The sequence below is a fragment of the Vibrio anguillarum genome (assembly GCF_003390515.1).
Lineage (GTDB): Bacteria > Pseudomonadota > Gammaproteobacteria > Enterobacterales > Vibrionaceae > Vibrio > Vibrio anguillarum.
Window position 1 is genome coordinate 2,838,250 of record NZ_CP031479.1, and the last position, 93,581, is coordinate 2,931,830.

At 45.4% G+C, this 93,581-nt stretch carries 82 protein-coding genes, 9 tRNA genes and 1 riboswitch; of the genes, 45 read left to right on the forward strand and 46 right to left on the reverse strand.

The features are described from left to right. Positions 1–153 (reverse strand): thiamine pyrophosphate-binding protein (locus tag DD616_RS17445; protein WP_194552844.1); only part of this gene is annotated, 153 nt, incomplete at its 3' end. A 329-nt stretch (positions 154–482) separates the two neighbouring features. Between DD616_RS17445 and metK the strand changes: the two genes are divergently transcribed. From metK to ruvX, 7 genes are all read left to right on the forward strand, one after another. Then, positions 483–1,637, forward strand: coding sequence for a methionine adenosyltransferase (gene metK / locus DD616_RS15700; RefSeq protein ID WP_026027375.1), 1,155 nt, complete (start codon positions 483–485; stop codon positions 1,635–1,637). A 67-nt stretch (positions 1,638–1,704) separates the two neighbouring features. Beyond that, positions 1,705–2,205: a SprT family zinc-dependent metalloprotease gene (locus DD616_RS15705; protein ID WP_017045505.1), complete on the forward strand. Its 501-nt coding sequence runs from the start codon at positions 1,705–1,707 to the stop codon at positions 2,203–2,205. A 133-nt stretch (positions 2,206–2,338) separates the two neighbouring features. Further along, positions 2,339–3,046 (forward strand): deoxyribonuclease I, encoded by a 708-nt coding sequence (gene endA / locus DD616_RS15710; protein WP_013857813.1) that lies wholly within the window; start codon positions 2,339–2,341, stop codon positions 3,044–3,046. A gap of 108 nt (positions 3,047–3,154) precedes the next feature. Further along, on the forward strand, positions 3,155–3,886 hold the full coding sequence (gene rsmE / locus DD616_RS15715) for a 16S rRNA (uracil(1498)-N(3))-methyltransferase (protein WP_013857814.1): 732 nt from the start codon (positions 3,155–3,157) through the stop codon (positions 3,884–3,886). Positions 3,887–3,899: 13 nt separating this feature from the next. Beyond that, positions 3,900–4,853 carry a glutathione synthase gene (gene gshB, locus DD616_RS15720; protein WP_040122940.1) on the forward strand — a complete coding sequence of 318 codons (954 nt, stop codon included), beginning with the start codon at positions 3,900–3,902 and terminating at the stop codon, positions 4,851–4,853. A gap of 46 nt (positions 4,854–4,899) precedes the next feature. Further along, positions 4,900–5,463: a YqgE/AlgH family protein gene (locus tag DD616_RS15725; protein ID WP_013857816.1), complete on the forward strand. Its 564-nt coding sequence runs from the start codon at positions 4,900–4,902 to the stop codon at positions 5,461–5,463. An 85-nt stretch (positions 5,464–5,548) separates the two neighbouring features. After that, the gene (gene ruvX / locus DD616_RS15730) at positions 5,549–5,977 is read left to right on the forward strand and encodes a Holliday junction resolvase RuvX (RefSeq protein WP_017045508.1); all 429 of its coding nucleotides are present in this window, start codon (positions 5,549–5,551) and stop codon (positions 5,975–5,977) included. A gap of 83 nt (positions 5,978–6,060) precedes the next feature. Here ruvX and DD616_RS15735 read toward each other — a convergent pair whose 3' ends face one another. Beyond that, on the reverse strand, positions 6,061–7,167 hold the full coding sequence (locus DD616_RS15735; RefSeq protein ID WP_017048293.1) for a PilT/PilU family type 4a pilus ATPase: 1,107 nt from the start codon (positions 7,165–7,167) through the stop codon (positions 6,061–6,063). A gap of 10 nt (positions 7,168–7,177) precedes the next feature. Beyond that, positions 7,178–8,215 carry a type IV pilus twitching motility protein PilT gene (locus tag DD616_RS15740; protein WP_013857819.1) on the reverse strand — a complete coding sequence of 346 codons (1,038 nt, stop codon included), beginning with the start codon at positions 8,213–8,215 and terminating at the stop codon, positions 7,178–7,180. 25 nt (positions 8,216–8,240) lie between these two features. Here DD616_RS15740 and DD616_RS15745 point away from each other — a divergent pair, with 25 nt between their 5' ends. The 7 genes from DD616_RS15745 (at position 8,241) to hemW (ending at position 12,983) form a co-directional block, all read left to right on the forward strand. Continuing rightward, positions 8,241–8,942, forward strand: a complete 702-nt coding sequence (locus DD616_RS15745) for a YggS family pyridoxal phosphate-dependent enzyme (protein WP_017048292.1) — start codon at positions 8,241–8,243, stop codon at positions 8,940–8,942. A gap of 61 nt (positions 8,943–9,003) precedes the next feature. Next, positions 9,004–9,822, forward strand: coding sequence for a pyrroline-5-carboxylate reductase (proC, locus tag DD616_RS15750; protein ID WP_040122939.1), 819 nt, complete (start codon positions 9,004–9,006; stop codon positions 9,820–9,822). Between the two features lie 70 nt (positions 9,823–9,892). Further along, positions 9,893–10,450, forward strand: coding sequence for a YggT family protein (locus DD616_RS15755; RefSeq protein ID WP_010320643.1), 558 nt, complete (start codon positions 9,893–9,895; stop codon positions 10,448–10,450). Further along, positions 10,450–10,740: a DUF167 family protein YggU gene (gene yggU, locus DD616_RS15760; RefSeq protein WP_026028229.1), complete on the forward strand. Its 291-nt coding sequence runs from the start codon at positions 10,450–10,452 to the stop codon at positions 10,738–10,740. Before DD616_RS15755 ends, yggU begins: the two co-directional genes overlap by 1 nt. 42 nt (positions 10,741–10,782) lie before the next feature. After that, entirely contained in the window at positions 10,783–11,214 is a 432-nt protein-coding gene (locus DD616_RS15765) for a DUF4426 domain-containing protein (RefSeq protein WP_013857823.1), read from the forward strand. 12 nt (positions 11,215–11,226) lie between these two features. Further along, the gene (locus DD616_RS15770) at positions 11,227–11,826 is read left to right on the forward strand and encodes an XTP/dITP diphosphatase (RefSeq protein WP_208871905.1); all 600 of its coding nucleotides are present in this window, start codon (positions 11,227–11,229) and stop codon (positions 11,824–11,826) included. Next, the gene (gene hemW, locus DD616_RS15775; protein WP_019282295.1) at positions 11,826–12,983 is read left to right on the forward strand and encodes a radical SAM family heme chaperone HemW; all 1,158 of its coding nucleotides are present in this window, start codon (positions 11,826–11,828) and stop codon (positions 12,981–12,983) included. Before DD616_RS15770 ends, hemW begins: the two co-directional genes overlap by 1 nt. 81 nt (positions 12,984–13,064) lie before the next feature. Here the strand turns inward: hemW and glsB are convergent, their stop codons facing one another. Together glsB and trmB are read right to left on the reverse strand one after the other, a co-directional pair. Then, positions 13,065–13,985, reverse strand: a complete 921-nt coding sequence (glsB, locus tag DD616_RS15780) for a glutaminase B (protein ID WP_208871906.1) — start codon at positions 13,983–13,985, stop codon at positions 13,065–13,067. 143 nt (positions 13,986–14,128) lie between these two features. After that, positions 14,129–14,848 (reverse strand): tRNA (guanosine(46)-N7)-methyltransferase TrmB, encoded by a 720-nt coding sequence (trmB, locus tag DD616_RS15785; RefSeq protein ID WP_026027213.1) that lies wholly within the window; start codon positions 14,846–14,848, stop codon positions 14,129–14,131. Between the two features lie 175 nt (positions 14,849–15,023). Between trmB and mutY the strand changes: the two genes are divergently transcribed. The 12 genes from mutY to DD616_RS15845 all read left to right on the forward strand — a co-directional run bounded on the left by mutY (position 15,024) and on the right by DD616_RS15845 (position 18,989). Beyond that, positions 15,024–16,079, forward strand: a complete 1,056-nt coding sequence (gene mutY, locus DD616_RS15790; RefSeq protein WP_013857828.1) for an A/G-specific adenine glycosylase — start codon at positions 15,024–15,026, stop codon at positions 16,077–16,079. Between the two features lie 21 nt (positions 16,080–16,100). Further along, positions 16,101–16,373 carry an oxidative damage protection protein gene (locus DD616_RS15795; RefSeq protein ID WP_208871907.1) on the forward strand — a complete coding sequence of 91 codons (273 nt, stop codon included), beginning with the start codon at positions 16,101–16,103 and terminating at the stop codon, positions 16,371–16,373. 78 nt (positions 16,374–16,451) lie between these two features. Then, complete coding sequence (gene mltC / locus DD616_RS15800) at positions 16,452–17,582, forward strand: membrane-bound lytic murein transglycosylase MltC (protein ID WP_013857830.1); 1,131 nt, start codon at positions 16,452–16,454, stop codon at positions 17,580–17,582. A 106-nt stretch (positions 17,583–17,688) separates the two neighbouring features. Then, positions 17,689–17,764: transfer RNA gene (locus DD616_RS15805), tRNA-Phe, on the forward strand. 55 nt (positions 17,765–17,819) lie between these two features. Further along, positions 17,820–17,895 (forward strand) — tRNA-Thr (locus DD616_RS15810). A 6-nt stretch (positions 17,896–17,901) separates the two neighbouring features. Next, positions 17,902–17,977 (forward strand) — tRNA-Phe (locus tag DD616_RS15815). Positions 17,978–18,013: 36 nt separating this feature from the next. Beyond that, positions 18,014–18,089, forward strand: a tRNA-Asn gene (locus DD616_RS15820). Between the two features lie 385 nt (positions 18,090–18,474). Continuing rightward, positions 18,475–18,550, forward strand: a tRNA-Phe gene (locus DD616_RS15825). A 55-nt stretch (positions 18,551–18,605) separates the two neighbouring features. Next, positions 18,606–18,681: transfer RNA gene (locus DD616_RS15830), tRNA-Thr, on the forward strand. Positions 18,682–18,696: 15 nt separating this feature from the next. Beyond that, a tRNA-Asn gene (locus DD616_RS15835) sits at positions 18,697–18,772 on the forward strand. 34 nt (positions 18,773–18,806) lie between these two features. After that, positions 18,807–18,882: transfer RNA gene (locus DD616_RS15840), tRNA-Thr, on the forward strand. A gap of 31 nt (positions 18,883–18,913) precedes the next feature. Further along, positions 18,914–18,989, forward strand: a tRNA-Asn gene (locus DD616_RS15845). A 121-nt stretch (positions 18,990–19,110) separates the two neighbouring features. On the opposite strand, the gene djlA is transcribed toward DD616_RS15845, so the two are convergent. Further along, positions 19,111–19,965 carry a co-chaperone DjlA gene (gene djlA, locus DD616_RS15850; RefSeq protein ID WP_017050643.1) on the reverse strand — a complete coding sequence of 285 codons (855 nt, stop codon included), beginning with the start codon at positions 19,963–19,965 and terminating at the stop codon, positions 19,111–19,113. 149 nt (positions 19,966–20,114) lie between these two features. On the opposite strand from djlA, the gene lptD reads away from it, so the two are divergent. The 6 genes from lptD to apaH are packed head-to-tail and all read left to right on the forward strand — an operon-like array spanning position 20,115 to position 26,897. Next, positions 20,115–22,475 carry an LPS assembly protein LptD gene (gene lptD, locus DD616_RS15855; protein WP_208871908.1) on the forward strand — a complete coding sequence of 787 codons (2,361 nt, stop codon included), beginning with the start codon at positions 20,115–20,117 and terminating at the stop codon, positions 22,473–22,475. A 56-nt stretch (positions 22,476–22,531) separates the two neighbouring features. Then, complete coding sequence (gene surA / locus DD616_RS15860; RefSeq protein WP_013857833.1) at positions 22,532–23,827, forward strand: peptidylprolyl isomerase SurA; 1,296 nt, start codon at positions 22,532–22,534, stop codon at positions 23,825–23,827. Further along, a complete protein-coding gene (gene pdxA / locus DD616_RS15865) occupies positions 23,817–24,809 on the forward strand; it encodes a 4-hydroxythreonine-4-phosphate dehydrogenase PdxA (RefSeq protein WP_094163916.1) in 993 nt (330 codons plus the stop codon). Before surA ends, pdxA begins: the two co-directional genes overlap by 11 nt. A gap of 13 nt (positions 24,810–24,822) precedes the next feature. Then, complete coding sequence (gene rsmA, locus DD616_RS15870; protein ID WP_013857835.1) at positions 24,823–25,629, forward strand: 16S rRNA (adenine(1518)-N(6)/adenine(1519)-N(6))-dimethyltransferase RsmA; 807 nt, start codon at positions 24,823–24,825, stop codon at positions 25,627–25,629. A 60-nt stretch (positions 25,630–25,689) separates the two neighbouring features. Beyond that, positions 25,690–26,070, forward strand: coding sequence for a Co2+/Mg2+ efflux facilitator ApaG/CorD (gene apaG / locus DD616_RS15875; protein WP_013857836.1), 381 nt, complete (start codon positions 25,690–25,692; stop codon positions 26,068–26,070). 11 nt (positions 26,071–26,081) lie between these two features. Then, positions 26,082–26,897, forward strand: coding sequence for a bis(5'-nucleosyl)-tetraphosphatase (symmetrical) ApaH (apaH, locus tag DD616_RS15880; RefSeq protein WP_208871909.1), 816 nt, complete (start codon positions 26,082–26,084; stop codon positions 26,895–26,897). Between the two features lie 46 nt (positions 26,898–26,943). Here the strand turns inward: apaH and folA are convergent, their stop codons facing one another. From folA to rplU, 6 genes are all read right to left on the reverse strand, one after another. Next, positions 26,944–27,426: a type 3 dihydrofolate reductase gene (folA, locus tag DD616_RS15885; RefSeq protein WP_017045398.1), complete on the reverse strand. Its 483-nt coding sequence runs from the start codon at positions 27,424–27,426 to the stop codon at positions 26,944–26,946. A 43-nt stretch (positions 27,427–27,469) separates the two neighbouring features. After that, entirely contained in the window at positions 27,470–27,958 is a 489-nt protein-coding gene (locus DD616_RS15890; RefSeq protein ID WP_017050647.1) for a threonine/serine exporter family protein, read from the reverse strand. Then, on the reverse strand, positions 27,946–28,707 hold the full coding sequence (locus DD616_RS15895) for a threonine/serine exporter family protein (RefSeq protein ID WP_208871910.1): 762 nt from the start codon (positions 28,705–28,707) through the stop codon (positions 27,946–27,948). Before DD616_RS15895 ends, DD616_RS15890 begins: the two co-directional genes overlap by 13 nt. Positions 28,708–28,823: 116 nt before the next feature. Next, a complete protein-coding gene (gene cgtA / locus DD616_RS15900) occupies positions 28,824–29,996 on the reverse strand; it encodes an Obg family GTPase CgtA (RefSeq protein ID WP_017050648.1) in 1,173 nt (390 codons plus the stop codon). A gap of 221 nt (positions 29,997–30,217) precedes the next feature. Continuing rightward, positions 30,218–30,475: a 50S ribosomal protein L27 gene (rpmA, locus tag DD616_RS15905; protein WP_010320621.1), complete on the reverse strand. Its 258-nt coding sequence runs from the start codon at positions 30,473–30,475 to the stop codon at positions 30,218–30,220. A 21-nt stretch (positions 30,476–30,496) separates the two neighbouring features. Continuing rightward, positions 30,497–30,808 (reverse strand): 50S ribosomal protein L21, encoded by a 312-nt coding sequence (rplU, locus tag DD616_RS15910; protein ID WP_010320620.1) that lies wholly within the window; start codon positions 30,806–30,808, stop codon positions 30,497–30,499. 272 nt (positions 30,809–31,080) lie between these two features. On the opposite strand from rplU, the gene ispB reads away from it, so the two are divergent. After that, on the forward strand, positions 31,081–32,052 hold the full coding sequence (ispB, locus tag DD616_RS15915) for an octaprenyl diphosphate synthase (RefSeq protein WP_017047084.1): 972 nt from the start codon (positions 31,081–31,083) through the stop codon (positions 32,050–32,052). A gap of 97 nt (positions 32,053–32,149) precedes the next feature. On the opposite strand, the gene DD616_RS15920 is transcribed toward ispB, so the two are convergent. Together DD616_RS15920 and mdh are read right to left on the reverse strand one after the other, a co-directional pair. Beyond that, positions 32,150–33,556: a basic amino acid/polyamine antiporter gene (locus tag DD616_RS15920; RefSeq protein WP_013857842.1), complete on the reverse strand. Its 1,407-nt coding sequence runs from the start codon at positions 33,554–33,556 to the stop codon at positions 32,150–32,152. Between the two features lie 293 nt (positions 33,557–33,849). Further along, complete coding sequence (mdh, locus tag DD616_RS15925) at positions 33,850–34,785, reverse strand: malate dehydrogenase (RefSeq protein ID WP_017043806.1); 936 nt, start codon at positions 34,783–34,785, stop codon at positions 33,850–33,852. A gap of 325 nt (positions 34,786–35,110) precedes the next feature. Here mdh and argR point away from each other — a divergent pair, with 325 nt between their 5' ends. The 5 genes from argR (at position 35,111) to DD616_RS15950 (ending at position 40,959) form a co-directional block, all read left to right on the forward strand. Continuing rightward, on the forward strand, positions 35,111–35,584 hold the full coding sequence (gene argR / locus DD616_RS15930; RefSeq protein ID WP_013857844.1) for a transcriptional regulator ArgR: 474 nt from the start codon (positions 35,111–35,113) through the stop codon (positions 35,582–35,584). A gap of 463 nt (positions 35,585–36,047) precedes the next feature. Continuing rightward, positions 36,048–37,016, forward strand: coding sequence for a TAXI family TRAP transporter solute-binding subunit (locus DD616_RS15935; RefSeq protein ID WP_026027829.1), 969 nt, complete (start codon positions 36,048–36,050; stop codon positions 37,014–37,016). A 287-nt stretch (positions 37,017–37,303) separates the two neighbouring features. Then, positions 37,304–39,877, forward strand: coding sequence for a TRAP transporter permease (locus tag DD616_RS15940; protein WP_013857846.1), 2,574 nt, complete (start codon positions 37,304–37,306; stop codon positions 39,875–39,877). A gap of 84 nt (positions 39,878–39,961) precedes the next feature. Further along, the gene (locus DD616_RS15945) at positions 39,962–40,399 is read left to right on the forward strand and encodes a universal stress protein (RefSeq protein ID WP_013857847.1); all 438 of its coding nucleotides are present in this window, start codon (positions 39,962–39,964) and stop codon (positions 40,397–40,399) included. Positions 40,400–40,566: 167 nt separating this feature from the next. Continuing rightward, on the forward strand, positions 40,567–40,959 hold the full coding sequence (locus DD616_RS15950; protein ID WP_064624308.1) for a DUF2061 domain-containing protein: 393 nt from the start codon (positions 40,567–40,569) through the stop codon (positions 40,957–40,959). Between the two features lie 11 nt (positions 40,960–40,970). Here the strand turns inward: DD616_RS15950 and DD616_RS15955 are convergent, their stop codons facing one another. Both DD616_RS15955 and rraB read right to left on the reverse strand, forming a co-directional pair. Further along, positions 40,971–41,774, reverse strand: coding sequence for a glycosyl hydrolase 2 galactose-binding domain-containing protein (locus DD616_RS15955; protein WP_013857849.1), 804 nt, complete (start codon positions 41,772–41,774; stop codon positions 40,971–40,973). Positions 41,775–41,937: 163 nt separating this feature from the next. After that, a complete protein-coding gene (gene rraB, locus DD616_RS15960) occupies positions 41,938–42,363 on the reverse strand; it encodes a ribonuclease E inhibitor RraB (RefSeq protein WP_017046663.1) in 426 nt (141 codons plus the stop codon). 686 nt (positions 42,364–43,049) lie between these two features. Between rraB and arcA the strand changes: the two genes are divergently transcribed. Next, on the forward strand, positions 43,050–44,270 hold the full coding sequence (gene arcA, locus DD616_RS15965; RefSeq protein ID WP_088731607.1) for an arginine deiminase: 1,221 nt from the start codon (positions 43,050–43,052) through the stop codon (positions 44,268–44,270). Between the two features lie 117 nt (positions 44,271–44,387). Here the strand turns inward: arcA and tldD are convergent, their stop codons facing one another. From tldD to DD616_RS16095, 26 genes are all read right to left on the reverse strand, one after another. Next, positions 44,388–45,833, reverse strand: coding sequence for a metalloprotease TldD (gene tldD / locus DD616_RS15970; RefSeq protein WP_013857867.1), 1,446 nt, complete (start codon positions 45,831–45,833; stop codon positions 44,388–44,390). Continuing rightward, the gene (locus tag DD616_RS15975; RefSeq protein ID WP_208871911.1) at positions 45,830–46,663 is read right to left on the reverse strand and encodes a carbon-nitrogen hydrolase family protein; all 834 of its coding nucleotides are present in this window, start codon (positions 46,661–46,663) and stop codon (positions 45,830–45,832) included. Before DD616_RS15975 ends, tldD begins: the two co-directional genes overlap by 4 nt. 10 nt (positions 46,664–46,673) lie before the next feature. After that, entirely contained in the window at positions 46,674–50,558 is a 3,885-nt protein-coding gene (locus tag DD616_RS15980; RefSeq protein ID WP_208871912.1) for a YhdP family protein, read from the reverse strand. 10 nt (positions 50,559–50,568) lie between these two features. Beyond that, the gene (rng, locus tag DD616_RS15985; RefSeq protein ID WP_019281135.1) at positions 50,569–52,038 is read right to left on the reverse strand and encodes a ribonuclease G; all 1,470 of its coding nucleotides are present in this window, start codon (positions 52,036–52,038) and stop codon (positions 50,569–50,571) included. A gap of 22 nt (positions 52,039–52,060) precedes the next feature. Continuing rightward, complete coding sequence (locus tag DD616_RS15990) at positions 52,061–52,627, reverse strand: Maf family protein (protein WP_026027832.1); 567 nt, start codon at positions 52,625–52,627, stop codon at positions 52,061–52,063. After that, positions 52,624–53,112, reverse strand: a complete 489-nt coding sequence (gene mreD / locus DD616_RS15995) for a rod shape-determining protein MreD (RefSeq protein WP_013857872.1) — start codon at positions 53,110–53,112, stop codon at positions 52,624–52,626. The genes DD616_RS15990 and mreD overlap by 4 nt, the downstream gene beginning before the upstream one ends. Then, positions 53,102–53,989: a rod shape-determining protein MreC gene (gene mreC / locus DD616_RS16000; RefSeq protein ID WP_013857873.1), complete on the reverse strand. Its 888-nt coding sequence runs from the start codon at positions 53,987–53,989 to the stop codon at positions 53,102–53,104. Before mreC ends, mreD begins: the two co-directional genes overlap by 11 nt. Before the next feature lie 51 nt (positions 53,990–54,040). Further along, a complete protein-coding gene (locus DD616_RS16005; RefSeq protein ID WP_013857874.1) occupies positions 54,041–55,084 on the reverse strand; it encodes a rod shape-determining protein in 1,044 nt (347 codons plus the stop codon). Positions 55,085–55,254: 170 nt separating this feature from the next. Beyond that, positions 55,255–59,676, reverse strand: coding sequence for a DUF6701 domain-containing protein (locus DD616_RS16010; RefSeq protein ID WP_208871913.1), 4,422 nt, complete (start codon positions 59,674–59,676; stop codon positions 55,255–55,257). Next, the gene (locus tag DD616_RS16015; RefSeq protein ID WP_208871914.1) at positions 59,663–60,091 is read right to left on the reverse strand and encodes an MSHA biogenesis protein MshP; all 429 of its coding nucleotides are present in this window, start codon (positions 60,089–60,091) and stop codon (positions 59,663–59,665) included. Before DD616_RS16015 ends, DD616_RS16010 begins: the two co-directional genes overlap by 14 nt. Next, positions 60,063–60,833, reverse strand: a complete 771-nt coding sequence (locus DD616_RS16020) for a PilW family protein (protein WP_208871915.1) — start codon at positions 60,831–60,833, stop codon at positions 60,063–60,065. The genes DD616_RS16015 and DD616_RS16020 overlap by 29 nt, the downstream gene beginning before the upstream one ends. After that, positions 60,833–61,390 carry a type IV pilus modification PilV family protein gene (locus DD616_RS16025; protein ID WP_176430163.1) on the reverse strand — a complete coding sequence of 186 codons (558 nt, stop codon included), beginning with the start codon at positions 61,388–61,390 and terminating at the stop codon, positions 60,833–60,835. Before DD616_RS16025 ends, DD616_RS16020 begins: the two co-directional genes overlap by 1 nt. Continuing rightward, entirely contained in the window at positions 61,380–61,880 is a 501-nt protein-coding gene (locus DD616_RS16030) for a prepilin-type N-terminal cleavage/methylation domain-containing protein (protein ID WP_208871916.1), read from the reverse strand. The genes DD616_RS16025 and DD616_RS16030 overlap by 11 nt, the downstream gene beginning before the upstream one ends. A 123-nt stretch (positions 61,881–62,003) precedes the next feature. Further along, positions 62,004–62,465 (reverse strand): type II secretion system protein, encoded by a 462-nt coding sequence (locus DD616_RS16035; RefSeq protein ID WP_094123566.1) that lies wholly within the window; start codon positions 62,463–62,465, stop codon positions 62,004–62,006. A 37-nt stretch (positions 62,466–62,502) separates the two neighbouring features. Next, a complete protein-coding gene (locus DD616_RS16040) occupies positions 62,503–63,078 on the reverse strand; it encodes a prepilin-type N-terminal cleavage/methylation domain-containing protein (protein ID WP_013857881.1) in 576 nt (191 codons plus the stop codon). Positions 63,079–63,173: 95 nt separating this feature from the next. Continuing rightward, positions 63,174–63,635: a hypothetical protein gene (locus DD616_RS16045; protein ID WP_013857882.1), complete on the reverse strand. Its 462-nt coding sequence runs from the start codon at positions 63,633–63,635 to the stop codon at positions 63,174–63,176. A 10-nt stretch (positions 63,636–63,645) separates the two neighbouring features. After that, on the reverse strand, positions 63,646–64,863 hold the full coding sequence (locus DD616_RS16050) for a type II secretion system F family protein (RefSeq protein WP_013857883.1): 1,218 nt from the start codon (positions 64,861–64,863) through the stop codon (positions 63,646–63,648). Between the two features lie 12 nt (positions 64,864–64,875). After that, a complete protein-coding gene (gene mshE, locus DD616_RS16055) occupies positions 64,876–66,600 on the reverse strand; it encodes an MSHA fimbrial ATPase MshE (RefSeq protein WP_088720765.1) in 1,725 nt (574 codons plus the stop codon). Continuing rightward, the gene (locus DD616_RS16060; RefSeq protein WP_094147153.1) at positions 66,590–67,750 is read right to left on the reverse strand and encodes a tetratricopeptide repeat protein; all 1,161 of its coding nucleotides are present in this window, start codon (positions 67,748–67,750) and stop codon (positions 66,590–66,592) included. Before DD616_RS16060 ends, mshE begins: the two co-directional genes overlap by 11 nt. 2 nt (positions 67,751–67,752) lie before the next feature. Beyond that, the gene (locus tag DD616_RS16065) at positions 67,753–68,592 is read right to left on the reverse strand and encodes an ExeA family protein (protein ID WP_166538096.1); all 840 of its coding nucleotides are present in this window, start codon (positions 68,590–68,592) and stop codon (positions 67,753–67,755) included. Positions 68,593–68,597: 5 nt separating this feature from the next. After that, positions 68,598–70,226, reverse strand: coding sequence for a pilus (MSHA type) biogenesis protein MshL (mshL, locus tag DD616_RS16070; protein ID WP_094147155.1), 1,629 nt, complete (start codon positions 70,224–70,226; stop codon positions 68,598–68,600). A 14-nt stretch (positions 70,227–70,240) separates the two neighbouring features. Then, the gene (locus tag DD616_RS16075; protein ID WP_017047101.1) at positions 70,241–70,567 is read right to left on the reverse strand and encodes an MSHA biogenesis protein MshK; all 327 of its coding nucleotides are present in this window, start codon (positions 70,565–70,567) and stop codon (positions 70,241–70,243) included. Then, positions 70,557–71,201 carry a type II secretion system protein GspM gene (locus DD616_RS16080; RefSeq protein WP_208871917.1) on the reverse strand — a complete coding sequence of 215 codons (645 nt, stop codon included), beginning with the start codon at positions 71,199–71,201 and terminating at the stop codon, positions 70,557–70,559. The genes DD616_RS16075 and DD616_RS16080 overlap by 11 nt, the downstream gene beginning before the upstream one ends. Further along, positions 71,198–72,640, reverse strand: a complete 1,443-nt coding sequence (locus DD616_RS16085) for an MSHA biogenesis protein MshI (protein WP_115339467.1) — start codon at positions 72,638–72,640, stop codon at positions 71,198–71,200. The genes DD616_RS16080 and DD616_RS16085 overlap by 4 nt, the downstream gene beginning before the upstream one ends. Before the next feature lie 12 nt (positions 72,641–72,652). After that, a complete protein-coding gene (gene csrD / locus DD616_RS16090) occupies positions 72,653–74,641 on the reverse strand; it encodes an RNase E specificity factor CsrD (protein WP_088731573.1) in 1,989 nt (662 codons plus the stop codon). A gap of 129 nt (positions 74,642–74,770) precedes the next feature. Beyond that, complete coding sequence (locus DD616_RS16095) at positions 74,771–75,304, reverse strand: single-stranded DNA-binding protein (RefSeq protein WP_013857892.1); 534 nt, start codon at positions 75,302–75,304, stop codon at positions 74,771–74,773. A 285-nt stretch (positions 75,305–75,589) separates the two neighbouring features. Between DD616_RS16095 and DD616_RS16100 the strand changes: the two genes are divergently transcribed. The 4 genes from DD616_RS16100 to DD616_RS16115 all read left to right on the forward strand — a co-directional run bounded on the left by DD616_RS16100 (position 75,590) and on the right by DD616_RS16115 (position 82,027). Then, positions 75,590–76,237 carry a LuxR C-terminal-related transcriptional regulator gene (locus DD616_RS16100; protein ID WP_026027842.1) on the forward strand — a complete coding sequence of 216 codons (648 nt, stop codon included), beginning with the start codon at positions 75,590–75,592 and terminating at the stop codon, positions 76,235–76,237. 117 nt (positions 76,238–76,354) lie between these two features. Beyond that, a complete protein-coding gene (gene galU / locus DD616_RS16105; RefSeq protein WP_013857894.1) occupies positions 76,355–77,224 on the forward strand; it encodes a UTP--glucose-1-phosphate uridylyltransferase GalU in 870 nt (289 codons plus the stop codon). Between the two features lie 152 nt (positions 77,225–77,376). Then, positions 77,377–80,199: an excinuclease ABC subunit UvrA gene (gene uvrA, locus DD616_RS16110; RefSeq protein ID WP_208872337.1), complete on the forward strand. Its 2,823-nt coding sequence runs from the start codon at positions 77,377–77,379 to the stop codon at positions 80,197–80,199. A gap of 67 nt (positions 80,200–80,266) precedes the next feature. Continuing rightward, the gene (locus tag DD616_RS16115; RefSeq protein ID WP_208871918.1) at positions 80,267–82,027 is read left to right on the forward strand and encodes a PglL family O-oligosaccharyltransferase; all 1,761 of its coding nucleotides are present in this window, start codon (positions 80,267–80,269) and stop codon (positions 82,025–82,027) included. A gap of 114 nt (positions 82,028–82,141) precedes the next feature. Here the strand turns inward: DD616_RS16115 and mgtE are convergent, their stop codons facing one another. From mgtE to DD616_RS16130, 3 genes are all read right to left on the reverse strand, one after another. Next, positions 82,142–83,518, reverse strand: coding sequence for a magnesium transporter (mgtE, locus tag DD616_RS16120; RefSeq protein ID WP_088731551.1), 1,377 nt, complete (start codon positions 83,516–83,518; stop codon positions 82,142–82,144). Between the two features lie 166 nt (positions 83,519–83,684). Beyond that, complete coding sequence (locus DD616_RS16125) at positions 83,685–84,080, reverse strand: CBS domain-containing protein (RefSeq protein WP_094166196.1); 396 nt, start codon at positions 84,078–84,080, stop codon at positions 83,685–83,687. 847 nt (positions 84,081–84,927) lie between these two features. Further along, a complete protein-coding gene (locus DD616_RS16130; RefSeq protein ID WP_208871919.1) occupies positions 84,928–86,049 on the reverse strand; it encodes a pyridoxal-phosphate-dependent aminotransferase family protein in 1,122 nt (373 codons plus the stop codon). 178 nt (positions 86,050–86,227) lie between these two features. Continuing rightward, positions 86,228–86,403: riboswitch (Lysine riboswitch) on the forward strand. 109 nt (positions 86,404–86,512) lie between these two features. Between DD616_RS16130 and lysC the strand changes: the two genes are divergently transcribed. Beyond that, positions 86,513–87,865 (forward strand): lysine-sensitive aspartokinase 3, encoded by a 1,353-nt coding sequence (lysC, locus tag DD616_RS16135; RefSeq protein ID WP_094166197.1) that lies wholly within the window; start codon positions 86,513–86,515, stop codon positions 87,863–87,865. A 66-nt stretch (positions 87,866–87,931) separates the two neighbouring features. Here lysC and metH read toward each other — a convergent pair whose 3' ends face one another. Beyond that, positions 87,932–91,609, reverse strand: a complete 3,678-nt coding sequence (metH, locus tag DD616_RS16140) for a methionine synthase (RefSeq protein ID WP_208871920.1) — start codon at positions 91,607–91,609, stop codon at positions 87,932–87,934. 182 nt (positions 91,610–91,791) lie between these two features. Between metH and DD616_RS16145 the strand changes: the two genes are divergently transcribed. Next, positions 91,792–93,072: a cation:proton antiporter gene (locus DD616_RS16145; RefSeq protein WP_026027845.1), complete on the forward strand. Its 1,281-nt coding sequence runs from the start codon at positions 91,792–91,794 to the stop codon at positions 93,070–93,072. Positions 93,073–93,581: the final 509 nt, after the last annotated feature.

Here is a 93,581-nt window from a genome sequence, read left to right on the forward strand (position 1 = left end):
GTTTAAGTGGCTACGCCAAAGAACTTCAGCGATATCCGCCATACCCATCGGTGCACCAGGGTGACCAGAGTTAGCTTGTTGAACACCGTCCATACTAAGAGCACGGATGGCATTGGCGAGTTCTTTATTAGAAACAAGGTTACGGGAAGACATGTCTGCTCCTGAGTGCATTAAGCGAATTCAAATTAACGGAAATGGGCTGAAAATAGCGCGGCTATTCTCTCAAAGCACTTTTCTCACTGCAAACGTTTTACTGGAGAAATAGTGCTCTTTAGCGCTTATTTTTAGGATAAAAAACCAAACTCCAATTTTTCATCTAAATTTAAGCAAACGTTTGGTTTACAGACAGGCGTAAAAATAACTTGTAATTCGACCATTCAAAACTAGAATAGACGTCTAGATGTAGAAACACCTACATAAACTAATGAATAACGATGGTGAGCGAAGCTTGCCATAGTCCAACGATTAAAAGTGGAGCTCTCATGGTTAAGCACCTGTTTACTTCTGAATCCGTTTCAGAAGGCCATCCAGATAAAATTGCAGACCAAATTTCTGATGCAGTTTTGGATGCGATTCTAGAACAAGACATCAAAGCGCGCGTTGCTTGTGAAACTTACGTGAAAACCGGCATGGTCATGGTTGGTGGTGAAATCACTACCTCTGCATGGGTGGACATTGAAGAGCTTACTCGCCAAACCGTTCGTGAAATTGGTTACGTCAACTCAGAGATGGGTTTCGATGCCAATTCTTGCGCCGTTTTGAATACCATTGGTAAACAGTCACCTGATATCAACCAAGGTGTTGATAAGGCCGATCCTAAAGAACAAGGCGCCGGTGACCAAGGTATTATGTTCGGTTACGCGACCAACGAAACTGAAATCCTGATGCCAGCACCGATCACCTACGCTCACCGCTTGATGCAAAAACAAGCAGAAGTGCGTAAAAATGGCACGCTTTCTTGGCTACGTCCTGATGCAAAATCTCAAGTTACCTTCCAATATGACCAAGGTAAAATTGTCGGAATTGATGCAGTCGTTCTTTCAACGCAACATTGCGACTCTATCTCGACAGCTGACCTACGCGAAGGCGTCATGGAAGAGATCATCAAGCCAGTGTTGCCAGCCGAGTGGCTTAGCAAAGAGACCAAATTCTTCATCAACCCAACCGGTCGTTTTGTGATTGGCGGCCCAATGGGTGACTGTGGTTTAACTGGTCGTAAGATCATTGTTGATACCTACGGCGGCGCAGCGCGTCACGGTGGTGGTGCATTCTCTGGTAAAGATCCATCAAAAGTAGACCGTAGTGCAGCCTACGCGGCGCGTTATGTAGCGAAAAACATCGTAGCGGCAGGCCTTGCTGACCGCTGTGAAATTCAGTTGTCATACGCCATTGGTATTGCAGATCCAACCTCAATCATGGTCGAAACCTTTGGTACTGAGAAAGTATCACAAGAGATCATCATTGAAGCGGTACGCCAGCACTTCGACCTACGCCCATACGGCCTACAAGAAATGCTCAATTTGCTGCAACCGATCTACAAGAAAACCGCCGCTTACGGTCACTTCGGCCGTGAAGAGTTTCCTTGGGAAGCGACTGACAAAGCCGCCATCCTGCGTGACTTTGCTGGCTTGAAGTAATTTTCAACCTAGTTTAAATTTGTAAGCCCTTGCTCATTCGCAAGGGCTTTTTTCTAGGAATGAATCTGTGCCTAATTTTGAGCTACATTACCGTGCGCAAGTAAAAGCAAAACAGTGCATCACAACCGCTCGTCACTATTTTCAACACGACTTCCCTATGCCGAGTATCAGCTATCAGTTACGGGGAAAGGCGGCAGGTAAGGCTTATTTACAACGTTGGGAAATCAGACTGAATCCAGTGCTGTTTGCTGAAAATCAACGCGCCTTTCTCGATGAAGTGATCCCACATGAAATCGCCCACCTAATTACCTACCAGCGCTATGGTCGCGTTCGTCCACACGGTAAAGAGTGGCAGGCCGTGATGAATCAAGTGTTTCATTTACCAGCCAATACCACTCATCGCTTTGAAGTCTCTTCTGTGCAAGGCAAAACCTTTGAATATCACTGCGCTTGTGCGCATTATCCGCTCACTGTCCGTCGTCACAATAAAGTGATGCGCAATCAAGCCACCTACCGCTGTCAACACTGTGCACAAACGCTCCATTTTACTGGCGTGCAGCTTTCATAAATAAACTTTGGTTGCTGCTACTTGAATCCACAGCGGTGTGGTTACACCCATCTACAATTAACAACAAAAACATCATTTATTATTCTTTAATCTGAGTGTTAGACTAATAAAAACCATACTTATATCAGTCTAAATGATGTCCTATTTTCGCTTATTGCTTGTGAATAGCAGCTTAGCTTTGTTCTCGTTTTGTGCCCTAGCTGCGCCTCCCGCTTCCTTTTCTCAAGCTAAAAAAGAAGCATTGAAAATCTATCATGATCATCCAGTGAGCTTTTACTGCGGTTGTGACATTGCATGGCAAGGTAAGAAAGGCACGCCCGACTTACAAGCTTGTGGTTACCAAGTTCGCAAACAACAAACTCGCGCCAGCCGTATTGAATGGGAACACGTCGTCCCTGCTTGGCAATTTGGCCACCAGCGCCAGTGCTGGCAGCAAGGTGGACGTAAAAATTGCACCAAAAATGATACTATTTTTCGTTCGATGGAAGCTGATCTCCACAACCTGACGCCGGCGATTGGCGAAGTTAACGGTGACCGTTCAAACTACAATTTCAGTCAGTGGAATGGCGTAGAGGGTGAAAGCTATGGCCGTTGTGAAATGCAGGTCGATTTTAAACAACGTAAAGTCATGCCACCCGATAGAGCACGTGGCTCAATTGCTCGTACCTATCTGTACATGAGCCAAAACTATGGCTTTCAGTTATCCAAGTCCCAAACACAACTAATGCAAGCTTGGAATCGCCAATACCCAGCCGATGAGTGGGAATGCAAACGCGATCAGCGAATTGCCAAAGTTCAAGGCAACCACAACCCATTTGTGCAGCAACAGTGCCGTTCATAAGGTACTTTTTGTGGGCCATTTTCGTGATTGAAACTCGCCCTTGCCCCTTGTTTTTTCAGTGTAAAGCATCCATGTTAATGGCTATTAAACGTCAGGTAGGAACTATCCATGCGTATCCCTAGAATTTATCATCCGACTCCTCTTCAACCCTCAAGCATTATTGCTCTCAATGATGATGCGGCTGGGCATATTGGCCGGGTGTTACGCATGCAAGCGGGCCAAGAAGTACTGCTTTTTGATGGCAGTGGCGCGGAATTCCCAGCGGAAATTACCGAGGTCAGCAAAAAAAATGTGCTGGTCAATGTGTTGAAAAGAGTCGAAAGCAGCTGTGAATCGCCTCTTAATTTACACCTTGGGCAGGTGATCTCGCGTGGAGACAAAATGGAGTTCACCATTCAAAAATCGGTCGAACTTGGCGTCAATACCATCACGCCTTTGATTTCTGAACGTTGCGGCGTGAAATTAGATGCCAAACGTTTTGAGAAAAAACTTGAACAGTGGCAAAAAATTGCAATCAGCGCTTGTGAGCAGTGCGGCCGCAATATAGTGCCGCTGATCCGCCCAATTATGCAGTTGGAAGAGTGGTGTGCCGAACCCAGTGATGCGCTCAAGCTCAACTTACATCCACGTGCGAAGTATTCGATTAATACCCTGCCTCAACCCATCAATAAAGTCCGTTTGTTGATTGGCCCTGAAGGGGGCTTATCAGAATCAGAAATTAGCATGACTGAACAGTACCATTTTGAAGAAACCTTGCTAGGCCCACGCGTACTGCGTACTGAAACTGCGGCCTTAACGGCTATTACTGCTCTTCAAGTTCGCTTTGGCGATCTTGGCTAACCGGAGAAAAACAATGATTAAACTTGGTATCGTCATGGACCCTATCTCGTCCATTAACATCAAAAAAGATTCCAGCTTTGCCATGTTGCTAGAAGCGCAGCGTCGTGGTTATGAAATCCACTATATGGAGATGAATGATCTACACTTAGATCAAGGTGTCGCTTTTGCCGATACCAAAGTGGTGACATTGAAAGAAGATCCGAACGGTTGGTATGAGTTTTTATCTGAGCAAACTATTCCACTGGCTGATCTCGATGCAGTGTTGATGCGTAAAGATCCGCCGTTTGACACTGAATATATCTACGCAACCTACATTCTAGAACGAGCAGAAGAAGCAGGAACATTAATCGTCAATAAGCCGCAAAGCTTACGTGACTGCAATGAGAAACTGTTTACGGCATGGTTCCCTGAACTAACGCCAACCACCATAGTGACGCGTAAAGCGGAAAAAATTAAAGCCTTCCGCGCGCAACATGGTGATGTGATTTTAAAACCGTTAGACGGTATGGGCGGGGCATCTATCTTCCGCGTTAAAGAGGGTGATCCAAACGTATCTGTCATTATCGAAACATTAACTAACCACGGCCAAAACTACTGTATGGCGCAAACTTTTGTACCTGACATCAGCAACGGTGATAAACGTATTTTAGTGGTCGATGGTGAACCAATGCCTTACTGCCTAGCGCGAATTCCGGCACAAGGTGAAACCCGTGGCAATTTGGCAGCTGGTGGCCGTGGTGAAGCGCGTCCGCTAAGCGAAACCGATAAAAAAATTGCTCAAACTATTGCTCCAACATTGAAAGAAAAAGGCTTAATCTTTGTCGGACTTGACGTTATTGGCGACAAGCTCACTGAGATCAACGTGACGAGCCCTACGTGTATTCGTGAAATAGAGGCCGCCTTTGATATCTCAATTACCGGTAAGTTGATGGACGCGATTGAGCGTCGAATCAACAAGTCATGCTGAACTGGGCAAACTCTTGCCCAGTAATTTGCGATAGGTTGGAGGCAGTATGAATCTTACAAATCATTTTTTAGTCGCCATGCCAAGTATGAGAGACCCTTACTTCAAGCACAGTGTTATTTACATCTGTGAGCACAATGAAGAAGGGGCGATGGGCTTGATGATTAATGTGCCGATTGATATCACCGTGGGCGGCATGTTAAACCAAGTCGATGTTGAGCCAAGCTACCCGAAGCTTCAACTTGATAGCCTAAAAAGGCCCGTATTGAATGGCGGTCCTGTTTCTGAAGATCGCGGTTTTATCCTACATCGACCGAAAGATCATTATGAATCCAGCATCCGTATGAGCGATGACATTGCCGTCACCACATCGAAAGATATTTTAGCGGTACTGGGCACGGATGCCGAACCAAGTCACTATCTTGTGGCTCTGGGTTATTCAGGCTGGGAGCCGGGTCAGCTTGAGTTAGAGCTGGCTGAAAATTCTTGGTTAACCATTGAGGCCGATCCAGATGTTATCTTTAATACGCCCATTCACGATAAGTGGAATCAGGCGATTAAAAAACTCGGCATTGACCCCATCCAACTCTCAGCGCAAGCTGGGCATGCTTAACTTTTACGGCTCTAACCTTTACTACGGCTCTAACTAGGTAACGCGCCTTTTTAGAGCCTTTATTGCACCATTCAAGATACTGATTATGACATCCAGAACCATTATGGCTTTTGACTTTGGCACCAAAAGCATCGGCAGCGCGATTGGCCAAGAAGTTACAGGCACCGCATCGCCACTTAAAGCCTTTAAAGCCAATGACGGAATTCCACATTGGGAAGAGATCGAAAAGCAGATCAAAGAGTGGCAACCCCATTTATTGGTGGTAGGGCTACCAACAGATTTGCACGGCAAAGCACTAGAAACCATTACCCCACGAGCCAAAAAATTTGCGCAGCGTTTACACGGGCGCTTTGGCTTAGCCGTCGAGATGCATGACGAACGGCTTTCAACCCGGGAAGCCCGCGCCGACTTATTTGCCATGGGCGGCTATAAGGCGCTGAGCAAAGGCAATGTCGATTGCCAATCAGCTGTAGTGATCTTAGAGAGCTGGTTTGAAGCGCAATGGGGCGCGTAACTTAACCTCGCGTAACTTAACTTTAATACAGCGGCGCAGCACAATCCCGAATCGAGTTCGGGATTGTTCATCTTAAACTGCGACTATTCCATATCAATCTGCACGTTATCCAATGTGCCACTGCTGATCCCTTCGCCACGCTTTGTTTTTAACATTAAACGTAAATCGTTAGCCGAGTCAGCGCTGTGCAGTGCATCTTGTTCACTGATTTTGTCCTCAACGACCAGTTGATACAGTGCTTGGTCAAAAGTCTGCATCCCCACTTCTTTTGATTTGCCCATCGTCGCTTTCAATTCGTGCAGATCACCGCGGCGAATCAAATCGGAAATTCGAGGACTGTTGAGTAAAATCTCAAACACACCATGTCGTCCCTTGCCATTTTTATCGCGGATCAACTGCTGCCCCACGACGCCTTTGAGGTTCATCGACAGATCAAACAAAAACTGCTCTTTTTGCTCTTTAGGAACCAAATGCAAAATTCGCTCAAGCGCTTGGTTGGCATTGTTAGCATGTAACGTTGCCATACATAAATGACCTGTCTCGGCAAAGGTCATCGCATATTCCATCGTTTCACGTGAACGGATCTCACCAATTAAAATCATATCAGGGGCTTGGCGCAGCGAGTTTTTCAGCGCCACTTCGTAACTCTCGGTATCCAACCCCACTTCTCGCTGGGTCACAATGCAACGCTGATGCTCATGCACAAACTCAATCGGATCTTCCACTGTTAAAATATGCCCAGTTCGGTGCGAGTTACGATAGCCCGTCATGGCCGCCATGGTGGTCGATTTGCCCGACCCCGTCGCGCCGACCACCAGCACCAGCCCACGCTTTGCAATCGAGAGATCTTGCAACACGCCCGGTAACTTTAATTCTTCAAAAGTGGGGATATGAGTTTCAATACGGCGGATCACCGCACCGGGCAGCTCACGCTGAAAAAAAGCACTGACACGAAAACGGCCAATCTCTCTCACCACTGCAAAATTGGCTTCACGTGTGCGTTGAAATTCACGGCGGCGATCCTCATCCATCATGGCATCTAACAACGCCATCACCTGCGTTTGGGATAACTTTTCGCCATGAGCTCTTAACTCTCCATCGACGCGAAATAACACTGGCGCTCCTACGGTGAGGTACAAGTCGGAAGCTTTTTGAGTCAACATACCCTCAAGACATTGGTTCAGTTCCATGAGCTCTCTCTTAAAATGGTGATGAATTGACTTCCAGTTTTTTCTGCACTTCTTCTTGATCGACAATACCTTGCGCAATCAACTGTTTGGAATTCTGTTCCATGGTTTGCATGCCATGCGCCGCACCCGTTTGGATAATGGAGTACATCTGCGCAACCTTATCCTCGCGGATCAAGTTACGAATCGCTGGAGTGGCAAGCATAATTTCATGACATGCGACGCGGCCCCCACCTAAACGTTTTAGCAACTTTTGCGCAATCACGGCTCGCAATGATTCAGAGAGCATTGAACGAACCATCTCTTTATCACTACCGGGAAACACATCAATGATCCGGTCGATGGTTTTCGCCGCAGAGCTGGTATGTAACGTGCCAAACACTAAATGCCCGGTTTCAGCCGCGGTTAACGCTAAGCTGATGGTTTCTTGATCGCGCAGCTCACCGACCAAGATTACATCCGGATCTTCGCGCAGCGCCGAGCGTAGCGCCGCTTTAAAACTGTGGGTATCTCGGTGTACTTCACGTTGGTTAACCAAACATTTATTGTTGCTATGCACAAACTCAATTGGGTCTTCAATGGTTAAAATGTGTTTGTTGTGATGAGAATTAATGTAATCAACCATTGCTGCCAGTGTGGTCGACTTACCCGACCCTGTTGGCCCAGTCACCAGCACCAATCCTTTCTCATAATTGGCGATTTTATTAAAAATGTCAGGCGCTTGTAGTTCTTCCAAGGTTGGGATCACCGTTGGAATCGTCCGGAAAACCGCAGAGCAGCCACGAGATTGATGGAAAGCATTGACACGAAAACGCCCTACATTAGGCAGCTCAAATGAGAAATCCACTTCCAGTTTCTCTTCAAATTCACTACGCTGAGCATCGTTCATGATCTCAAAAATCAAACGATGCACGTCAGCATGAGTAAAAGCAGGCACTCCGAGCTTTCTTACTTCACCATCTATCCGTACCATAGGTGGAACACCTGCAGATAGGTGTAGATCCGAAGCGTTGTGCTTTACACTAAAATCCAGTAGCTCAGCGATATCCATTTAATTTCCTTAGTAAAGTCAGGCTATGAGTAGTATTCAACAAAACATTGAACAGATCACTTCACAAATTGAAAGTGCACAACAAAAGTGTGGACGCGCTCGAGAGAGAGTGCAACTTTTAGCGGTCAGTAAGACCAAACCTGTCGAGGCGATTCTAGAAGCGGCGCGCGCTGGGCAACGTTTATTTGGTGAAAACTATGTGCAAGAGGGCGCGGATAAAGTTCAATACTTCAATACCTTGCACCCCGAACTGGATTTAGAATGGCACTTTATCGGCCCAATTCAGTCCAATAAATCGCGCATTGTGGCCGAGAACTTTGCTTGGGTGCATACGGTGGATCGAAGTAAAATTGCCCAGCGTTTAAATGATCAACGCCCAGCAGGCATGCCACCACTACAGGTCTTGATTCAAGTCAACACCAGCGGCGAAAGCTCGAAATCGGGCATTGGTGAACACGAAATAGTTGAGTTGGCAGAGTTGATATCCGCGTTACCCAACCTCACGTTAAGAGGACTGATGTCTATTCCTGAGAATGTCCCCGATTACGCTGCGCAACTTGCCGCATTTCAAAAACTGGCGAGCTTACAAGCGCAATTGTCTGAACGGTTTTCAGGGTTAGATACGCTCTCAATGGGCATGAGTGGCGACATGCAAGCGGCGATTGAAGCTGGTAGCACTATGGTGAGGATCGGCACCGCTATTTTTGGTGCGCGTGATTACGCTTAGCACTGGCTTATCTATCAACCACATAATAATCAATCAGCGACAAGCAATTAGAGGTCAGCAGATGCAGCAGAGAAACATCACTTTTATCGGTGCAGGCAATATGGCCAAAGCAATTATTGCAGGCTTAGTCGCCAGCGGTTATCCAGCTGATAGAATTACCGCGACCGCACCGTCAGAAACAAGACGCAAACCACTGGAAAGTGCTTATGGCATTCACACCACCAGCGATAATCTTGCCGCAGCGCAGCAAGCCGATGTGGTGGTACTGGCGGTCAAACCGCAGTTGATGGCCAGTGTCTGTCAACCTTTGCAATCCATTGATTTTAGAAATAAGTTGGTGATCTCCATTGCAGCAGGTGTTTCTGCAGCGCGCCTTAATGAGATGCTGGCAACCGAACTACAACTAGTACGCGCCATGCCCAATACACCTTCGCTGATCAATCGAGGCATGAGCGGTCTATTTGCCGCTCCAAGCGTATCAGAGCAAGACAAACGCTTTACCGCACAATTGCTACAAGCCGTTGGTGAAGTGTGCTGGGTTGAAAACGAGTCCGCCATTAATGGTGTCATCGCCGCCGCAGGCAGTGCGCCTGCCTACTTCTTTTTGTTTATGGAAGCGATGCAAAATGAAGCCATCGCTCAAGGCTTTGATAAAGAAACGGCCCGTTTGTTAGTACAACAAGCGGCGTTAGGCGCAGCCGAAATGGTGGTGGCAAACCCTGAGATTGAACTCTCGACATTGCGTGAACAAGTGACCTCCAAAGGCGGCACCACCGCCGAGGCGATTCGCACCTTTAACGAGCATCAACTTGCCAATATCGTTGCACAAGCGATGCAAGCGGCCGTAACTCGTGCACAAGAAATGGAAAAACTGTTTTAATCCTAGTGGCGTTTCACTAAGCTATAGCGCAAAAGCGCAAACGACACTCTACTCATATTAAGGGCTAGCTATGAATTCAATGAGTTTTTTGATCTCCACCCTGTTTGATCTGTACATCATGGTCGTAATTTTACGTATCTGGTTACAAGCAGCGCGTGCCGATTTCTATAACCCATTCTCCCAGTTTATCGTCAAAGCAACACAACCTGTGGTTGGCCCACTGCGCCGAGCGATTCCATCCATTGGTAGCCTAGATTTGGCCACGGTTCTCTTTGCGTACGTGCTGTGCGTATTGAAATTTATTGCCTTAATGCTGGTGGCATCGGGTGGTGCAGTTAGTTTTAGCGTCTACTTTTTATTCTTAGGCTTACTCTCGTTAGTCAAAGCCGCTGGCGGTTTACTGTTCTGGGTGCTGTTGATCCGCGCTATTCTTAGTTGGGTTAGCCAAGGCCGCAGCCCGATTGAATACGTATTCCATCAATTAACCGAGCCGATGCTTGCGCCGATCCGCCGTATCCTACCAGCGATGGGTGGTTTTGATTTAAGTGTATTGGTGCTGTTTATTGTGCTGCAGTTTGCTAACTTCCTAATGGGCGATTTTATTGGCCCAGTATGGTATCAGTTGTAATGTCATCTGCTGTTTGGCAAGAGGGAGAGGATCTAATCCTCAAGCTCTACATCCAACCCAAAGCAAGCCGCGATAGTATCGTCGGCTTGCATGGTGAGGAACTCAAAATTGCCATCACCGCACCGCCTGTTGATGGCAAAGCCAACGCGCATTTAACCAAATTCTTGGCCAAACAATTTAAAGTCGCCAAAGGTTTAATCGAGATAGAAAAAGGGGAATTGGGACGTCATAAACAAGTCCGAATTCATTCACCTCAAGTGATACCACAGCCGATTGAAGCCATCTTGTGATGGCTTTTTATTTAGCCCACTCTGTTTTGTAAGGAGCACCACATGCGTAAATGGATGATAGCGTTTGTTATAGCCTTTATTTCGCTACCCACACTCGCCGAGCAGTTTCAAACCATCAAGAATGTTGAAGTTCACTACTCAGCTTTCAACTCAACATTTTTAACGCCACAAGTGGCGCGCAGTTATCAGTTAAAACGTAATGGTTACTCGGCTATTTTAAACATCAGCGTATTAGATAACTCGGCCTTAGGTAAACCAGCTATGGAAGCGACACTCAAAGGCAATGCGAAAAACCTAATCGGTCAGGTACGTGAACTTGAATTTAAACAATTCAAAGAGGGCAACGCGATTTATTACCTCGCTGAATTCCCCATTACCAATGAAGAGAATTTGAGTTTTGACATTGAGGTTGATGCGGGCTTAAAAGGCACCGGTAAGCTTAAATTCACCCAAAAATTCTACGTCGAAGAATAGAGAAATAGTGCAATGAAAAAAATAGTATTAGCCACAGGAAACCAAGGCAAAGTGCGCGAAATGGCTGATCTGCTGGTTGATTTCGGTTTTGATGTAGTGGCGCAAACAGAATTAAACGTCCCAGAAGCCGAAGAGACTGGCACCACCTTTATTGAAAATGCGATCATCAAAGCACGACATTCTGCCAAAATCACTGGCTTACCTGCGATTGCCGATGACTCCGGCTTAGAAGTGGATTATCTGCAAGGTGCTCCGGGAATTTACTCGGCGCGCTACGCTGGTGAAAATGCCAGTGACCAACAAAACCTAGAAAAATTATTAGCGGCAATGGAAGGTGTACCAGACGAACAACGCACCGCTCGTTTTCATTGCGTGCTGGTTTTCATGCGTCACGAAAATGACCCAACACCATTGGTCTGCCATGGTACGTGGCAAGGTCGCATCTTGCACCAAGCTCACGGCAGTAACGGTTTTGGTTATGATCCGATCTTCTTTGTCCCTGAAGATAACTGCGCTTCAGCTGAACTGCTACCTGCACGTAAAAAGCAGCTTTCACATCGTGGCAAAGCGCTAAAAATGCTATTTAAAACCTTAAGCGAGCAAAATTCATAATGTTGCAACCACCCGCGCTGAGTTTGTACGTGCACATCCCGTGGTGTGTACAAAAATGCCCCTATTGTGATTTTAACTCTCACGCGCTAAAGCACGATATTCCTGAACGTGAATACATTGATGCGCTATTGGAGGATCTCGATACCGATATCGCCAAATACCGCCTTGCAGACCATCCCCGCCCATTGCATTCCATTTTTATTGGCGGTGGTACACCGAGTCTTTTTTCTGCTGAAGGTATTGCTCGCCTGCTGCAAGGCATTGAAGCGCGTATTGCGTTTAAGCCTGGGATTGAAATCACCATGGAGGCCAACCCGGGCACGGTAGAAGCTGACCGTTTTGTTGGATATCGACAAGCAGGGGTGACGCGCATCTCGATTGGTGTACAAAGTTTTGAGCCACAAAAACTGGCACGTTTAGGGCGAATTCATGGTCAGCAAGAAGCGGTTAATGCCGCTCAATTAGCTCATCAAATTGGCTTAAACAGCTTCAACTTAGATTTGATGCATGGCTTACCCGATCAAAACTGTGAACAAGCGCTGGCCGATTTAGACAAAGCGATTGCACTAAACCCGCCTCATCTTTCTTGGTATCAACTGACCATTGAACCTAATACGGTTTTCTACTTTAAACCGCCTACTTTGCCAGATGATGACGCACTGTGGGATATTTTCGAGTTGGGTCACCAAAAATTGGCCGCCGCTGGGTACGTGCAGTATGAAATTTCTGGCTATAGCAAACCCGGCTATCAATGCCAACACAACTTAAATTACTGGCGCTTTGGTGATTATCTAGGGATTGGTTGTGGCGCGCATGGCAAGCTCAGCTTTAACGATGGGCGTATTGTACGCACCACTAAGGTGAAGCATCCGCGTGGCTATCTCAATTTACTCAAACCTTACTTGGATGACGAATTTGAAGTCGCCGCTGCGGATCGCCCTTTTGAATTCTTCATGAACCGCTTTCGCTTGATGGAACCTTGTCCGAAACAAGACTTTGTTGAAACAACTGGATTAAGTTTAAGCGTGATTCAACCAACGATAGATTGGGCACTAGCCGAACACTATTTAACGCAAACCGAAAGTCACTGGCAAATCACAGAAAAAGGAAAACTGTTTCTTAATGACTTGCTCGAAGCCTTTATGGCTGACGACTAAAAAGATAAACCCAAGAGATTGGCTAACCTAATCGGTAGCCAATCTTTTGCCAAAAGCACGGGCTGTCAGAGAATATTGAACTTAAAAGATAGAGCGCCCAATACGCTCAGCCAAGAGTTCTAACATCTTAGTGCCCGCTAAAGAATTACCTGACGCATCAAGCTCTGGCGACCAAACCGCAATCGTCATCTCCCCAGGAACAACAGCAATAATACCGCCACCTACGCCCGATTTACCCGGCATGCCAACACGATAAGCGAACTCTCCTGCGCCATCATACAAACCGCAAGTCGCCAATAAGGCATTGATCTGCTTACTTTGTGTCGGCGTTACTATCGCTTCCTTGGTATGCACGGACACCCCTTTATTCGCCAGATAACTGAAGGTTTTCGCTAATTGAACACTGCTCATTTTAAGTGAACAAGCGTGAAAATAGTTGTGCAGTACCGGAATAACGTCATTATCGAAATTACCAAACGATCGCATCAGATAGGCGATGGCAGCATTGCGATCGCTGTGCATCATTTCTGAAGCCGCTACCACTTTGTCGTATACGATGCCCTCTTCACCCGACAACTGACGTACAAACTCCAGTAAGCGCTGCCGAGGGGCTGATAAACGGCTATGCAGCATATCCGCCACCACAATAGCTCCAGCATTGATAAAAGGGTTACGCGGAATGCCCTGCTCCATTTCAAGCTGGATCATCGAATTAAACGCTTGGCCTGAAGGTTCTTTTCCGACACGAAGCCATAGCTCTTCTGGTTTATAAAGCATCATAGCAAGCGTTAAGCTCAAAGCTTTAGAGATGGATTGAATTGAGAATCCTTCCGTGGCATCTCCAGCCGAAATCACTTCACCTTGATTGGTGTAAACCGCGATCGCCAGCTTGTTATTCGGTACTTTGGCTAAAGCAGGAATGTAATCGGCGACTTTTCCTTTGCCGATCAGTGGGCGAACCTCACACAAAATATCAGCAAGTAGATTGGGTGTTAGCTTCATGGGTGACTTTACCTCGGGTGAGAAATGTTTTTCTCTATTTTTATAATGATTTTCGTAGGGCGCTAAGGCCGAAAAAGCCAACATTACAACAATGTTGGCTTTTCTTTAATCGCTAATTTTGTTGCAGCAACAAAAGTGAGTCGTTACGCGGTGCGTTTATATTTTATATCCCACACACCATGACCTAAACGGTGACCACGCGCTTCAAATTTAGTCAAAGGACGCTCTTCTGGACGAGGAATATAGTCACCTTCTGCGGCAATATTGGCAAAGCCCGGCGCTTGATTCATCACTTCAATCATATGCTCAGCGTAGTTTTCCCAATCGGTCGCCATATGAAAGATACCCTCTTCCATTTTTAGTTTTTGACGCACCATTTCCGCAAATTCTAACTGCACAATACGGCGCTTATGGTGACGTTTTTTGTGCCAAGGATCAGGGAAGAACAGTTGCAGTGTATGCAGGCTACCATCAGGGATCATGTGTTCAAATACTTCCACTGCATCATGGCACATCACGCGTAAATTAGTCACGCCAGCATCACGAGCGGCTGACAAACAGGCGCCAACACCTGGGCTATGCACTTCAATACCAAAGAAGTTTTTTTGCGGTGCATTTTTAGCCATTTCAACTAATGAAGCGCCCATACCAAAACCGATTTCTAAAACCACCGGGTTATCGTTACCAAAAACCGCCGCCCAATCGAGCAATTGTGGCTGGAAATCAATACCCATTGTTGGCCAACATTCATTCATTGCCGCTTCTTGGCCTTTGGTTAATCGACCCTCACGACGAACGAAACTACGGATTCGACGCAGTATTTTGCCTTCTTCGGTATATTCGTTGGTGGTTACTTCACTCATTGATCTTGCCTGCACATTGATTAATCAAAGCGGGGATTATCCAAAGAATTATTCTCGGTGCAAGTGTTATCGAAATAAACTTGTTGGATAAATCCACACAATTTGTCCGTTTTACAACGTCACATTTATGTGGTGCAATTTTGCTCCACTAAAACTATAAACCAAAGAGCCTGTCGTGACACCTTTCGCTAACGCCATTTTAAAATGGTATGACGCCTATGGGCGCAAACATTTGCCGTGGCAACAAAACAAAACGGCCTACAGCGTTTGGCTGTCGGAAATTATGCTCCAACAAACTCAAGTCGCAACGGTAATCCCTTATTTCGAACGCTTCATGCAACGTTTTCCAACCGTGATTGATTTGGCCAATGCAGAACAAGACGAGGTACTGCACCTATGGACCGGCCTTGGTTATTACGCACGTGCGCGCAATCTACACAAAGCAGCCAAAATAGTGGCCAGCGAATATGGCGGTGAGTTTCCCCTTGATATCGAACAGATGAATGCTCTACCGGGTATTGGCCGATCAACCGCTGCGGCGGTGCTTTCTTCGGTTTATAAGCAGCCGCACGCCATTTTAGATGGTAACGTAAAGCGTACTTTAGCCCGCTGCTTTGCTGTCGAAGGCTGGCCGGGGCAAAAAAAAGTTGAAACTCAATTGTGGCAACATGCCGAACAAAATACGCCAGCGCAAGATGTTGATAAATATAACCAAGCCATGATGGATATGGGGGCGATGGTCTGCACACGCAGCAAACCGAAATGTACGCTCTGCCCAGTTGAATCTTTTTGCATCGCCAATAAACAAAATAACCCACTCGATTATCCGGGCAAAAAACCAAAAACAGACAAACCAACCAAACAAACCTGGTTTGTGATGCTGCACCATAACCATCAAGTATGGTTAGAACAACGCCCTCAAAGTGGAATTTGGGGTGGATTATTTTGCTTCCCTGAAAACCCCAATAGTGCCATCGAAGATCAACTTGATCACAGAGCCATCAAAGAGAGCGCTATCCGCTCTATTCGCCCACTCATCGCTTTTCGCCACACGTTTAGCCATTATCATTTAGAGATCACACCGATCTTGGTCGAGTTATCTCAACAACCGAACATCATCATGGAAGCAAGCAAAGGTCTTTGGTATAACTTAGCCCAACCGGAACAAATCGGCTTAGCCGCTCCTGTAAAACAGTTGCTAGAAAGCCTTCCATTTGAAATTAACCCTTAAAACACCGAAGAGGAAGTGACCATGAGCCGCACTGTATTTTGTGCTCGACTAAATAAAGAAGCCGACGGTTTGGATTTTCAACTGTACCCAGGTGAATTGGGTAAACGTATTTTTGACAACATCTCAAAAGAGGCTTGGGCACAATGGCAGCATAAGCAAACCATGCTGATCAACGAGAAAAAACTCAATATGATGGACCCTGAACATCGTAAATTGCTGGAAACCGAAATGACCAACTTCCTATTTGAAGGAAAAGAGGTCCATATCGAAGGCTACATGCCACCAAGCAAATAAGAGATACCTTATTTATTTCGAGGATAATCAATGACATCATGGTAAACGCTCTGATGTCATTTTTGTATTGGGAAGATAATGAGAAAGCTGACTTACTTTTTTATTGCAATGCTACTGGCCGGTTGTAGCCGAGAATTAGTTGAACGCATATACAGCGTCGACTATGAGCCGACCAACCGTTTTGCCAAAAACTTAGCGCAATTACCCGGGCAATTTGTCAAAGATACCGCCGCCTTAGATGCACTGATCAGCAGTTTTTCTGGCAACATTGAGAAACGCTGGGGCAGTAAAGAGATCAAAGTCGCCGGTAAAAGCAACTATGTAAAATACATCGATAATTACCTGAGTCGTTCCGAAGTCAATTTCTCCACGGGGACCATTATTATCGAAACAGTTTCCCCAACTGACCCCAAAAAACATCTGCGCAATGCCATTATTACCACCTTGCTCACGCCTGATGATCCCGCACACGTTGACCTTTTCTCTTCACAAAATATCGAATTGAATGGTCAGCCATTTTTGTACAACCAAGTGCTTGATCAAGATAAACAACCGATCCAGTGGGGTTGGCGCGCGAATCGATTTGCTGATTATCTTATTGAAAATAAATTAAAAGTTAAGAACGTTGATTTCAAAAAAGCCTACTATGTGGAAATTCCTATGGTAGCGGATCATGCCTCTAAACGAGGTTATAAATACGCCGACATCGTGCACCGAGCCTCGAAAAAATATAACATTCCCGAAGATCTGATCTACGCGATCATAAAAACTGAAAGTAGCTTTAACCCCTACGCTGTCAGTTGGGCCAATGCGTATGGCCTGATGCAAGTGGTTCCTAAAACCGCAGGTCGAGATGTCTTTAAACTGGTCAAAAATAAATCTGGTGAGCCCAGCCCTGAATATCTGTTTGATCCCGAAAAAAATATTGATACGGGAACGGCCTATTTTTATATTCTGAAAAACCGCTACCTCAAAGAGGTCAGCCATCCAACGTCACTCGAATACAGTATGATTTCGGCCTACAACGGCGGCACAGGAGGAGTACTGAATACCTTTAGCAAAGATAGGAAACGAGCGATGAGGGACTTAAATTCACTGCAACCCAATCAAGTCTATTGGGCGCTGACCCAAAAACACCCTAATGCTGAATCGAGAAGGTACTTAGAAAAAGTAACAAAATTCAAAAAGGAATTTAACGCAGGTGGATAAAAAAGCGCAGCTTTGTCTAAATTCGCAGCAAACAAACCGTTTTTTCAAAATATTTCCAAAAAGCAGTTGACGATTGAAGGGAAAATCCGTTTAATAGCGCTCCGTTGCCCGGATAGCTCAGTCGGTAGAGCAGAGGATTGAAAATCCTCGTGTCGGTGGTTCGATTCCGCCTCCGGGCACCACAAATTAAATTGTTGGTGCTTTTGTTAAAGTAGCAGCAAGCAATAAATAAAGTGCGCCGACTTAGCTCAGTAGGTAGAGCAACTGACTTGTAATCAGTAGGTCACCAGTTCGATTCCGGTAGTCGGCACCATTTATTGCCTCGATAGCTCAGTCGGTAGAGCAGAGGATTGAAAATCCTCGTGTCGGTGGTTCGATTCCGCCTCGAGGCACCATTATTTGGTGCGAAGTCTTAGACTTACACAGATAATTCCCCCTTAGTTCAGTCGGTAGAACGGCGGACTGTTAATCCGTATGTCGCAAGTTCAAGTCTTGCAGGGGGAGCCACTTTTAAAGCCAAGTCTAACGACTTGGCTTTTTTATTACCTGTCATATTTATCCAATCCCCTCACCTCTACAGCGATTACCTCTATAACGATTGAATTATGGGTCAGTCCATTTTCCGTCAAAAACTAAAACCAGTCCGGTGAGTTTGCTCCTTTAGTGTAACCAAGCGGATAAACGTGTGTTTTTCAACGCGCTTTTATTCGCTATTTGCCCCATTCAAAGCTCCTATTTTCTTTTCAACGCCTCTTTCCCTATCTAATCTGACACTAATTTTTAACGAAAATGGGCAAAAACGAGTCACTAAGTATAGAAAAACAACAAACGACATTTTTTTTGCATTTTACTGTTGACGTTAAATGCGAAAAACCTTTTAATACACCCCGTCGCCCGGATAGCTCAGTCGGTAGAGCAGAGGATTGAAAATCCTCGTGTCGGTGGTTCGATTCCGCCTCCGGGCACCACAGTTTCTAAATTGTTGGTGCCTAGCACAGACAATAAATTTAAAGATAAAAATGTGCCGACTTAGCTCAGTAGGTAGAGCAACTGACTTGTAATCAGTAGGTCACCAGTTCGACTCCGGTAGTCGGCACCATTCTTTAAAACCTGTTCCCCCTTAGTTCAGTCGGTAGAACGGCGGACTGTTAATCCGTATGTCGCAAGTTCAAGTCTTGCAGGGGGAGCCACTTTTCATCAATGAGCACTGCTTATTGATTCGGCGCCGACTTAGCTCAGTAGGTAGAGCAACTGACTTGTAATCAGTAGGTCACCAGTTCGATTCCGGTAGTCGGCACCATTTATCTGCATAAGATAAGCAAACATTCTGTTCCCCCTTAGTTCAGTCGGTAGAACGGCGGACTGTTAATCCGTATGTCGCAAGTTCAAGTCTTGCAGGGGGAGCCACTTTCTAAAGCCAAGTTTTCAAACTTGGCTTTTTTTGTGTCTTGCGTATGCTCATAATAAAAAGAGCCAGTTTGCACCAGCTCAATCGATTGGAACGTTCGCGGTAATTCACGATAGCCGGTTACTTAAAACCCTTCTCTTTCTTAATCAAATCGTACGCATTTTGGATCTCTTGCGATTTTTCTTTCGCAACGTTCATCATCTCTGGTGGTAAGCCTTTGGCCATCAATTTATCTGGGTGATGCTCATTCATCAATTTGCGATAGGCACGTTTAATCTCTTTAGCATCCGCATCTTCACTCACGCCTAACACATCATAAGCATCAGTGAGGCGTTCAGCTTGCGCGGCTTGTTGCCACTGCCCAGATTGCTGGTAGCCTTGCTGTTGGCCACCAAAATTTCCGCCTTGTTGAAAACGAAAGGCCGCTTCTTGCATACGCAAGCGTCTTTCCAGTTGATCGGATGAGAAACCTAAACTACGAGCGATTTTGTGCAGTACATTGCGCTCGCTAGGGTGAACATCCCCATCGGCAAACGCGGCTGATATTTGCAATTCGAGGAAAAATTGCAACAAGTCAAAGCGTCCACCCGTCGAAAGGCGCACACGCTCCAACACTTCCTCTAAAGGAAAGCCACTCTCTTTCCCCTCACGAAACGCATCTTGAGCCGCTTTACGTTGCTCACCATGTAAGTTCATACGCTCCATCATGATGGTAGCTAGCTGGATCTCTTCTTTGGTGACTTGCCCCTTCGCTTTAGCAACATGGCCCATGACCGCGAAAGCGGCTTTAAAAAATTCGTCTTGTCGCTCGGTTTGGCTTGGCCCAGAACCAAATGAGCTAGTTTTAAACCCCGCTTGATTCAAACGACGAGCTTTATCAAATTGATGCCCGAGAAACAAACCAAAAAATGCGCCAAACGGTCCTCCAAATAAGAAGCCAAAAAAAGCGCCAAGAATTTTGCCAAAAATATGCATTATGTGCTCTCAATCTATGAATTTTTCAGGAGTAAAGCGGTCTGATAGTGCCGGGAGCTTCAATTTCCTTTATGATAAGAAACGTTTTATTTTACATTCGGCCATCCATCTTCCGAATCAATCAAGTTCAAACAGGATAGTACAACTCGATGTCATGTTTTTCCCGCACCTTGTTAGCCGCTTCAATTAGCGCAGCTCTTTTTGTGCCACAGACTCAAGCAGAAGCTATGTTAGACAATAGTGTGCAGGAAATGCCCGCTATAGATCAATGTTTGATCAACGAACCTGAAGCAGAAAACTCAAGTCAGCAACCGATTAATGTCGAGGCTGATACGCTAGAAGCCGTGAACGGTGAACGCGCAAACTACTCAGGCAATGTGGTCGTTGTTCAAGGTAAAAAACGCATTCTAGCGGATACCGTTACCCTGCATCAGAAAGATAATATTGTGGTTGCGCAAGGTAATGTCAACTTCAGTGACGGTGAAGTAAGGACCATTTCTGACAAAGCCACCAACAATCTTAATACGGATTTAATGACATTAGAGAACACAAAATATCAATTTTTGTGTGAACCCGGCCGTGGTGAAGCTGTGTATATTTCCAAAACGGGTAAGGCCGTTTATGAGATAGAAGATGGTTCGATTACCTCTTGCCCTGAAGGTAATAGTGCATGGCGATTGAAAGCATCCAGCATTGATATTGACCAAAATGAAGAGCAAGCCACTTTTTATAATCCGCGCTTCGAGATTCAAAATATTCCGATTTTTTATCTGCCATTTCTTACGGTGCCGATTGGCGACACACGTAAAACGGGATTTTTATACCCTACCGTTTCTTACGGTTCTAGCGATGGTTTTGAAGCCCAAGTCCCTATTTATTGGAACTTAGCGCCAAACTATGACCTAGAAACGACCTTTAAATATATGCAAGAACGCGGTACGCAACTAAACAGTGAATTCCGTTATCTGAATGAGTTTGGTACAGGTAATATTAAATCTGAATATTTACCTGATGATCAAAAACATCCGGAAAAGGGTAGCCGCTGGGGCTTCCAATACCAACACAGTGGTATTTTCAACCAAGCTTGGAAGTTTGAAATTGACTACTCTCAAGTCAGTGACATTAGCTACTTTAGTGACTTAGACTCAGGTATCGGTAACAGAGAAGATGGTCAGCTTATCAAAGAAGGTAAAGCCACCTACCGGACCCACAATTGGGATTCATCGATACTGGTTCGCGACTTTCAGCTGCTTACAGAAGACAAAACTAGCACCAACCAACCCTATCGCTTGATGCCACAGATTGCGTTTAATTACTATGCGCCCGAATTATTACCGTATTTGAACTTTGATATGGTTAGCCATCTATCGCGTTTTGAAACCGATGCAAGAGGAAAACCTGCAGCCACCCGAGCGCACATTGAACCGGGCTTTACTATTCCTCTCAGTAACACCTGGGGCACTTGGACAACCGAAGCGCGAGTGCTTGGTACTTATTACCAACAAGATCTCAGCGGTGTTGACCTCAATTTAGATAACTATAAAGACCTAAAAGAGAGCGTTTCACGCATCATTCCGGAATTTAGAACTCATGCGGGATTAGTACTGGAAAGAGATACGGTTCTGTTTGATGACTATACGCAGACACTTGAGCCGCAGATTCAATACCTGTACGTACCGAGAGAAGATCAGCGCAATATCGGGCTGTACGATACAACGCTACTGCAAACCGATTATTATGGTTTATTCCGCAGCCGTAAATATAGTGGTGTCGATTATATTGCCCCAGCCAATCAGATCAGCTACGGTGCCTCTTCACGGTTTTTCGACGATCAGTATAAAGAACGTTTAAATATCTCTTTTGGCCAGATTTTTTACCTCAAAAAAGATCTCAAGAATTCCTCCCCTAATGAGGGAGATAATTCAGCCAACACTTCCAACTATTCGGCTTGGGCCGTCGAAATGGACTTCAACTATGATGATTTGCTCTTCTATCATGGCGGGGTTCAGTACGACATAGACAGCAGTACGATGCAGCTCGCCAACAGTACCCTAGAGTATCGGGTTGGCTCTGGCTATATTCAAACCAACTACCGCTATGTAACTTACGATTACATTAAAAACACCGTGGACTTCAATACTAGTGGAATAACCAAAGAGGGTATTTCACAAGCCGGTTTACTGGCTGGGTATCAGATCTCCAAAAAGTGGAATGCTAGCGGACAGTACTTCTACGATTTAACCACAGAAAAGAACTTAGAGTGGCTGGCTAACCTAAGCTACACCTCAGATTGTTGGTATATTGGTTTTACTTATAGTAATCAACTGCGGAAATGGGATGGTGATTTTGTTACCGACCCTAATGCTACACCACTCTACGAAAATAACTTTAGTTTGAACTTTGGTATTGTCGGTTTTGGCACCACGATTGGTGCAGGTTCCGGAATGACGGGCGTAGACAGCGCTGGAAATTCATTAAGTTATGGTCGTCCATTTTTCCTAAACAACTAATTTATCCGGCCTTTGCTTAAGCGTAAAGGCCCTTGCTCATTTTGATAGGACTACAAATGAAATTGTGGAAACACACACTGATTGGATTGATGGCAACATTAAGCCTAAACACCGCATACGCTACTCCTGTTGAGCTCGATCGCGTCGCCGTCATCGTCAATAGTGGCGTTATTTTACAGAGTGACATTGATGGTGCATTAAAAACCTTGACCATTAATGCAAAGAAAAATGGTCAAACGCTACCCGAAGACACAGTGCTGCGTGAGCAAGTGGTTGAAAAATTGATTATTGATACCATTCAGCAACAAGAAGCACAACGCATTGGCGTGCGCATTGACGATAACCGACTCAGTGACGCGATCGCCGACATCGCGAAAAACAATAATCAAACCCTGGAACAGCTTAACGCTTCTGTTACTACTGAAGGGCTGACTTATGCCGAATTTCGCGAACAAGTACGTAAAGAAATTGCAGCAAGTGAAGCGCGCAATGCTTTAGTTCGTCGCCGGATCAATATATTACCGGACGAAGTGGACAACTTAGCCAATATTCTTGCGCAAGAAACCAATGCAACGGTGCAATATAAAATCAGCCACATCCAACTGCGTGTTGACGACACTCAAGATAAGGCCGCAGTAGAACAGCAAGCCAAAACCTTAGTCGAAAAACTCAACCAAGGAGCGGATTTCAGCACCATGGCTTATACCTATTCAAAAGGTCCGAAAGCGCTGCAAGGTGGTGATTGGGGCTGGATGCGCAAAGAAGAAATGCCGACAATTTTTGCCGACCAAATCAAAATGCAAAACAAAGGCTCTATTATTGGGCCATTTCGCAGTGGCGTCGGTTTCCACATTCTTAAAATTGATGACGTCAAAGGATTAGAAACCGTCGCGGTCACGGAAGTTAATGCACGCCATATTTTAATCAAACCCACGGTCATTTTAAGCGATGACGGCGTACAAAAAGAGCTACATGACTTCATTCGTCGCATTAAGGCAGGTGAAGCGACCTTTGGTGAATTGGCGCAGCAATACAGCCAAGATCCCGGCTCTGCGGCGCAAAATGGCGAATTGGGTTATCAAACACCTGATCTGTACGTGCCGGAGTTTCAGCATCAAATCGAAACATTATCGGTTGGACAAATCAGCGAACCCTTTAAAACCGTTCATGGTTGGCATATTGTCGAAGTGCTTGATCGCCGTGAAGTCGACCGCACCGACTCTGCACTGAAAAACAAAGCTTATCGCATTCTTTTTAATCGAAAATTCAATGAAGAAGCCAGCGCATGGCTACAAGAAATGCGTGCCAGTGCCTTTGTCGAAATTATACAGGACAACCAAGATGACAATTAAACGCATCGTGGTTACCGCTGGCGAGCCCGCGGGTATTGGCCCAGATTTGGTGCTGGCCTTATCAAAAGAAGATTGGGCACATCAACTGGTGGTATGCGCGGACAAAAGCTTGCTTGCAGAGCGCGCTAAAGAGCTCAATATTGACGTTATATTGGAAGACTACTCAGTCACCTCTGCACCAAAACCACAGCAAGCGGGACGGTTAGTAGTGGATCATATTCCCCTCGGCGCACCGGTGATAACGGGGAAACTGAATGAAGCCAATGGACATTATGTATTAAATACATTAGAAAGAGCCGCTTTAGGCTGTATGAATGATGAATTTGATGCTATTGTCACCGGCCCTGTGCACAAGGGGGTGATCAACCGAGCTGGCGTTGCATTTAGCGGCCACACTGAATTCTTTGCTGAAAAATCTAATACTCCACTGGTGGTTATGATGCTCGCAACAGAAGGGTTGAGAGTCGCGCTAGTGACAACACATATTCCACTGGCTTATGTATCAAAGGCAGTAACGGTCGAGCGGTTAGAAAAAATCATCACTATTTTGCATAAAGATTTGGTGAAAAAATTTGCCATTGCTCAACCCAAAATTTATGTGTGTGGTTTAAACCCACACGCGGGAGAAGATGGCTGTCTGGGCCGTGAAGAGATAGAAACCATCACTCCAACACTAGAAAAAATTCGTCAGCAAGATGGCATTAATTTGATTGGCCCACTACCAGCCGACACCATCTTCAATGACAAATACTTGCAAGATGCCGATGCTGTTTTAGGCATGTATCACGACCAAGTCCTGCCCGTATTAAAGTACAAAGGTTTTGGTCGTTCAGTAAATATTACTCTTGGTCTACCCTTTATAAGAACATCGGTCGATCATGGCACCGCACTCGAATTGGCAGGGAAAGGGCTTGCGGATACAGGGAGCTTTAGAACAGCACTCGCCTACGCGATTGACTTGGTAGAAAAGAAACCTAATTAATTTCGAGAAAACTATGAGAAATGATGTCCACTTAGGGCACAAAGCGCGTAAACGTTTTGGTCAAAACTTCCTAAACGATCCATACATTATTGATGGCATCGTCTCTGCGATTAACCCTCGTCCGGGACAAAATTTGGTTGAGATCGGCCCCGGTCTTGGAGCGATAACTGAGCCAGTCGGCCGCGAAGTGGATAAATTCACTGTTATTGAGCTAGACCGTGACTTAGCTGAGCGCCTGCGCAACCACCCAGAATTATCGAGTAAATTGACGATTCACGAAGGCGATGCGATGCGCTTTGACTTCACGCAGTTGGTGAAGCCGAATAATAAACTGCGCATTTTCGGCAACTTGCCATACAACATTTCAACGCCATTAATGTTCCACTTATTTGAATTTCATAAAGATATTCAAGATATGCACTTCATGCTGCAAAAAGAAGTGGTCAACCGTTTAGCTGCCGGTCCCGGCAGTAAAGCTTACGGGCGCTTAACGGTTATGACGCAGTATTTCTGCAAAGTGGTTCCTGTGTTGGAAGTTCCGCCAACGGCTTTTGTGCCGCCACCGAAAGTTGATTCAGCCGTGGTGCGTTTGGTGCCTTATGAAGTACTGCCGCATCCAACGACAAACATGAAATGGTTAGAGCGTGTCTGCCGAGATGGTTTTAACCAACGTCGTAAAACCGTACGCAACTGCTACAAAGGTTTGATTGAGGTGGAAACGCTAGAAGAACTTGGGGTCAACCCTGGCATGCGCCCGGAAAACCTAACACTTGAACAGTTTGTTGCTATGGCAAACTGGTTAGACGCTCATCACGCCTAATAACGATTGAGCGATAAACGGCCAATGTCTATCGCTCATCTATAAAAACAAGGAGTTAACATGGATATCTCTGAACCTTGTATCAAAATCCAAGTCCATACCCAGTATCTCCCCGAGCAGTCCAATCCCGATTTACACCGCTATATCTTTGCCTATGTGATCACCATCCGTAATCTCAGCAACCAGCAGGTACAGCTGATGAGCCGCCGTTGGTTAATTACCGATGCGAATGGCAAACAGATGTCTGTGGAAGGTGATGGCGTGGTCGGGGAACAACCGATTATCTTGCCCAATGATGAGTACCGCTATAACAGTGGTACGGCGTTGGAAACGCCAGTCGGTGTTATGCAAGGTCATTACATTATGTTAGATGAAGCGGACGCTGAATTTATTGTTGAAATTGAGCCTTTTCGTCTCGCTATTCCTAATGTTTTAAATTAAAAGAGGTAGCCGTGGCGAACTATATTGTCGGCGACATTCAAGGCTGTTTTGACGAACTACAGTGTTTATTGGCTCAAGTGCAATTCCAACCACAACAAGACACACTGTGGGTAGCTGGCGACTTAGTAGCAAGAGGCCCTAAATCTCTAGAAACGCTACGTTTTATCAAACAATTGGGTAGTTCGGCGCGTATCGTTCTAGGCAATCACGATCTTCACCTACTGGCCGTCTCGCTGGGCATCCACCCATGTAAACCTCGTGATAAAACCTTACCCATATTACAAGCGAACGATGCAACAGAGCTGCTCACTTGGTTGCGCCATCAACCGCTCCTCGCTGAACATGCTGACTTTGTTATGTGCCATGCGGGGATTTCTCCTCTGTGGGATCTTGAAACTGCACGTCAAGCAGCAAAAGAAGTCGAAAGTATTTTACAAAGCGATCGTTGGCGTTGGCTTATCGAGCAGATGTACAGCAACACACCTGATATGTGGAGCTTGAAGCTAGAAGGGATTGACCGCTATCGCTATACCATCAATGCCTATACTCGGATGCGTTTTTGCTTTGCTGATGGGCGTCTTGATATGGCGTGCAAACTTCCCCCTCAAGAAATAAAAGATGAAGAATTGTTACCGTGGTTTGCCCTACCCAAACGCCTTAAACTCGATAAAACAGTCCTATTTGGCCACTGGGCTGCGTTAGAAGGTTACCGCAGCGACGAAGTGATAGGGCTTGATACTGGCTGTGTGTGGGGAGGATGTTTGACCATGCTACGCTGGGAAGATAAACACTACTTCACTCAACCAGCGTTAACCCATAAAGGCTAACGAATAAAAAGATCCGGATCGTTGCTTAATATCGATCCGAAATCCTCTATTGCTTATCAAAAACCACAAACTGCATGTTGTGAGCATTTTTGTCATCCGCTTGATACATTTCACGATGAACTTCTTGCCACTCACTCCCCCACTCGGGAAATTGTGTATCTCCCTCAATATTTAAGTCAATAAAGGTGAGGTATAGTTTATTGGCCTGTGGCATACAGGCTTGATAGATAGAGCCGCCACCAATGATCATCACTTCATCCACATGACCCGCAACCTCAATGGCTTCTTCAATCGAAGAGACAATACTCACCCCTTCAATTGCCAATGAAGCATCACGACTGATCACGATATTATGGCGACCAGGTAACGGGCGACCAATAGACTCATAAGTTTTTCGCCCCATGATCACTGGTTTGCCCAACGTACAGCGTTTAAACCATGCAAAATCTGCCGGTAAATGCCATGGCATTTGATTGTCTTTACCAATAATCCGATTGTCTGCCATCGCGGCAATCATGCTGATGATCATAAATAAGATCCTAAAGTGTCATCACGAAAGATAGCCCATGCCCTTACACTATGGGTTTGCGCCGATAGAATAACAAACCCGGCACCGCAAGGCCAACCGCTAAGCCCGCGATAATAAACATCGCTTTTAAAAAATTATCCATCAGTATCGCCAGCAGCTCTGGCGTAAAACCAAGATGGTTAATTTCAACCATTGCAATCATCGCTTTAAAGGCAAAAACCCCGGGAACCATTGGGATCAAAGCCGCTACCGTAAACACTTTAGGGTGAGCTAAAAATTTACGCGACCAACGCACGCCAATCATTCCAACGATAGTTGCAGCAAAAAAAGTCGCCCACTCAATGGGAATTCCAAATTGCATCATTAAGTAACGTGAGCCATGACCAATCGCACCACCTAACGCACAATATTTTAGGGCTGGTACAGGAACATTAAACACCAAAGCAAAACCAACGGCTGGGATTGCAGCAAAAAACATGTCATTGGCTAAACCGAGTAATAAATTCATCCAATCCATCGCTACCATCCCCATACACCCGTAATGCTCATCGCCGCAACGATGCCCAAACTCGTTGCCAACGTAAGCAAACTTGCCATCACAAAACGGGCAATACCCATATTGATATAACCTTTAAGCATATCCGCGACCGCATTAATTAAAGGAAAACCGGGGACTAACATCAGTACAGAAGAAGCCATCACAATGGTTGGTTTATTGCCTAGCTGGTAGATGATAGCTTGCGCTGAAATGATCGAAGTGACAAATGAGGTCACCGTAAAGTTGACGAGCGGATTAAATTGGCGATGCCCAATCTCTTGGCGCACAATCATACCCGCCGCAGAAGCAATGAACGTCATCGTAAACACCGTCCAATCTCCGCCAGCTAAACGAGCAAATGCAGCACAAGAAAGACCAATCATCACCACAACCAACCAACGGTTGTAGCGTTCAGGGCTGATCTGATTGAGTTTTTTCTGCGCAAGGGAATAATCTAAAATCCCTTTTTCCATCATGATGCAGATGCGCTGGACTTGCGTCACTACCCGCATATTGATCCCACGATCAGGACAACGGCGCGCAGTCGTAATGCAATGGCCATCATAAACCGTGGTTAGCACAAGTGAACTCGCCGAGAGCGATACTTCCACTTCACTCATGCCACACGCCGCTCCTATGCGACGCATAATATCGCCCACCAGTGTACTTTCCGCACCATGAGCCAACAACATTTGCCCAGCCTGGGCGATCAATCGAGAAACAAGCCTCTGTTTGGATGTCATGATTCCTTTCCGAACGTCCTAAAAGCCCAATAGTGTGCCCGAAATTGGGTGCTTTAAATATGATTTAGCTATAAAAAAGCCGCAATAATTATTGCGGCTCAATCAATTCAGGAAAATTAATCACGAACATAGATAACGTGACCGTCATCTTCTTCGTCGTCCCAATCATCCCAGTCATCACCATCTTCAGTGATCACATTTTGGCTGTTCATCTCATCTTTATGGTAATCATCCCACATGAAATCGACTTTCTGAGCTTCACTGAGCTCTTCCTGCTCACGAGGTAACGTTTCCATATAGTCAGCCAACTCACGGCACAAATCCGCCGTACCTTGTTGGTTTACTGCCGAAATTTTGAAGTATCGCCCTTCCCAAGCCAGCGCATCTAAGATCTCTTGGATCTTTTCATCGGCTTCTTCTTCAAGCATCAGATCAACTTTGTTGAACACCAACCAACAAGGTTTTTGTGACACTTTTTCACTGTATTGCTCTAGCTCATCAAAGATGGTCAGCGCATTTTGCGCAGGATCACTTTGATCAACAGGAAGGATGTCGATCATATGCAGCAACACTCGGCAACGTTCTAAGTGCTTTAAGAAGCGAATACCTAAACCAGCACCATCGGCCGCGCCTTCAATCAAGCCCGGAATATCAGCGATCACGAAACTTTTCTCAGGAACCACACTCACGACACCCAAACTTGGGATCAGCGTAGTGAAAGGGTAATCAGCGACTTTTGGCTTCGCTGCTGAAACAGAACGAATAAAGGTTGATTTACCCGCATTCGGCAAGCCAAGCATACCCACGTCAGCTAACAGTAAAAGCTCAAGGCGTAATTCGCGCACCTCACCTTTTTTACCCATGGTTTTTTGGCGTGGTGCACGGTTAACGGATGACTTAAAGCGAGCATTACCTAAACCATGCCAGCCACCTTTAGCGACCATCACTTTTTTGCCATGCTCTGCAACTTCACCCACAACTTCATTGGTGTGAATGTCAACCGCTCGAGTCCCAACAGGCACCTTCAAAGTAATGTCTTTACCGCGCTTACCTGTACAGTTAGCACCACCACCATTTTGGCCGCGCTCAGCAGCGTAAAAGCGTTGGAATCGGTAATCAACCAAGGTATTTAAGTTTTCATCGGCTTGGATATAAACGTCGCCACCATCGCCGCCATCGCCGCCATCAGGGCCGCCTTTCGTCACGAATTTTTCACGCCAAAAGCTCACGACACCGTTACCGCCATCACCCGCTTCGACTTTAATTATCGCTTCATCAACGAATTTCATTTGTTACTCCACGCTCTTTGCGTTGCGATATCATTGTCACACAATGATATAAATTCTAGCAGATACACATTCAGGATCGACCGTGATCATCCTTCGTTTTATCCACAATTGGAACACATAAGGAGAAACTCTAGTGATTAGAGTGTCTTCTTTTCTGTTCGGCTGATAAATAAAAAACCCCACCGTAACGGCAGGGCTTTTGAGTTCAGTTAGGTATAAATTTATTCAGCGTCGATGCTAACAAATTTACGGTTTTTAGGACCTTTAACTTCAAATTTCACTTTACCTTCAGTAAGAGCGAAAAGAGTATGGTCTTTACCGATACCAACGTTAGTGCCTGCGTGGAACTTAGTACCACGTTGACGAACGATGATGTTACCTGCAAGAACAGATTCACCACCGAAACGCTTAACACCAAGACGTTTGCTTTCTGAATCGCGGCCGTTACGAGTAGAACCGCCAGCTTTTTTGTGTGCCATTGTTAAACTCTCCTAAATTACTTAAGCGTTGATGCCAGTGATTTTCACTTCAGTGAACCACTGACGGTGGCCTTGTTGTTTACGAGAGTGTTTACGACGACGGAACTTAACGATTTTAACTTTATCGCCACGACCGTGTTGTACTACTTCAGCAGTAATTTTACCGCCTTCAACAAGAGGTGCCCCAACAGTGATTTGCTCACCGTTAGCAACTAGTAGAACTTTATCAAATTCAACAGTTGCACCAGTTTCAACGTCTAATTTCTCTAAACGAAGAGTTTGACCTTCGCTTACACGGTGTTGTTTACCACCAGATTGGAAAACAGCGTACATATTTTACTCCGCTCTTTCCGCACAGCCGTATGCTTTTTATTTGAGCAATTTGGGTGTGCGCTAAACTAATCATCAATAGGGCGCAGATTCTACGCGAATGAGTACCCCAAGACAAGCCATATTTTGAAAAAATTGGCGAAAAGCTAATCGCCAATGAAAAGTGGCGCAATCATGCCTTTAAGCCTTGTATTAATCAACGTTTTTTAGTGTATTATTCGAGAATTATAGAAGAACACAACACCTTATAGGTTCTAACTTCAGCCGGATTAACCATGGATTTTAAAGCTATCCAAACGCTTACTGCCGATGACATGGCAAAAGTGAATGAAACGATTCAAGCTCAGCTCAACTCTGATGTATCTTTAATCAATCAATTAGGATTCTACATCGTCAGCGGAGGTGGGAAACGTCTGCGTCCTTTGCTGGCTATTTTGTCGGCTCGAGCCCTTGGTTATCAAGGTGAAGCGCACACGACTGCCGCTGCATTTATTGAATTCCTCCACACGGCAACCTTGCTGCATGACGACGTTGTCGATGAATCAGATATGCGCCGTGGCAAGGCAACAGCGAACGCGGCATTTGGCAATGCAGCGAGCGTGTTAGTGGGGGATTTCATCTACACGCGTTCCTTCCAAATGATGACTACACTAGGATCGTTAAGGATCCTTGAGCTGATGAGCGATGCGGTGAACGTTATCGCTGAAGGCGAAGTGCAACAATTGATGAACTGTAATGATCCAAACACTACCGAGGAAAATTACCTACAGGTGATCTACTCGAAAACGGCGCGTTTGTTTGAAGCAGCGACCCAGATTGGTGCGATATTAAGTAACGCTTCTCCTGAAATTGAAACAGCACTACAGAACTATGGTAAGTACCTTGGCACAGCTTTCCAGCTCATTGATGACGTGATGGATTACACCTCTGATGGCAGTGAAATGGGCAAAAATGTGGGCGATGATTTAGCGGAAGGCAAACCAACACTTCCTCTATTGTACGCAATGCAGCATGGTACACCCGAACAAAAAGAGATGATCCGTGAGGCCATCGAAAAAGCCAATGGCATGGAACAGCTGGATGCAATTCTAGCGGCAATGAAACAGACAGGCTCGCTTGAATACACAACCAACAAAGCGCTCGAAGAAGCCGATAAAGCGATCAATGAGCTGTCTATCCTGCCAGAAAGTGAATATAAACAAGCACTGATAGCTCTAGCTCATATGGCTGTGAATAGGACAAAGTAGAACAGCAGCTAGCTTGGACGAAGAATCGATCTTTGCCTAAAAATGCACCGCTACAAAAAGAGCCTCAATTGAGGCTCTTTTTGATTCTAAGCGTTATTTAAAACCCGCCTTGCCAAATCATGCCAAATGCAAAAACAGCCACGATCGTTAAAGCACAAGCTCCTAACTTTTCTTTGCCTTGAAAAGGATGAATGCCCTGCTCTCGTTTGGCTTTCATGTAGAAATAGAGCCCAGGTAAGTAGAGTAGCGCGGAGAGCATCAAATAGTGCAAACCAGAGGCATACAAAAGCCAAATCCCATAAATGGTGGCACAAGAACCTATCACCAGAAGTTTGCCTTTATTCTTCTGTTCAATCGCGATCTTTAACGTAAAGGCACCGATCAAAAAATAGGGAACAAGGATCATTTCTGAAGCGAAGATCAGCAGCGTATCGTAGGTACTGCCTGCGTACATCACCAGAATCAGTGAGACCTGAATGCAAATATTGGTTAGAGTTAACGCTTTTACTGGGCTCCCCGCTTCGTTTTGCTGGGCGTAGATGGCAGGAAACATCTTATCTCTAGCACATAAAAATGGCGCTTCGGAGGCCAGGACCGTCCAGCTAAGAAAAGCACCGCACACCGAAATAATTAAGCCAACACCGATAATGTACTCACCCCAAGGACCAAGAATAGTCGTCAGCACTTTGGCCATTGAAGGGTTCTGATATTGCGCCAATTCAACCGGTTTAATCACGCCCATCGACAATAAGGTGACCAATACATAAATGGTCAACGCCGTAAGCAAACCGAGAATAGTCGCTTTACCGATATCAGCACGGTGGCGAGCGCGGCTTGACACAACAACCGCTCCCTCTATTCCGATGAACACCCATACCGTGATCAACATGGTGCTTTTTATTTGATCCAGCAGATCATGGCCAACACCGAAGTGTAAGCCTGTAAAATCCAATGTGAATTTGTCCCAAGAAAAAGCAAAAGCGGCACAAATGATGAACAACACGAGAGGGATCATTTTAGCAAAGGTGGTAATCAGATTAATGAATGCGGCCGTTTGTACTCCTTTTTTGACCAACGCATGCACCAACCAAAGTAATACCGATGCACTCCCAATGGAAAGCCACGTATTACCCGCCCCAAACATCACGTTATCTGGTGTATCAAACAACATGCCTAAGGTACTAAAAACAATTACCAGATAAGAGACATTAGCCACCATGGCGCTAAACCAGTAACCCCATGCGGAACAAAAACCCGCAAAGTCACCAAATCCTTCTCGAGCAAAACCAAATACGCCACTATTAATATGAGGTTTATGGATGGCAAGTTGTTGAAAAGAGAGCGCGAGAAAGATCATACCAACGCCGGTGATCCCCCAACCGATCATTACCGCCAAAGGGCTGGCGACTGAGGCCATGTTTTGTGGCAGGCTAAAAACACCAGCGCCAATCATTGAACCAATGACCAGTGCTGTCAGTGAGCCCAAACCAAGCTTATTATCCATGGGAACTATCCAGTGAGTGTTTACACATTAGAGGAAGGCGCTATTTTAGAGAACATATTTACCAGACATCAATCCCTATGTGATCGCGGTCACTGAGATAGTGAGTCAATAGTCAAATTCATTGCTAGGGATCAAAAAGTTTGTAAGTTCACGACGAAAATAATGCACTGCTCAGTAAAAAAAACCGCATATTACACAGTTCAAAGCATCATCATACAAAAATATTGGTAAAAACCATAAAAAATGCCGCTTGGATGAGCAAGCGGCATTTTTGTATAAGATAAGGTTATTCTTTATTTGGCGAAATCAACACCTAGCTGAATATCACCTTTCAGTGTTGTCAGCATTCCATCTAACGCGGCTTGTTCATAGGCACTCAATGCACCATAGCTCAACACTTCTTCGACACCCTCTTTACCGAGTTTAATCGGTTGTGCAAAGAATGAAGCATGCTCACTACCACCGTCAACGTAGGCACATTCCACAACACCTGGTTCACCTTGTAGTGCTTTGACTAATGATAAGCCAAAACGGCAAGCCGCTTGACCCATTGACAGTGTTGCACTGCCGCCACCCGCCTTCGCTTCCACCACTTCGGTGCCTGCATTTTGAATACGCTTAGTTAGGGCTTCCACTTCTTCGGCCGTGAACTCAACCCCTTCAATTTGCGAAAGCAAAGGAAGGATAGTGACGCCTGAGTGGCCGCCAATCACAGGCACAATAATCTCGCTAGGGTTTTTATCTTTTAGCGCCGCGACAAACGTTTCTGAGCGGATCACATCCAACGTTGTCACACCAAATAGCTTACGCTTGTCGTAAACGCCTGCTTTTTTCAAGACTTCCGCTGCAATAGGTACTGTTGTATTGACAGGGTTGGTGATAATGCCCACACAGGCTTTTGGACAGACAACCGCAATCTTTTCAGCCAACGCTTTCACAATGCCAGCGTTAACATTAAACAGATCCGCGCGATCCATACCCGGCTTACGAGCGACACCAGCAGAAACAAGGACTACATCCGCACCTTCAAGCGCAGGTGTTGGATCTTCGCCAGCATAGCCTTTGATCGATACGGGAGTAGGAATGTGGCTTAGATCGGCAGCAACGCCCGGAGTCACCGGTGCGATGTCATACAGCGCCAGATCGGAACCAGCAGGAAGATGGTTTTTAAGTAGAAGTGCTAGGGCTTGACCGATGCCACCAGCGGCACCAATAACAGCTACTTTCATCGTAGTTCTCCTTGAGAATAAATCTCTTATAAATGTTTTTGTGTAGGGTATTTTTAAGCTAGAAAACTATAGCAATCACAATATGATTACAATCAATTAACGCTAGCTTTGCGACCTCGCGCAATTCGCTAAAATCGTGCTACAGCACAGATGGCAATTATGACCTTGTTTATCTTTACCGACAAAGAGTTAAGTTGCCATTCGACCAAAGTTTTACATAAAAGTTTACAGTGACCTTTTAGACACTTTTGGACGATAATTTGGCGATGACTGCATAGCTATGCGAGAATATGCAGCAATAAATGGCTAATCGAAGACGATAACTATGCGCAACAATAATGATAAGCAAGATAATCTGGTTCGTGCTTTTAAAAATCTATTAAAAGAAGAACGTTTTGGATCTCAAGGTGACATTGTCGATGCCCTGCGTAATGAAGGGTTTGATAATATCAACCAATCCAAAGTATCTCGCATGCTGACTAAATTTGGCGCGGTACGCACTCGCAACGCAAAAATGGAGATGGTCTACTGCCTTCCTGCTGAACTCGGTGTACCAACCGTATCAAGTTCACTGCGTGAATTAGTGCTAGATATAGATCACAATGCCGCGCTGGTAGTGATTCATACCGGGCCAGGGGCGGCGCAGCTTATTGCTCGGTTACTTGATTCTCTGGGCAAATCAGAAGGTATCTTGGGTGTGGTGGCCGGTGACGATACCATTTTTATCACACCGACACTGAACGTAACGACAAAGCAGCTGTTTGATTCAGTCTGTGATCTGTTTGATTACGCAGGGTAATTTGTCACTAAACGCATTTCATCTTACTCTCTAGTAGAATCACACTGAGTCAAGTCGGCGTGATTCTCTTCACATCTTCAGCAATAAGTTGTCACAGCAGGAAGAGGAATAACTCCTTGATAGGCAAGCTATTGCCATATTTTGGCTCTGACAATGACGCTTATTGATAGCCAATTTCGCTACATTTTTTAACATTCCTGTAATTATGTGTCGATTTTTTGGTATTATTTAGCCACTTTTTCAACATACGGATTGAAAAAGATGCCGTTTCTAGATGAGGAAACTCCCCCGATACCCAAACAACTTGAAGTTGCGGGTAGGCGGCAAGTGAGTCAGTCGTCATAAGCATGGATAATTCTGTGATTGGGGTGAACGAACGTAGCCAACACCACAGCAACTTCAGGTGGGAAGGGTGTAACAACAATTATCTATGGGGTTAATAATGAATAAGGAAGGAAAATTCATGGCATTGAATAAATTGATTAAAGTTGGAATTATTGCAGCAGCGGTCATGGGTACAGGTACGTTAAGCGCACAAGAGTTCATTACGATTGGTACAGGATCCGTCACTGGTGTTTACTACCCGACAGGTGGTGCTATTTGTAAGCTGGTTAATAAAGGGCGTAAAGATCACAACATTCGCTGCTCAGTAGAATCAACAGGCGGATCGATCTACAACGTGAACACGATTCGTGCAGGTGAACTCGATTTCGGTATTGTTCAATCTGACTGGCAGTACCATGGTTATAACGGTACCAGTGAATTTGCCGAGCAAGGCCCGAATAAAAAACTGCGCGCAGTATTTTCCCTTCATACCGAACCTTTTAATATCATTGCCCGCGCCGATTCAGGCATTGAAAACGTGGCTGACTTGAAAGGTAAACGTGTCAACATTGGTAACCCAGGTTCTGGTGACAGGGCAACCATGGCAGTGGTGATGGATGCATTTGGTTGGACCAATGACAGCTTCAAACTGGCTTCTGAGCTCAAAGGCTCTGAGCGCTCTCAAGCATTGTGCGACAATAAAATAGATGCCTTTATTTATATGGTTGGCCATCCAAATGGTTCAATCAAAGAAGCAACGACCTCATGCGATGCAAAACTCGTCTCTGCTACTGGCCCTGAAATTGAAAAAATTGTTGCCAATAACCCTTACTACGCTTACAGCACGATTCCTGCTGGCATGTACCGTGGAACAGATAAAGATGTAACCAGTTTTGGTGTGGCTGCGACCTTGGTATCAAGCACTGATGTGTCTGATGAAGTCGCATACAATTTGGTCAAAGCGGTATTTGAAGATTTTGATACCTTTAAACGTCTTCACCCTGCCTTTGCTAACTTGAAAAAAGAAGACATGGTGAAAGCGGGGATCTCCATTCCTCTTCATCCTGGCGCAGAAAAATATTACAAAGAAATCGGTCTGCTAAAATAATTTCGCATCGCGAAAACCAACAATAGCGATACCGAATCAAAGGAGGCTGAACGTCTCCTTTGATTGCCCTTTCAGTCACGAGCGATATGCCCTTTATCCCTTGGCGTTATGGTCAGCGATGATGGCCTGTCCTCTTACGTTCACAACGACTCTCTGGGCACATTTGGGTTTTAAATGATTTAACAACCCACCTTTTGTTCTGTTCCGCAATAGCCCACTTCTCATTAGCAGTGAATTGACCCTGTGACCAACCGAGACGTAGGCAGCCAATAATAAGGATAACGTACATGACGAAGACACTTACTCCGTCAACCGATGTGCAGGAAATGGTAGCGCAATCTGATACCGGCGCAAGAAACCCTCACGGCTTGCCGGGGCGCATTTTGTGGTTTGTCCCACTATGTTGGTCACTATTCCAACTTTGGTATGCTTCACCGCTGCCCTTTATTTTTAACTTTGCCATCTTAAACGATACGCAAGCACGAGCTATTCACCTCACATTCGCTGTTTTTCTCGCCTTTACTGCCTACCCTGCGTTGAAGAACTCACCACGCGATCGCATTCCATTGATTGATTGGATTTTGGCATTGGCGGGCAGTTTCTCTGCTGCTTACATCTATTTATTTTACAATGAGTTGGCTGGTCGCTCCGGTGCACCAACCTTGATTGATATAGCGGTCTCTGTCACAGGAATGGTGCTATTACTTGAAGCTACCCGCCGAGCGTTAGGACCACCACTGATGTTGGTCGCTGCACTATTCTTGCTCTACACCTTTGGTGGCCCCTACATGCCGGATGTGATCGCTCATAAAGGAGCGAGCCTAAACAAAGCGATGTCTCATTTATGGCTGACTACTGAAGGGGTTTTTGGGGTGGCTCTTGGGGTTTCCACCTCTTTTGTGTTCTTGTTTGTTCTATTTGGCGCAATGCTTGAACGAGCTGGCGCAGGTTCCTATTTTATCAAAGTGGCCTTTTCACTGTTGGGCCACATGCGAGGCGGTCCCGCGAAAGCAGCGGTTGTAGCCTCAGGCTTATCGGGGCTAGTGTCTGGCTCATCGATTGCAAACGTAGTTACCACCGGTACTTTTACCATTCCCTTGATGAAACGTGTCGGCTTTCCCGGAACAAAGGCGGGCGCTGTTGAAGTAGCCGCTTCCACCAATGGCCAATTAACCCCGCCTATCATGGGTGCTGCCGCATTTTTAATGGTGGAATATGTCGGTATTTCCTATGTTGAAGTGATCCGTGCGGCGCTACTACCAGCGCTTATCTCTTATATTGCCTTAATTTATATTGTCCATTTGGAAGCCTGCAAAGCAGGAATGAAAGGCCTACCTCGCCGTCATACACCGACATGGGTGCAAAGCTTACTTTCATTTACGGGTACTATTTTAGGGCTTTGCGTTCTCAGCGCTGTTGTTTACTACGGCATTGGTTGGACCAAAGAAGTGTTTGGTGATGCCGCTACTCCAATTGTTACGGTCGCGCTTTTACTGACTTATGTCGCTCTGATTAAAATTTCGTCTCGCTACGCCTCAGAAAGTGCAATGGATATGGATATCCAAGAAGTACCCGACCCTGGGCCGACGGTAAAATCAGGGCTTCATTACCTGCTACCTATTGTGGTGCTCGTATGGTGTTTGACGGTCGAGCGCTTCTCGCCTGGATTATCCGCTTTTTGGGCCACGATATTTATGGTCTTCATTTTGATCACTCAGCGGCCAATCATGTCGTTACTCAATAAGAGCAACGATTTGAACACGCAAGTGAAGGCTGGGTTTGTTGATCTTGCCGAAAGCTTGGTTTCGGGCGCGCGGAATATGATTGGCATTGGTGTGGCAACCGCTGCCGCAGGAACCGTCGTTGGTGTCGTCACCTTGACTGGCATTGGCTTAGTGATGACCGATTTTGTTGAGTTTATATCCGGTGGCAGCGTCATACTGATGCTGATTTTTACCGCCGTGATCAGCCTCATTCTTGGTATGGGCTTACCGACCACCGCCAACTACATCGTCGTATCAACCTTAATGGCTCCCGTCATTGTAACACTGGGAGCCGCTCATGGTCTTATCATCCCATTGATTGCCGTACACTTATTTGTGTTCTATTTCGGCATTTTGGCAGATGACACCCCACCAGTTGGCTTGGCGGCATTTGCCGCAGCCGCTATCGCTAAATCAGACCCTATTCGTACAGGTATTCAAGGGTTTGCTTACGATATTCGTACCGCCATTTTGCCCTTTATGTTCGTATTCAACACTCAACTACTGCTAATGGGCATTGATACATGGTGGCACTTAGCGTTAACCATTTTCTCGGCCATTACCGCAATGCTGCTGTTTTCTGCTGCGACTCAAGGTTGGTGGCTCACTCGTAATAAGTGGTGGGAAACCGTCTTGTTGTTGGTGCTGACGTTCTCGTTCTTCCGACCCGGTTTTTGGTGGGACATGATTTATCCTGCGACCGAACTGCACCCAGGCACAGAGATAGCGCAAATTGTAGAAAACCTCGATGTGGGTCAATCGATAGAGCTTATCGTCGCTGGTGAAACCATTGAAGGTGATTACTTATCAAAAACAGTACTACTCCCTTTTGATGATCAAGCGTCAACGGCAGAACAGCGTATTCAATCAATGGGGCTAACCCTGAAAGAAACCAGTAATCGTATGCTGGTGGATATGATTGAGTTTGGCAGTCCAGCTGAAGCTGCAGGCATAGATTTTGATTGGGAAATCCGCTCAGTTGTGTTGGAAAGCCAACGGCCAATGAAAGAGTGGGTTTTCTTACCTGCATTATTATTAGTGCTGACGCTAGCTTGGAATCAAAAACGCCGTATGAGAACACAAGAAATACGCGCTTAATCAATATGCCTAGCACGAGCTAGGCATATACTTTACGGAAACAAGGTGCTCTAAAGCACCCTATCGTAGATGAGATAATCCATAATGTATAAACACATCCTTGTTCCAGTGGACCTTAATGAAAAAGGCTTTTCTGACAAAGCCGTTGAACTTGCTGTTTGGCACGCGACACATTCCAATGCTGAAATTCATCTTTTAAATGTATTACCTGGTATCCACATGTCGATGGTCGCCACATACTTCCCGAAAGATGCCGCGGCGAAAATGAAAGAAGACGTCAAGCAACAGCTAAAACAGTTTGCTGATCAACATATCGCTGACGAAATAATCTACAAACTGCATGTAGCGGAAGGTAAAGCCTACACCACCATTTTAGATTACGCAGAAAAGCTCGGAGCTGATTTGATTATCATGCCAAGCCATAAACGATCGAAGATCGATAAAGTGATGCTGGGATCGGTGGCCAGTAAAGTAGTGCAAAACTCGCCAATCAATGTACTGGTTGTCAAACCGCAAGGATAGAAACCCTGCATCGTCATAAAAAAGCGCATGAGGCGCTTTTTTTATGCCAACGACAAGCGCCTCAGTTAGGAATTGGCTATCAAACTAATAGGCTCAATTACCTTTACTTGTTGAGAATAATTATCAATAATGTTTACATCAACCCGATAACCGTTTAGGTGAACATTATGAAAAAAACGCTTAGCTTTGCCGCGATCCATTTCAGTATTGCGTTTACCGTCGTTTATCTACTTACGGGCGACATTATTCTTGGTAGTCTGATTGCCATGCTTGAGCCGATGGTCAATACCGTTGCTTTTTACTTTCACGAAAAAGTATGGGCGCACTACGCCCCACTGCGCCGCTACTCACAATCGGCCAAAATTAAAACAGGTAGCTTTGCTGTAGTGCACTTCAGTGTTGCATTTAGCGTGGCATATATCATGACCGGAAGTTTTGTCATCGGTGGTGTTTTAGCCATGATCGAACCGAGTATTAATACGTGTGCTTACTACTTCTACGAGAAGTTTTGGCAAAAGAGGCATCCGCAAGAATGGTCACCAATGAAATGCTCTCATTAACTGTACGTTGATCAGATAGGAAAATGGGTAACACAGAGATCTTCGCTTAACGCGATATGGAAGGATTGCTGCTGACCATCAAGTTGCACCGATAAGGTATACAAATCATTCGGGTTAAGCTGTGTAAGATCTGCGTACTTCGGCGCTTCCACTTGAAATAAAGCACTGGCATGCTGATGACGTACATCAATAGGTAACTGATAGCTCATACCATTAAATTTCACCACCGCGGAAACTAATCCTGGTGCGTAGGTTTGATAATGTAAGTGAACCAAAAACTCACAGCCACCACCATAGTGCCAGATTTGCTCAGTGGTAACATGCTCTAAACGAACATGACGAATGCATTGCAGATAAGGCTCTTGCCAAATACCCATTCGCTCATCGTATTTCTTCACCGAGTGGTGTCCCAATGGGCATAATTGCGGTAAATCTTGATCCTCCAGCAACCACTCTTCTTCTTGCTCAACAAACAAAATTTCGAATCGATTGCGGCCGAGTTGCAGCAAAGGCCGAATGTCTTTTTTATACACAGCTTGACTACCATCACAATCAAATAGTGCCACACCGTTTAAACGTATTTCCGCATAAAAATCGATCCCCTCAAGCACAAGATCAATTGCAGCAAAACCAAGCATCACTTCATCCACCTCAACATCATGCATCAAATGCCACTCTTGCTCGGCAATTTGTGCTTCTGTCATATCGTGAGGTAATACTTGGCTAAGAGGCGCAGGAAAACAAAGATCATCTTGCGGGATCGATAAATCAGTCAACGGTGAAAGCTGCCAAAAGCCAGCAAGAGAAATTCGCATAATAAACTTGAGCTAGATCAATGTTGAGCGATTATATACAAAATAAATAAAGATGTGCTGACAAAAATAATGATTCGTCACTAAAGTGCCCCGTTAGCTTTGCATAGCTAAAAAAATACCAGCCAAAGGGCTGGTATCTCACATCAAGGTAAATAACGCCTAATCACTCTTGGTCGTCTTCATCTTCTTCATCGTCGTATAGCGCATCTTCACCCTCGTAGTAAGTGCCCCAGCCGTCGTAAATAATGTCATATTTTTCAGCAAGTTGAATAAGCTTCTCTGCCTGTTCATCGATCGCTTCGGCCTTCAGTACCGATTGCATAGTCGCGTCACAGCACAATAGTTTATTGCCGTCTTCATCTTCTGTTTCTTCTGCTTCAAGCACTTCAAAGCCCATTTTAAAGGCTTCAACAACCGCTTTTTCTAGCGTGTCAAAATCTTCAGCAAATAGGTGGTGCTCTATCTCATATAACGCATCTGGATCACTGCCATCTTCGAGCAGGGCTTGAATGATGTCGCGAGTATCTTCTTTTTGAATTTCGATTAACTCTTCAACGGATACGTAGTCATCTTGCTGAGGTTGAGACATAAGGTGCTCCAGATTTGGCTAAATGTAGACTATACTCCATCAACTTGGCGTTGCAGATAGGCGGCAAGTGAGTTCATCCCCATGAACATAGATAAACTATGTGACTGGGGTGAGCAAACGTAGCCAGCACCGCTGCAACTTCACTTCGGAAGGGTATAAATGAATTTCGACGAAATATGGCATGGTTCGCCTAAAATTGCCACCAACAACGTACCGCGATCTTTATCTTTCTAAAGGATCACTGCTCAATCAAGTACAGATCAAATAAAAAACACTTTAATTTAACAATTTATTTTCATTTTGCTAATTCAGTAGATTATCTGCCTGATGATTTGCTCTTTCACCGCATTAAACTGCCTGTTTATCAAACATTCATGCATAGCGAAAAAGGTCGCTTTGGCTAAACATGTCCGCATTATGCACTTTTTATGTAAATAACCGCATAGAAAATCACTTATTCTTCATGCTTAATTCACCCTCCTCTGAGCCAAAAACGCATAACAAAGCACTTTGTCGTTATTAGGCTTATTTGGCTAGTTTTGGAGTTATTTTTTAATAAGCGCACACTTTAAAGCATACACAACTATAAGTTCACAAAATAACAGCTAATATCACCACGAAACAGACTTGCATCGTTCGCTTAAGCTTGTCATAAAGAACATGAGAAATAAGAGTAGGGATACAAAATGAATAAGCTGTACGTTGGATCTGAAGTTGGGCAACTGCGCCGAGTATTACTCAATCGGCCAGAGCGTGCCTTAACTCATCTCACACCGTCGAACTGTCATGAACTGTTATTTGATGATGTGCTTGCCGTAGAAGATGCAGGAAAAGAGCATGATGCCTTTGCCAACACATTGAAGGACCAAGATGTTGAAGTGCTGTTGCTGCATGATCTCTTAGTCGAAACCTTAGCCGTTGCCGATGCCAAAGCGTGGTTGCTCGATACGCAAATTTCTGATTTTCGCTATGGTCCCACTTTGGCGCGCGATCTGCGCTGCTATTTAGCTGACATGGATAACGAACACCTCGCCACTCTGCTACTCGGTGGTCTTGCTTATTCCGAACTGCCCATCCACTCCTCTTCGATGCTACCTAAAATGCATCGTCCGTTAGATTTTGTGATTGAGCCGTTGCCCAATCATCTCTTTACCCGCGATACCTCTTGCTGGGTGTATGGCGGCGTATCGCTTAATCCGATGATGAAACCAGCACGCCAACGTGAAACCAACCATTTACGCGCCATTTATCGTTGGCATCCTGTATTTGCAGGAGAGAGTTTTATCAAGTATTTCGGTGATGAAGATCTGCACTACGATAATGCCAATATTGAAGGGGGCGACGTACTGGTGATCGGTAAAGGTGCGGTGTTGATTGGTATTTCCGAACGCACGACTGTGCAAGGGGTAGAAAATTTTGCTGCGAGTTTATTTAAACATGAGCAGGCCAAAGAGGTGATTGCCGTTAACCTGCCTAAACACCGCTCTTGTATGCATTTAGATACTGTGATGACACATATGGATGTCGACACCTTTTCTGTTTACCCCGAAATTATGCGTCATGATTTAGAAACATGGCGTTTAACGCCGAAAGGCGATGGCGGGATGAACGTCGATTCAATGCCAAGTTACGTTAATGCGATTGAGCGCGCGTTAGGTTTGGACAAACTCAAAATCATCACCACTGGTGGTGATAGCTATGAGGCTGAGCGCGAGCAATGGAATGACGCGAACAACGTGCTAACGGTTAAACCCGGAGTTGTGATTGGCTACGAGCGCAATGTCTACACTAACGAGAAATACGATAAGGCGGGCATCAAAGTATTAACCATCCCCGGCAATGAACTCGGCCGAGGCCGAGGCGGCGCGCGCTGCATGAGCTGCCCGATCGAGCGAGATAATATTTAACCTTTTCAATTCAACGCAGTGAATAAAAGAGATAAAAAAGCGGCGCATCAAAACGCCGCTTTTTATTTGCTTACGCTGCGCGATACAAACCACGTCAGCTCTGAGCGAGTAACAACGTTATTCGGTGCCACCAACAGTGAGCGAATCTAGCTTAAGCGTAGGTTGCCCTACTCCAACAGGCACACTTTGTCCTGCTTTACCGCACACTCCAACGCCGCGATCAAGGCTCAAATCGTTACCCACCATCGAGACTTGTTGCATTGCCTCAATGCCAGAACCGATCAAGGTTGCACCTTTGATTGGATAAGTAATTTTGCCGTTTTCAATCATATAGGCTTCAGAGGCAGAGAACACAAACTTACCCGAGGTGATATCCACTTGGCCACCGCCAAAGTTGGGCGCATAAACGCCTTTCTTCACTGTTGAAATAATCTCTTCTGGCGTATGTTCACCCGGCAACATGTAAGTGTTGGTCATGCGCGGCATCGGTAAATGTGCGTACGATTCACGACGCCCATTACCCGTAGGATTCACCCCCATCAAACGTGCGTTGAGTTTGTCTTGTATGTAGCCTTTCAACACGCCATTTTCAATTAAGGTGTTGTATTGACCATTGACACCTTCATCGTCGACATTGAGCGAGCCACGCAGATCTTTCAGTGTGCCATCGTCAACAATCGTACAAAGCGTTGAGGTTACTTTCTGGCCAATTTTACCGGAGAAAACAGAAGATCCTTTGCGGTTAAAATCACCTTCTAAGCCATGCCCTACCGCTTCGTGAAGCAAGACGCCCGGCCAACCAGAACCGAGCACAACTGGCATCGCGCCAGCAGGAGCTGCGACAGCTTCAAGGTTGACTAAGGCTTGTCGGATAGCTTCATCGGCAAACTGAAACGCAACTTTACGGCCATCTTGTTCGGTGAGGAAAAAGTCATAACCAAAACGACCACCACCACCAGAGCTGCCTCGCTCGCGGCGATCACCTTTTTGTGCTAACACGCTGATCGACAAACGGACCAACGGGCGGATATCGCCTGCGTAAGTCCCATCGGTTGCAGCAACTAACATCTGTTCATGCACACCACTTAAGCTCACCGAGACTTCTTGAATCAACGGCTCTTTGGTACGAATGTAAGCATCCAGCTCTTGCAGTAATTCTGTTTTTTGCTTTTTTTCCCAACTGGCTAGTGGGTTATCCGCCGCATAATAGGCTTGATTATCGCTACGTTTAAAGGCTTGAACACAACCACTTTTACCTTGCTGCGCAATACCTCGTGCGGCTATTGCACTCTGTTTCAAACCTTCTAATTGGATTTGATCTGAATAAGCAAAACCCGTTTTTTCACCTGTGATGGCGCGCACACCAACACCGCAATCGATATTAAATGAGCCGTCTTTAATAATGCTGTCTTCGAGCACTAAAGATTCATGCCAGCTCGACTGAAAATAGATATCGGCATAATCAATTTGACGAGTGGCAATTGTCGCTAGTGTATCCGCAATATCTTGCTCGGTTAATCCTGCAGGTTTTAATAGTGCATCTTCAATGCGGTTAATACTCATAGTTTGCTCTTATTATCTATAAACTGATTGGTGAATCGGGTGTGTGCAACAATGGGCATTTTTTGTCGAACTTGCTCAACGTAAGCCAAGTCAATATCGGCGACTAAATTCCCTACTTGCTGGTTTAAGCTTGCAATAACCTCACCCCACGGGCTGATGACCATCGAATGACCCCATGTCTCGCGCCCACATGGATGAAGCCCAGTTTGCCCAACCGCAACAACCCAACACTGATTCTCTATCGCTCGGGCTCTTAACAAGACTTCCCAATGTGCCTTTCCGGTCACCGCCGTAAAGGCCGCAGGAACCACTAATATCTGGGCACCCTGCATTCTTAATTGGGAATAGAGGTGCGGAAAGCGCACATCATAGCAGATGGAAAGGCCAATTTGACCAAATGGCGTCGACGCAACACTCAGCTTTGTGCCGCAGGTAAAAGTTTCCGATTCTCGATAGCGCTGGTGGCCGTCAGCAACATCTACATCAAACATGTGTAATTTGTCATAGTACGCAACAAGATCGCCACTGGCATCAAACAGCAAGGAGGTAGTCGTTACCCCAACCTCACGACGGATAGGCATACTGCCCACCAACAGCCACACCCGATGAAAGCGAGCCATAGCAGCCAATTGGCTCTGCAAGGGACCTTGCCCCAATGGCTCGGCATGTTGGTGATACCGTTGTCGCGTGCCAAACACCAGTGCATTTTCCGGCGTGACAATCCACTTCGCACCTTGCGCCACAAGTAGTGACACTTGCTGTTCGATATAGGCCAAATTCTGCGCAGGTTCAGAGCTTGACGTCATTTGAATAAGTCCAACGCGATCCATGCCTACTTCCCTATTTTTCAGTCAATTTTCTCAACTTTTCTGGCAATTTAAACTCGCCCCTACTACGTGAAAGCTCTTTAACAACCGGTGAATTAATTGGTCCTTTAACCTCATAATTGACTTGGGTAAAGACCTCAACCACAGGTGCAATCACGGTCGTAATAGCTAGGACATACAGCGCTGTTTGCGGCGTCACCGCAAAAGCCGTCAAGACGGGAATTCCTGATGTGATGTCTGGTACAAAATTCACCTCAGCATCAACAGTACGGCTATTGAGATCTGCTAAGCCTTTAATGGTCATTTCACCGGCAACAGCATCCATTTTGATGTTGTTGGTAACAAAAATCCCTTGCGAAATTTCACCACTGCCCGTAATTGAGTTAAAGGCCATTCCTTTATCAAACACGTCACTAAAATCGAGCTGCATTTTACGGATAATGGAATCTAAACTGAATAATCCGAGTAAACGAGCGGCACCGCTGACATCAGAAACTACCCCTTTACCCATAGTAGTCTCTATCTTGCCTTCTAAGCTGTCGATCTTCATTGACCAAGGCGCGCCATCCCATTCGGTTTGACTCGACATTTCAAATGGCGCTCTTTGGATACCAGAGCTAATGCCAAAGCGCTCCATCAAATCGCTATTATTGTCACCTTTCATGGTGAGATTCAGTTGAGTATGGCTACGCTCATCACCTTGTGCATCTTTATTCAACGTCCAAGCACCATTGATAGTCACTTGGTTTGAACCACTACTGATATCAATCTTCTTCCATTGCAAAGTATCACCTTGCCGTTGGAAGTCCATATTCATCTTGCCCACCTTGTAACCCTGCAACCAAAGATCATCAATGGCCAAAGTTAAGTTTGGCACCAATCGATGAAACTGTCGGTCAAAATCAGTAATAAGTGGCTCAGACTGGCGATCTTGATCAACCAACAGTGATTTTTTGGAGCTGTCCTCCAGCTCAGGAATGTAAACGTGCAAGCGTTCAAGCGAGACGGACAAATCATAAGGTTCAATATAACTCGCTTGACCTTTTGCTTCTTGGCTCTCGAGCTGTGCGTACCAACCGAGATTTTTACGTCTGGCATTAAAATCAACATCGTGCCATTCAATTCCCGCTAGTAGAAGTGCTTTGACGTTGATGTCCACTCTCTCTGGTGGTGGGATCTCGGGAGTATTCATCTCCGCTAGAGCTGATTTTTTCTTCGGCTGAGGCTCGTTGGCCAAACTCAACCATTCATCCAAATTAAAGGTATCGCTGCGGATCTGCGCATGGTGGCCAACCACTGGACTGATTTTGAAATTGCCGCTCCCTACTATGAGATTGGTGGCCGTCAGGCGTGGTTTTTTCGATGTGATATCGATTTCAGCTTGGTATTTCGCTTGTGGTAATTGTAGACGAGCGGTGATCGACTCTTGGTTACCCGACGCTTGCAAGTGGGCTTTGCCTGCCACGTTGAAGGCTTTTTTTAGCGGGTAAGGGTAATCACTTTCTACCATTTTTAAATCGGCTAAGGTGTCGATTTGATAAGTGAAACCGACATCATTGAGCTGAATATCAACGCCCATTTGCCAAGGAGCATGCCCTTTTAAACGGTTTAGCCAGCGCTCACCGACAAAAGGCGTCAGGGGTTTAATATCCCAGTCTCCCACCACATCAATATTCACCGCGTAACCTTGGCTGGCATTTTCACCTTTAAAATCAATCGCGATCGGTTGAGTCAGCAGATCAGCCGACAAACCGGCTGCCGTCACAACGTCATTATCAAATTCAATTTTGCCAGAGACACCCTCAAGCACCATTGGCGGTGCATCAATTTCCACGTGGTTATTATTTAAATTCGCCCAACCCCATGCTCGGGGTTCCTGTTCACTATCAAAAGGGATACGAAGCTGAAATTCAGATTGCACTTCGCCACTGACTTGGATCGCCGTTAACGCCGCTCCCACCGAATCCACTAAAGGCGTTGAGGTCATATAGTCGCGTACGGCATTGCCTTGGGCTGTTGCACTGGCTTCGATTTCGATGTGTCCACCTTCGGCTAGCTCAGGTATTCGCCCTGTGATCCGCTGGGCAGTGACATCCATTAAGGTCGCAGAGTGTGAATCAAGGTACATCGCATCGTTTTCAAACAGCAGATCGAGTTGCAAATTGGTGATCGGCGGCCACGCCGTATCAAAACTAAATTTCGCCTCTTTTAAACCAACCCAAGCTTGGAATACGCCAGTGTTTTGTTGGTAGGGAAAATCGCCAAGTTCACCATACCAAAGCAGTTTAGCGGTGTTGGCTTTACCGCCTTGAATCGCAGTAGAGAGATAGTCTGTTAACTTGCGACCCAATGCTAAGGTGGGCAAATAACGCCAAGTTTCACCTGCATTGTATAAGTCCGCTTCCGCATAAAATGAAAGTAAAGGGCTACGTTTTTCAGGAAAATCGAGACGAAATGATCCAAGCACTTGTAAGTCAGGCGTCGCCGCAGTCACTTTACTGGCCCACAATGACCAGCCATCGTCTTGCTTTTGCCACACAACATCGGCTTCACCTTGACGAATATTCAATGGTGCTTGGAAAACATCACCATAAGGTAACACGTCATCAATCAGCGTTACTTTGGCGCGGGCACTCTCCATGCTACCTGCAATGGAGGCTTTGAGATGGTGTACTTGTGGCAATAACTGCCATTGCGCCATGGCGCCATCACTGAGTTCGGCAGAATAACGAAGCGATTGCAGGCTATCTCCTTTGCTGAGCCGAATATCTTCTAGGGTTCCCCCAAAATCCAATTGCTGCAAAAGCTCGTTCGTTTTGCTGGAATCGGGCATCATTTTCACAAAGGGAAGCAAAGTTTTTATGTCTAACTGCGACAAGTTCAAACGCCATTGCGTCGGTTGCCATTCAAACGCGACATCAAGTTTAGGCCACACTTCGTCATCCGTGCGCAACTGAAGTGAGTAAGCGTTAACTTGCCATCCTTGTTCAATAGGTAACAGTTTGATGATTCCCGACTCTAACAACAGTTCATGCTGACGCTCTTCACCCCAAACCAGTTCAGAGGGCTTAAGTTCGACATAGCCATCTTTGGGTTGGTTATGTTCTAAGGTCAGCCAGGCATTAAAACTCACCTGTCCTTTCTTAATGCCAGTTTCGTCTTTGAGATAACGAGTCAACCACGGGTTTATTTTGATATTGTCAGCGCTAACATAGAAGCGACCTGAAATATCGCGTAGTGAACCATGATCTTCAAAGTTAGCACTCACTAACAGAGAGTTAATACTGGTATCAGCGATACTCACCACGCCTTCAGCTTTATGTTGCTGAGCGTTATTTTTCCACCGAAGACGTTCAATATCTAACTGGCGAATCTCCCCCGCGACAGATTGATAGAAAACCGTCGAGTCGAGTAGCGCAAAATCATCCAATTGCCGCAACAGTAGGTTGTCTAAACGTTGAATGACATTGCCTTGTGTGCGGCTCTGTTGGTTATCTTCAGCCTGTAGCTCAAGCCAGTTTACCGAGCGAATATCCAATTTGAGTTGATGAATACTGAGATCCGCGACCACAGGTTGCATTTGCAGTATTGACTGAATGAGGTCAAATTCAACATCGATTTGTTGCGCAGAAAAGTGAATTTGCGATCCATCAGGTAGCTTTGCTTTTAGCCCCTTAAGTGCAATTGACGGGTGAGTATTACGCCAAAAACCAGTGACCTCACTTAATTCAAATTCAAAACCTGAATTTTGGTTGATCAACGTTTGTATTTCGCCTTGGAAACGATTCATTTGTGGCAAAAACACACGCAAGGTGGTGACAGCAACAGCCAGCACCACTAGCACGCTAACGATAAACCACAATACTATTCGCCAAAGGCGCGTAAAAGTTGAGATCACAAAAGCCCTACTACATCATCACAACGTCAAATTGTTCTTGAATATAAAGTGGCTCCGCTTGGATACGCACTTCTTTTCCAATAAACACTTCCAACTCAGCAAGAGCATGAGACTCATCACCTTGCAAGGTTTCTGCCACCGCAGGGGATGCGTAAACCACAAATTTATCCGCATCGTAAGCACGGTTGACACGCGTGATTTCACGTAAGATTTCGAAACAGACGGTTTCAACGGTTTTCACACTGCCGCGGCCTTCACAGGTTGGACAACTTGAACATAACACGTGTTCAATACTTTCACGGGTGCGCTTACGCGTCATCTCCACCAAGCCTAACTGCGTAAAACCATTAATATTCGTTTTGACGCGATCTTTAACCAGTGCAGCATCTAAGGAGTTGAGCACTCGCTTACGGTGCTCTTCAGACATCATATCGATAAAATCAATAATGATGATGCCCCCTAAGTTGCGCAAACGTAACTGACGGGCAATGGCTTGGGTCGCTTCAACATTGGTATTAAAAATGGTTTCTTCGAGGTTACGACGGCCAACAAATGCGCCAGTATTGATATCAATCGTGGTCATGGCTTCGGTTTGGTCGATGATAAGGTATCCACCAGACTTGAGCTCCACTTTACGCTCGAGAGAACGCTGAACCTCGTTTTCGGTGTCGTACATATCAAAAATAGGCTTGTCACCTTCATACAGTTCAAGCTTATCGGTTAACTCAGGCACAAACTCTGAGGTGAACTCTTTGAGGTTCTCAAATTCAAGGCGCGAATCGACTAAGATCCGCGTCAAATCGGTGCCGACAAAATCTCGTAAAATACGCTGAGCTAAACCCAATTCGCCATACAGTGTCGAGCGTGTTTTGTATTTAACTCGACGCTCCAACACTTTCAGCCATAGCCGTTTAAGAAAGGCGGCATCTTGTGAAAGCTCTTTCTCATCAGCCCCTTCAGCGGCGGTACGAATAATGAACCCACCGTGCTCATCACAATAATGAGACACGACTTTTTTGAGACGATCACGCTCTGATTCACTTTCAATGCGTTGTGAGACACCAACATGACTTGCGCCGGGCATAAAAACGAGATAGCGCGAAGGTAGGGTAATATCTGTCGTTAAACGGGCGCCTTTAGTGCCTAATGGATCTTTGACCACTTGCACCACGATATCTTGGCCTTGACGAACTAGCTCTGAAATATCACGAACTTGAAACTGCTGTTTTTCGTTCTCAGCCACACATTCAGTATGAGGAACAATGTCAGAAGCGTGAAGAAAAGCGGCCTTGTCTAAACCAATATCGACAAAAGCGGCCTGCATTCCGGGAAGAACTCGGCTGACTTTTCCTTTGTAAATATTGCCCACAATGCCGCGTTTCGCTTCTCGCTCAATGTGGACCTCTTGAAGAACTCCGCCTTCAATCATCGCCACTCGAGTTTCACTCGGGGTGACGTTTAGTAGCAACTCTGCACTCATGAGTACACCTCAATGTTTTTAATTATATAAATTCGTGCAAGAGCTGGTCAGTTTCGAATAATGGTAATCCTACAACAGCGTAATAACTGCCTTCGATCTTCGTTACAAATCGTCCACCCAATCCTTGAATGCCATAACTGCCAGCCTTATCGCAAGGTTCACCCGATTGCCAATATTGTTCTATTTCTTCATCTGACAAAGGTTTAAACCATACATCCGTCGTTACCACGACGGATTTAGAATGATCATGTGTTGCTACGGTTACGGCCGTCATCACTTGATGTTTTGTACCAGATAGGCTGCGTAACATCTGTTGTGCTTGAGCAAAATCAGCAGGTTTTTCAAGTACTGTTTCACCTTGCACGACTATGGTATCAGACCCAATAACTATCGAAGCAGGGTTGGATAAAGCAACACCAGCCAGTGCCTTATCACGTGATAAACGTTCAACATACACTGCTGGGGCTTCATGCTCATTACGGCATTCTTCAACGTTGGGCACCACAATATCAAACTGATAACCCAGTTGAGTCAGTAACTCTCGTCTTCTTGGCGAGCCAGAAGCTAATACAATTTTTTTATTCATCATCTAAGGTGCCAGTGGCGTCGCACACGACGAAGCAGTAGGAACATCCAAGGCCATAATATGCAATTGATCATACCAACCCATAGTGAGAGCGGGTTAAATGTCACATCTTGAATTAAATATTCGCCGCAAAAGATCAGCACTTCAAGCAACATAGATAACACGCCAATGATTACGGCTTGTTGCCATAACGCCATATTACGCAGCACTAAGAAGTTAATCGCCACTAAGTAGACAACAATGGCCATCATCATGCCACGAATGCCCAATGTTGAACCAAGCAGCAGATCCCATAACAAACCAAGGATCAAAGCCGACCCTACGTTGACTCGATGCGGCAACGCTAAAACCCAATAGCATGTCACCAGCAGTAACCACGATGGGCGCAGTAGATCCAGCTCACCCGGCCAAGGGATAGTTTGTAAAACCAGAGCAAAGAGAAATGATGCACCAATCACCAATTTACTTTTCACGACACTACTGGCCATCGGTTGCTTCCTCTAACATTTTCTCTGGTGTAACTTGCAATACTTTCTGTTGCCTATCTTCGTTAGGCCAGATCAACAGCAAATAACGTAGACGATCAAAATCCACCACGGGATCGGCGGTGATCGACGCAAATTCACGCTGAGTATCTTTGTCGACCACCGAAACGTGTGCGACAGGATAACCTTCAGGATATACGCCCCCTAAACCTGATGTGACGAGCAAGTCACCCACTTCAATATCGGTGCTGGTGGGAATGTGTTCCAATTGAATACGATCCACCTGGCCATTCCCTGAAGCAATCACTCGAATATCATTACGAATAATTTGCACTGGAATCGCACTATTGGTGTCAGTCAGCAACAACACCCGGCTGTTATGCGCCGCCACAAAAGTCACTTGACCAACAATACCTTTATCGTTGATAACGGGTTGCCCTTCGTAAACGCCATCCGTTCGCCCTTTATCAATCACAACTTGGTGACGATAAGGTGAGGTATCGACCGCCATCACCTCAGTGACAACCTTCTTTTCATCACGAACAAAAGAAGATCCAAGCAATTTACGTAACCGTTGGTTCTCTTCGCGGTATTGATCAAACAAGATCAAATCACTTTTCAAGGTGATCGCTTCTCGTTTTAAACGTTGATTCGATTCAATCAGTTTTTGATGAGTGGCGAATCGCTCATACAGATCATCAAACATACTGCGCGGCAAATCCGCCATGTATTGAATGGGAGCCACTAAGCTATTAAGAAAAAAACGAACGTTGGAAAAAGCACCTAAACGACTATCAGCCAGCATAAGACTGGCTGATAAAATCACGGCAAAAAAGAGACGTAGCTGAAGAGATGGTCCTCGACCAAATATTGGCTTCATTCTATAAAAATCCTAGATGTCATGATGGGAGCTTTACGGCTCCCAAAGCCATTATTCTTCGCTAAATAGGTCGCCACCGTGCATATCGATCATTTCCAACGCTTTACCGCCACCAAGGGCAACACAGGTTAGAGGATTATCGGCAACCACGACTGGTATTCCCGTTTCTTCGGTCAAGAGGCGGTCGATATCTTTGAGCAGCGCTCCACCACCGGTTAATACCATACCATTTTCTGAGATATCAGAAGCAAGCTCTGGCGGACACTGTTCAAGCGCAACCATCACCGCAGAAACAATACCGGAAAGCGGTTCTTGCAGTGCTTCTAAGATTTCATTGGAGTTAAGAGTAAAGCTACGAGGGACCCCTTCAGCAAGGTTACGACCACGAACTTCAATCTCCATCACTTCATCGCCGGGGTAAGCCGAGCCAATTTCATGTTTGATTTTCTCTGCGGTCGCTTCACCGATTAAGCTGCCGTAGTTACGACGCACATAATTGATGATCGCTTCATCAAAACGATCACCGCCGATACGCACAGAGGAAGAGTAAACCACACCGTTCAAGGAAATAACGGCAACTTCAGTCGTACCACCACCGATATCGACCACCATTGAACCCGTTGGTTCAGAAACACGCAGACCAGCACCGATGGCCGCCGCCATAGGCTCATCAATCAAATACACTTCACGCGCGCCAGCACCGAGTGCTGATTCACGAATCGCACGGCGTTCAACTTGGGTGGAGCCACAAGGTACACACACCAGAACGCGAGGGCTTGGTTTGAGTACACTGTTGTCATGCACCTGCTTGATGAAGTGTTGCAACATTTTTTCGGTCACGTAGAAATCCGCAATCACGCCGTCTTTCATAGGACGAATTGCAGAAATATTCCCCGGCGTACGACCAAGCATCTGCTTAGCGGCATGACCGACAGCAGCAACGCTTTTTCCACCACGACCTTTATCTTGGCGAATAGCAACAACGGAAGGCTCGTCGAGGACAATACCTTGTCCTTTAACGTATATAAGAGTATTGGCGGTACCTAAATCGATCGATAGATCGTTGGAAAACATGCCACGCAGTTTTTTGAACATATTCTTCGCTCGTCCTGCAAGAATTAGAAGATAGAAAATTGCACTAAATGTACCAATGCCTTGCGATCACAGCAAGGCGTTGACGCATAAACATGGACTGAAACACGCAATTTCTAACAGATTCCTAACTTAGGTAGAAAAATCTTCATGAATTTGTGTGAATTATCCGGTTAATTTTTTTCACGCCACCAGATTACCCGGTCGCTGCCTCGGTACAATCCAAACTGTACTCGGCCTGAGATACTATCATCCCAGGTTCCGCTTTGAGAATTATAACGGCGTAACCAAGGCAGCCCATGCTCTTCTAAATCGAGTAGCGCTTTGATCACACCGCGATTGCCTACCCCAGGCGCGGTATAGTCTAGCCTTCTCACCCCTTGATCTAAAGTCAATGGGCTTGTATCTGGCTGCATGGTTACGGTAACGGGAGGCTTAGATCCAGCTTGGTTAACACTAAAATCTTCCGATTCAAACTCAAAAACACTTAGCTGAGGTAACTCAGTACAGTTATCATGAGTGTTGGTCACAAATCCGGCTGAGGTATTATACTCACTGATGATTTTTTGCTGTAAGCCTTGTGTTTCAGGGCCATAGACATCTTCAATGGTTAAACGTCCCCAATACAGTGTCATGGTTTGGTCGATATTTTCAAAGGTATAATCTAAGCAAGGCTCTGAGTAAGACGTTCGATAACAAACATCATCACTATCTCTTAGGTCATTGACTGATAAGAGTAAGTTAAAGTCTGCATTAAACGGCACACTCAGATCCACTGGCTTTTGATAACGCAGTTGCTCGTTATTAAGGATCACACCACTAGTTGATGCTGCTTGACGCGTCACTGGTCCTATCAATTCGTTCGTAAAATCGATCGTGAGGCCATCAACAGCATCATTATAAGCTCTATCCGACCATTGGTTGTTATAACGCCACCAATCGCCAATTAAATAATTAAGCGTATCAGAACCACTACCTGATTTAGGCTGTAAATAGAGCCCGGGATTACTCGCATAAGAAAACGGTTGTCCTAAATAGGTAAAAGAGTTTTCACCACTGTTGCAAGCTGCTGCTAATGTAACCGTCATCGGTGAGACAGCAAAATAAGCTGGGATAAAGCGGCCTATCGGCCCTGTTGACGTCACAGCGATCGGCAAACCAGCTTCAATTAAATCGATGCCAAGATAAGAAGTCGGTGGCACTAATAAAAAATCAAACACACCAACTTCAGTCACACTCTGTTGAACGGTTGTAACCTCTCCCAGCTCATGATCGTAATTCAGTGTACCAATAGCACCAGCAGAACCACTAGCTGGCTCTCTCAGTACATGATCCAGAGTTATTGATTGCTGTTGGTAATTAGTTAAACCCAAATTATTGGTAAAATCATTATCTTCATTGGGCTCAGCCGCAACCGCTTTGATATTGAGATTAAAGTTTTCATCCGCCCTAGCAAAAATATCACAGCTAATATCGGCATTAGGACACGCTCCACTAACACCATAATAGCTAGTCGCGCTGAGCACTAAAGCACGAGGAACTCGTATAAAAGTCGTTTGACCTGTTAGTTGCAAATCCTGCTCATCACCACTTCCCGTTAAACGGGCATTCAAAGCAAGGCTACCAGCCTCACGATAGGATACGTTAATGCTCGCCTCACCATTTTGGTTGAAATTGAGCACCACTGGCATCGCAGTATTGGATGACTGCCCTACCGTCACACTATTCACACCAACCGATAAAGCGCTAAAACCTTGTCCCCCATTAGGGCTCAAGTAATCACTCCAAAAGGAAACGGGTTTCTGTACATTTTGAAAACTAGGCAAACACAGTTGTGAAGCGTTATCTTTTCGTACCGCTTTAATGGTCCCAGTTACCGATTGATTGGCGTAGGAATTGGGTACATCCAAAATGAAGCCACTGTCAGCAAAGTTCATCGTGCAGTTACTGGCCAAAAAGGGGCCAGCATTCCCATTGTGGCTGCATAAAGTGTTATTGAAAGACATAGCCGTGGGAACGGAACCAGAAACATCAACGGTGACATTACCTGCGCTGTTACGCCTAAGTTGGGTGTTACCAACCCCATTGCTAAATGAGATAGTTGAACCATTCACCCAACCACCCGTTGCACTAGGTAGAGAGTTAGGGACTAAATAAGCAATAACCGGATCGGTAAATAAGTTATTGCAATTTTCATCGGCACACGCCGTCACAGACACGTCAGAGGCTGCACAAGTTAAACCTTGTGCTGGCAAAGAGATGCGAAAGTGATTAATTTGCTCACCAACTGGACGAGAATTGAGCGCACAGACTTCGAAATTATCAATTTCATGGTTATTAGTCGAAGAGCCTGTAGAACCTGTGATGGACATAAACAGATCCGTAGGAACATTTTGTTGCGCCGCAAATGACATCACATTAACTGGCCCAATTAAAGTTTTCCAACTGTCAGTGCCAACTTTACGGCTTACGGTCACCAGCGACGTTGAAGCTTGAGTTGAGTCAATAACAATTCGGTAGCGGTGCTGAGGATTACCATTGGTATTGTCTACCCTCGGATTTAGGCAATCTCCATTGGTATTGGTTGTGCCGTTATTACACGTGCCTGCTAAATAGTTATAACCGCTATAGCCGGAACCAGAACCTCTTAATACAACAGCTTGCCGCCTGCGGCCTGGGCCATTCCCGCCACCTTCAATCGAATAATTACCATATTCATCCAATCCAATGCCTAACCAGCCGCCCGCAAATCCGGGTTTTTGCTCATTGACTTTATAACCAAAACCTAAAGGACCACCAAATGCTCCAACTTGAGGAGTGACAGAGGCATCAGAAAAAACAATCGCCACCCCATCAGCACCATTACCGCCATAGGCAAAATAGTCAAATTCAACCTCTACACGGTTCCCTGCCGCAGGGAAAATGCGTTGGAATGTTGAAGCGGTGGCTTGGTTTTGCACCGCTTGTGTTAATCGCATGCGATTATTGGTGATTGAAGGCGTAAAGTTACCACTGCTACTGAATACTCGCCACTGCTCATCCAATGGCTGACTTTGGAAATCATCGCTAAAACATTGCAGCCCTGAACTTTGGCACAGATGGCGTTCGTTATACAGATTGACAATCTGACTATCAGTGAGAGCTTTATTATAAATAGCCACTTCATCAAGCCTTCCGGAGAAAGTTCTGTTGTCGGAATTGTAATCTCGACCAATCTCCAAATTCACTGTATTGGTTTTGAGTGGTTGGTTATCGCTGTTTGTCGCCGCAACCACACCATTAATATAGATTTTTTGTCTCTCATTACTACTTGCTGAGCGGTTATAGCGAATGGTGATATGAGTCCAAGTATTTAGCGGAATAACATTGGATGTGGTTAATGTATTGGCACCGCCAGAACTTCTCTCCCAATACCAAAAAACTCGCCCTTGGCTATCAAGGTGGAATTCGTAGTTAGTATCTTTCGCCACTATGGTATGCAAGCCACCATTCGCCGGGCGACTGACGGGGTACACCCACGCAGATATCGTTAGCTGGTCCGAGAAGGATAACTGGCTATCATGAGCCACTTGTACATATTGGTTTTGGTTGGCAACAAACTCGCCATAACCACAAGTACCGTAATTATTAATATTGGCGGGTAGCGCCGGTGATTGAGAGCTGGTAAGCGCTCCATTCATTGCGCGGCCGTTAAGAGAAGAGCCAAACGCATTCTTGACTTCATTGAAAGCCCCACTCCATTGCACTTCATCAAAATGATAGCGCGCTACAGGGGAGGGATCACAAGCATTCAATGGATTAGATATGGGGGAACATGTACCAGTAATTGAACTATTGTTGACATTAACTTGGCCACCAGCATTATTAATTGCCGCATTAAAATCACCATAAGCCGTTGAGTCATTTAAGGTAATATCGTTAGAGGTAGTACTAATACTGACCTGAGAATCAGGCCTTCCTAGCTGGCTATTGTTTGCCGTGAAATGGCTTGCCCCTGATACTGAACCGGAAGTCATATCCACCGAATTAAACGTCACTGAGTTATTAGAGGTCATCGTAATATTACCGCTATACACACTTCCTGTAATGACAATGCCTGATTGTGCCGTAATATTACCAACCACGTTTGCTCCAGTAATAACAACCGTTCGATCATTACTGGTTAAATTACCCTGCACGCTACCACCGTTGATAGTGACGTTTCCTCCCGTCGTAACATTACCAATTAAATTGGTGTTATTGAAAGTTACGTTGCTGCTGTTGGCTGAAACATCCCCATAAATCGTATTTTGAGAGCCTTGGCTGGCTATCGCTCCGTAGTTCGCTTGCAGACTTATCCTATTTGATGCGTTACCCACTTGGTTATTAATCAAATAAAAACCGTCATTGGCGATCAGTGTTGAGTCAACATCGGCGACAATCACATCACCATCATTTAACGTCACTTGACCATTACCGCTACAGGTATAACTGTTGCCAGATTTTTGCCACGAGGTATTACAAGGAGGATATTGATTATTGGATAAATTATATTGTTGGGCACAAACCCCACCGCTCATGAGCAGTATGCTAATCAGCCATTTATAGTGGATCACTTTTCACCCCTACTTCAATAACTCGCTGCAACATCCAATCGCCAGACTGACAACGCCCGGTTGAAGTCAGTTGATAAACAGTGCGACCATCATCCATATCGCCCACTGAGTTACATTCAACTTGTGCGCTACATTGCGCTAATCCTTCACCTTCAAACGTGAGTGATTGTACAGAATGAGTATGGCAACTGCCGTCGGTTGTCGTTTGATAAAAACGACTCAGTTCAACGTTTATCGCCGATCGCGCCGCCATTTCGGCCCTTGTCCCTAACACCATCGAAACCAATTGCTGGCTATTGCGCTGTTGATTACGATTCGCGACCGATGCAACAAAGCCGACCACCACAATGATAAAGATGACCAATACTAAGCCGCTGCCTTGCTGTTTACGGCGTGTTGTAGATAAGCGCATCATGGTCAAACTTTACCTCCTCGCCGCGGTCGGAAAATGTCAGTTCAATTTTCACTAAGCCGTTGCGTTGTAGCTCTGGCTGCATGACGTGAAAGTTGGCTTGGCTAATGTTTTCAGCCATCAATACTGGAGTACCAAGCTGTGCAGGGCTGAGCGCACTGCGATTAAGCGCGTAATCCGCATAACGATAAATACGATTGTTCTGATAACAAAAAGCCACTGGCGTGCGATAAAAATAGACTCGCTTAGCTGGTGATTGAATTACAAACCCAGTCGGTTGTGTCAAGGCTACATCAACCATGATCGCGTCGTTGGGTGGCGTAAAATCAACATCTGCGTTTACTTGCGCTGTTTGCCCACTTGCATTTGGCGTTTGGCGTAGCGAAGCGGCGTTGGTTGGAAACACGACCAGACGATCGCCATTGAGTACCTTTTTGTCGATCGGCAATAAACGCACCGCAGCCGAAGGCGATTGCACGGTTGGCAGGTCGTTGTAGATCGCGCTGTCAGTGATCGGTAAAAACTCAATGCAACCATTTTCCACCATCACGCTGTTTGGTACCGCTTCACGCAGTTCTCGGCTCAGCCGCTCAGTAACAAAGCGCCCTTGTTGGCTCAAAGCTTCGCGGGCGGTGGTATCAACATAAATACCCATACTTTGGCGGATCACAGAGCCTAAAAATAGCCCGACTACCGACAACAGAATAATCGCAATCACCATTTCAATCAGGGTAAAACCACGCATCAGAAATTGCCCTTAATCGCCGCAAACGGGTAGCGATTGCCCTTCGGGTCAATGATCACCACAGATACCCGTTTATAGTGAGTCAGTTGGTTAGCGTTCACTCCGCTTAGTTGCCCACCATTGTCCTGCTCATAAAATACTTGAATCTCAACGTTATAACGTTGGTAATCAGCACTGATATCAATGCCTAATACATCTTTAACCGATCCCGTTAGGCCATGGAAATCATCCACATCGTTGTACAACGTATTATTGGTTTCACTAGGTTCTGGACCCAGTAGCGCTACAGATGTACACACTTCTCGTCCTAATGTTGTCACTAATACACACTCAGGCACTCCGCCATTGGGCCCGGAGTTTTGGTCAAAGGCTCGGCCCATTACTTCATCCATAACCGCGCGGCCTAACTCGGCGGCTTTTACTGCTAGCACCTGTTCAGCGCTTTGTTGCGAGCGAGGATAAAGCGCGGCCGTGATGCCTGTCATGGCTATTGCTGTCACTGTGATAACGATGATCATCTCAATGAGAGTAAACCCGCGCGGCGCGTTAACACGCATAAATGTACCCCTCGCTATTGATGCACACTTGGCGAGATTCACCCGATTGCAGATTATTTAAGGTAACAGTGCAGTTTGCCGTTAAGCACTGCGCGGCGCGACCTAAACTATCAAAATCTAAAAAATGGCTACCATCATTATTGGTTAACGTCAGGGTGATATCGTTCGCCGCCGCGTCAACAAAACTACTGTCGGTTGCAGGGTTAGGCAGTGAAGTGGTACAGACAGCAGAAGAAATAGTTTGAGGGAAAACTTGCTGCGCTTGATTATTGCTGACCAACCAGCGATTACAGAGGTCGGTGCGCTGCATGGCGCGGTTTTGGGTCAAACGCAGTGAGGCCAACACTTCGCTTTGTGTGGTCACGCTTGAAAAGCCAGACGTTCCAGAATAACGACTGGCGGCATAAGCAGATAGAATACCGAGCAAGAGAATAATGACGATCAGCTCGATTAAGGTAAAGCCCAATGTTCGACCAATGGATTGGCGCATCGCTGCCTCACGGAGTTGGAATCTTACGGAAAACGAAATTCCATTATAAATAACACTAATAAAGACAAGTGACTTAAACGGTCACCTGTCTTATCTACTCATAAACCGCATATTCTCTATTACTTAGCAACCAGAGAATACTTGGGTACTCGGAGCCGCTGATGAAGTCGCTTCTGTGTAAATTACATTACAGGCAGCGCTAGTTTCACCCCAGTTAGTGTTACCTTTGAATGAATAACGTATTGATGAAGTAGAGACAGCTGGCGACTGAGCCTCCCAGTCTGAATCAAGGCCAATAACGGCTCTACCAATCCCTTCAGGAGTTGCTGCTGGATAGCCATAAACAATCGCTATATTGCCATCTGTTAAGTTAGTACTAGCTGAAGTTTCTAAGCCAGCCAAAGCCGCCTTACCATATACAATTCCGCTCGCACCATCAATAGCGCCTTTCAATCCTTGCAAGGACGCTTTACGAGCATCTCCCTGAAAATTCAAAAAACGTGGCGCAGCGGTGACGGCGAGAATGCCAAGAATGACAATCACAACCACAAGTTCGATTAGGGTGAAACCGTTTTGTCTTTTCATAGTTACTTTCTCTCTATGTTTTAATCAATGCGCAGACTTACTGCAAAGTGACGGTCACACGACCAGTTTTTATCTCATACACAAACTGGTGCGCGGTTCCGCCCTCTTTTTGCACATAAGTACAAGTGGCTTGCCCGTCATCGGCTTGTGCTGAATATTTTACATTAGCGTTATTGGCTGCATTAGCGACTGTGTCAACTTTTGGTGGGTTTTGCAGCAAATTATCCATTAAATCAATACATGACTGATCCGTAATCGCCGCTGGATAACTGGTATTATCGGTATTGAGCGCCAACGGATAACCGTCCCTAAAACCTGTCGCGGCCCCGCTGCTATCTGTAGAGCGAGTCAGCCAGAAATTGACACCATCATAGTTGACGGTGTTTTGTTTTTCCGAGCCCAAAGTCACAGAGGTTCTTGCCTGAGCTTCCCACTGAGCACGCGCCGATAGAACACCAGTAGCAAAACCACCGGCAACCCCTTCGATGCTGGCTTTTTTCGCTTCATCGGTGACATCTAAAAAGCGGGGTAGCGCTGCAACGGCCAATAAGCCGACAACCACAATCACTACGACTAATTCAACTAAGGAAAAGCCCGTTTGTTTGTTATCCATGCTCTACCTATCTCTTTGTTATTACCGTGTATTATACGCACTTGTTCTCGCATCGCTACGGGGCGAGTGCCCATTTCACTGCTTATGTCGAAAACTCATGCTGAAAAATCGACGCTTACTGTAAACTTATCCCTTAAAAGTTCAATGGTTATCACCTGTTTTTGACTGTAAACATAGCGACATTGATACTGATTTACTTGATGTGCCGACTCAATTGAAATCACTTTGCTTTCAAGCAGTTGTTCATCTGGGTATAGCAGGCTTAACCAATAACGACAATCTATACTTGATTCATTTTCAGCTAATGGTAATACCCAGCCCGTTGCGCTCATATTGAGTAATCGACCATTCGCGATTAAAGTTGAGGGCCGCCCCTTTAATAACCAATCTTGCTTATAAAAATTGGCACTTTCTACGATTTTACTGCTCGCCACCGCTAATGCAGTTTGATTGGCTTCTTTTTCTATCGACTGCCATGCTGATAGCAAAGCCATCAAAAGAACAAAGACAATCAACCCCCAAATTACGAACTGAGAACGCTCTATCGCCGTTTTCATCTGACAACCTTTATCCTTTGATCGCGTCGAGCATTCCCCACATTGGCAAAAAGATGCCAAGTGCCAGCACCAACACCATAGCGGCGACAATCACCAATAAAATCGGCTCTATACGCGCGGTGAGGGTTTTGAGATCGTAATCCACCTCTCTATCATAGAAATCCGCGACTTCAAGTAGCAACTCATCAATGCGCCCTGTCTCTTCACCCACCGAAATCATCTGAATAACTAATGGCGTAAAAATATTGGCGTTTACCGCGGTGGTGGATACGCTTGTTCCCGCTTCAATGGCAGCTTTCATTTCTAACAGGCGAGATTCTAGAAATTTGTTATCCAACGCTTCGGCAGATAATGCTATCGATTGGTTTAACGGCACCCCCGCTTTCAACATCAAGGCAAAAGTTCGAGAAAAACGCGCCAATTGCGCTCGGTTCACTATGCCGCCGACAATAGGCATTCTTAAGCGAAACTTATCCCACTTTTGACGCCCTGCGGCTGTGCTCAACCAAGCTCTGAAAGCAAATAAACACCCAAGCAATACGCCTATCATCATCGGCCAGTAGTTGACAAAGAAATCTGACATACCAATTAAAATGCGAGTTGGCAGCGGTAAATCAACCCCGAAACGGCTAAACATGCTAGTAAATTGTGGGATCACTTTAACGTTGAGAATGAACATCGCGACCAAAATAAAGCTGATAACAAAACTCGGATAACGCATCGCCGTTTTAATCCGTTTACGAGTTTCGACTTCTTGCTCGTAGTAATGAGACAATTGCAGCAAGGCTTCATCAAGCCGCCCTGTGTTCTCACCGACGTGGATCATCGACACAAACAACGGGCTAAAGACTTTCGGGTACATCTGCATTGAGCTCGATAAACTGCGCCCGTTGGTTAGCTCATTACTAACCGCTTCCAATGCTTCTTTAAGCTGTTTATTAGCACAATTTTGGATAAGTCCTTTCATCGAGCGCAGCAGCGGCACTCCCGCCTTGGTCAAGCTGTAAAGCTGACGACAGAAGATCACCAACACCTCAAGTGGCACACTTGGGGTAAACAGCGATTTCCAATCAATCGAGAAATCAGCCCCTTGGTCTGACGAAATTAAGGTCGGAATCACGCCTTTGTTAAATAGCGCTTCCGCCGCGAGCTCTTCCGTCGGCGCATCAACATGCCCCGAGGTTTTGCTACCATCTAAATTTCGACCCTGATAACGATACGTTGGCATGAGTAACCTTAACTATAGATAGATGGCTTGAATGATGCCGGATGAATCACCTTCACCTAAGCTCATCACTTCATCTAAACTGACAACCCCTTGTAGCGCCAACTCCATCGCCGAAGCTAGCAGCGGTTTGTACTGCTTCGACTGACGAGCGGCTTTCGCAAAACTAACCGCATCGTTGGCGCGCAGCGCATCCATCATCTCGTGTTCAAGTTCGAGCATTTCAAAAACCCCAATTCGCCCACGGTACCCCGTCAAATTGCAGTTCTGGCACCCACGCCCACGTGTAAAAGCCGCTTCAACTTGATTTGGGAAACGCACCGTCAGCCACTGTTTGCGCGCTTCATCAACCTCATCCACCGCTTTACAATCGGGGCACACTTTACGCACTAAACGTTGGGCAACCACCGCCCGCACGGCGCTGGCCACTAAATAACCCGGCGCGCCCATGTCCATCATGCGCAAGGCGCTATCAACGGCATCATTGGTGTGTAAGGTGCTCAACACTAAGTGGCCGGTTAAGGCCGCGCGCAAACCAATTTCAACGGTTTCTTGATCGCGCATCTCCCCGACTAGAATAATGTCCGGGTCTTGACGCAAAAAGGTTCTCAGCACCGTTGAGAAATCAAGGTCAATTTTAGGGTTGATCTGCACTTGGCTGATGCGTGGCAATCGGTACTCAACCGGGTCCTCGGCAGTAATGATTTTTTTACCGGGAACATTGAGCTCTGATAACGCGCCGTATAGCGTCGTCGTTTTCCCTGAGCCGGTTGGGCCGGTCACTAAGATCATGCCGTGTGGACGTTTAAGTTGATGACGTAAACGCTGTAAAATATCGTCAGGAATACCTGACTCTTCCAGTTTACGAACTCCGGATGATTGGTTGAGTAAACGCATCACCACCGACTCACCGTATTGTACTGGCATGGTCGACATACGAATATCGACCGATTGGCCTTTGGCTCGGATATTAAAACGGCCATCTTGTGGGAGGCGTTTTTCTGAGATATCAAGATTGGCCATCAATTTTAAACGCAGCACTAAAGCCGAAGCGATGTTGGTTTCATTGAGTAGGGTTTCGTGTAATACCCCATCAATCCGCTGGCGTAAACGCAATACGTTAGCATCAGGTTCGATATGAATATCAGACGCCCCGACCTGAATCGCATCTTCAAATAGAGAGTTGATGAGCTTAACAACGGTCACTTCATCGCTATCATCATCACCGATATCGAAATCAAAGGCGGTATTGCCTTGGTGTTCCAGTTGTAGCTGCTCGGCAAAGGACGCAATTTCTTTGGTGCGGCGATAGTAACGATCAAACCCTTCAACCAATTGTTTTTCTGGAGCAATAACAAATTCAAAACTGTATTGGGGTAATTGAGTAAGCAGAGATTCTTGAGCAAACAGATCCGCCGGATCACTCATTGCGATGCGCAGCGTGTCGCCATTTTTGCCAATGATTAAGGCGCGTAAACGGCGTGCATGTACTTCCGGGAGGAGCTGCACTGCATCAATATCGACATTGGCTCGGCTGAGATCAATCAGCGGCAGCGAAAGTTGCTGCGATAAGAAGCTCAGCATCTGCTGCTCTGACAAAAAGCCGAGTTCGATCAGCGTGTCACCCAGTTTACGTCCACTGCGCTTTTGCGCAGCGAGCGCTTGTTCCACTTGATTTTCAGTGATGATCCCTTCTTCAACCAGCAGATCACCTAAGCGTTTTCGTAGCTTAATTTGCACTCGCACTCTCCTCTAAACTGCTTAGTACGACTAGGCGATCACGAATAAACAGTTGTGACTGACTCGAGAGGCCAACTTTCGCAAGCGCTTGTTGGTAGGTATATTTGGCCGCCTGAAAATCCATCGTGCGCTCTTGTGCTATCGCAAGCCCTAACCACCAGCGTGCGTTCTCAGCATCAAGCTTGACTAAGCGTTGATAGCTTTCTAATGCGAGTGAATCTTGCTTGGCTTTTTGTGCCAAGGCTGCTCTTAGCGAGAGATAATCGATCGAAGCATTGTCAGGTAAATGAACTAGAGGGGTTAACGCCGCTTCACTCTGCTTCTCTTTAATCAGCAATTTAGCTAACGCGATCCGCAAACTTTCTCCGTTATGATTGAGCTTTATACCGCTTTGTAAAATTTCAAAAGCTTTGCGCGCATCACCTTTGCCGTAATAGAGCGCGGATAATTTTTGACGGGCGAGTTCATTTTCTGGGGTAAAGCGTAGCACTTCACTGTACGCATCCAGTGCCTCTTTGAGCTCATTGCTGTCCACGGCTTTATCAGCGCGGCTCATTGCTTTTACCGCCAGTTGCTCTGGCGTCAAATCCACTTGTTCAATCAAAACACTTGAGATTTCTTGGTCACTTTCAGCACCGAGCGTGACCGCACGGTTAGAATACAACGGCTTTTGATTGGCTAAGGCCGAATCCTGTTTAACCGTCACTGTGGGCGTTGCTGAATTTGACGTTTTTTTGTCTACTGCAACAACGGCAGTTTGGTAAACGGGACGGTGAACCGGAACAATTTTGGTGGTCGGAGAAACAAGCGCAGGCGAAGAGCTTCGCTCATCAACCTCTAACAACAGGCTCTCAGGTTCATTCACTATCGCTTGATTGGCCAGTGTCTGACTGACCACTGTTTGACTGACCACTGTTTGGCTGACCATAGTTTGGTCAACCGCAGCTTGGTTAACCGCAACTTGGTCAACCATAGCTTGCTGCTGTGACACCGCCCATCCACCGACTGCTAAGCTGGCAGCAAACCCGGCTACCATCCACAACCAAGCGCGGCTGCGTTTTACTTTCGCAACTTGCGCTGGTTGCAAGTTCACCACTGATTGGCGTTGCGCTTGTGCCAGTTTTGATAGTGCATCGTTCATTGCACTCATGATTAACTCCATCCCCACATAAAAGGGCGTTTAAACTTAGGCTTACAGGTATCAAACGTATCGTGAATCGCTGTAAATAGGTGCTGATTGCGAATCGTGCTGTCGTTTTGCGTAAAAGCCAGCAACAGAGCTTTGTGACACACTTGGTTAATCAAACGAGGGGTGCCATAACTGGCTCGCCACAACGCTTTTTTCTGTTCAAGATTAAACAGTTGCGCATCGCCTCCGGCTTTGCTCAAGCGGTTCTCGATATAAGCGACTGTTTCATCTAAAGAGAGCGGCCGCAGATAAGCGCTAAAAGTAATTCGTTGGCGAAATTGGCGCAGATGGTGCTGCGCTAAACGCTCATCGAGCTCTGGTTGGCCGATCAACACCAGTTGCAACAACTTTGTGTATTCTGTTTCTAAATTGCCGAATAAACGCAGCACTTCCAATGCATCGTCTGGTAACGCTTGTGCTTCATCAACAATCGCGACTACTCGTTTCCCCTGCTGCTTTAGCACAATCAATTGTTGCTGAATACGATCAACAATATCCGCATTATCTTGCTTACTAAGGCCTAGTTCGCTGGCGACAGCTTGGCGAAGTTCTCGACCATTAAGCGCTGGGTTGGGTAAGTAAATCAGTGCAATATGATCATGTAAATGATTGATCAACATACGACACACCATGGTTTTTCCGGTTCCGACTTCTCCGGTTATCTTGATCACCCCTTCGCCTAAATCAATGGCAGCACTCACTGTCTGAATCGCCTCGTAATGTGGCGCTAAGCCTAAAAACAGTGATGTATTAGGCGTGAGATGAAAAGGCAGTTGCTCAAAACCAAAGTGCTCAAGATACATGATGTTTATTCTTCGTCTGGGAACCACTCCTGTAGTAGTTCACGCGAGCGTTCGAGCTCTTTTTGCCACGTATTAACACCCACAACCGTTGGTTTCAGCAAAATCACCAATTCGGTTTTTTCAGTCAGCTCAGAGGTGTTACGAAACAGATACCCTAAACCGGGTAAATCCCCCAAAAAAGGGACTTTAGATACTTGATTGGAGGTGTTGGATTTCATTAATCCACCAATCACCACCACGTCACCATCTTGTGCGCGGATCACCGAGTCTGATTCACGGATCGTACTGCGCGCTAATGGCAACACAATTTGGTTGCCTGCATATTCAATTTGTTTCGTCTGCTCGTCGACTTCAATCACAGCGGGGTGCACGTGCAATAGCACATTGCCTTGGTCATCAATTTGTGGCGTCACGTCAAGCGAGATACCCGAGAAAAAAGGCGTTAGTTGGATATCTGGTGCAACATTGGAGTTATCGCCATTACCAACCACACCCGTTACGTCAGTGACATAGTATTCATCGGTGCCGACTTTGATCACCGCTTTTTGGTTGTTAGCAGCGGTAACTCTTGGGCTGGATAGGACATTCAAATCACCCTGAGTTCCCATAAAATTAAGCACCGCTTCAAAACTACCATCTGAAATGGTGACATTGGTTTGGCCTTGCAGCAGAGTGCCAATCGCATCCATCCCCGGCAGTAACGAAGCCGCACTACCGACCTTATTAATCACAACATCACCATTGCCAAAGGACATATTTGACCAATTGATCCCTTGCTGGTAACCATCGCTCAAGGTGACTTCTAAAATTTTTGCTTCAAGGATCACTTGTCGCTGTAGACGTTGCTGAGAAATGCCAAGGAAGTTACGCACTTCGCGAATTTCATCTGGGTAGGCTCGAACAGTGATTACGCTCGCTTGTGGCGTGACAACAACGCCTTGACCTTTGCCCGAGCCAATCAGCTGTGCAACGGCTTTTTCAAGCTGCGGCCAGAAATCGCTTTCACTGGTGGTTTCAATTTCCGTTCCACCTTTAGAATTACTGGATGAGTTACTCGAATTGGAATTAGTACTGGAATTTGAGCTAGAACTACTCGAGGAACTAGAACCGGTATCCGTATTAGTGATCGTACCGGTGGTGATGGAAGTTAAAGAACGGCCCGTACGTTTAAGTTGTAAATAATCGACCGGGATAGTCACCGTACGCAGGCCTGATGGGTAAACCTGAATCACTTTACCCTTTTTAATAATTTCATAGCCATACATGTCACGAACGACGGCCAATACATCATCCAAAGTCACGTCGGTTAGATTTACCGTTACACTTCCAGTAACTTCAGGGTGGATGGCGGCACTAAACTCAGTTCCTTTCACTAAACTGGCAAAAAATACCCTTGCATCCACATTATCAGCTTGGATACGAAAGCGTTTAACCGTTTCTTGACTGCGCGCTGTGATTCCCTCAATGTCAGGCATCAAGTCAGCTTCTACGGAGGCCGGTAGAACGGCTAGATTTCGGCTGTTGGCTTCATTAATCGCCTGATTTAAAGACTGTTTCATCTCAACTGGATCGCGATGTCCCATAGAACAGCCCATTAAGGATACGATGACTACGCCTAATACGATTTTACGCATACGATTTCTATACCTTACTGCTTGATGTCCAGAGAAAAGAGGCTTAAATCCCACATCTTTCCTCTGCGAGAAAGGGTCACTTGCTGTGGCTCAATGGCTTCTACTGTGTAGCCAAATAGCGACTCTCCGATGCCAACCACTTGATCGTTAAGCACTGCCACACAAGGTATGGTTTGTTGGCATACAATACTTTGCAACCTAGGTAGCGGGTAACTCTCTATCTTATTGACAGGTGATGCGCTCTCACTCGCCCAACCTAATGGCGCGGTAGGATCTTGCGCTGCCCAACTACTGCATACAACACACATCAACAGCAGTGAAAAAACGGATCTAACCACCAATAAACTCCTGTCTAATGCCTAATGTGTACACTTCCATAATGACTCTGGCTTGGGGGTAATTTTCTACCTTGTATTGGAAATGACGCCAATAATACTTCATCGGTAAACTTTCTAAATTGGTCAAATAATTCAATATCGCGAAGTAATTACCGGTGAACTCCAATCTCACAGGATGAACATAATAGCCTGAATATTCAGATGATTGGTTGTTATTTGCAATCGGCTCTGCTGCTAATGACTCCATGGAGACCAACGTCAACTCTGGGCTGGTTGCCAAAACACTTTCAAGCAATTGCGCCATCTTCGCGGGTGTAATCAGTGAATCAACCAATGCTGCCAACTCAAACGAGAGAGTTTGGCTCTGCGCCATTAACTGTTTGAATTCTAGATTGATCTCTTGATTCGGATCTTTATTAAGCTTAGCAGTCAATAACAGAATTTCACCTTGCATTCGCTGGTTCATCTGCTCAACAGACTGAAGCTGTAACCGATTAGCCGCCACCGATTTCATCGCGGGTTCAAGTAACAAGCTAAACAAGAGCAGTGTAATCACCACTAAGCCACACAGGGCGATCAACATTTTTTCACGCGAACTGATGGCTAAGAATTTGTTGCTGATGCTCTGCCAATTCATTGGCTATCCTCCGCTTTAGTTTTAAGCTCAAAGATGAGAATGCCTTGCTCATTGCGCGCAATTTTTAACTTTTCAAAACCACGTCCCACTAGGTTCAGTTCGCTTTTAAACTGACTTAACCAGTTTGGAATATCTTTCGCCTCTCTAGCCAAGCCTTGCAAATCGAGCTGCTCATGATGGATGGTAATGGTCGTTAATGAAATATCATCACGGCTGAGTGTGGCTAGCGAACGCATGACTCCTGAGTAACCGACCTGTTGTGATTGATCAAACTCATTAATCGAATCCAATGTGGCTTGTTTGCCCTTAATTTGCTGCTTCAAACGCTCAATCGCCGCCATTTTTTCAACCGATGGCTTATGCTTATCAACTTTCTGTTTGGTCGTTTCTAATTCAGCAGCAAGGACTTTATTTTGCGCTTGTTTAGCTTGTAGCTGCTGTTTCAATTGACTATTTTGCCATTGATAACTGGCATAGGCCAATAGCATCACTAAAGCGACAATGCCCCAAATCGCGCAGACCATGGACAGTGAAAAATACTCTTTCTTCGGCTTAAGATGCGCCGGGTATAAGTTGAGCATTGAATCGTCAATGCGAGTCACTTGCTCCACCAGCAGATGAGCCGAACTCGGTAACCGCTCATCAAGCAGGGAAACTTTGACATTTAGGCGTTCATTTAATGCATCGACCAACTCTTGCTGCGCTTCTTCATCACACAGCACTTTTAGCTGATGTAATGAGGCCCCTTTAAGCTGCGAGGAAAGGTAATCGATCGAACGTTGCAGTTCTAACGCTAAGCCATCGAGCTGTAAAACCGAGCTGGCGACACCAGTAATGGGAGAGACAACACCTCTCATTGTGCGTTGAAAACAGCATTTTTGGTCCACAAATGCGTCAAACTTAAAACTGCTGTTTTTACTGCGCTGTAGCAGCAAAAAATGCTCAAGATCACCGGCACTTCTCGCCCACACTTCATCTTCGGGAATGACTTTGCCTAACTCTAAACCCATCGCACTCAGTTGCGACGCCACTTCCAATACCGTGCGTTTTGAGACCACGTAGGCTTGAATTTTATTATCTGCGGGTAACGGAAAAGCATCAGCGATGATGTCAGTGACTTTCTCTGTCACCAGATCTTTCAATAAAAATGGCAGGGCGACTGACCACTCTTCTTTGGGTAACTGCGGTTTTTCTATTTGATAAGTTTGATAAAAATGAGCATGGAGGACAAGGTTAATTACCGTGCCCTTGATGTTGAGCGGTTTGAGTGCGTGAAAGAGTACCTGTTGCCACGTTGCACCATCAAGCGGGATCTCTGTCGGCAAAGTCGCATCATCCAAAGCCGAGAAATAGAGAGCATCAGGTCTTACGACAACGAACAATTGCCGCAACGTCGCTTTAGATGGTTTTAATTTATCAATCAGTGACTGAAGATTCATATAGGTTCGCTTTTATTTTTTACGCCAACGATTTCTTCGCCCTAAGGTCACGCTAGGGCTAATTATTTTCTCAGGTAACAAAGGCTGTTCTTCTTCAAACAGTCGGCCTTGCCCACCATGAATGCCTAGGTTTTTTAGCGTTTGCCACTCTTGCTCTGTTTCGACACCGACCGCAATAACTTGAGTCTGAGTACCGCCACAAGCACCGATCATGCTACGAACAAACAGCTGATTTTCATGCCGTTGGTCTATTTTCTTCATCAAACTGCGGTGTAACTTAAGGAAATCAATCTTAAGATCTTTTATGTAGTGAGTGCTGACAATGGTTCTGCCCGCCTGCCCTACGATTACCTTAGCACCGAGGCCGGAGATCATCTTAATAACGGGGCGCATATAATCGAGATGTTGCACTAATCGGCCTTCAGGAAACTCAAAGGAGAGCTGCGATCGGCTACTCGAGGTAAGTTGCAACAATTCATGCCGGAACCACTTAAAATACTGCTTATCGGCGAATGGAATCACATGCAAGTTCACTGACACATTGACCTTAACTTCAGAGCTTTTAAGCAAACGAACGACTTTAAGCAATACGGCTCGATCCATTACCATTTCATAACCCACCGTTTCTAAGGCTGAATGAAAGCGAGAGGCTTTTATAACACCTTGTTCTGGATCATCAATACGCGCAAACAACTCATCGTGCAGCCATACTAAATCATTCGTCTTTTCAAGCAAATAGCAAGGTTGACGGAATAAAATTATTTTCTCAGGCGTCAGCACCTGATCAAACAAAGTTCGCCAACGCACACTGCCGCGTTCCTCTTGGAAAAAAGTACTCTTTTTAAAGCGGCTCCACGTATTCACTCGCTGTAACTGAGCACTTTTTAAGGCCGTTTCTGCCTCATCCAACACTCGACCACGCCGCTCGCCTTCGCTGTACATACTGATACCTATATGGCACCAGTTTTCTTTATCGAGCGGCTCAGGAGGCGATATGCGCGCTAAAAGCTTCAAACATTGTGTAGCAATAGAAGCGACCTCTTTTACCCCTTGGTGCGGCACAAAAATGGCAAAATCGGTATCGTAATAGCGAGATAAAATCACATCTGGGTAACGCTGTATGACGTTGGAGATGTTCTCCCCGACTTCCACAACGAGATCATCCGCTGCTTTTTTATCATTTTCTTCGCACAGAGAATCCCAATCATCGATACGCACTAACAAAACGCCACCACGCGCGCCATTCTCTAACAAGGCTGATTCCAATTTGCTATCAAAAAGGACACGGTTGGCCGTACCCGTCAACTTATCTAAGAAGGTTTGGGTCCGGATAAAAGTATCAAAGCGGCTACGCTCTTGACGAGCATCTTGCAGCTCATCAATCAGGACATCAAGCGCCTCACTCGCCGTATAAGGCCACTCGCGGTGATCACCTTTGGCGTACTGCTCCACTCGACCGGCGAGAATCATTCGCCCTCGCTCCTCCAACAATTCAGATCCAAGCAATTGCTCTTTAAGCCACTTTACCCCACGAATCAAACAAAACACGATGAGACCAACTGCCAACGTAATAGACCACATGGCACCCAATGAGTAGCTATAACTGAGATAAGGCGGAACGGCTTTAAAGCTGATGCTGTAGCCTGGATTACGTTCAAGGATAATATCAATATGGTACAAACGGGCAGGGTCGACTTTGGACGAGGTATCTTTAAAACGGTAAATAACGCCAGCTGGTGAAGAGAGCTGCATTTCAACAATGCTACTGGCTTGCAACATTTTGGGCATCCAACGTTGCAATGAATAAGCGGCATCAGGATCTTCTATTTCTTTATCGACTACCTCCACAATTCCTGCTAGGTAGTGATTGAGATATTCTTGTCCAAGCCGTTGAAAAGACAAAGTTCCACCAATAAACAAAATGAACATTGCACTGGTTACGATGAGCGTAACAAAAGCTACTAACCGAGTACTCAGTTTCAGTGTTGGTGTATACCGCATGAATGCTGAATTCCTTTTCAACGTAAACTTTGTCGATCACTAAGCTGTGCTGACAAATAAGAAAATGCTAATAGTGATAACTATATAAAAAAGCCGCGGTTTTCGCGGCTTTTTTCGACATTCGAACGTTTAGAACGGGATGTCGTCATCAAAATCCATTGGTGGTTCATTATACTGAGGTTGAGCCTGTTGAGGAGCTGATTGCTGTTGCTGTGGTTGCTTTTGCATCGCTGGCTGCTGAGGTTGCCCCCATCCGCCACCTTGTTGCTGTTGTTGTGGCATTCCACCTTGCGCTGGAGCACCACCTTGAGCACGGCCACCCAACATTTGCATCACACCATTAAAACCTTGTACGACAACTTCGGTGGTATAACGATCTTGTCCGCTTTGATCTTGCCACTTACGAGTTTGTAGCTGACCTTCAATGTACACTTGTGAACCTTTACGTAAGTATTCACCAGCCACTTCGGCTAATTTGCCAAACAGCGCAACACGGTGCCATTCGGTTTTTTCGCGTTGCTCGCCAGTTGCTTTATCACGCCATGAATCTGACGTTGCAATGGTGATATTTGCCACAGCAGCGCCACCAGGCATATAACGAATTTCTGGGTCGTTACCTAGGTTACCCACTAAAATAACTTTATTTACTCCACGGCTTGCCATGTTTTGCTCCGTCTTCCATCATGAGTGTTCTTTAAATAGCTGACTAGGATACCACGCTTTATGCGAGGCACAAATCTTCACAGAAATAGTTGTCAAAATTCATCTCACAATCTTGCTCAATTTCCTATTTTTTAGAACCACTACCTCTAATTTAAGGATGACAAAACACTCAGTTACCTTACCATATGAAACTAAGCGCAATTTTATTTATCTCGTTGGCTTTATAACCTAATTTCCGTCATTTTCTAGACAGTTGTCTAACATTCTCGTCAACAGGAAGTGACCATGAGAAAAGCAAACTATACCCGCACCATTTACTTTCTTTGCTTAGATAAAGAGCAAGAACACCCTTATATTGACCATTTAACCGATCGGCTTGGACTGCCCATTCCGAAAATTGAGCCTGAAATCCTGCGCCAAACGTATTGTCCAGATAAACACAAAATATTGATGATTGACCATGCCGATTATGCGCTACTGCAGCAACGCTTGGGAAACTGCCCATTAAGCAGTCAGCATCATGAAACGATCCTTATCAATGTGTTGCAAAGATTAACCACGAATGACTTATTAACCTTTGGCCATTTAAAGGGGCTATTTTATAAAAATGACACCCTAGATAAAATTGCATTTGGGCTTGGTGAAATCATTAACGGACAAAATTGGCTACCCAGACACGCTGTAAGCCAGTTACTGCACTACTATCGCTACGCGTTTGAATCCCACACTGCTCAAGTGATTACAGACTTAACCGCCCGCGAAATACAGATCCTCCGCTGCTTACAAACTGGCGCATCGAATAACCAAATGTCGGAAGATTTATTCATCAGTGAATTCACGGTCAAATCACATCTCTACCAAATATTCAAAAAGCTATCGGTCAAAAATAGGGTCCAAGCGATTGCGTGGGCCAATCAAAATATTCTGTCTTAATTATGTGCTTTCACGCAGAATTTAACTGAGTTCACCGCTTTAGTGGTGATAGCGTTTCATAAAGCATGATAAGGTTGCGCCATCAATTAACAATTCAAATAAAAATAAGGTTATAGCATGATCAAAAAATGCCTATTCCCAGCCGCTGGCTACGGTACACGTTTTCTTCCAGCGACCAAATCAATGCCTAAAGAGATGATGCCAGTCGTCAATAAACCCTTGATCGAATATGGTGTTGAAGAGGCGATTCAAGCTGGAATGACCGGGATGTGTATTGTGACTGGGCGTGGAAAACACTCGATCATGGATCACTTCGATAAAAACTATGAGCTAGAGCATCAAATTAGTGGCACCAACAAAGAAGAGCTACTGGTTGATATTCGTGAAATCATTGATACCGCCAACTTCACCTACATTCGTCAACGTGAAATGAAAGGTTTAGGCCATGCGATTTTAACGGGTCGAGAGTTAGTCGGCGATGAACCTTTTGCGGTGGTGCTGGCCGATGACTTATGTGTCAATCAAGAAAAAGGGGTTTTGGCACAAATGGTCGCTCTGTATAAACAGTTCCGCTGCTCAATTGTTGCCGTTCAAGAAGTGCCTGAAAATGAAACACATAAATACGGTGTTATTTCCGGTGAAATGATCAAAGACGATCTGTTCCGAGTGGATGACATGGTTGAAAAACCAGAACCAGGCACCGCACCAAGCAATTTAGCCATCATTGGCCGCTACATTTTAACCCCAGATATTTTTGATCTGATTGAGCAAACCGAGCCGGGTAAAGGTGGCGAAATTCAAATTACCGACGCGCTACTCAAACAAGCGCAATCAGGCTGTGTATTGGCGTATAAATTCAAAGGCCAACGCTTTGACTGTGGTAGCGTAGAAGGCTATATCGAAGCCACTAACTACTGCTTTGAAAACATGTACAAAAAGAACGAACAAAAAGTCGCGTTGGATAAACATTCGACTCATAAAGCTTAAGTAACCGAATGCGTTAGTCACCTAGCGCCTCCCCAATAAAAACCACGGCAAGTCCCGTGGTTTTTATTTACTGTTTTTTTATCCAGTACCTATTTGCACAAAACTCACACTATGCAATACTTGCTTAACTTGTGTTACATAGAGCCTAGATGATGGACAAAATTGAAGTTAGGGGCGCTCGAACCCACAACCTGAAAAATATCAACCTGACCATTCCACGCGATAAACTAACGGTGATTACAGGGCTATCAGGCTCGGGGAAGTCGTCTCTCGCCTTTGATACACTCTACGCAGAGGGCCAACGGCGCTATGTTGAATCGCTGTCTGCCTATGCACGCCAATTTTTATCTTTGATGGAAAAACCGGATGTTGACCATATTGAAGGTCTTTCACCGGCTATCTCTATTGAACAAAAATCAACCTCGCATAACCCTCGTTCTACGGTTGGCACCATTACCGAAGTTTATGACTACTTGCGTCTGCTTTATGCGCGAGTCGGTGAGCCGCGTTGCCCTGAGCACAAAGTTCCACTTCGCGCTCAAACCATCAGCCAGATGGTTGATAAGGTATTGGAGTTAGCTGAAGGTTCAAAACTGATGCTGCTTGCACCGATTGTGAAAGAGCGCAAAGGTGAACACGTTAAGACGCTGGAAAACTTGGCCGCGCAAGGTTTTATCCGCGCCCGCATTGATGGTGAAACGTGCGATCTGACTGATCCACCAACCCTTGAGCTGCACAAAAAGCACACCATTGAAGTGGTGGTTGATCGCTTTAAAGTTCGTCCTGACCTACAGCAGCGCCTAGCCGAATCCTTTGAGACAGCGCTCGAGTTGTCAGGCGGTATTGCTGTGGTTACTGATATGGATGGTGAAGGCGAACAGATTGTATTCTCAGCCAATTTTGCTTGTCCACACTGTGGCTACAGTATGCAGGAGTTAGAGCCTCGGCTGTTCTCATTTAATAACCCAGCGGGCGCATGCCACACCTGTGATGGTTTAGGCGTACAACAATATTTTGACCCTGAACGCGTTATCCAAGATAGCCAACTCAGCCTCGCGCAAGGAGCGATTCGTGGCTGGGATCAGAAAAATTACTACTACTTCCAGATGCTCACGTCACTCGCTGCGCATTATGATTTTGATTTACACACCCCATTTAACAAACTGCCTAAAAAGGTTCAGGAAATCATCTTGAAAGGCTCGGGGAAAACTGAGATTGAGTTTAACTACATTAATGACCGTGGTGATATTCGGGTTAAACGCCATCCGTTTGAAGGCATTCTCAATACACTTGAACGTCGTTATCGCGATACAGAATCTAACTCTGTCCGTGAAGATTTGGTGAAATACATCTCGACCAAACCTTGTACCAGTTGTAATGGCACCCGTTTACGCATCGAAGCTCGCAACGTATTTATCAATGACACCGCGCTCCCGGAAGTGGTGGAACTGAGCATTGCCGATGCCTTGCAATTTTTCCAATCTCTTGATTTAGAAGGCCAACGAGCACAAATTGCTGAAAAAGTAATGAAAGAGATCAATGACCGTTTGCATTTCCTCGTCAACGTTGGGTTGAATTATCTCAACCTTTCTCGGAGTGCTGAAACCCTATCAGGAGGCGAAGCACAACGGATTCGCTTAGCGAGCCAAATTGGCGCTGGACTCGTTGGGGTAATGTACGTCTTAGATGAGCCATCGATTGGGCTCCACCAGCGTGATAACGAACGGCTATTAAAAACGCTCACGCATTTGCGCGATCTAGGCAACACGGTATTAGTTGTAGAGCATGACGAAGACGCGATTCGTATGGCCGATCATGTAATTGATATTGGCCCCGGCGCTGGTGTGCATGGTGGGCAGGTCGTCGCAGAAGGGAATGTGAATGACATAATTTCCAACCCTAATTCGCTCACAGGACAGTACCTGAGCGGCGCGAAAAAAATTGCGATTCCTACCGTGCGTACCCCGAGAGATCCCAAGAAAACGGTGGAGCTTATCGGTGCGTCGGGTAACAACCTCAAGACGGTTGATTTATCGATTCCTGTTGGCTTATTTAGCTGCGTAACAGGGGTTTCAGGCTCCGGTAAATCAACCTTAATTAATGATACCTTTTTTAAAATTGCTCATACGGCCTTAAATGGAGCCACCACAGCAACGCCTGCTCCATATCAAAAAATCAAAGGGTTAGAGCATTTTGATAAGGTCATCGACATTGACCAGAGCCCGATAGGCCGAACTCCCCGTTCAAACCCAGCCACCTATACAGGCATTTTCACACCGATCCGCGAGCTATTCTCGGGCACTCAAGAGTCTCGCTCTCGGGGCTATAAACCGGGTCGTTTTAGCTTTAACGTACGTGGTGGACGCTGCGAAGCATGCCAAGGTGATGGTGTGATTAAGGTTGAAATGCACTTTTTACCCGATGTTTACGTGCCATGCGATGTGTGTAAGGGCAAACGCTATAATCGTGAAACATTGGAAGTCCGCTACAAAGGCAAAGCGATTGATGAAGTGTTGGAGATGACCGTCGAAGATGCTTACGTTTTTTTTGAGCCCGTACCGATGATCGCTCGCAAACTCAAGACTTTGATTGACGTGGGTTTATCCTACATACGCCTCGGACAAGCGGCGACGACATTGTCAGGGGGCGAAGCTCAACGCGTCAAACTGGCTCGTGAACTATCAAAACGCGATACAGGAAAAACCTTGTACATTTTGGATGAGCCAACGACTGGCTTACACTTCCATGATATCCAACAGCTCTTGACCGTACTGCATCGCCTACGCGACCACGGCAATACCGTGGTAGTGATTGAACACAACTTAGATGTGATTAAAACCGCAGACTGGGTGATCGACTTAGGGCCAGAAGGTGGACAAGGCGGCGGCGAAATTATTGCTCAAGGAACGCCCGAAGATGTGGCGCAGATCGAAGGTTCACACACAGCACGCTTTCTTAAGCCTATGTTGAAATAGAAAAAAACGGTAAAGTAAAGAAACCAGCAAGTAGTTGCTGGTTTCTTTTAATTGGAACGCGAGACCTATGGCAACTTTGCACCTAAGCGGTACACAACTTGAAGCACAAATACCCGCCATCCCGTTAAACAAACCCTTTTTGCTTTCGATTGGCATTCTCTATTTACTGGCAATGCATTTTTTTATGCCCAACCCTGGTGGCTCAGGTCTGGCTTTATCTTTTAATCCAACCACTTGGCTTGCCCTTAGTTTTACGCTCTCATTAGGTCTGTATCAACTCGCATCTAACCGTAGGTTACGCTATTCCAAACTGACCATCGGTCTTTTCATCAGTTGTACCATCATGACGATTCCGCTGCTTTATACGAATGCTCAAATTGAGTCGTCGCTGAGTCGAATGTTAGGACTATGGACTGGGCTGCTTTTTTTTGTATTGCTGCAACAATTTCGTTTTAGTAACAAACATAAGCAGCGATTACTCTGGTTTATCGTACTCGCGGTATTGATTGAAACTCTATTTGGTCTGTACCAATACTTTTTGCTTTCACCCGATAATATTTTTGGCTATAACACCCTCATCAACCGCCCTTACGGCATTTTTCAGCAACCGAATGTGATGGCGAGCTTTCTCGCGACAGGGCTGGTTATGTCCGGCTATTTACTGGCTCGTCAACCGAAAAAGTACAATCAGCATGTTAGCGAAGTGAGTCTACTTTATGTCACTCCACTGCTCACTACACCGTTGCTGGTGATATTAGCCTCGCGCACTGGCTGGATTGGCGCAGTACTCGGCACGCTTTTTGTTCTGCCTTACCTATTTAAATTTTCGACGCCTAAACGATTTTGGGGATGGAGCGCTGCGACGCTATTGGGTATTGCTTTAGGGTTTGTCGCTGTCTATTCCCAAGGCACGGGCGATTTTCTAGAGAATAAGGCTGATTTAGAGAGCCCTCGCCGTTATACCTTTCCTCAAACCATCGATATGGTCATAGAAAAACCCTTCACGGGTTATGGCTATGGCAAGTTTGAATCTGAATATTTGCTTTATACCGCAAGGCAACACCAATTAAACCCTAGCTACCAACCGGGGTTGGCGTCGATGGATCATCCTCATAATGAATTACTATTCTGGGCGGTGGAAGGCGGTTTGTTACCTGTGCTAGGGATCACACTGGCCATGCTTTTCGTGCTCATACGGATGTATTCGGCCAAGAAAGGGACCAGGCTTGCGATGTTCGCCCTTTTCATCCCTATCGTGTTGCACAGCCAACTCGAATACCCATTTTACCATTCTGCCATTCATTGGATAACCTTCATTATTCTGCTTTTTTGGGTTGATCAACGCGTGGCTAAATACCGTTCGGCCCCTTTTGGCCTTATCAGTAAATCCCTGTTTCGAGTATTGAGTTTAGTACTGCCGATTTTGACTGGCTTTTATATGCTCAGCGCACTGCACAGTAATTACGTGCTTACCCAATTTGAGAAATCTCAACCCAAGAACCCGGATATCCTACAAAAGGTGACGAACCCTGTGGTTTGGAAAGACCGTTTTGATTGGGATGTCTACAGCACTTACCTCAACATTGGTCTGTATAATCAAGATTCTAAATTGATTACGCCATACATCGACTGGTCATTGGCCATCATAAAACATAAACCGCGTCCTGCTTTTTACAATAATCTGATCTTGGCTTACCAAGGTATTGGTGACGAAAGCCGTGCAGAGCAAATTCGCTCCGAAGCCGCATTTTTGTTCCCCAATATGGATTTCAGTGAGGTGCAGTATAGCCCGCCAACCAGTTCGGCTGATCGTTCGTCTGCCAATTAAATTGAGTATATGAGCCTTATTCATAAAAAAAGCTTTCCCAAAAATAGAGAAAGCTTTTAACCGTTGAGCTTATTTCACACTCCAACCAGTAGATCTCACTGCCAGATGAATGGCTTACGTCACTGGTGGAAAATCCAACACCATGGTAGCAACGCTGAAATAGATGATCACCCCGATAGAATCCGCAATGGTCGTGATCAACGGAGCACTGGCTGACGCAGGATCGAGCTTAAACTTATTCAGAATGAACGGAAGGAGCATTCCAACAATACAGCCAATAATCACCACAATTTGCATCGTTACCGCAACGACAAAAGCGATATCACTGCCGCCTCGCCAAAAACCCAATAAAGAGACAGCAATGGCCATTGTTGCCCCTAATAACGCCGCAATCCCTAACTCTCGCACCAACATGGATAGCCAATCTTTCATCACCACTTCACCAGTGGCTAAGGCTCGAACCATCAACGTAGCTGACTGGGATCCTGCATTACCGCCGCTATCAATCAACAGTGGTAAGAAGAAGACCAAGGCGACATAGGTTTGAATCGTCTCCTCAAAGTACGCAATACCGGCACCAGAAAAAAGATTACCAAAGACTAACAACACCAGCCAAAACACACGTTTCTTGTACATTAACCATACGCTGGCTTCTTTAAGGTTACCGGTAAAACCAACCGCAGCGACTTTATGAAAATCCATATCCGCTTGCTGCTCGGCCACGTCCATCGCATCGTCATAAGTCACTATACCGACCAAACGAAATTGCTCATCAAAAACAGGCACCGCAAGTAAATCGTATTTACTGATGGCTTGCGCTGCACACTCTTGATCTTCATCGGCTCGCACAAACACTGTCTCTTTGGTCATGATGTCAGAGACAAGCGAGGTCGGTTGTGCCAGCACTAAATCCTTAAGCGAAAGTGTACCAAGTAAGCGATTCTGTTTATCAATCACATACGCTTGATAGATGGTTTCCCTCTCGTTGGCCATTTCACGTAAACGCGCAATCGCCTGCTGCACATCATCATCGGCGTTTAACGTCGCATAATCTGTCGTCATGATAGAGCCGACCGAGCCTTGCGGGTAGGCTGCAAGTTGTTGTACATCTTGCCGCTCTTGTTGATCCAGTAGAGCAAGTAGCGGCGGTTGGCGCGTCTCATCCAAGTGAGCATATAAGTCAGCCCTTTCATCATGGGGCATAACTTGAAGCACTTTCGCAAGCGCTTCGAGCGGCATTCTCTCCACCACTTTTTCTCTGATAGGCTCAGAAAAATACCCCAATAGCGCCGCTTGACGAGCGATTGGCATCAATTGCACCAGCTCAAAGACATCCTCTTCGCTCAAGGTCTGATTAGCCAACTGCTCAGCGAAGACTTGAGCAATATCAGCGATGGGATACTGTTCCATTAATTGATTTAAGTTTAATGGGTCACGATTAAAATTAATCGCAGCGAGTTCTAACGCTATTTTTTGTAATTTCATTATCATATCTCAGCCGATATTTAACTTTAAAAATAAACATAATAATTTTAAAGCTTATTTTTATAATCAATGTATTCAATGAATAACTTAAATTTTAAGCACACTGTTCCAATCTCACTAAAATTTTATTTAGTGAGATTGAGTGACTTATTTTAAAGTTTGTTAATATTTCTTATATAGAATAGGCGCCAATCACTCGATTACGACTATCGATGATAGGGATAATAGGCAAATGACTGTCTAATAATAACTTTCTAGCTTGAACCTTATCCATTAAGGCCGATACGGCAATATCGCTTTTGTGCATAATATCTTTCATGATGATATTCATCTGTGATACCACCACCTTGCTTAAATAAACAAATCCTAAGTATTCACCTGCATCACCAGAGATAAAGATAAGGTTTAAACGCTTATCGGTTAAGGACGATGAGCGTAGAATCGCAATCACCGCCTCTACAGATAGCGATGCGCCTATACAAATAAAGTTGTTATCCATTTCGGTTTGAATAGAGTGAGCAGCAGGTAGCCGGTTGCCCATAGCTAATGATGTGTTGTACATAACCATCTTTGTATCTCCTTGAAACGATCAAGGCAAAGAAACCAAATTATGCAGAAAATCCACGTAACTGAGCTGCAATAAGCTTATACCATCAAGCTCAAGCATTCCCCGCCTTGAACAAGCAAGTTAGGAGAAGATAAAGTCAGTCAAATAGAGAAGCCGTGTACTTGCGAAAGTTCTAGCGGTGTACAGATGACACGCAAGAAATTCAAAAGCATTCACGCTCTAGCCAGTAGAAACGCTGTATTGAATAAATCATATGATCGACTTAAACAAACACGATACTCTATAAAAAGAGTGTGATATTGACAGGAGAGAACAAGAAAAGGAGCTTCGTTAGTATGAATACCAACTTAGCAAAAGCGAGGCTTTAAATGAAAAGTTGGCAACAAAACGTAGGCTTTTCTACTAACCAGAAAATACCACACTTGGATAATCGACTACTCGACGAGTCCATAGGTTTCTATTGCACCTCTAAAAAGTTAATAATAAGTATGCTTTCTCAGCGCGGTTATCCTAACGCAGATAAAATAATGGTCAACCAAAACAATCGAACAATGTTCATTTTTTACAATACCATGACAATACAAAGTAGCATCCAAACCTGTTCTAATATTTAGGCCACAAACTTTAGCATCGTATATTTATTATAAATACACAAAATGCCACTTATATTCATAGGAGTAATTAAACCATTAACGGAAGAATTTATCTTAAGACATCAATCACGAGTATTCCACTCACGCTAGGAAGAGCTAACAATAAAAATGAATTTTATGATTGATGCTGAAACGAACAACGTTCAGCATCAGCACCACTAAAAAGGAGCAAATGCTCCCTTATGTGTTTTTTGCTAATTTGTTAATGACTCTTCTAGCGCCCGTAAGCATAAGGCCACGTTTTCACTGCGCGCCCCATACCCCATTAGACCAATACGCCACGCTTTACCCGCTAAAGTGCCAAGGCCTGCGCCGATCTCCAGGTTGTATTGATTGAGCAAATGCGCTCGCACTTTAGCCTCATCAACCCCTTCTGGAATATAGATCGCATTCAATTGCGGTAAACGACAATCTTCAGCAACGACAAATTCAAATCCTAATTTTTCTAAGCCCTGCTTTAATTTGTCATGCATCACACGATGACGTGCCCAAGCCTGCTCTAGACCTTCGTTTCTCAACACCAGTAAGGCTTCATGCAATGCGTACAAACTGTTAACTGGCGCAGTGTGGTGATAACTGCGTTTGCCTGCACCGCTCCAATAACCAAGCACTAAGCTTTGATCTAAAAACCAGCTTTGAACGGGGGTTGTGCGAGATTGAATTTTTTCAATCGCTTGCGCTGAAAAAGTCAGTGGCGATAAACCCGGAGGGCACGATAAGCACTTTTGGCTCCCAGAATAGACGGCATCGAGCTGCCATTGATCCACATAAAGTGGCACGCCGCCTAAGGATGTCACTGCATCTACAATACTCAGCATGTTGTTTTGCTTAGCCAGCAAACCTAATGCTTGCGCATCACTCAATGCACCAGTTGACGTTTCTGCATGGACAAACGCGAGAATTTTAGCATCAGGGTTAGCCTGTATGGCTTGCTCGACTTTATCCAGCGAAACGGGGGTTCCCCACTCATCATCCACCAGCACCGCCTCTCCGCGACAGCGCACTACATTCTCGCGCATACGCTCGCCAAAAACGCCATTGCGACACACGATGACCTTATCTCCCGGCTCAATCAGGTTGACAAAGCACGCCTCCATACCAGCGCTGCCCGGCGCGGAAACCGCGATGGTAAACTCATTTTCCGTTTGAAAAGCGTATTTAAGCAGCTGCTTTAGCTCATCCATCATCTGGATAAAAAGCGGATCTAAGTGGCCAACGGTCGGCCTGCTCAGCGCTTGTAATACTTGGGGGTAAATATCTGACGGGCCTGGCCCCATCAAAATTCGCTGGGGTGGGTTAAAACTGGTAATGGACATAGTTGCTCCTTGCTTGCGGCCAAATACGAATACCCAGAGTAAAACAAATCTGCTGATGCAACAATTCGACCGAAGTCTAGAGGTCAAACCAGTGTCACACTCTGGTTAATTTTATTTTACATTTGGACTTAATTAGCGATTGACATTAACAGTTCAAAAACGTTCAATGAATGAGCTATCTAGCAGAAGAGGAGCACTGCCCAGGCAGATGTTTTGTGGAGCCTCAACTCCAATACAAAACATTAATGGGGAGCAGTGCCGAGATAAACCAAGGTTGTGGATTTGGTTTATCGGTTGAATGGGCTGAATCCCTTCAACTGTCATCAGCAACCCTGATGAAGAGCTTCTGAGGTAAACCAATCATAAAAACACCTCTTTATTTGCTCTAGAAAAACTCTCTTCAAACATTGGACGTTGGTACACCAACACTATTTTTATTTCAGGAAGTCGTGGGAGAAATGCCGTGAGCGCATTCAATGTCGCCAAATTTGGCGGAACAAGCGTTGCTAACTTTGAAGCAATGAGCCTTTGTGCCGCTGTGATCGAAAATAATCCAGAGACCAAATTAGTCGTGAGCAGTGCCTGCTCTGGCGTGACGAATTTATTGGTTGAATTAGCCAATGGCATACAAGATGCTAATCAACGCTTAAGTATTATCAAACAGTTAGCTGATATTCATCATGCAATTATTGATAAACTTGCCGACCCGCTACAAGTTGAAAAAGAGGTACACTCAATTTTAGATATGGTGGCCAGTGTCGCAGAAGCGGCCTCTTTTCAAGCGAGTAAAAAACTGACCGATCACTTAGTGGCTTGTGGCGAGTTAATGTCGACCTTCATTCTGACACAATTACTGCGTGAACGTGGCATGGATGCGATCCGTTTTGATATTCGAGAAGTGCTGCGTACTGATGATCACTACGGTCGGGCGGAACCGCAATTAGAGCAGATCCAGCAATTAGCCCAAGAGAAGTTAACACCACTTTGTCGGCAACACGTAGTGGTAACTCAAGGTTTCATCGGCGCTGATGAACAAGGGAATACAACCACATTGGGCCGAGGCGGCAGTGATTATTCTGCGGCCTTGATCGCCGAAGCGGTACAAGCTTCTGGCTTAGAAATTTGGACTGATGTGCCGGGGATTTATACGACCGACCCTCGCATTGCGCCTAAAGCCGCTCCGATTGCGGAAATAAGCTTTAGCGAAGCATCGGAGATGGCAAACTTTGGCGCTAAAATTTTGCATCCATCGACGTTGCTGCCCGCGCTTCGCCACGATATCCCTGTGTTTGTCGGCTCCTCAAAAGAGCCTGAAAAAGGCGGCACTTGGATCCGTAAACGTGTGGAAAGCTCACCTCTATTTAGAGCCTTGACCCTACGCTGCAATCAAACCATGGTTACGCTACGCAGCGCTAGCATGTTTCACGCATACGGCTTTCTTTCGAAGGTGTTTGAAATTTTAGCCAAACACAAAATTTCGGTGGATCTGATCACCACCTCTGAAATCAGCGTCTCATTAACATTAGATAAAACCGATACCTCAGGTGGAGCAGCTGAACTGCCTCAAGCGGTGCGCTTAGAATTAGAAGAGCTGTGTAAAGTTGAAGTCGAACATAATCTGTGTTTAGTTGCGCTGATCGGCAACAACATGAGTGAAAGCAAAGGCTATGCAAAACAAGTTTTTAGCACCTTAGAAGATTTCAATTTGCGTATGATTTGCTATGGTGCCAGCCCACACAACCTCTGCTTTTTATTACACGAGTCGGTTTCTAAAGCGGCAATTCAGAAACTTCATCAAGATTTGTTTGAACGATAAAACCACATTGAGTAGTAACACGCTGAATAAAAAACAGGTTGGCTTAGCCAACCTGTTTTTTATTACTTAATCTAAATTCGGCCCAAGCCATTTTTCCGCTTCTTGCATATTCCAGCCTTTACGTTGCGCGTAATCTTGCATCTGATCTTGCTGAATTTGTGCAATGGCAAAATAACGAGAGTCAGGATGCGAGAAGTACCAACCTGACACCGAAGCACCTGGCCACATAGCGTAACTGGTGGTTAAAGACATATCGATGGTTTGCTCAACCTGCAACATCTCCCACAAGGTGCCTTTTTCCGTATGCTCAGGACACGCTGGATAGCCCGGCGCTGGGCGTATACCTTGGTATTTCTCACGGATCAAATCATCGTTCGACAACTCTTCGTCAGCAGCATAGCCCCAAATTTCTTTACGAACTTGCTGATGCAAATATTCCGCAAAAGCCTCAGCAAGACGATCAGCTACCGCTTGGATCATGATGGCGTTGTAGTCATCGCCTTGCGCTTTATATTGGTCTGCTAATTCTCGCTCACCAATTCCGCCTGTCACGGCAAATGCGCCGATCCAATCTCGTTTACCACTCTCTTTTGGTGCAATGTAATCGGACAGGCAGTAGTTATAACCTTTGGGCTTTTCGGTTTGTTGGCGTAAGTGATGCAGAACATGAGCAACCTCGGTGCGCGATTCATCGCGATACACTTCGATATCATCCCCCACACTCGCGGCCGGGAATAAAGAGCAAATACCGCGAGCCTTGAGTAGCCCTTCTCGCTCAACTCTATCAAGCAATGTATTAGCATCATGGAATAAACTTTGCGCTTCCTCTCCCACCTCTTCGTGTTCAAAAATCGTCGGATATTTACCCATCAATGACCATGTCATGAAAAATGGTGTCCAGTCGATGTAACGACGAAGGGTAGCCACATCAAAATCATCAAACACATGTACGCCCAATTTAGCCGGAACTGGCGGCGTATAGTTACCCCAATCGATAACCGCTTTATTTGCCCTTGCCACTTCTAATGATACGGGTTTAGTACGGGGGGTTTTACGGTGATGTTGATCACGCGTGCGTTCATAATCGAGGGTTAATTTTTCCACAAAAGCAGGACGTAACTCATCAGAAAGAAGCGAAGAACAAACGCCTACTGCGCGCGAAGCATTGTTCACGTAAACAACTGGCTGGTGATAATTTTGCTCAATTTTAACTGCAGTATGTGCTTTAGAGGTGGTTGCTCCGCCAATCAAAAGCGGTAATTTAAACCCTTGTCGCTCCATTTCTTTGGCGACGTGCACCATTTCATCTAAAGAGGGAGTGATGAGGCCGGATAACCCAATGATGTCGACATTCTGTTCTTTCGCGACTTTGAGGATCTGCTCGCATGGCACCATAACACCGAGGTCAATGATTTCGTAGTTATTACACTGCAAAACGACGCCAACGATATTTTTGCCGATGTCGTGTACATCCCCTTTAACTGTGGCAAGAAGGATTTTGCCATTATTGGAACCTGCTTGCTTAAGCGCGTTGATGTAGGGCTCTAAATGCGCAACGGCTTGCTTCATAACGCGCGCCGATTTCACCACTTGCGGCAGGAACATTTTTCCTTCGCCAAAGAGGTCACCGACCACGTTCATTCCATCCATTAGAGGCCCTTCGATCACATCCAGTGGGCGACTGGCATTTTGACGAGCTTCTTCTGTATCTTCAACAATATACTCGGTGATACCTTTGACCAACGCATGCTCTAAACGTTTTGCAACTGGCCATGAACGCCATTCAAGCGCACTGGCATCCTCTTCCTTACCGACACCTTTGTTCGCGTATTCAGCCGCAATATCCAGTAAGCGTTCAGTGCCATCGCTGCGGCGATTGAGAATGATATCTTCGACTGCTTCACGCAGTTTCTCAGGCACGTTATCGTAAATCTCAAGCTGACCGGCATTGACGATACCCATGTCCATGCCGTTTTTAAAACAGTGATAAAGGAATACAGCATGGATCGCTTCACGCACATAGTTGTTACCGCGAAAAGAGAAAGAGACGTTGGAAACCCCGCCGGAAATCATCGCATGGGGTAAATTACGTTTGATATCAGCCACGGCTTCGATAAAGTCCACTGCATAATTATTATGCTCATCAATACCGGTCGCAACCGCGAAAATATTCGGGTCAAAAATGATATCTTCAGCAGGGAAACCAACCTCATCAACCAAAATTCGATAAGCTTTGGTACAAATTTCAAGTTTTCGCTCACGGGTATCCGCTTGGCCTACTTCATCAAACGCCATCACGATCACAGCAGCACCATAGCGGCGAATGAGTTTAGCTTGTTCAACAAACTTCTCTTTCCCCTCCTTGAGGGAAATCGAGTTCACAATCCCTTTGCCTTGAATGCATTTGAGACCTGCTTCAATTACCTCCCACTTAGAAGAATCAACCATGATTGGTACTTTGGAAATATCCGGCTCAGAAGCGCATAAATTGAGAAAGCGGACCATGCAAGCTTGCGCATCCAACATCCCTTCATCCATATTGATATCGATGATTTGTGCACCGTTTTCGACCTGCTCTCGAGCAACATGCAGCGCCTCGTCATACTGTTCATCTTTGATTAAACGCTTAAAACGCGCAGAACCAGTGACGTTAGTTCGCTCACCTACGTTGATGAATAAGCTCTCTTTGGTAATCGTCAGCGGCTCTAGACCGGATAGACGACAAGCCACTGGAATATCGGGTAACGCTCTTGGTTTCACACCTTCGACCACTTTTGCCATTTGTCTAATGTGCTCAGGAGTGGTTCCACAACAGCCACCAACAAGGTTCAAGAATCCTGCTCGCGCCCATTCCCCGATGTGCTGCGCCATCTCATCGGCTTCAAGATCATATTCACCGAATGCGTTAGGCAACCCCGCATTGGGGTGAGCCGAGACATAACATTCGGAAATACGTGATAGCTCTTCAACGTATTGGCGCAATTCATCCGGACCGAGTGCACAGTTCAAACCAAATGAGATAGGCTCAACGTGTCGCAGTGCATTATAAAAGGCTTCGGTTGTTTGCCCAGAAAGCGTTCGACCAGAGGCATCGGTGATTGTCCCTGAGATCATCACGGGCAGTTTGTAACCCAACTCTTCAAACACACAATCCACCGCAAAGGCACAGGCTTTAGCATTTAAAGTATCGAAAATAGTTTCAATCAAAATTAAGTCGCTGCCGCCACGAATTAAAGCACGTGTTGATTCTGAGTAAGCTTCAACTAATTGCTCAAAGCTGATATTTCGAAAACCAGGGTCATTCACGTCAGGGGAGAGCGAGCAAGTGCGGTTTGTTGGCCCTAGCACTCCCGCCACGTAACGAGGTTTATCAGGCGTTTTCGCCGTCCATTCGTCAGCAGCTTCGCGTGCAAGTTTTGCAGCAGCGAAATTGATTTCCTCACTAATGGCTTGCATATCGTAGTCGGCCATTGCGATGCTCGTCGCGTTGAAGGTATTCGTCTCTAGGATATCAGCACCTGCTTCCAAGTAAGCACTATGAATTTCTTTGATTAACTGAGGCTGCGTCAAGACGAGAAGGTCATTATTTCCTTTCAGATCGCTTGGCCAATGGGCAAAGCGATCTCCGCGATAATCTTGCTCTTCCAATTTATAGCTCTGAATCATGGTGCCCATGCCACCATCAATCAATAATATTCTCTGTTGCAATTGAGCTTCAATTTGACTTCTAACTTCTCTTCCCACAGTACAGCCTCATTCCTTTTGGTTATTCGCTCATCCTATCATATAACCATTAGAAATCTAGACGTCTAAACTTCACTTTAATTATCGTTTGATACATCTGCAATCATGGCTAAAAAGTGTTTGCTATTTGTACATCATCCAAGGAGAATTTCATTCATATTTTGTTACACGACGAGAAAACAATGTCTGTCTATTACACTTTATGCTTCCTATCAGGAGCAGCAATGTTGATTGCCTTTCTAAACAGTAAGATAGGCAATATGCAAACCACTATCGCCATTACAGCAGGATCGATGATGTTGTCATTATTGATCTTAGTTGCAGGTCAAAATGATTGGTTTCATCTAACTCAAATAGCGACAGAAACCGTCAACAGTATTAACTTTGAAAATTTTCTGCTCAAAGGAATACTCGGTTTTCTACTTTTCGCTGGCGGCCTAGGCATCAAATTACCCAACCTAAAAGATCAGAAATGGGAAATCGCGGTTCTTGCACTAGGCGCAACGCTATTTTCAACCTTCTTCATCGGTTTTGGGCTATACGCCTTCTGTCAATTTATCGGTATTCACTTCGATCTCGTTTACTGTCTGCTATTTGGTGCACTCATATCACCAACAGACCCAATAGCCGTATTAGCTATTGTTAAAAAATTAAATGCACCAAAACGTATTTCAACCCAAATCGAGGGAGAATCGCTCTTTAATGATGGTTTTGGTTTGGTTATCTTTGTCACCATTTTCACTATTGCATTTGGTACGGAAGCACCAACCATAGGTAGTGTAACTATGTTGTTTATTCAAGAGGCAATGGGGGGCATCCTGTATGGCCTAGCTCTTGGGCTATTATTCCACTACCTCATCAGCGCCACCGATGATCACTCAATGGAACTGCTTTTAACTATTGGTATACCGACTGCTGGCTATGTTTTTGCAGATGTTATCCATGTTTCCGGGCCTTTAGCTATGGTTGTATCAGGGATAATGATCGGCAACTGGACACGCTTCATTGGCTTTTCAAAAGAAAGTGAAGAACACCTTGACCACTTTTGGGAATTGGTTGACGAATTTTTGAATGGTGTGCTCTTCCTACTTATCGGTATGTCGATGCTACTCTTCAAATTCCATGAAGAGGACTGGATATTGATGGCTTTCGCCATTCCTCTTGTCTTATCTGCTCGCTATCTAAGCGTTTTTTTCTCTTACATCGGCTTCAAGCGTTACCGATCCTACAACCCATGGTCAATAAAGATACTAACTTGGGGAGGGCTACGAGGTGGGCTAGCACTAGCAATGGCACTTTCTATCCCATCTGGCATATTAGTTATCCCAGACAAGCTTATTGATGTAAAAGAGATAATCCTTGTTATGACATACGCTGTCGTGGTGTTCTCAATACTTATTCAAGGTTCAACAATTACCCCATTGATAGACAAAGCAAAACAAGCTGAAAAGTCGTCAATGTAGAAAGAAAACTGTCAGTAATGACTGATCAAATCAATTTTATCCCTAGCCGATGTTCTAGAACATCGGCTTTTGCTATCTTTACTTTGCTCCTCCTCTCTATATCTACTGTAATACCAATTTAAAAAATATGATCTAATTAAGGCTGTGAACTATGGTGAAATATCACTATGGATAGCTTTAGTAACACTTATTTTAAAAAACTGGCGAACCCTATTCAAATGAAGGTGTGATGATGGCTCTCGAACACCCCAAAGAAAGTCATTCACATACACAAATAATCACAAAATAACTTAAAGTCAGCCGAACAAGTTTGAACAAACAGGTTCAATGATTATTGAAGAAGGGCGCCAAGTAAAACTACAGACGACTAAGCGAGCCCTAGCTAATCAGAGTGTTACGGATTACAAGGAGTGAGTATGTAAGTATGCGTGGAATTGATTTTTAGAAGACGGCACTGAGAGAGTGATAAAAAATAAAATGCTATTTTTCTCAAACGAAAAAAGCCCTGC

What these genes read in the sequence shown, in the direction of transcription:
- proC (WP_040122939.1), top strand. Translation starts at nt 9,004, where the DNA reads ATGCAGCAGAGAAACATCACTTTTATCGGTGCAGGCAATATGGCCAAA.
- cgtA (WP_017050648.1), bottom strand. Translation starts at nt 29,996, where the DNA reads ATGAAATTCGTTGATGAAGCGATAATTAAAGTCGAAGCGGGTGATGGC.
- DD616_RS16025 (WP_176430163.1), bottom strand. Translation starts at nt 61,390, where the DNA reads ATGCGTGTTAACGCGCCGCGCGGGTTTACTCTCATTGAGATGATCATC.
- DD616_RS15945 (WP_013857847.1), top strand. Translation starts at nt 39,962, where the DNA reads ATGTATAAACACATCCTTGTTCCAGTGGACCTTAATGAAAAAGGCTTT.
- uvrA (WP_208872337.1), top strand. Translation starts at nt 77,377, where the DNA reads ATGGACAAAATTGAAGTTAGGGGCGCTCGAACCCACAACCTGAAAAAT.
- DD616_RS16085 (WP_115339467.1), bottom strand. Translation starts at nt 72,640, where the DNA reads ATGAATCTTCAGTCACTGATTGATAAATTAAAACCATCTAAAGCGACG.
- DD616_RS16080 (WP_208871917.1), bottom strand. Translation starts at nt 71,201, where the DNA reads ATGAATTGGCAGAGCATCAGCAACAAATTCTTAGCCATCAGTTCGCGT.
- metK (WP_026027375.1), top strand. Translation starts at nt 483, where the DNA reads ATGGTTAAGCACCTGTTTACTTCTGAATCCGTTTCAGAAGGCCATCCA.
- rplU (WP_010320620.1), bottom strand. Translation starts at nt 30,808, where the DNA reads ATGTACGCTGTTTTCCAATCTGGTGGTAAACAACACCGTGTAAGCGAA.
- pdxA (WP_094163916.1), top strand. Translation starts at nt 23,817, where the DNA reads ATGACAATTAAACGCATCGTGGTTACCGCTGGCGAGCCCGCGGGTATT.
- DD616_RS15990 (WP_026027832.1), bottom strand. Translation starts at nt 52,627, where the DNA reads ATGATGAATAAAAAAATTGTATTAGCTTCTGGCTCGCCAAGAAGACGA.
- DD616_RS16145 (WP_026027845.1), top strand. Translation starts at nt 91,792, where the DNA reads ATGTCTGTCTATTACACTTTATGCTTCCTATCAGGAGCAGCAATGTTG.
- DD616_RS16015 (WP_208871914.1), bottom strand. Translation starts at nt 60,091, where the DNA reads ATGATGCGCTTATCTACAACACGCCGTAAACAGCAAGGCAGCGGCTTA.
- arcA (WP_088731607.1), top strand. Translation starts at nt 43,050, where the DNA reads ATGAATAAGCTGTACGTTGGATCTGAAGTTGGGCAACTGCGCCGAGTA.
- mreD (WP_013857872.1), bottom strand. Translation starts at nt 53,112, where the DNA reads ATGGCCAGTAGTGTCGTGAAAAGTAAATTGGTGATTGGTGCATCATTT.
- mreC (WP_013857873.1), bottom strand. Translation starts at nt 53,989, where the DNA reads ATGAAGCCAATATTTGGTCGAGGACCATCTCTTCAGCTACGTCTCTTT.
- DD616_RS16100 (WP_026027842.1), top strand. Translation starts at nt 75,590, where the DNA reads ATGAGAAAAGCAAACTATACCCGCACCATTTACTTTCTTTGCTTAGAT.
- djlA (WP_017050643.1), bottom strand. Translation starts at nt 19,965, where the DNA reads ATGCATATTTTTGGCAAAATTCTTGGCGCTTTTTTTGGCTTCTTATTT.
- DD616_RS16020 (WP_208871915.1), bottom strand. Translation starts at nt 60,833, where the DNA reads ATGCGTGGTTTTACCCTGATTGAAATGGTGATTGCGATTATTCTGTTG.
- DD616_RS15755 (WP_010320643.1), top strand. Translation starts at nt 9,893, where the DNA reads ATGAATTCAATGAGTTTTTTGATCTCCACCCTGTTTGATCTGTACATC.
- apaG (WP_013857836.1), top strand. Translation starts at nt 25,690, where the DNA reads ATGGATATCTCTGAACCTTGTATCAAAATCCAAGTCCATACCCAGTAT.
- mdh (WP_017043806.1), bottom strand. Translation starts at nt 34,785, where the DNA reads ATGAAAGTAGCTGTTATTGGTGCCGCTGGTGGCATCGGTCAAGCCCTA.
- DD616_RS16060 (WP_094147153.1), bottom strand. Translation starts at nt 67,750, where the DNA reads ATGAGTGCAATGAACGATGCACTATCAAAACTGGCACAAGCGCAACGC.
- DD616_RS15940 (WP_013857846.1), top strand. Translation starts at nt 37,304, where the DNA reads ATGACGAAGACACTTACTCCGTCAACCGATGTGCAGGAAATGGTAGCG.
- glsB (WP_208871906.1), bottom strand. Translation starts at nt 13,985, where the DNA reads ATGAAGCTAACACCCAATCTACTTGCTGATATTTTGTGTGAGGTTCGC.
- DD616_RS16005 (WP_013857874.1), bottom strand. Translation starts at nt 55,084, where the DNA reads ATGTTCAAAAAACTGCGTGGCATGTTTTCCAACGATCTATCGATCGAT.
- DD616_RS15895 (WP_208871910.1), bottom strand. Translation starts at nt 28,707, where the DNA reads ATGACATCCAAACAGAGGCTTGTTTCTCGATTGATCGCCCAGGCTGGG.
- lptD (WP_208871908.1), top strand. Translation starts at nt 20,115, where the DNA reads ATGTCATGTTTTTCCCGCACCTTGTTAGCCGCTTCAATTAGCGCAGCT.
- mshL (WP_094147155.1), bottom strand. Translation starts at nt 70,226, where the DNA reads ATGCGTAAAATCGTATTAGGCGTAGTCATCGTATCCTTAATGGGCTGT.
- mgtE (WP_088731551.1), bottom strand. Translation starts at nt 83,518, where the DNA reads ATGATAATGAAATTACAAAAAATAGCGTTAGAACTCGCTGCGATTAAT.
- DD616_RS16115 (WP_208871918.1), top strand. Translation starts at nt 80,267, where the DNA reads ATGGCAACTTTGCACCTAAGCGGTACACAACTTGAAGCACAAATACCC.
- ispB (WP_017047084.1), top strand. Translation starts at nt 31,081, where the DNA reads ATGGATTTTAAAGCTATCCAAACGCTTACTGCCGATGACATGGCAAAA.
- DD616_RS15735 (WP_017048293.1), bottom strand. Translation starts at nt 7,167, where the DNA reads ATGGAACTGAACCAATGTCTTGAGGGTATGTTGACTCAAAAAGCTTCC.
- gshB (WP_040122940.1), top strand. Translation starts at nt 3,900, where the DNA reads ATGATTAAACTTGGTATCGTCATGGACCCTATCTCGTCCATTAACATC.
- argR (WP_013857844.1), top strand. Translation starts at nt 35,111, where the DNA reads ATGCGCAACAATAATGATAAGCAAGATAATCTGGTTCGTGCTTTTAAA.
- DD616_RS15740 (WP_013857819.1), bottom strand. Translation starts at nt 8,215, where the DNA reads ATGGATATCGCTGAGCTACTGGATTTTAGTGTAAAGCACAACGCTTCG.
- DD616_RS15890 (WP_017050647.1), bottom strand. Translation starts at nt 27,958, where the DNA reads ATGGGGATGGTAGCGATGGATTGGATGAATTTATTACTCGGTTTAGCC.
- DD616_RS15765 (WP_013857823.1), top strand. Translation starts at nt 10,783, where the DNA reads ATGCGTAAATGGATGATAGCGTTTGTTATAGCCTTTATTTCGCTACCC.
- DD616_RS16045 (WP_013857882.1), bottom strand. Translation starts at nt 63,635, where the DNA reads ATGAAAACGGCGATAGAGCGTTCTCAGTTCGTAATTTGGGGGTTGATT.
- mltC (WP_013857830.1), top strand. Translation starts at nt 16,452, where the DNA reads ATGAGAAAGCTGACTTACTTTTTTATTGCAATGCTACTGGCCGGTTGT.
- DD616_RS16030 (WP_208871916.1), bottom strand. Translation starts at nt 61,880, where the DNA reads ATGCGCCAATCCATTGGTCGAACATTGGGCTTTACCTTAATCGAGCTG.
- rpmA (WP_010320621.1), bottom strand. Translation starts at nt 30,475, where the DNA reads ATGGCACACAAAAAAGCTGGCGGTTCTACTCGTAACGGCCGCGATTCA.
- DD616_RS16125 (WP_094166196.1), bottom strand. Translation starts at nt 84,080, where the DNA reads ATGGTTATGTACAACACATCATTAGCTATGGGCAACCGGCTACCTGCT.
- DD616_RS15920 (WP_013857842.1), bottom strand. Translation starts at nt 33,556, where the DNA reads ATGGATAATAAGCTTGGTTTGGGCTCACTGACAGCACTGGTCATTGGT.
- rsmE (WP_013857814.1), top strand. Translation starts at nt 3,155, where the DNA reads ATGCGTATCCCTAGAATTTATCATCCGACTCCTCTTCAACCCTCAAGC.
- rsmA (WP_013857835.1), top strand. Translation starts at nt 24,823, where the DNA reads ATGAGAAATGATGTCCACTTAGGGCACAAAGCGCGTAAACGTTTTGGT.
- DD616_RS16050 (WP_013857883.1), bottom strand. Translation starts at nt 64,863, where the DNA reads ATGCCAACGTATCGTTATCAGGGTCGAAATTTAGATGGTAGCAAAACC.
- DD616_RS16065 (WP_166538096.1), bottom strand. Translation starts at nt 68,592, where the DNA reads ATGTATCTTGAGCACTTTGGTTTTGAGCAACTGCCTTTTCATCTCACG.
- DD616_RS15935 (WP_026027829.1), top strand. Translation starts at nt 36,048, where the DNA reads ATGGCATTGAATAAATTGATTAAAGTTGGAATTATTGCAGCAGCGGTC.
- DD616_RS15770 (WP_208871905.1), top strand. Translation starts at nt 11,227, where the DNA reads ATGAAAAAAATAGTATTAGCCACAGGAAACCAAGGCAAAGTGCGCGAA.
- hemW (WP_019282295.1), top strand. Translation starts at nt 11,826, where the DNA reads ATGTTGCAACCACCCGCGCTGAGTTTGTACGTGCACATCCCGTGGTGT.
- DD616_RS15725 (WP_013857816.1), top strand. Translation starts at nt 4,900, where the DNA reads ATGAATCTTACAAATCATTTTTTAGTCGCCATGCCAAGTATGAGAGAC.
- endA (WP_013857813.1), top strand. Translation starts at nt 2,339, where the DNA reads ATGATGTCCTATTTTCGCTTATTGCTTGTGAATAGCAGCTTAGCTTTG.
- DD616_RS16130 (WP_208871919.1), bottom strand. Translation starts at nt 86,049, where the DNA reads ATGTCCATTACCAGTTTTAACCCACCCCAGCGAATTTTGATGGGGCCA.
- DD616_RS16035 (WP_094123566.1), bottom strand. Translation starts at nt 62,465, where the DNA reads ATGAAAAGACAAAACGGTTTCACCCTAATCGAACTTGTGGTTGTGATT.
- ruvX (WP_017045508.1), top strand. Translation starts at nt 5,549, where the DNA reads ATGACATCCAGAACCATTATGGCTTTTGACTTTGGCACCAAAAGCATC.
- galU (WP_013857894.1), top strand. Translation starts at nt 76,355, where the DNA reads ATGATCAAAAAATGCCTATTCCCAGCCGCTGGCTACGGTACACGTTTT.
- rraB (WP_017046663.1), bottom strand. Translation starts at nt 42,363, where the DNA reads ATGTCTCAACCTCAGCAAGATGACTACGTATCCGTTGAAGAGTTAATC.
- DD616_RS16040 (WP_013857881.1), bottom strand. Translation starts at nt 63,078, where the DNA reads ATGGATAACAAACAAACGGGCTTTTCCTTAGTTGAATTAGTCGTAGTG.
- folA (WP_017045398.1), bottom strand. Translation starts at nt 27,426, where the DNA reads ATGATCATCAGCATGATTGCCGCGATGGCAGACAATCGGATTATTGGT.
- DD616_RS15795 (WP_208871907.1), top strand. Translation starts at nt 16,101, where the DNA reads ATGAGCCGCACTGTATTTTGTGCTCGACTAAATAAAGAAGCCGACGGT.
- trmB (WP_026027213.1), bottom strand. Translation starts at nt 14,848, where the DNA reads ATGAGTGAAGTAACCACCAACGAATATACCGAAGAAGGCAAAATACTG.
- DD616_RS15975 (WP_208871911.1), bottom strand. Translation starts at nt 46,663, where the DNA reads ATGGATCGCGTTGGACTTATTCAAATGACGTCAAGCTCTGAACCTGCG.
- yggU (WP_026028229.1), top strand. Translation starts at nt 10,450, where the DNA reads ATGTCATCTGCTGTTTGGCAAGAGGGAGAGGATCTAATCCTCAAGCTC.
- DD616_RS16095 (WP_013857892.1), bottom strand. Translation starts at nt 75,304, where the DNA reads ATGGCAAGCCGTGGAGTAAATAAAGTTATTTTAGTGGGTAACCTAGGT.
- DD616_RS15955 (WP_013857849.1), bottom strand. Translation starts at nt 41,774, where the DNA reads ATGCGAATTTCTCTTGCTGGCTTTTGGCAGCTTTCACCGTTGACTGAT.
- tldD (WP_013857867.1), bottom strand. Translation starts at nt 45,833, where the DNA reads ATGAGTATTAACCGCATTGAAGATGCACTATTAAAACCTGCAGGATTA.
- DD616_RS15950 (WP_064624308.1), top strand. Translation starts at nt 40,567, where the DNA reads ATGAAAAAAACGCTTAGCTTTGCCGCGATCCATTTCAGTATTGCGTTT.
- surA (WP_013857833.1), top strand. Translation starts at nt 22,532, where the DNA reads ATGAAATTGTGGAAACACACACTGATTGGATTGATGGCAACATTAAGC.
- DD616_RS15745 (WP_017048292.1), top strand. Translation starts at nt 8,241, where the DNA reads ATGAGTAGTATTCAACAAAACATTGAACAGATCACTTCACAAATTGAA.
- rng (WP_019281135.1), bottom strand. Translation starts at nt 52,038, where the DNA reads ATGAGTGCAGAGTTGCTACTAAACGTCACCCCGAGTGAAACTCGAGTG.
- csrD (WP_088731573.1), bottom strand. Translation starts at nt 74,641, where the DNA reads ATGCGGTATACACCAACACTGAAACTGAGTACTCGGTTAGTAGCTTTT.